Source organism: Erwinia sp. S38 (genome assembly GCF_016624545.1).
Classification (GTDB): Bacteria; Pseudomonadota; Gammaproteobacteria; order Enterobacterales; family Enterobacteriaceae; genus Erwinia; species Erwinia coffeiphila.
Genome location: NZ_JACVTS010000018.1, coordinates 1 through 114436 on the forward strand (window position 1 = coordinate 1; position 114436 = coordinate 114436).

Below are 114436 nucleotides of genomic sequence, written 5' to 3' on the forward strand. Positions count from 1 at the left end.
GACACCTGTATAAATAACCGGTAACTGTCAGATCAGGTCTGAGCTAATACAGGTAAAAGGTTCTGTGTGAGTTCAGCTTCTCGCTGATAGTCTGCATGCCTATTGCCATACAATTTACTTATTATGCATAAGGTTATCTAAAACCAGTACTATTCCATCTTCTGAATTATTCTCACCGATTGACTGTCCCCCGGTAGCAGTGAAACGTGATTGTTTATTAGCATGCAGGCTACCATGCCTTTTGTGATTATTTAACCATTTCACTGTTTGTTGAATGCATTCTTTGCGTGCATTGTTCGCAGAAGAGTTTTCCAACAAGTTTTTAAGCTCATTGATAAGCCCTTCGACCGTTATCTCTTTACCTTCAGAAACGAGATTCACAGCGACTTCCCCAAGAAGTGTTTGCTGCATTGTTTCTTTAAATTCGTTCAATTTTTTCTCCTATCCCCTGACTCAATTCGATGATCACATTACAAACCATCAAAAAAACATAAATTTTTCATAGCCTTAAAAAATTCGTATATTCAGACTTAGAATTTGCCATTCACCTGGTAGGAGGCAGTCAAAACCCACTAAAGAACGCTCCATCAATAACATACTGTAAAGCTTATCGAAAATCACAATTGTTGTATCAAAGATGACATTTTAACGGATGTTTCGCTATCATGGCAAAAGGAAAGTTCCTAACTTTTACAACAGAGTTTTTCAGAACCATTTTAAGCCATTGACATAGTAACGAATATAATTGTAAAACATTGACATTAATTTATTCTGAAGTTTTCATCCTTACTGTAAAAATCAAAAAAATTAAATAGCATGTAGTTACATAAAACAGATCAGCATCAGGGCTGGTGAAAAACGGAGCCTAATCGACAGGGATGTCTTTTTTCCTCACTAACTAATTGAAATGAATTAATATTTAACAACCAGCTTCGGCGAAACCGATTTCCAATCATTTGTTTTCTGTACTCTCTCTGTCAGGGGCATTTAACGATAGCGTGACATGTTGGTATGTGAAAATGAATGAGCCTCACTTTTTTTGCCTTGCTTAATTGTTTCCCTGTACTAACCTTTCAAATGACATCTTGTTTTCCCTCCTATTGCTCTTCTTTTTTTAATATACCCGCATGTCAGTGCGGGTTTTTTTCATAAAAACATCAAGCAACGCTACGAAATCTTGTCTGAGACCACCACTTGCAATCAGACCAAAGTTCATCCATTAGCCTGGTCTATGCTTTCTTCTTCCAGACAAAATTCAACATACTTTCAAGCACATAAAATAATTCATCTGTGATCATTAAAACCGATAATCGAGTGTTTCAGCTCAAGAGCGGCGGTAGGCGCCTGGGGTTTGTTATTGAAAACATCCGCTGATGTTTCACCTGATTTTGGTACGAAGTAACAATTGCATACGGGACAAAAAACTATCACTCAGGATAACTTGCCGGGCAGTTGCGATGAAAAGAGACTACGCTGACTGTAGAGTTCAATGAAATCACTAAGTAGAGGATGTACATGGAAAATCAAGAAAATCGTTGTCCTACGCGGGGTATCAACCATATTGGACTGACAGTGCCTGACCTGGATCAGGCAACAGATTTTTTGAGGAATGCGCTAGATGCAAGATTTGTTTATGACGGGCTTACAACCAATGATGCTCCCAGAAAAGGGTCTGATACCGAGAGACAGTTGGGACTAAGTTCAGGCACGATGATTATCAAACAGAGATTGTTGAGAATTGGAAATGGTCCTAACCTGGAAATATTCGAAATCGTTAGTGAAAAACAATCACGCCCTGTAGGTTTGCAGGATGTAGGCTGGAATCATATTTCATTTTACGTAGACGACATCAATTATGCTGTTCAAAAGGTCAAAGCAGCGGGAGGAGAGTTTCTTTCAGAAATACACGGGAACTCACGCCATGAAGATACCGAAGGAAATGCCAGCGTATACTTCTTTGCTCCCTGGGGTAGTCTGATTGAATTGCAGTCTATACCTAACGGGTATTACTACCCGAAAGAAAATGAAGCAGAAACATGGATCCCTGAATCGCAGTCTTCAGATTGAAAGGCATTCATCCGGATTTTTTACAAAAATCTTTAGTAAAATCCGGCCCTATTATTAAATCCGATGTGCTCAAGGGCACATCTTTATACGTTGAGTACCTCAGGTAGTAATATCTAATATACGCAAGATCTTAACAATTGCTGTAGTACAAAACTATAATCTTATCAACAGCTTGATTCAGATCGGTTATCATCAAATCATCCCAGCTATGCAACACTCTGTTGTAAAAAACCATTAGCATTACATCTGCTTTCATCTATCGATATCCGCCACCTCTTATAAAAAATGATCTCGCCTGAGGTATTGCTCGACGTGTCGAACTGGTCCCCGGATTAATCACCCATAAACCCAGTCCATCGTAAGTATCAGAATTGGCGTGGAAATTGCCGAAAATAACGTGGTCAAAAGCATGCTTGTCGCAGCCGGTCCGGTCAGAGCGTTAAACTGCTGCGACATAAGATACACGTTCACGCCCACCGCCATTGAGGCCAGCAGCACCACAACTTTACTCTCCAGCGGCGGCAGGCCCAGCAGCCAGGCCAGACCCCACACCACCAGCGGATGCACGACCAGCTTGATCGCGCTCAGTACACCGCCAATGGCCAGGCCGTCTTTAATGCGATAGCACGCCAGGCTCATACCCAGCGCCACCAGCGCCAGCGGCACGGCGATCTGGCCGAGCATGGATACAGGCTGGTCAATCATCTGCGGCAACGGCAGTCCGGTCAGGCTGAACAGCGTGCCGCTGAGGATGCCGATAATCAGCGGGTTGCGCAGCACGCTGGCTGCCGTTTTACCAAAGCCCTTTACGCTCAGCGAACCGTGCTTAAACCACTCCACCGAAACCGTTGCCAGCGTCCACAGCAGCAGACCGTTAAATACCAGCACCAGCGCCACCGCAGGAATGGCTTCGTCGCCGAGCATCACGCGTGCAATCGGCAGGCCGAGCAGAACGTTATTGGAGAAGATACCGCCCAGCGCAAACACCGAACCGGACACGCCATCAAGGTGGAACACCCGGCTGGCAATCACCCTGCCGAGAATAAACACCAGCAGGCAGCCGCCGAAGAACGCCAGCAGCAGGCGGGCATCCACCGGCGGGCCGCTGCTGAAATCGCACATCAGGCGGAACAGCATCGACGGCAGCGCCACGCGAAACACCAGCCGGTTCATCGCTTCGGTAATGCTTTCCGGCCAGCGCCGCCAGCGCACCAGCAGCCAGCCGAGGCCGATCAGCACAAACAGAGGGATCGCGATAAGAAACTGGTGCCACAGCGAGCTGCCGAACGCTAACATAAAAATCCTTGATGAAGGTTAGATCAGCCGCGCTGCCCGCAGTTCACTTTTCAGATAGGCGTAGTACACCGGTGCCGCCACCACGCCCGCCAGCCCGAAGGCAGATTCAAACACCAGCATCGCCAGCAGGATTTCCCAGGTTTTGGCGCTGATGCGGGTGCCGAAAATACGCGCGTTGATAAAGTACTCCAGCTTGTGGATCAGGATCAGATAGACCAGCGCAATCAGCGCCGCCTCAAGCGAGATGGAAAGCCCGATCAGCACGATCACCGTATTGGAAATCAGGTTGCCAATAATCGGCAGCAGCCCGGCAATAAAGGTCAGCACCACCACGGTTTTGGCGAACGGCAGGTGCAGGCCGAACAGCGGCAGGATGCCAAACAGGAAGCCGCAGGTCAGCACGGTATTCACCAGCGAGACTTTGATCTGCGCGAACACCACATTATGGAAGGAGTCAGCCAGGGTACGCAGGCGGTCGAGCATCGCCTCTTTCAGCGGCGCGTCGTCGCTGCGGAGCTTGCTGTTGCGCAGAGAGATAATTGCGCCGAGCAGCATGCCGATCAGCATAGTTGCAAAGGTGTGGGCGGCGCTGCGGCCAAAGGTCTGTACCACCACCAGATGCTCGCGCAGCCAGGTGATCACCTTGTGCTGAAGTTCATCGATGTCCGCAGGCAGGTAGCGGGTGACCACCGGCGACAGGGTATGTTGAGCATCCTCAAGGATTTTGGTAGCAGTGGCGTGAAACATCGCCGGGTTCTGGAAGTCGTGCAGCAGAAAGCTAATCAGTTTGGTAATGCCGGTAACCAGTCCGAGGATAATCACCATGCTGAGGAATAAGATACTGATCCAGCGGGCAATCGGTCCTTTCACCAGACGTTCAATGTACGGGGTCATCGCCAGAATGATTTCATAGACGATGAACCCGGCCAGAAAACACGGCAGCAGCCGCAGAGGAAAAATGGCAAACAGCGCGATAAAAATCAGCCCATAGCTAACGGTCTGGCACCACTGCGTTTTTATGGCATGACGAATTTCCATGACGTACCCTGTCTGAAAGAAGAAAAGTAATGCGAATTCAGACAGTATACTATGCCATCACGCTATGGTGCTGAATTAACGACGATGTGCCAGGCTTCTTACCAGTCGGTCACCGGTCATTTGCACAACCTGCACCAGCGCAATCAGCACCACCACGGTGGCAATCATCACCGGCTGGTTAAACCGCTGATAGCCGTAGCGAATCGCCAGATCGCCCAGCCCGCCGCCGCCGATCACCCCGGCCAGTGAAGAGAAACCTATCAGCATCACCACCGTCAGCGTCACGCCGGCCAGCAGCGCGGGCAGCGCCTCCGGCAGCAGTACCTTGCTGACCACGTGCCAGTCGTTGCCGCCCATGGAGAGCATCGCCTCAATGCGCCCTTTCGCCACTTCATCCAGCGCGCTTTCTACAATACGGGCGAAAAACGGCACCGCGCCGATGGTGATCGGTACAATCGCCGCGCTGCTGCCGAGCGTAGTGCCGACAATAAAGCGGGTTGTCGGGATCAGCGCAATCAGCAGCACCAGAAACGGCAGCGAACGGCCAACGTTAACTATCGCCCCTAAGACCGCATTCACACGCGGCAGCGGCAGAATGCTATCGCGACGGCTGATAAACAGCAGCACGCCCAGCGGCAGTCCAATCACCAGGGTAAACAGCCCGGAAAAACCGACCATATACAGCGTTTCCAGGGTTGCCTGTAGCATCAGCTGCCACAGGTCTTCAAGACTCAGGCTACCGCGCACAGTGGACCTCCTTCAATGCCGTGGCGTTGCAGGAAGCGGCGTTCGCTCTCCGCATCGTGCAGTAGTGCGTTTCGCAGTAAAGAATCCTGCTGCCGCAGCAGCGTGCTCAGCGCCCCGCTCTCCCGTAGTCGCCCACGCTCCAGCAGCGCGGCATGATCGCAGATGGATTTCACCACCTCCAGCTGGTGGGTGATCATCACAATCGTCAGGCCAAACTGCTGATTAATTTGCTGCAACAACGCCAGCACCGAGGCGGTGGTTTCCGAGTCCAGCGCGCTGGTGGCTTCATCGCACAGCAGGTAATCGGGCCGGGCCGCCAGCGCGCGGGCGATCCCCACACGCTGCTGCTGCCCGCCGGAAAGCTGTGACGGCCAGGCGGTCGCTTTTTCACTTAACCCCACCAGCTCGAGCAGTTCGTTCACCCGCTGCTGGCGCTGCGGGCGTTTCACCCCGGCGATCTCAAGCGGCACCGCGACGTTATCGGCCACGGTTCGCGAATGCAGCAGGTTGAAGTGCTGAAAAATCATCCCGCTGCGCTGACGCTGCTGCCGGAGTGCGCGCGGCGTCAGCGCGGTGATATCCTGGTCGTCGATCAGCACGCGCCCGGACGTTGGCCTTTCCAGTAAATTAAGACAGCGGATCAGCGTACTTTTTCCCGCACCGCTGCGGCCAAGAATGCCGTAGATTGCCCCATCAGGGATAACCAGTGACACATCATCCAGTGCCGGGGGTTGCCCCCCGGCGTAAATTTTACTGACCTGCTCCAGGCGAATCATTTTATTTACCCGCTACCGGGATCACCGATCCGCGATAGTTCTGCTGAATAAAATCGGCCACCTCTTTTGACTCCAGGTCCTTCGCCAGCTGGCGAATACGCGGGTCATCAGCCAGTTTTGGCGTGGTCGCCAGAATGTTGGCATACGGGTTGTTAGTAGCGCTTTCCAGGCCCAGCGCATCTTTCGATGGCGTCAGCCCCGCTTCCAGCGCGTAGTTGCCGTTGATCACCGCCAGGTCAACGTCATCCAGCGCGCGTGGGATCTGCGGCGATTCCACTTCCAGAATCTTCAGCTTCTTCGGGTTTTCGGCGATATCTTTCGGCGTCGCCTGATCCTTCGACGGATCGTTATAGCCCGCTTTCAGTTTGATCAGCCCCTGTGCCTGCAACAGATACAGCGCACGGCTCAGGTTAGTGGTGTTATTCGGTACGGCGATGGTTGCGCCTTCCTTCACATCCTTCAGGCTTTTCACCTTGCGGGAATAGATGCCCAGCGGTTCGATATGCACCGTGGCGGCCACGGTGAATTTCTGGCCCAGCGCTTTTTCCTGATCGCGCAGATACGGCACGTGCTGGAAATAGTTGGCATCCACATCACCGTGTGCCAGCAGTTCGTTGGCGTTCACGCCGCTGCTCAGCTCGATAATTTTGAGATCCAGCGACGGATCGAGTTTTTTCACAAAGTTGAGGATCTCGGCGTGCGGCACCGGATCGGCAGCCACGCGCAGCGGTTCGGCAGCGTTAACACTGAAAGCCATCGCCACGGATAAGGCAATCCCTGAGAATGATAAAGCGGCAAAACGTTTGTTCATTGTTGTTCCTTAAATCAGGCTGTGTGTTGAGGTTGTTGTTGTAATAATTCGTTGTACCAGCGCTGCGCCACATCGGGATGGGAACGCAGACGCCCTTTCAGGTAGTTCCAGCCCACGTCGCGCAGCAGCGGGTTGAGCGGGTCGCTGGCCGGGCCGAGCGCCAGGCGGGCGAGGGGTTCCGGCAGATTGAACACCGGCACCACCGCATCGAGCTGCGCGCCGAGGAAGAAGGCGATCGACAGGCGATCCTGATCCGCAGGCGGTGCGACCACGCGGTGCACCGTGGCACGCAGATAGCCGTTGCTGGCCAGCTCCAGCAGTTCACCAATGTTCACCACAAAGGCACCGTTCAGCGGCAGGGCATCTACCCACTGGTCAGGAGCCACTTCCACCTGCAAACCGCGCTGCTGATCCTGCAACAGGAAGCTGAGGAAGCCGGAGTCTTTGTGCGCGCCCACGCCCTGGCTCGACGTTTCCGCCGTCTGGCCCGGGTAGCGAATCAGTTTGATATGTTCGTTTGGTTTATCGCCGTACAGGGAATCGAAGGCGTCGGGAGCCAGTTCCAGAGCACGGGCAAAGGCACGCAGCAGGCGCAGCGACATAGTGGTCATCGCTTTTTGCCATGCCAGCAGCACCGGTTTCAGCTCCGGCAGCGCTTCCGGCCACAGGTTCGGCCCCTGCAGGCGTTTCCAGCCTGCGTCGCCGCTATCCAGCGGCAGCGGCTCGCGTTCCGCTCCGACGTCGAACTGCTCGCGCCAGTCCGGCTGGCTGCGCGTCAGTTCGGAACCCGCGCGGTTGTAGCCGCGAAAATGCGGCGAGTGGATCATCGCCACCTGCTGCTTGTCCGCCTCCGACAGCGCAAAGAAGCGGCGGGAAAGCTGCTGCACCTGTGCCGACAGCTCCTCATCAATGCCGTGGTTGATCAGATAAAAGAAGCCGACGTCGCGGGCGGAACGGCCCAGCTTGTCGAGGAAGGCCTGTTGCTGCTCGGCGGTGCCGTCCAGCTGCGACAGGTCAAGGATCGGTAACGATGTAATCTGGCTCATGAAAATTCTCTGCGTCGGGTTATGAAGCGTTTTTTATTTGTTGATTGCTGACCAGCGCAGCAACCTGCAGCTGGCCGGGGGTAATGTCATGGTTAAACAGGCCGGTGGAGAGATAGCTCAGGCCGCTGTCCGCCAGCACCACCACGATACGTTTGCCGTGATTTTCAGGCCGCAGCGCCACCGCACGAGCGGCATGCAGTACGCCACCGGCGGATTCGCCGATCAGAATGCCGTCGCTGACCGCCACTTCGCGGGCGGCGGCAGTTGCCTGCCAGTGCTCCACCGGGAAAGCCTCATCGACGATGCTGCGGTCGAGGGTTGGCGGAACTCGCTCCGGCAGCACCTCGCTGAAGGCGTGCACGCCGGTTAATTCACGCTGCTCAGGGCGATCTGCGGTCGGAATAGAATGCGGACCGGGCTCAACGGCAATCACCTGAATCGCCGGATTGTGCTGCTTCAGATAGCGGCCGATGCCGGACACCGTGCCGCCGGTGCCCACCGCGGCGATAACGATATCCACCTGCCCTTCGGTCTGCTGCCAGATTTCCGGACCGGTGGTGCGATAGTGCGCCGCCGGGTTGGCCGGGTTTTCCAGCTGGGCGGTATGAAAGACGTTGGGCTGGCGATTAATCACGTTTTCCCCCAGCCAGCGTGAGGCGGCAACAAAATCGCCGTCGCTCTGTTCCAGCACCTCGGTAAAGCCCTCGATCTGGCTAAAGGGGATTACTTCCGCCCCCAGCGCACGCAGGATCTGGAAGCGCTCTTCGCTCAGCTTGTCGTGCAGATAGACGCGGAACGGATAGCCTTTCGCTGCGGCTATTGCCGCCAGCCCGATACCGGTGTTACCGCTGGTCGAGTCGGCGATGGTATCGCCCGGCTTAAGCCTGCCGCTGCGTTCGGCCTCTTCGATCATCGACAGCGCGATACGATCTTTCACGCTGTGGTTAGGGTTGAAATACTCCAGCTTGGCGAGGATCTCCGCAGGCAGTTCAAACTGCTGACGAAAGCGCGACAGTCGCAGCAGCGGCGTGTTGCCCACCAGCTCGGTAATGGAATTATTAATGGTCATTATCAGCATCCTCGGTCACTTCAGTGGCTTCAGCACCCAGCAGCGCAAGCGCTTTCGATCGCAGCGCGATCAGGCGAGGATCGTTGCGGCGGCGTGGGTACGGCAGATCGACATGAATAGTTTCAATAATTCGCGCCGGGCGCGGGCTGAAGACCACCACCCGGTTCGCCATCAGCAGAGCTTCCTCAACATCGTGAGTCACCATCAGCGCGGTAAAGCGCTGTTCGCGCCACAGCTCCACCAGCTCGTGCTGCATACGAATGCGGGTCAGCGAATCCAGCTTGCCCAGCGGCTCATCCAGAATCAGCAGTCGCGGATGGTTGACCAGCGCGCGAGCCAGCGCGGCGCGCTGCGCCATACCGCCCGACAGCTGATGCGGCCAGGCGTTGGCAAACTGGCTCAGGCCCACTTTTTCCAGCGTCTGGTCGATGCGTTCACGCCCTTCCGGCGTCAGCTTGCCCTGCGTTTGCAGGCCGATGGCGACGTTGCGCCATACCCGGCGCCATGGATAGAGGGTCGGGTCCTGAAACACCACCACCCGGCTGGGATGCGGCGCGGTCAGCGGCTGCCGATCTTCAAAGATCTCGCCCTGAGTTGGATGATCCAGGCCCGCCACCAGCCGCAGGAGGGTTGATTTCCCGCAGCCGGACGGCCCCAGCAGCGCAACGAATTCCCCCGCATCAACCTTCAGAGACACATTGTCTAAAACCGCCAGGTTCTGCCCGTCGAGATGAAAAGCATGGCTGACCTGATTGATGGTTAATTCAAGCCCGAAGGCCGTATCCAGTTGTTCTGCCAGTGACATCGGTTCACCTCATTTATCCGTAATACGCTGACTATTCCGTTTTTTTTACCGCGCGTGAAATATCAATAGTGGCAAAGGTTTACAGCCCGGTGGATAACGCGAATTCGCAATTGAAAATGAGGGATTGTTATTTTGGCGATGTAAAAAAAATTGCCATAGTGCGGACATAATTCAGTCAACAGGGATAACAAGCATGACGATTTCACGTGGGATTTCACGGCGTAGTTTTATTCAGACTCTGGGTGTGGTGGGTGCAGGACTGGTGGCGGCACCGGCGTTACCGGTGTGGGCGGCGGGTGAAGACACCAGCAAGTTAACCACCGTTAAGCTGGCCTGGGGCCAGACGGCGGTGTGTCAGTCGCCGATTTCAGTCGCACTGAAGCAGGGGTTCTTTAAAAAGTACGGTCTGAACGTTGAGCCGGTGAACTTTAGCGGACCGACGGATGCCCTGCTGCAGGCGATTGCCACCGGTCAGGCGGATGGCGGTATTGGTATGGCGCTGCGCTGGCTGAAACCGCTGGAACAGGGCTTTGATGTCGATCTGACCGTCGGGACGCACGGCGGCTGTATGCGCCTGCTAACCAGCAAAGACAGCGGCATTAAAAGCGTGCGCGATCTGGTAGGGAAAAACGTGGCGGTGACCGATCAGGCCAGCCCGCTGCGTAACTTCTTTGCCATTCAGCTGGCAAAACTCGGCATCGATCCCGACACCCAGGTGAACTGGGTGCAGTACCCGGCCGACCTGTTCGGCGAGGCGCTGCGCAAGGGCGAAGTGCAGGCGCTGGCGGCGGACGATCCTCAGGGCTGGCTGATTAAAAAGCATGACGGCCTGATTGAAGTGGATAACAACCTGAACGGTGAATATCACAACCTCGCCTGCTGCGTGCTGGGGCTGCGCGGTTCGCTGGTACGTGAACAGCCGGAGGTGGCGCGAGCCATTACCCAGGCGATTATCGACGCGCAGCAGTGGACGGCGGATCACCCGGCAGAAACCGCGAAGATCTTCGCGCCGTTCGTGCCGGGCAACGTTTCCCCGGATGATATCGCCGCCATGCTGCGCGAACATACCCACAACCATCACTCCACCGGCGAACAGCTGCGCAAGGAAGTGGTGACCTATCTGAACGAGCTGAAAACCATCAAGGTGATCCGCGAAGATACCGACGCACAGCGCTTCGCAGCTCACTATGTGCCTGACGTGCTGCCTGCTGCTCCGGCGCACCAGCATTCAGCATAAGGAGGAAGTATGTCCAGTGAAACCCTGACGCCACCGCGGACAGCCAGCCGCTCCGCATCGGTCCGGCTTAACCCGGCGCTGATCCTGGCGGTTTTTGCCTGGTGGGGTCTGGTGGCACTGATGATTTACTGGCCGGATAAGCCGGTGGGGTTCGCCCCACCGCGTTTTGTTGCTGAAACGCACCGGGTATTTTTCATCCTTGCTGCCGCACTGACGTTGATCGTGCTGTTCGGTCGCCTGCTGGCTATCCCCAAGCTTCTCGCTCCGTTGCAGCGCGGCGGGCGCTGGCTGGTGGCGCTGGCGATCCTGATCGGTATCTGGGAGGCGGCAACCGCCAAGCTGGCCCTGCTGCCTGCCCCGTTCTTCGCGCCGCCGCGTGCACTGGTTGAAGCCTGGGCCACGGACTGGTTCCGCCTGGGCGACAGCGTGCTGAATTCGCTGCGCCTGCTGGCCCTGGGCTTTATTTTTGGCAGCATCACCGGCTTTATTACCGGGGTGGCCATCGGCTGGTCGCGAGGCCTGGGCTACTGGGTGCATCCGCTGCTGCGCTTCCTCGGCCCGGTGCCGTCGACCGCGCTGCTGCCGCTGTCGCTGTACTTTTTCCCGTCCAGCTTCTCCGCTGCCGTATTCCTGATCGCGCTGGCCACCTGGTTCCCGGTGACGGTACTGACCTGGTCGGGCGTCGCCAGCGTTGACCAGCGCTACTACGATGTGGCGCGCACGCTGGGAGCCAACACACTGTTTCTGGTGCTGCGCGTGGCGGTGCCGGCATCGCTGCCACAGGTGTTTGTCGGGCTGTTTATGGGGCTGGGCGCATCGTTCTCGGTGCTGGTGGCGGCCGAAATGATGGGGGTGAAGTCGGGACTGGGCTGGTATTTACAGTGGGCTCAGGGCTGGGCGGCCTATGCCAATATGTACGGGGCGCTGATTGTGATGGCCCTGCTGTTCTCGTCGCTGATTAGCCTGCTGTTTGCCATTCGCGATCGTTCACTGGCTTGGCAGCGCGGAACGGTGAAGTGGTAGGACATTAACACTGCCGGCGGTGGAGCGGAATTCCGCTCCGCCTGCCAGCAATAACACTATCAGGCGTGAGCAGCGATCTGAACCTGGCGGCGCCATGCGCCCGGTGACTGACCAAACTGACGTTTGAAGCTGCGGTTAAACGACTGCTGCGAATCAAAACCAAAACTGATAGCGACATCCAGAATCGGCTCACCGCCCCTGGCGAGGCGTTCAGCGGATTTTTTCAGGCGACGTTCACGAATATACTCACCCAGCGCATAACCGGTATGCTGCTTAAACATCCGCTGTAAGTGCCACTTCGAATAGCCCGCGCGATCGGCAACGGTATCTAAATCCATCTTCCCTTCAATATGGGTATCGATCCATTTTACAAGATCGTTAATAAAATCATCATGGCTCATCGGTCTTCCCCTGATGTTGTTAAATTTGGTGTTGTTATCAACCTGATGTGCCCCGACCTGATTCTCGCTGAGAGTAAAAGGCAACTATGATGAGTGCACTTAACAACGGTAAGACAACGCCGATTTTAATGCAAGTTTTATTGTTGCATTAAATGCTGTTTAAATCGTAATTCATCCATTATTAGCGACTACAGACGGGCAAAACTTAAATCATAAACGTCATTAACCCGCAGCGATACCGGCCTGCGGGAGGGAATTTTTAAGAGGAAAAATCAGGAGGCGCAGCGCGCTTCGGTGTCGGTCCAGTCTCGCTGCATAATTTCACGCAGCGCATCGGCAACGGTACGCCGGGCCAGCACGTCAAGGGACGCCTGCTCAGCCTCTTTCGCCAGCTCTTTAAAAAAGCGGCAGGCGTTAGCGCTGACCACGCAGCGCGCCGGGACTTCCGGTCGGCTGGCCATCAGCGGCTTATCATTGGTCACCGAGGTGTAGATTTCACACAGGGTAATCTGCTCTGCCGGGCGACCAAGACGAATGGTGCCACAACGGCCCAGCGTGGAAACAATAATACCGTCGCGAGTCAGCGGCACCATCAGTTTACGTACGAAACTCGGGTTGGCGTCGAGGCCATCGGCGAGAATCTTGCTGGTGCAGCGCTTATCCTCGCTATCCGCCTTGGCAATGCAGAGCACCATTTGCAGGGCGGTAGGAAAACGATTATCAAGCATGATGTGATCCTGGCTTTTTGCCGTCCATCTGCGGATGAAACACTGGAATAAAAAGCATTAAAAATCAGTTAACTATAAAATACATCAGGCTAATAATATAACAAACCTGGTTACACTTTTGAAGCCGCTCACTAAGCACTATGGGCTATTGGTTCTATCATAATGATTTGACGGGAAATATTGTCGGGGTGCCGAACAGCACCCCGTTAAATCAGGCCTTATTTTCCTGTAAATAGCGATAAATTACCGAGAGGTCTTTCTCACCGTATCCGGCATCGACCGCCTTCTGCCACAGAGCGGCAATAGTTTCCAGGCCCGGCATCGCGGTATCGCCTGCGGCCTCCAGCGCCAGTCGTGCATCTTTCAGCGCCCAGGTCAGATGCATCTGCGGTGGATACTCGCCCCCGGCAATCATCGCCAGCTTGCCTTTCACATACGGGGCAGCCAGCGGACCGCCGTCCAGCACCTGCCAGAAATCATCCGGCGAGAAGCCCAGCTGTTCGGCCAGGCGGGTACTTTCCGCCAGTCCTTCCACCATGGAAACCAGCCACGCATTGGCGACCAGCTTCATTTTTGAACCGGCACCGGCTTCGCCCAGCCATTTCGCCCCTTTGGAGATCGCGGCAAATACCGGCTCGATGGCCGCTGCACGCTGACGATCGCCGCTGGCGAGGATCAGGATCTGCGCATTCTCCGCAGGTGCCTTGGTGCCGGAAACCGGAGCGTCAATAAATACCGCATCCGGGCGACGCTGATTAAATGTCGCAATTAACTGCTCTGTTGCCGCAATGCCAATGGTGCCCATCTGGCAGACCACCGTGCCCTGTTTCAGCTGCGGTAAGACATCATTAAGCACCGCCTGGGTGGTGTCGCCGTCAGACAGCATGGCAATCACCACATCGGCGGATGCCACCGCCTGCTCCGCACTGTCGGTCAGCTGTAATCCCGCCGCCAGTAAATCCTCACCACGCGCCCGGGTTCTGTTCCAGCCAAAGACGGTAAAATCATTTTTCAGCAGATTTGCAGCAAAGGCATGCCCCATCGCGCCAAGACCCAGCACGGCAACCGTTGGACGTTGATTCATCAGTGTGACTCCCTGTTAAATGAAAACGGCGGCATAAGCATGCCGCCTGACCCGTCCAGGGTAACGCAAAAAAGCAGGGAATGGGGGACTTTTCTGCGGAAAATGGCGACTCAGTGTTCAGGTATTTCATGCTAACCGGAGTGACTCAGTCGTTATCCGTCATTTTCTACTCAACCGAGCAGCTCAGTCCGTAATGCTGCGCAGCGCAGCGGCACTCTCTTCATCGTTAGGAATGTACACCAGCAGGCGATCGCCATTGCGCGGCGCCGACCACCAGTTATTCTGTCTGAGCGTCATCATGCCGGTCCTGGGATGATAAAAACGCTTCACCTGATTATCTATCGCACGGATTTCATAGCGCGGCCACAGGTCGCGAAACTCTTCGGACTCCGCCATCAGCCGATCCAGCAGCGCCTGCCAGCGGGGATCGTCAAGGTGATCCGCCATCTGAGTGCGGAACAGCGCCACCATATGCGGCATCAGAACATCCTGATCGGCAATCGCCGCGCGCCACTGCGGGTGGGTAAACGCCAGCAGAATGCAGTTGCGATCGGCCTGTGGAATGGTTTCCAGTTCGACGTTCATCAGCCGACACCATGCCGGGTTGTAGCCGATGATATCGAAGTGCAGCGACTGAATAATCGCCGGTAGCGGATTCAGGCTGTCCAACAGGATCTGCCCGTGGGCGGAAACGGTGGCGCAGGTTTTCGCCGCTACCGAGGCGGGCGAGGCATGCCCGGCCAGCTGGAACAGATGCTGGGTTTCCGCTTCGTTACACTGTAACGCAGCAGCAATCGCCGACAGGGTTTTGGCCGAGACGTTAATTTCCCGCCCCTGCTCCAGCCAGGTGTACCAGGTGACGCCGACGTCGGCCAGCTGCGCTACCTCTTCCCGGCGCAGGCCAGGGGTTCTGCGCGGGCGATGATGCGGCATGCCGAGGCGAATCGGGTCCAGGTTTTCACGACGGCTGCGCAGGAAGGTGGCCAGCAGCTGACGGTTTTTTTGCGCCGTGCTGACGGGCAGCTGGATCTCACTCACGGGTTTTCTCCTCGTTGACGGGTAGCGCCAGTACTATGATAAGCAGGATCTGGTACCCGTTTAAATTTTCCCTGATGCTATGCCCGGTCACTGATTAACACAAGGGTTATGCAAGATGAAAAGCGGGATTGATTCCACCTCACTGGGGCAAGGCGGGCTGATTGTGCTGCTGGCGGGTCAGCTGTTGCCAATGATTGATTTTTCCATCGTAAACGTGGCGCTGGACGCCATGTCCGCCACTCTGCATGCCAGCCCCATCCAGCTTGAGCTGATCGTTGCCGTTTACGGTATTGCCTTTGCCGTCAGTCTGGCAATGGGCGGCCGTCTGGGCGATAACTTCGGCCGCCGCCGGGTGTTCAGTACCGGTGTATTGCTGTTCGGCATTGCATCACTGATCTGCGGTATTGCTCCCAACGTCTGGGCGCTGCTGCTGGCACGCGCGTTGCAGGGTATTGGCGCAGCGCTGATCGTGCCGCAAATTCTTGCAACGCTGCACGTCACCCTGCACGGCCGCGAGCACTCCCGGGCGCTGGGGCTGTACGGCGGCATTGGCGGAATGGCATTTATTATCGGCCAGGCACTCGGTGGATTCCTGATAAATGCCGATCCTGGCGGCTACGGCTGGCGCAGCGTTTTTCTGATCAACATCCCGCTGTGCCTGGCGATCCTGCTGCTGGCCCCGCGCAGTATTCCCGAGACACAGAACGACCGCCGCGTTGCCATTGACTGGCCCGGCACGCTGTATCTGGTCGGTGCGATTGGCTGTCTGCTGACCGCGCTGGCGCTGGGGCCGCTGCTGCACTGGAGCTGGCCGTGCATTGTGCTGCTGGCGGCGTTTCCCCTGCTGCTGAGCCAGCTGTGGCGCGTTGAGCAGGCACTCGAAAAACGCGGCGGTGCGCCATTGCTGCCCCCGGCACTGATGCGCCTGCACGGCGTGCGTTTTGGCCTGATCATCGCGGTACTGTTTTTCTGCTGCTGGAGCGGGTTTATGTTTGTGGTGGCGCTGACCCTACAGTCCGGCCTTGGGCTGAGCGCCTTCCAATCAGGAAACGCCTTTATCGCGCTCGGCGTCGCCTACTTTATCAGCTCCCTACTTTCCGCACGTGTGGTTGAACGGCTGGGTAAGGTTCCCACATTGATTACCGGCTGTGCGATCCAGATGACCGGGCTGCTCGGTCTGGCGTGGACGTTTAATCACGGCTGGCCGCACGTGGGTATTGCGCAGTTAATTCCGGCAACCGCGCTGATTGGTTTCGGTCAGGCGTTTATCGTCAGCTGTTTCTTCCGCATCGGGCTGGCGGAAGTGCCTAAAAGCCATGCCGGAGCGGGAAGCGCAATGTTGTCAACGGTACAACAGGCGGCTTTCGGCCTTGGCCCGATGGTGCTGGGTGCGGTATACAGCCACGGGCTAATCTCGACAGGGAATTACCAGCACGCCGTACTGTCCTCACTGGGCACCGAGTGGGCAATCATGCTGGTACTGGTTATCAGTGCGGTTATTTTGCGACGCGGCACAACTCAGGGAAATGCTAACGTTCAGGGAACTGCAAAAATTCAGGGAAGCGCACCGTCGTTAAAGCCTGCCGTTTGCGCTGCCAGGGATAAAGCGGAGTGATATCGGGGAGTTTAAGGACAACCGGTGGTTTACAGGCCGGGTAAATGACAAATGACCAGGCGGATTGCACTGGGCGATCCGCCTGGCTTAACGCTAAATATCTTACGGAGAGGTATAAAGCTGACGCTTCGAAACGCTTTCAGGCTTTCAGGCTTTCAGGCTTTCAAGCAGGCATTTTTATCGCCTGCTTACTGGACTACCCACTTCGCCTCAACCTGCTGCGCGGGATGGAAGCGCAGTCGGCTGCCGCTCATCGTCCAGACTTCAATACTCTGCGGCGTGGTACGGATCATCGCCAGTTTCACCAGGTTGCCAAACTGGCACAGCTGATGGTTCAGAGTCAGCTGACGTGCTGGAATGCTCATCTCATTGTTCACTTTGCACAGTCCTCGCGCCATAAGCGTTAATTCACTGCGCGAAATATTAGCAAATTGTGCTGCAAAAGGCTTTGAGCTGGATCAACAATTGAGAACCAGAGCCAACTGGCTCAAGAGTAGAAAAAATCGGCATAACCCCGCTGTTAACGTCAGAAAATTGAACGACCGATGCGGTCGGCCAGCAGTTCCAGCGCGGCGGTGCCCGCCAGCGAATTACCGGAAGCATCCAGCTCCGGCGACCAGACCGCGATACTCATTTCACCCGGAACAATCGCGATAATCCCACCGCCCACGCCGGATTTTCCCGGCATGCCGACCCGCCACGCAAACTCGCCGGCACCGTCGTACATCCCGCTGGTGACCATCAGCGCGTTGATCTGCCGGGCCTGTTTTGGCGTCAGCAGCGGTTCGCCCTGCCCCAGGCCCCGCCCCTGATTGGCAAGATATAAAAAGCAGCGCGCCAGTTCGCCGCAGCTCATGGTCATCGCACAGTAGTGAAAATAGGTCTGTAACACCGTCTGAACGTCATTAGAGAAATTGCCAAACGACTTCATCAGCCAGGCAATTGCCGCGTTTCGTGCAGAATGATCGAACTCAGAACGGGCAACGTGGCGGTCGTAATTGATATCCGGCTGCTGCGTCAGAACCCGTACCAGTTCCAGCATGCGCTGGCGAGGCGCGGTCAGACGAGTCTCCAGCATATCGCACACCACCAGCGCCCCGGCGTTAATAAACGGGTTACGCGGTTTGCCCTGCTCCAGTTCCAGCTGTAACAGCGAATTAAACGGCTGACCGGACGGTTCTTTCCCCACCCGCTGCCAGATTTCACTGTCCTGATAACGCGTGAGGGCCAGAGTCAGAGAAAGCACTTTGGAGATCGACTGAATCGAAAAACGCTCATCCGCATCGCCCGCCTGATAAAGCGTGCCGTCCAGCATACAAACCGCAATTCCCAGCCGATCGGCGGGCACTTCGGCCAGCGCAGGAATATAGCTGGCTACTTTACCCTGACCAATTAGCTGCCTCACCTGTTGCAGGATCTCCTCCAGCAGGACATTATTCAGAACGCTCACGATATCTCTTCCTCGACGGCTGCCTTTACGGCCTGATTTTCTTCGCGATTCTGCGGCCTGCCAGACCAAAGGTCAAACCCGCTCAGGCGGAACTGCGATGACGGACGGTAATAGTAAATGATTAATTGATTCGCTTAAGTTATATATAAATTCTGATTTACAAATTTATTGAATTTTCTGTTTCATCTGTCACATAAATAAAAGACAATATCCCTACTAAATTTATGATCCATAATTTGGATTAACACTTCATCAACACATCGTTAACTTCAATAATGCATCCAAACACTGTTTCTCGTAAGACCGCATGGCTACGCGTAGTTATGCTGGCTATTGCTGCGTTTATTTTTAACACCACCGAATTTGTTCCGGTCGGCCTGCTGTCTGATATTGGCGAAAGTTTCTCAATGCAGACGGCACAGGTTGGCCTGATGCTGACCATCTACGCCTGGGTCGTGGCACTGATGTCGCTGCCGATGATGCTGTTAACGCGCAACGTTGAGCGCCGTTTTCTGCTGATGGTGATTTTCACCCTGTTTGTTGCCAGCCATGCGCTCTCTTCCGTGGCGTGGGATTTCACCACCCTGGTGGCTTCCCGCATTGGGATTGCCTTCTCGCACGCCATTTTCTGGTCGATTACCGCATCGCTGGCCATCCGCGTTGCCCCGTCGGGTAAAAAAACCCAGGCGTTAAGCATGCTGGCCACCGGTACGGCGCTGGCGATGGTGCTGGGCCTGCCGCTCGGCCGCATGATCGGCCAATTGCTGGGCTGGCGTATGACCTTCGCGGTGATTGGCGTGGCGGCGCTGGTGACCATGGCACTGCTGTTTAAGCTGCTGCCTAAACTGCCAAGCGAGCATACCGGTTCGTTAAAAAGCGTGCCAATGCTGTTCCGTCGCCCGGCGCTGGTGTCACTCTATTTGCTGATTGCCGTTACGGTGACCGCGCATTACACCGCCTACAGCTATATTGAGCCGTTTATTCAGAGCGTCGCGGGATTAAGCGGCGGGTTCACCACCTTCCTGCTGTTAATTTTCGGCGCCGCAGGCATTGTTGGCAGTATTCTGTTTAGCATGTTCGGAAATAAATATCCGGCCAGCTTTTTACTCGGTGCGATCCTGTTAATTAGTGTGTGTATGCTGTCACTGTATCTTGCCGCCACGCACGATCTGGCCATCTCCACCCTGTGCATCGTCTGGGGCATGGCGATGATGATCATTGGCCTGGCGGTTCAGGTACGCGTACTGGCTCTGGCGCCGGACGCCACCGACGTGGCGATGTCCCTGCTGTCGGGGATCTACAATATTGGTATCGGCGGCGGCGCACTGCTGGGCAGCCAGGTCAGCGTGCATCTGAATATGGCCAGCGTCGGCTACGTCGGCGGTGCTATCGGCGTGCTGTCGCTGTGCTGGTGCGCGTGGAGCATGAAGCGTTACCCGCAGCTGAGAATCAACGGCTAAATTACTACCCGCGTTAACGATAAAAACGACAAAGCCCCTGACCGGCATGAAAACGGTCAGGGGCTTTTTTATTGAAAGGCGGTCAGCGGTTGTTCAGGCATTCAACGATAAAATCAACCGTCACCTGAACTCGCTTCGCCCGCTGGCTTCTTGGCAGGTAGTAAAGACAGACCGCCGGAAAGGTCGGCCAGTAGTTATTCATCACCGGCTGCAAATGCTCGTAGCCGGACAGATTATCCCGCAGCGGTTCGAACAGCCTGCCGATGCCAACGCCGTCAGATATCGCATCGCGAACGGTATCAATATCATTGCATATCATCGCATTATCCATATCGGGCGATATCGTCACACCGTGACTTTGCAGGGTCAGCTTTGAAAGGCGCTTCGAAGTACCGAAGCGATAGGTGATCAGCCGGTGTGTCGCCAGCTCCTCCGGAGTGGTCGGCGTGCCGTGGCGCGCCAGATACTCATCTGAAGCATACAGTCCCAGTCTGAACGGCGGGAAAATTTCTCTGGCCACCATCCCTTCGCTCACCGCATTGCCAAACCGAATGCCCAGATCGAATCCCTCCTCGACCAGGCTGACGCTGCCGTCATTGACCGAAACCTCCAGCTGGATGTTTGGGTAAGTGCGATAAAAATCGGCCAGCAGCGGGCGGAGAATCAGCTGCCAGGCAAAACGCGGCAGCGTAATGCGCACCGGGCCGGAGGGCGCGCCGCTGATGTTCAGCACCTCTTCCAGCGCCGTATCCAGCTCGGCCATGGCGCCTTCCGTTCGCTTTAGCAGCGCCATACCCGTCTCGGTCAGGCTGATTTTTCGCGTGGTGCGGGCAAACAGCGGCACGCCGGTTTTCTGCTCCAGCAGGCGCAGGGATTTACTGACCGAAGGCACGGTGACGCCGAGCTTGCGCGCCGCTGCGGAAATGCTCTGTTCACGTGCAATAGTGTGAAATACCGCCAGCTGGCCGTAGGTTGTGGTGTCCATTATTAACTTTGAGTTAACAGTTCAGGTGATAAAAGCAGTCTACTCCGCATTCGACGATTGTCCTACATTACCGACTGCCGAGACAGGGCGAAGGCATAATCCGTTAATCACTAAAACAGAGGCACTATGACCAGGGCGCTAATCATCTCAGGGCATCCGAACCTGACAGAATCCATCGCAAACGCAACCATCCTTGACGCAGTCGCTGCCGCGCTGCCTGAAACAGAAATCCGCTATCTGGACTCGCTGTATCCCGATTATCGTTTTGATATCGACGCGGAACAGCAGGCTTTACTGCGTGCGGATGTGATTGTCTGGCAGTTCCCCTTTTCATGGTATTCCGTACCCGGGCTGATGAAGCTGTGGATTGATGAAGTGTTCCTGCATGGCTTCTCGCACGGTTCAACCAGCAAACTTAACGGCAAAAAGCTGCTGCTGTCGTTTACAACCGGTGCGCCGCAGGAAGCCTTTAGCGCAGAAGGATGGTTTGGACACGATCTGGACGACTACCTTCTGCCCTTCAGAACCACCGCCGGGCTGTGCAATCTGGAGCTGCTGGCACCGATTCACACCAGCGGAGTAAGCTACACGGCGCGAATTGAGGAAAGCCAGATTAGTCAGCAAAAAGAGGCGGCGCGGGAACATGCCGCGCGGCTGGTGGCGGCTATTAAGGCGCTGAGCTAAAAGCGACGGCCAGTGCATAAGGCGTTAACCCCGCTGAGAATTCACGGCGAAATCAACATCCCGCGTTAGCAGTAAGAACGAGAAAGCCCCTGAGTCAGGGGCTTTTGCCGGTAATCACGTTAAGAAAAGTGGCTTACGGTAAATAAAACACCGACGGCAGCTCGCTGCTGACCGGGCTGTGATCCGCATTGGACGGCATCAGCTCGCTCATCGACCGCCACCAGCGCTGGCACACCTCCGTGGCAGCCACCGCGTTCCAGCGCTCCTCGGATTCGATCTCCACATACGCAAACAGCAGATTGCGTGAGGCATCAAGGAAAATGCTGTAGTTGTGCGCCCCGTGATCCTTCAGCGTTTGCGCCAGTTCGGGCCAGATTGGGCTGTGCCGCTGCTGGTACGCCTGATGCTTGTCAGGATGCACCTGCATCACAAACGCCTTACGCAACATGAGAGTGCTTCGCTTCCAGCGCCGCCGCCCACGGTTTAACCCCGAAACGCTCACCCAGGGCGATCAGTTCCTCGGTGGTAATGCTCTGCCTCATGCCGCCCATCGACAGCACTTTCACCACCACCTCCGACGATTTCTCGGCGGTATCGATCAGGCCAAAGGTTTCATCCAGCGTCGGTCCGGTGCCGAAAATACCGTGGAACGGCCACATCACCAGCGTGTGTGAGGCCATCTGTTCGGCGGTTTTGGTGCCGATGCCGTCGGTGCCCGGCACCATCCACGGCACAATACCCACGCCGTCCGGGAACACCACCAGGCACTCGGTGCTGCCTTCCCACAGCAGACGGGTAAAGCTGGCGGCGTTAAGTTCGGCCACGTAGCTCAGCGCCATAAAGTTAGTGGCGTGGCAGTGCATAATCACCCGATCCGCACCGTTGGACACTTTCTTACGCACGCTGTGCGACTGGAAGTGCGAGGCCAGTTCAGAGGTCGGCACACCGCCGTTGCTCAGCCCCCAGTGAATGGTATAGGCCTGGCCGTCGGCGCTGACGCGCAGCAGCACCAGATTATCGGCCGGATCGAGCTGCACGTTGCGGAAAAACTTGCCTGAACCGGTCACCAGGAACCAGCAGTTTGCCAGCTCCGGCGCGGGCTGGCTGAGTTCCAGCGTGCGCGGTTCGGCATAAAAATCAGCGGCGAACGGCTGCACTTCTTCGTCCAGCAGGCGCAGCGAGACGTTGCCACCGTTACGCTCGTCCCAGCCCTTCAGCCACATATCGCTGGTTGCTTTAACCATGCCCTGGACAAACCAGGAATTGAGAATCTGTTGCATGTACTTACCCTTAACGTTGGCTGAGAATCTGTTGTTCATAATGACGGACGTCGCCTAACCAGCCGGCCCCCGCCGGGACATCATGGCGCAGGCACCAGGCTTCCCAGACCGCCTGCCACGGCAGGGATTTCTGCTCTTCCAGCAGCGCCAGGCGCGCGGTGTAATCCCCCTCAAGCTCGAGCTTTTTCAACTGGTCGACCGGCTCCAGCAGCGCGCGCAGCAGCGCTTTTTTCGCATTGCGCGTACCAATGACCCAGGCGGCGATGCGATTGATGGAGGCATCGAAGAAGTCCAGCCCGATGTGCACCTTGTCGAACAGCTTCTGGCGAACAATTTCACTGGCGATCGCCTGAGTTTCATCATCCAGCAGCACCACGTGGTCGCTGTCCCAGCGCACCGGGCGGCTGACGTGCAGCAGCAGGCGCGGCACGTAGAGCATGGCGGTAGAAATCTTGTCGGAAATCACTTCGGTCGGATGGAAATGCCCGGCGTCCAGGGTCAGCGCGGTCTGGCGACTGGCGGCGTAGCCGAGGCAGAATTCGTTAGAGCCGACGGTATAGCTCTCGGCACCGATGCCGAACAGTTTGCTTTCCACCGCGTCGATATGGTGGGCGGGGTTCAGTTTTTCGCTGATAATTTCATCCAGCGAGTTCATCAGGCGCTGGCGCGGAGCCAGGCGATCCACCGTCAGATCCTTCATGCCGTCCGGTACCCAGATGTTCATCACCGACGGCGTGCCCAGCTGTTCACCAAACCACGCGGAGATTTTGCGGCTGGCCTTGCAGTGGTCGATCCAGAACTGGCGGATTTCCGCGTTGGCATGGGCCAGGGTAAAACCGTCGGCACTTAACTCGTGCGAGAAGCAAGTCGGGTTAAAATCCAGTCCTATCTTCTGCTGCTTCGCCCACGCCACCCAGCCGGCAAAATGCTCGGGTTTGATTTCGTGGCGATCCACCGCCTGCTCGCTTTCCAGATAGATGGCGTGCAGATTCAGGCGTTTCGGACCGGGGATTAGCGCCATAGCCTGTTCCAGATCGGCGCGCAGTTCTTCCGCGCTGCGGGCGCGGCCCGGATAGTTACCGGTTGCCTGAATGCCGCCGGTCAGCGCGCCCTGCGGGTTTTCAAAACCGCGCACGTCATCGCCCTGCCAGCAGTGCATGGAAACCGGTAGCCGATCGAGCTGCGCCAGCGCGGCTTCCACGTCAATACCGATATCGGCAAAGCGCTGCTTAGCCAGCGCGAAAGCCTGTTCAATAGCCTGGGTCATATACATAGCTCCTTATCTGAATGGGTCAGTGCCTGAAAGCGCGCCTGACTGCGGCGAAACGCCTCACTGCCCTGGAAATCGAAACGAATGAGAGGGAAATTACGGTTAATCAGCTGGCGGAAGGCGCTGACATCAGCCACATCGCCAGCGGCAATCAGCTGACAGCCGATATTGCCGAGCGTGGAGGCTTCAACCGGCCCGGCATACACCGGAATACCGCAGGCGTTGGCGCACAGCTGGTTAAGAAACTGGTTCTGGCAGCCGCCGCCAACGATATGCAGCTGGCTGAATGCCCTGCCGCGCAGGCGCTCCAGCTGCTGCAGGACTTCACGGTAGTACAGCGCCAGGCTGTCGAAAATGCAGCGGGCCAGCTCGGCGGGCGTGGCGGGAACCAGCATCGCCTGTTCAGCACAGGCATCCTGAATTTCGCGCACCATGCTGCCCGGATTGAGGAAGCGGTCGTCATTGGGATTAATCAGCCACTGGCAGACCGGCTGCCGTTCGGCATCGGCAATCAGCTGGCAGAGATCGTCAATCCCCAGCTCGTCACACACGCGCTGCAGCAGCCACAGCCCCATAATGTTTTTCAGCACCCGATAGCGGCCTTCGGCACCGCCTTCGTTGGTGATATTGGCAGCCTGCGCCGCCCTGGAAGTAAACGGCTCGCGGCTCTCAAAGCCCATCAGTGACCAGGTGCCCGAGCTGAGGTACGCCGCCTGCGCATCGGCCAGCGGGGCCGCCAGTACCGCACTGGCGGTATCATGGGTGGCGACGGCAATCACCGGAATTGCCTGCCCGGACGGGCTGTGCCAATGCCCCACCTCGCGCCCCGGCTGGGACGGCTGACCGAACCACGCCGGATTTGCTCCGGTCCAGTTCAGCAGATCGCGGTCCCACTCGCCGCTGCAGATGTTCAGCAGCTGGGTCGTGGTGGCGTTGGTGTATTCCCAGTTCAGCTTGCCGGTCAGACGGAAGTGCAGATAGTCCGGGATAAGCAGCGCATGCGCCACACGTGAAAGTTCAGGCTGGTTGTCGCGGCACAGCGCGCGCAGTTGATAAAGCGTGTTAAACGGCAGAAACTGAATGCCGGTGCGCTGATAGATATTCTCATGGCCCAGTTCACGTGCCGCTTCGGCCATCACCCCGTGAGTGCGATCGTCGCGATAGGCAATCGGCAGCCCGACGCGTTCCCCCTGCTTATCCAGCAGCACATAGTCCACGCCCCAGGTATCAATCCCGATACTGTCCACCCGGATACCCTGGCGATCCAGTTTCTCCAGTGCGACAACGATAAAGGCTTCCAGCGCATCCAGATCCCAGCACTGGTGATTATCGATGCTGACCAGCTGATTCACACAGCGGCCAACCTCTTCGAGGGTAATGCTCTGGCTGTGCAGATCGTGGCGGGCCAGAATAACGCGACCGCTTGATGCGCCAAGGTCAACGGCCACAAGGTGACGAACAGTCATATGATTTACTTCCTGATGATTCGATGTCACCAGTGTAAAACAGCGTGATTTTGCCACCTTCTTGCTACTGCCAGCGCATTTCCCCTGCTGGCAGGATGGCAAAGATGAACGTGAAGCAGTTCACATTTTCACATCCTGAACCCGTTGCAGAGCGGGATGTGATGCCTGCCGCATTTCTCAATGTTTCCGGTCATTTCTTTAAAAATTAACGCCCTGGCGGAGATTTACGGTCAAAAATTCAAGGTGGCAACGCTCACGGCTTCGTACACTCTGTTGCTGGCATGTTACGAGGAAACCATCATGACCGTGTTACACAGCGCCGATTTCTTCCCCTCCGGGCACTGCCCGGTTGCTATCGAACCTCGAGCACCGCAGGGGGCGTTCCCGGAGCACCATCACGATGACTTTCACGAAATTGTGATCGTCGAACAGGGTGCCGGTATCCACGTTTTCAACGGCCAGTCGCAGCCGCTGTGCAGCGGCTGCGTTTGCTTCGTGCGTAATCATGACCGCCATATGTATGAGCAAACGGACAACCTGACGCTGACCAACGTGCTGTATCGCGGGCCGGAGTCGTTTCGTTTTCTCACCGGATTACAGCATCTGCTGCCCGCAGAGCATGACGGGATTTATCCGTCGCACTGGCGCATCGGTAATAAAGTGTTGGCGCAGGCCAGGCAGCTGATTGACGGACTGGTCGCTTCACCTTCCCCGGCGGGCATTGCCGGGCAGGCGGAACAGGAGATGCGCTTTATGCAGCTGCTGGTGCTGCTGCATCAGGGCCGCAGTGCGGCGCAGAGCGACGATCAGGACGGCCGCCTGCGCGCGCTGCTCGACTGGCTGGCCGACCATTACAGCGAAGAGGTTGACTGGGAAAATCTGGCGGACAGCTTTTCACTGTCGCTGCGAACCCTGCATCGCCAGCTGAAGCAGCAGACCGGCAGTACGCCGCAGCGCTACCTCAACCGCCTGCGCCTGCTGGAGGCGCGCCATCTGCTGCGACACAGTGAAATGCGGGTGACGGATATTGCTTTCCACTGCGGTTTTGGTGACAGCAATCACTTTTCTACGCTGTTTAAACGGGAGTTTGGCTGCTCTCCGCGTACACTGCGGCAAAATGACTGAAAAGGACATGCATGGTGACTGCCCCTCTGCGGCTGGCCAAAGCCGACTATATTCCCGCCGAACAGATGCCGGTTGCGGTTGCCGAGCGCACGCCGCAGCCCTCCTTTCCGCCCCACGTTCACGAATTTAATGAGATCGTGCTGGTCTGGCGCGGTAACGGCCTGCACGTGATGAACGATCGCCCCTGGCCGGTAACCTGCGGGGATATCTTTTATCTGCACGCCGACGACTGCCACAGCTACGAATCGGTGCAGGATCTGGTGCTGGACAATATTATCTACTGCCCGGAACGCTTTCAGCTGGCGCTGGACTGGCAGCAGCTGCTGCCTGCCCGCAACGAAGGATGCTGGCGGCTGACCACGCGCGGCATGGCGCTGGCGCGCGGGGTGATTAAGCAGCTGGAGGTGGAGAGCCGCAAAAGCGACCTGCTCTCAAGGCAGCTGACCGAAGCGCTGTTTTTACAGCTGGCGTTGATACTACAACGCCATCGCTACGCCTCCGATCTGCCGTGGCAGCTGCCGGAAGGCGAACAGCTGGACCTGCTGATGGCCGCCATTCAGGGGCATATCGCCAGCCCGTTCGATCTGGCCACGTTCTGCCAACAGCATCGCCTGTCCGAACGGGCGCTGAAGCAGCTTTTCCGCCAGCAAACCGGCATGACCATTGGCCACTATCTGCGCCAGCTGCAGCTGTGTCAGGCGAAATATCTGCTGCGCAGCGGCGATCTGCTGATTGGTGAAGTGGCCTCGCACTGCGGCTTTGACGACAGTAACTACTTCTCGGTGGTGTTCACCCGCGAAACTGGCTTTACCCCCAGCGCCTGGCGCCAGCGCTTTATCAGCGGCGGCGAGGCGCATCGGCTGCATAACGCAAAAGGCTGACCCGAAGGTCAGCCTTATGTGACGTTGTAACGAATTTACGACACCATTCCCATCCCGACGATGTTGGCCGCGAGGATAATCACCACGCAGCCCACGCTCAGCACGCGAACCGGTCTGCGCCCAACGTTGCTCCACTCCTTCAGCAACAGCCCCACCAGACCACCGCACAGCACGTAGAAGCTCATATGCAGCATCCAGCTGACGAAATCGTACTGCGCCGGAATACGGGCATGGCCCCAGGCATAGAAGAAGAACTGCAGATACCACATCGTCCCGCCGAGCAGCGACAATCCGATGTTGGCGATAAGCAGCGGTTTTGCCACCGAGAAGTCGGCTTTAACCGACAGGTTAGATTTAGTTGCCAGGCGAATAAAGCAGTAGCCGAGGTTGATCAGCGCCCCGCCGCCCATAATCACCACGTAGCTCGGCAGCGCCACGTACAGCGGATCGATACCCGCAGCCGCGGCCGCTTCATGCATCGGTTTGGCCGCATCCATCGCGAAGGACATACCGGCAGAGAAAATGCCGCACAGCACCGCCAGCACCAGGCCTTTCTTCAGATTGAAATCCTCCGCCGCTATGCCCATCGCCCGCTCTTTCAGCAGCCCGGCGCGGGAAACAATCGCCACCCCAAGCAGCGCCACCAGCACACCCAGCAGCGTCAGACGACCACCGATGGAACTGAACAGCTCAACGAAGCGCCCCTGTAATAGCGGTGTCATCAGCGTACCGACCACCAGCGTAATGCCGATGGCAATGCCGATACCCATCGACATGCCGAGGTAGCGCATGGTTAAACCGTAGTTAATGTTACCGATGCCCCACATCGCGCCAAACAGAAACACCGGCATTAGCTGGGAGAGAGAGAACGAACTGTAGTAGCCCCAGAAGCTGGGCAGCAGCATGGCGCTGATTGCCCACGGCAGGATAATCCACGACATCACCCCGCCCACTGACCACATGGTTTCCCACGACCAGTTGCGGACCTTCTTTAGCGGAGCATAAAAGCAGGCGGCGCTGGCCGCACCGACCAAATGCCACAGAATACCCGAGAGAATGGCTTCACTCATTTTGTTTTCCTTCGTTGTTGTTTGCCCTGTATGACGAAGGAGTCTACGGATAAGCGCCACCGGGCAACCTTACGCTGGCTGCCCCACCGGCGGCAGATCTGGCAAAATTCAGCGCCTTCAGCCGACCTCGATCACAATTCGCTTATCTGATGCCCGGCCACGGCAATCACTCGGGTTTTACGTTAAGTTGCTCATATTTATCATTAAATATAAAAAATGCCAGATCGGTCAGCTGCTTCTTTTCGTTTTTGCCACCCGGCTCTCATTGCTGGCAGCCAGTTCAAGGTGATTGCGCCACAGCTGTTGCACTTTCTAAGACCTGTAACAGTTATTCCGCTGTTAATTAACACACCGATAAAAAATGCGTCACGGAGAACCTGCCATGAACCCAGTTCAGCAACAAATGTATATCAACGGTCAGTTTGTCGAGAATCGTTCCGACCGCTGGATAGATGTGATCAACCCGGCCACCGAGGTGCTGCTGTCGCGCATTCCCGAAGGTAGCGTTGAGGATGCGCAGCGGGCGATCGATGCCGCAGCGCTGGCTCAGCCGGGCTGGGAGGCGCTGCCGGCCATTGAACGCGGAAACTGGCTGCGTAAAATCGCCGCAGGCGTGCGCCTGCGCGCGGCAGAGCTGACCGCCACTATCGTTGCCGAAGGCGGAAAAACACAGGAACTGGCCGAAACCGAGGTGTTCTTTACCGCCGATTACCTCGACTATATGGCCGAGTGGGCGCGCCGCTACGAAGGTGAGATCGTGCAGAGCGATCGCCCGCAGGAAAATATTCTGGTCTTCAAAAAAGCCATTGGCGTCACCACCGGGATACTGCCGTGGAACTTCCCGTTCTTCCTGATTGCCCGCAAGGCCGCTCCGGCGCTGCTGAGCGGCAATACTATTGTGATCAAGCCCAGCGAACTGACGCCGAATAACGCCATTATCTTCGCCGAAATCGTTAATGAAATCGGCCTGCCCGCCGGGGTGTTTAACCTCGTGACCGGCTACGGCCCGGTAATCGGCCAGGAGCTGGCGGCCAACCCAAAAGTGGGTCTGGTCAGCCTGACCGGCAGCGTGAACGCCGGGATCGCCACGATGAAAGCCGCGGCGCATAACGTCACCAAGGTGTCGTTAGAGCTGGGCGGTAAAGCCCCGGCTATCGTGATGAACGATGCGGATTTAGACCTGGCGGTGAAGGCTATCGTTGCCTCACGCATGATCAACACCGGACAGGTGTGCAACTGCGCTGAGCGGCTCTACGTGCAGGATGGGGTTTACGATGAAGTGGTTAAGCGCCTGACCGCCGCATTTGAGCAGGTTAAATTTGGCGATCCCGCCACGCAAAAAGGGCTGGATATGGGCCCGCTGATCACCGCCGCAGCCCTACAGCGTGTGGAGCAGAAAGTCGCCGATGCGGTGGCGGCAGGCGCAACGGTGGTCACCGGCGGCAAACGCGCAGGCAGCAGCGGCTTCTTCTTTGAACCCACCCTGCTGACCAACGTTAACCAACAGATGAACATTATGCAGGAAGAGACGTTCGGCCCGGTGCTGCCGGTGATGAAATTCAGCACCTTCGAGGAAGCCATCGCGCTGGCTAACGACAGCGAGTACGGTCTGACTTCGTCGATCTTCACGCAAAACCTGAATACCGCCATGCAGGCACTGAAGCAGCTGAAGTTTGGCGAAACCTACATTAACCGGGAGAACTTCGAAGCGATGCAGGGCTTCCACGCAGGCTGGCGTAAATCCGGCATTGGCGGTGCCGACGGCCGCCACGGCCTGGAAGAGTATCTGCAAACCCACGTTGCCTATCTGCAATATCAGTAACTGATTTGACCCGGCGGCATCTTCACACGCGAGATGCCGCCTCTCTGTGCATAACCCCTTCATGCCCATACGTTCAGTGAGCAGCGCAATATTGCCATCTTGATATTAACGGCGCATCACTGTGTTATTTCCACGTCGTTATGTTCCTGCCGCATATCGTTATCAGATCAACTCGCTAAGCCGCCTTCATGCATTTTGATATGTTTTTCTGACAGCGCTTATCACTTCGGGGAATAACATGAATAAAGCACTTCTTAGCGGCCTGATTAGCGGTCTGGTGATTGCCACCACCGTTTCGGCTAACGCCGCGGAAAAACTGCCGGAAACGGTGAATATCGGCTATCAGAAAGCCAACATCTTCGCTCTGCTGAAATATCGCGGCACGCTGGATGAACAGTTTAAAAAACAGGGGATCGCGGTGAAGTGGGTTGAATTCCCTGCCGGTCCGCAGATGCTGGAAGGCCTGAACGTTGGCAGTATCGATCTGGCCGCCACGGGCGATGCGCCGCCTACCTTTGCCCAGGCCGCGAAAGCCGATCTGGTGTACCTCGGACACTCCCCGGCGAACCCGAAAACGGAAGCGATTGTCGTTCCCGAGAATTCCCCGGTGAAATCGGTTGCCGATCTGAAAGGCAAGCGCGTGGCACTGAATAAAGGCTCGGACGTCAACTATCTGCTGGTTCGTGCGCTCGAAGATGCCGGGCTGAGCTATAAAGATATCACCCCGGTTTATCTGCCACCGGCGGATGCCCGCGCCGCCTTCCAGCGCGGTGCGGTGGATGCCTGGGTGATCTGGGACCCGTTCCTCTCTGAGGTGGAAACCAACGCCAAAGCGCGGCTGGTGAGAAACGCCGAAGGACTGGTGCCGCACTACACCTTCTATCTTGCCAGCCGCAAGTTTGCCGATACCTGGCCGCAAACCGCTAAGCAGGTCGTAGATGAGTTAGGCGCGCTCAGCCAGTGGGCGAACGGTCATCCGCAGGAAGCGGCGAAGATCCTCTCAACCTCTACCGGACTGCCGGAACCCATCTGGCAGCGGGCGCTGGCGAGAATGCCGTACGGGGCAGAACGCATGGCCCCGCAGGTATTTGCTGAACAGCAGGCGCTGGCTGATAAATTTACCCAGATCGGCCTGCTGCCGGTGAAAGTGGACGTCAGCAGCGCAACCTGGTCGCTGGATAAGTAATTTTTATTGCCGGTTACCAGCGACTTTGCCGGGCAGCAATGCCCGGTCAAGGCGCTGACGGCCCGTTCAGGCGCTGGCCTTGCTGTCTCCGGCGGGCAATATCGATCTCCACCGCCAGCTTAATTTCGTCCTTCTGCGATTCTATCTCGCTGATGTCCTGCTCCATGCTTTCAAGCTGCGCTTCCAGCGCTTTGATTTTAAACGGATCGCGTTCATATTTCAGCATCACTTCCGGCTCGATCATTTTTATTTTGATATCCTGGATGCGCTTATTATGCGGTTCGGTTTTCTCGTTTATTATTCTGAGTTTTTCGTTATACCAGAGCAGACTTTCATTGACCTGCGCCAGGCCGGTGTTGGCCCCGGACAACACGTTGGCCACCGCCGTTGAAACCGGCCCAGGGGGGTTATTTCTTTTCGCCGACAGCTTCATCAACAGGCCGGAAAGCACAATGACCGGCACGGCGACATACGTTAAATAGACACCAACGTAGGTCACGGTAAGTAACGTCAGAACATAAAGAATCAACGTTGAGCAAAAAACATACTTCGAGAATGCGTGCATGCTGCTGACCAGAGTGGGTTGGCTGTATATCAGGTGCCTGAAATTTTGCTACAGGCCGGGTAGGTCGTCCAGCCGTTTCTCAGGCGTGAAGTGACCGATGAATTTGCCGGGCAGCAGTGCCCGGCAGGACAACGCAGATTACTGTCGGTTTATCATGAATTTGATGTTTTTTGTCATGCCTTTATACGGCTTGTTGGGTTCATATTTCCAGCCCGAAATGGCATTCAGCGCTTCCCGATTAAACACGCCATTAGCCGTATCAGACACCACCACCGGATTAATCACATTGCCGTTAGCGTCGACATCGTACGACAGCATGACATCGCCCGTAAGTCCTTGATGAAACGCAGCCGCTGGGTAAGCGGGCCGTTTTATCGCTATCGGTGATGGCACCTCTCCGCGACTATCATTGTTACCCTGCGTACAGGCGGTTAATAACGCGCAGAACAGCACTAGCGTAAATTTATGCATTAAATAGTCCCTTATCGTAAAACAATCAATAACCTGAGCAAGACAGGAAAACAGCATAACAGAAAAACACGCGATAACATGGCGTAGCTTGCTCACTGCGGAAGTTGATCCCCTTCAAACAATCACAAATTCCTATGCCTGGAATTCTGAATTTTGTTGCACAACCCGGCACCTTCTCTCACGATAGGTAGAACGTTCTACTAAAACGTTCTACTCACAATAATAGTGCACAATGTGCGCAGAATAATGGTCGGTAATCGGGGGAAATCGGGATGAGACTGTTATCAGGGGTTATTAAATCGCTATCAAAGCTGTCGATGATTGGCCGCGCGTTAATGCTGCCCATCTCACTGCTGCCTGCCGCCGGCCTGCTGCTGGCGTTCGGTGATAAGTTCCACCTGCCGCTGATGATGAACGCGGGCGGAGTGATCTTCGACAACCTGCCGCTGCTGTTTGCCATCGGTTCGGCGGTTGGCCTGGCGTCGGAATCGGGTATCGCTGCCCTTTCCGCCGCCGTATCGGTGTTTATTACCAACATTACTATCGGAACCGTGCTGTCCATTACGCCGGAAATGGCTTCACAGGGCGGAAAGTATGCAATGGTGGTTGGTATCCCCACCCTGCAAATGGGCGTATTCGGCGGGCTGATCTGCGGTATTCTCGCCGCCTGGTGCTATAACCGTTTCCATACGCTACAGCTGCCGGAATTCCTCGGTTTCTTCTCCGGGAAACGCTTTGTGGCGATTGCTACTGCGTTTATGTCATTTATTCTCGGCCTGCTGCTGCCCTATGTCTGGCAGCATATCCAGGCAGGTATCGATGCCCTGTCGGTGATCGTCAACGGTGATAATCAGGCGGCGTCGACCTTTATCTTTGGTCTGGTGGAACGCGCGCTGATCCCGCTTGGCCTGCACCATATCTGGTATCCGTCGTTCTGGTACTCGTTCGGCGACTACACCACGCAGGCCGGTCAGGTGATCCACGGCGACCAGACTATCTGGTTCAAAATGCTGGAAGAAGGCACCAAGTCATTCAGCAGCAGCACTTATCAAAATGCCGGTAAGTTTATGCAGGGCGAGTTCCCGCTGATGCTGTTTGCGCTGCCCGCGGCCTGCCTGGCGATGTATCACGAAGCGCACACTAAAAACAAAAAAATCGCCGCCGGTATTCTGTTCTCCGCCGCGCTGACCTGCTTCCTGACCGGCATTACCGAGCCGGTTGAGTTCACCTTTATTTTTGTTGCGCCGATTCTGTACGTCTTCAACGCCATCATGGCCGGTCTGGCCTATATGTGCATGTATCTGCTGCATGCGCATATCGCCAAGTCCTTCTCCGCCGGTCTGATCGACTACATCTCCTTTGGTATCCTGCCGTCGTTTAACGGCTATCAGACCAACTTCCTCAGCGCGGTGATGATTGGCGTGCCGATGGCGCTGATTTACTACTTCACCTTCCGCTTTGTCATCCGCCGCTTTGACGTGAAAACGCCCGGCCGCACGGAAGTCTCGGCGAATGCCAGCGATAAGAGCGATGACGAGCTGGTTAGCGAAATTATCGGCCTGCTGGGCGGAGCGAAAAATATCGATTCCGTCGGTTCCTGTATTACCCGTCTGCGTATCGAAGTGCTGAACGGCGATCGCGTGGATAAAGAAGGGCTGAACGGCGTAGGCGCACGCGGCGTGGTGTTTGTCGGCGACAAGGGCGTGCAGGTTATTTTCGGTGCTCGTGCGCAGTTTATCGCCCAGGCGATGTCGACAACGCTTGGCAAATAGCCCGGTGCTGTTAAGGTAGCTAAGCCTCCCGTATTCGTACGGGAGGCTTTACTGTTTCCGACTGATTATTCTGGTGTTTCAGGGAGCGCATTTGAAAAAGGTCAGCATTATTGATGTCGCTAAACTGGCGGGCGTTTCCGTTTCGACCGTGTCGCTGGTGCTGCGCCAGAAGGGAAAAATATCCGAGGCGACCATCGAACGCGTGCACTCGGCGATTAATGAGCTGGGCTACGTGCATAATGTCGCCGCCGCAAACCTGCGTTCCAATACCTCAAATCTGATTGGGCTGATCCTGCGCGATTTCAGCGACAGCTTTTCCATTAAGGTGATGGCCAGCATCGTCAAGGAGCTGGAACGCCAGGGCTTTATGGTGTTCCTCGGCCAGCCGCAGGATGACCAACAGCATCTGGAGCGCTGCCTGCTCTCTTTCAAACAGCAGGGCGTGGCGGGCGTGATCTATCTCGCCAGTGATGCCACGACCGACCGACTGCCGGAACAACTCTGCCAGTGCCCGCTGCCGCTGGTGGTGGTGTCGCAGGCGCTGCCGGAACAGCCTTGTAATCTGGTCATGCGCGATAACCGCCAGGCGGCCAGTCTTGCCACCCGCCACCTGATTGAGCGCGGGCACCGCAACATTGCCTATATCGGCGGAATGGAAAACGATCGGGTGCGCCACCAGCGTCTGCTGGGCATGCACGGCGCACTGAAGCAGAACGGGCTGGCGCTGCGAGATGAGTTCACCCCCGCCTGCCTGGAAAGCACCCATTCGGTCAGCGTGGCCACCCGTCAGCTGTTAGAGAAAAACAATACGATTACGGCACTGCTTTGCCATTCCCCGACGGCGATAATCGGTGCGATCGGCGGCATTCATCAGGTGGGGCGCACCGTTGGTAAGGACGTGTTCCTGACCCAGCAGGTGGCGCTGATCGGCTTTGAGGATATGCTGCACGTTAATCTTACCTCGCCGTCGTTTACCTATGTCTCCTCAGCCAGTGAGGAAACCGGTCGCCAGGCGGCGGGGCTGATGATGCGCAAACTGAAAGAGCCGGAGCTGCAAACCCAGCGGATCACCCTTTCCGGCCAGCTGGTGATCCAACAATCCGCCTGAAGCACTACCCGTCAGCTTTAGCGCAGATTTTTGTGCACCGATTCCTGCCCACAGGCTAACGGCAGGCCGCAACCATCGCCGTTAACCGTTGACTAACACGCAAAGGTTTATCCTAGCGCCCTTTCTTCTTGCGCCCCGGCTGAGTGAAACGCTTGCGCCCGGCGGCAGCGCCCGCTCCGGCACTTTTCTCACCCGGCTTAGCCCCCGGTTTCGCTCCGGCAGGTTTTTTCTGCGGGGAAGATTTCGGCGGTGACTTTTTAACCGAGGCGTCTTCCGAGCTGGAGTCTTCGATCAGTTTGAACAGGTCGATCAGCTCGTCATCGGTCAGATCGCGCCATTCGCCCGGCGGCACGCCCTTCAGGCTGACGTTCATGATGCGCGTACGTTCCAGCTTGGTCACTTCATAGCCGAAGTGCTCGGCCATACGGCGGATCTGGCGGTTAAGACCCTGAACCAGAATGATGCGGAAAACGAAGGTCGACTCCTTCTTCACCTTACATTTTTTGGTCACCGTGCCCAGCATCGGCACCCCGGCACCCAGCCCGCGAATAAACTCTTCGGTAACCGGCTTGTTAACGGTCACCAGGTACTCTTTCTCGTGGTTGTTACCGGCACGCAGGATCTTGTTGACCAGGTCGCCGTGGTTGGTCAGGAAGATCAGCCCCTGCGAGTCTTTATCCAGTCGGCCGATGGGGAAAATGCGCTTGCTGTGGTTAACGAAATCAACAATGTTGTCTTTCTCGCCGTCTTCGGTGGTACTGACGATACCCACCGGTTTATTCAGCGCAATCAGCACCAGATCTTCGGCATCGCGCGGTTCTATCAGCTGACCGTTAACTTTAACAACATCACCGTCCGACACCCGATCGCCCACCGTGGCGCGCTTGCCGTTGATAAAAACATTTCCCTGTTCGATATAGCGGTCGGCATCGCGGCGAGAGCAGATTCCGCTTTCGCTGATGTATTTATTAAGACGTGTCGTTGAGTTGGTCAGCATGTTACCCCCGTGCAAAAAAGCGGACTATACCTTACCGCCGGGCAAGCCTGGAGTAAAAAATGCAGATTTTGTTGAAAGCGCGGCATTCCGCCGCCGCGGAGCCGTTTTTCTGGCCTGGCGGCGGGGAATACCGTGCTGCAATATTGAATAAAAAGCAGGCTTACTGCCCCTGTTCCTCCGGCCCGGAGCAAGCAGCCAGCAGCTGGCGGGCAACGCTTTCGGCATGTTCGGCCACCTGCGGCAGGCCCATCAGCTCACCGAAGCGACCGCGCGCGGCGGGACCAGCCACGTAAAGGTGCAGATTCGGCGCACCAAAGCGATTAATGGTCTGCGAACGGCCGTTAACCTTAATGCCCAGCGCCAGCTCGTCCGGCTGGATCACACCGTCCAGCGCCAGCTGGTGCAGCAGCGCATCGCTTTGCAGCAGCCCGCCGTGCGCCGGTCCGGTGGTGACAATCAGGCGATCGACCTTCAGAGCGCGGACTTCACCTCTACGGGAACGTAAATCCAGCTGGATCGCGTTCCCTTCCGTCGTAATGGACTGCAAACGCGCGGCCAGCACCTGCAGCTGTCCACTGCTCTGCCACTGTTCCAGCACCGCATTGACCTGCGGAGCGATGCGGTAGCGGTGAACATCCCACCACGGGCGCAAATGTCGCAGGAAGCGACGCTGTTCGGAGAGCGACAGCTGCTGCCAGATGGCCTGACCGTTCTGGCGGATATCATCCAGCACCAGCTGCCACGGCAGCCCTTCTGCGGCGGCAAGCTTCACCTCACGACGAATGCGCCGCAGCCAGCCGAGTGCAGAATCCTGCTGCGGAACAGCGTAATCCAGCACTCTCGGCTCAAAGCTGCCGCTGAGATTAGAACGCGGCAGCAGGCCACGGCGTGAAAAGGCCACAATCGGCCCACGATGACCGTGACGGTGTAACGTTGCCACGGCATCGGCCATGGTGAGCCCGCTGCCAATAATCGCGATGGATTCATCAGGCGCGATATCCGCCAGCGCGTTGTTGCGCCACGGATCGGCAATCAGTCCCGGATGCCCTTCCAGCGCCAGCGCAATGGCGCGCGGCAGTGCGGGCGGCGGATGGCTGATTGCCAGCACCAGCTCATCCACCCGCAGTCGTTCACCGCTGGCGGTAATGACTTCACCGTTTTCCAGCGCCACGGCGCGGTCGCGCAGATGGCACAGAACCACCGGTGACTGCCTTTGCGCTTCGGCAAACAGCCCGGAGATATACGCAGCAAACTGCCCGCGCTGCGGATAAACCCGCCCGTCCTGCCAGCGTGCCGCCGGGTCAGCATCGTAAGCCGCCGAGGCACGGAACCAGCGGTCAAAGTCGCCCTGTTCCGCAGCGGTCAGCTGCATGCGGTCAGCGGGCACGTTAATGCGGTGCGCCGGATCGCGGCTGCCGTAGGCCACGCCCTGCGCCACGCCGTCGCGCGGTTCAATCACCGTGACCTTCAGCCCGGCATGGCCGCCGCGCGCCAGATGGATGGCCAGCGCGGTGCCGCTGAAACCGCCGCCGACGATCGCGATATGGCGATCAGCCATGCGCCAGTTCCCGCTCTTTCTGCCGCTCCAGCTCGCGCACCAGCGGAATAACCTCGCGACCAAAGAACTCCACCTCTTCCTGGAAGTGCAGGAAGCCCAGCAGCATCAGGCTCACTCCCGCGTCTTTCAGCGCGATAATGCGTTCGGCGATCTGCTGCGGCGTGCCGATCAGATTGGTTTTGAAACCGTCATTGTACTGCACCAGATCCTCCAGGGTGGATTTTGCCCAGTTGCCTTCACCTTCCGGCGAGGCGCTGCCGGCATTTTTCACTTCGTGCTGGAAGCCTTTGACCGCATCCGGGTTGGCGTGGTCGAGGATCTCCTGCAGCACCTGCTGTGCTTCCTGCTCGCTGTCGCGGGCGATAACAAAGCCGTTGACGCCGATTTTAACCTGGTGCTGATTATAGTCCGCCTTGCGCTGGATATCCTCCACCTGCTGACGGATGCCGTCCACGGTGTTGCCGTTGGTGAAGTACCAGTCCGACACGCGCGAAGCCATATCGCGAGCGGCACGGGAGCTGCCGCCCTGGAAAATTTCCGGGCGCGGCGACAGCGGCTTCGGCTTCAGCGAATATTCGCGGTAGCGGTAGAAATCGCCGGCAAAGGTAAAGCTCTCCTCCTGCCAGATCCCTTTCAGGCAGCGGATAAACTCTTCCGAACGCAGGTAGCGCTCTTCGTGATCCAGCCACGGCTCACCGATGGCTTTGAACTCGCCACGGAACCAGCCGCTGACGATGTTAACCGCAATGCGCGCGTTGCTCAGATGGCTGATGGTGGCGATCTGCTTGGCGGCCAGCGTCGGGTTCCACGGACCGGGCAGCAGCGCGGCAATCACCTTCAGTTTTTCCGTCGCCCCCAGCAGCCCCTGTGAAAAGCTGACCGACTCATGCTGGTTATCCGCGCCGTATCCGGCAGTAAAGCGGATCTGGGTCAGCGCGTAATCAAACCCGGCGCGTTCGGCAATCTGCGCCAGCTTGCGATTGTAGTCAAAGTCCCAGCTGGTTCGCTGCGGAATATTACTGATTACCAGGCCGCCGGACACGTTCGGTACCCAGTAGGCGAATTGAATAGGTTGTTGGCTCATTGTTGTTCTCCTCAGCTCACGCTGGTCTGTTTTTGTGGCCGGCGGTCGCCGCCAATCGTTTCACCAAATGGTCCGGTATTGACCGTTCCCTGACGTTTTTCACCGTTTGTCGCCAGCGGCAGCAGTGGCATAACCAGCTCGGCAAAACGGTGTGCTTCTTCAAGATGCGGATAGCCGGAGAAGATAAAATTGGTGATCCCCAGTGCCTGATATTCGCGGATACGCGCTGCAACCTGCTGCGGGTTCCCCACCAGTGCGGTGCCCGCCCCGCCGCGTACCAGACCAACGCCCGCCCACAGGTTCGGCGCAATGCGCAGGTCGTCGCGCGATCCGCTGTGCAGCGCGCTCATTCGCGCCTGGCCGGTCGAATCCATGCGGGCAAAGATTTTCTGCGCGCTGGCGATGGTGTCGTCATCCAGATGGGCAATCAGTTTGTCGGCCGCGGCCCAGGCCTCTTCTTCGGTTTCCCGCACGATAACGTGCAGGCGGATGCCGTAGTCGAGTTGACGACCGCGCTGCTCGGCGCGCTGACGCACCACGGCCAGCTTTTCAGCCACCTGCTCAAGCGGTTCGCCCCACGTCAGGTAGGTATCTACCTGATTCGCCGCCACGTCGATCGCTTCATCCGACGAGCCGCCGAAATAGAGCGGCGGGCCGTTTTCCTGCACCGGCGGGAAGAGGATTTCAGCGCCTTCCACGCGGATATGCGCGCCGTCGTAATCCACCTTTTCGCCTTTCAGCAGGCGGGAATAGACATCAAGAAATTCGCGGGTGACCTGATAGCGGTCGGCGTGGCTGAGGAAAATGCCGTCACCCCGGTTCTCGACCGGATCGCCCCCGGTGACCACGTTGATGAGCAGACGTCCTTCCGACAGGCGGTCAAGGGTTGCCGCCATGCGCGCAGCCAGGCTGGGTGGCTGTAATCCAGGACGAACCGCCACCAGATAGCGCAGGCGGCGAGTCATCGGTGCCAGCGCCGAGGCGACCAGCCAGGAATCCTCGCAGCTTTTGCCCGTGGGGATCAGCACGCCGTAATAGCCAAGATTGTCCGCCGCCAGCGCAACCTGCTGTAAATAGGGAAGATCGACTGCCCGCCCGCCTTCAGCGGTCCCCAGGTAACGCCCGTCACCGTGGGTGGGCAGAAACCAGAATACGTTGATGTTGTCCTGTACCGACTCGCTCATTTGCCATTTCCTATATAACTACATCTGAATTTATTCATTAGAAAGTTATGCTTTGGTTATAAAACACTAAGCAGGAAACATGCCAATTCTTTTTTGAGTTTTTATTGTTAAAAATCAGTATATTAAAAATTTTTCCGCTATTAATTTTTGCTACATATGCAGCAGAGGATGATGATCTTCTGCTGCAATTGCAGCAAACAGGCCTTTTACCCCTCTCGTCGCCGCTTCCGCGCCAGGATACTCTGGCCGCAGACGCTATTCCGCAGGAGTGAAGCATGCAAAACCCCGCCCCTATACTGATTGACCCGGCCTCTATTGCCTTTCAGAGCGTGCTGGACAGGCTGGCCCCGACCGATGCCACGGTGCTGATCGTCGGCGAAACCGGCACCGGTAAAGAGGTGGTGGCGCGCTATCTGCATCATCACAGCGCGCGGCGCGGCGAGCCTTTTCTGGCGGTAAACTGCGGGGCGCTGACCGAAACCCTGGCGGAATCAGAGCTGTTTGGTCACGAAAAAGGCGCGTTTACCGGCGCGGCGGAGCGCCACCAGGGCTGGTTTGAGGCGGCGGAAGGGGGAACCCTGCTGCTGGATGAAATCGGTGAACTGAGCCTGCCGCTTCAGGTGAAGCTGCTGAGGGTGCTCCAGGAGCGTGAAGTCACCCGGGTGGGTTCGCGCCGCCCGGTGAAGGTTAACGTGCGGGTGATTGCCGCCACCCACGTCGATCTGGCGCAGGCGATCCGCGAACGCCGCTTCAGGGAGGACCTCTATTATCGTCTGAACGTCGCAGCGGTGACCCTGCCGCCGCTGCGCCAGCGCCGCGAGGATATTCCCCTGCTGGCGGATCATTTCCTCAAGGTATATGCCACCCGACTCGGGCGGCCACAACTGCGGCTGGCGGAGGATACCGTCGCCACGCTGATGGATTATCCGTGGCCGGGCAATATCCGCGAGCTGGAAAATACCCTGCACAATGCCGTGCTGCTCAGCCGCGAGGCGGTGATCGCGCCGCAGCACCTGCGGCTTAACCCGGTGGCGCTGGACCCGCAACCCGCCAGCGAACTGGCGCTGGATCGCTTTCTGCGCCAGCAGCTGAGCGTTGACAGCGGGCAGATTTACCAGCGGGTGCTGGATTCGCTGGTGCGTAATGCATTTGAACTGAGCGACGGTAACCAGCTGCAAACCGCCGCACTGCTGGGCGTCAGCCGCAATACGCTGCGGACGCATCTCGGCCATCTGGGGCTGATCAAGGCGCGGCGCAGTGCCGCACGCGGCCTGCGTTTCGATGCCGCTCCAGCCGCGCCGCAGGAACGCGAACTGCGCATCGGTTATCAGAAATTCGGCAATCTCGGCATTCTTAAAGCGCGGCAAAGCCTTGAAGCGGAGTTTGCCAGCCGGGGGATCAGCGTACTGTGGAGTGAATTTCCCGCCGGGCCACAGCTGCTGCATGCGCTGACCCATCATGAGATTGATTTCGGCACCACCGGCGAAGTTCCCCCGGTGTTCGCCCAGGCCAGCGGCAGCCCGCTGCTTTACGTGGCCTGGGAACCGGCCGCGCCGCAGAGCGTGGCGCTGATGGTGGCTAACGACAGCCCGATCCGCACGATTGCCGATCTGCGCGGTAAGCGCATTGCGGTGAACAAAGGTTCCAACGTGCACTATCTGCTGGTGCAGATGCTGGATGAGGCGGATATGAGCCTGGCCGATGTGCGGGTGGTTTACGCGCCGCCGAAATATCCGCTGACGCCAAGCGATCATCACGCGGTGGATGCCTGGATGATGTGGGACCCGCTGCTCAGCGCGGCGGAATATGACGGACAGCTGCGGGTGGTCGGCGACGGGCGAGGCCGGGTAAACAATCATCAGTTTTACCTCACCCACCGCGATTTCGCCGCGCACTCTGCCGATCTGCTGCATACGCTACTGGCGGCGCTGGAGCAAACCGGGCGCTATATTGACGGTAATCGCAAGGAGGCCAGCGCACTGCTGGCAACGGAACTGGGCCTGGCACCTCAGGCGCTGTCGGACGCGCTGGTGCGGCGCAGCCATCAGACTAAACGCATGGATCTGGCGGTGATCCGCGAACAGCAGACCATCGCCGACCGCTTTTATGCACTGGGATTGTTGCCTCGCGCGGTGAAGGTGCGCGAGGCGTTATGGCACGATTAGTGACAGCGTCACATTTTAAGGGTATTTAGCGTACCCGGCGCTGGCTGTGGAACAGTGCCACCGCGCTGAACAGGGCCAGCAACATCAGATAATAGCTCGGTGCCAGGCTGCTGCCGGTCAGGCTAATCAGCAGGGTACAGATCAGTGGCGCAAAGCCGCCAAACACCGTCACCGCCACGTTATAGCTGATGGCCATGCCGCTGGCGCGGGTGGTCATTGGGAACAGATCGGCCATCATCGACGGTACCGTTGAGAAGTAGACCGATTTCAGCAGCGCCATCCAGCCGACCAGCAGGATCAGCGTGGTCGGACTGGTGTGATTCACCACCAGCAGGAACGCCGGATAAATGGTTACCGCCAGCATAATCAGCGAGCCCCACATCAGCGGCAGGCGCCCGACTTTTTCCGCCCACAGCCCCATCAGCGGCGTCACCACCGTCAGAATAATCCCGGCCACCAGCGTAGCGGTAAACGCCGTCGATCCCGGCAGATGCAGGTTTTTGGTGGCGTAGGTCGGCACGTAGTTGAGCATGTAGTTCACGCCGGTGGAGATCACCATCATCCCCATCGCCAGCAGCAGCAGGTTTTTCTGCTGGCCCATCAGCGTTTTCAGCGGCGCGGCGTGTTTTTCCTGGCTGACGAAGCTGGCCGGTTCGTGCACGTGGCGGCGAATATACAGCCCCACCGGACCAATCAGCAGGCCGAAGGCGAACGGAATACGCCAGCCCCACTCCTGGATCTGCGCTTCGGTCAGCCAGGCCGTCAGCCCCAGACCAAAGGCAGACGCCATCAGCGTACTGGCTCCCTGGGTGGCGAACTGCCAGCTGGCGATAAACGCGCGGCGCTCCGGGAAATGCTCAACCAGAAACGCGGTGGAGCTGCCGAACTCACCGCCTGCGGAGAAGCCCTGAATCAGCCTTGCCAGCAGGATCATAATCGGTGCAATCACCCCGATACTGCTGTAGGTCGGCATCACGGTGATGATGAGCCCGCCGACCATCATCAGCATAATCGACAGCAGCAGCGCCTTCTTGCGCCCGACGCGGTCGGCGTAGGCACCCAGCACAATTGCCCCGAGCGGGCGGATCAGAAACGACACGCCGAAACTGCCGAAGGTCAGCAGCAGCGATACAGAGGGATCTTCGGTTGGGAAAAACGCATGGGCGATATAGCTGGCGAAGAAACCGTAAACCGCGATATCAAACCACTCCAGCGCGTTACCGACGCAGGTGGCAAACAGGGTTTTATACAGATTTGGCTTGACCGCCGCAGGTGTCTGAACGGTGGTACTCATTTTGCACCTCCCTGCGCACGATGGGCCTGATGGCGTGCCAGCAGTGCGCTTCCCTGTTCCCCCAGATCCCAGAACAGCCGGGTCATCATCTGTAATCCCTCGCGCGCGATGGACTTCAACATGTGCTCATCCACCGCGTGCTGGCCGCAGGCCGGATAGGAGTGCGGCACCCACAGCGTAGGCAGGCCGAGGATATCGGCAAAGACATCATTCGGCAGCGAACCGCCCAGGTTCGGCAGCAGCGCCGGTTTTTTGCCGCTGGTTTCCGCCATCAGCGCCAGAGCCCAGCCGACCAGCGGGTCGGTCGGATCAAGCCGGGTGGCCGGGGAACCGCGCAGCACTTCAACTTCAACCTGCGGGAAACCGTGGCGATCCAGATGCTCGCGCAGGTGCTCGCCGATGTGCTGCCAGTCGGTATCCACCACAAAGCGCAGCTGGCACACCGCCGTGGCGCTGCCGGGAATGGCGTTCATCGGCCGCGCCGGGTTACCGGTCAGGAAGCTGAGCACCTCCAGCGTATTCCAGCCGTACAGCCGCTCGGTTGGCGTCAGCCCCGCTTCACCCCAGGCGGGATCGATAGCCGGGCCGTCGCCTTCACCCACGGTAATATCATCGAGAATAGCCTTCACCGCCGCGCTGATGGCCGGGGGTTTTAACGCGGCCACCTGCAGCTGACCGTGCTGATTGACCAGGCAGGCCAGCGCATTCGCCAACTGGGTGCCGGGATTGGTCAGCAGGCCGCCCCAGTTGCCCGAGTGGTAGTCGCGGTCGCGGGCGTGAATGCTCAGGCGGAAGTTCACCGCCCCGCGCGAACCGAGGAACAGCGTCGGGCGTTCCGCGTTCAGGCGTGGGCCGTCGGAGGCGATAAAGATATCGGCGGCTAACTCGGCCTGGCGATCCCGGCACAGCTGCGCCAAGCCGGGGGAGCTGACTTCCTCCCCCATTTCAAACAGGAACTTGCAGTTAAAGCCCAGCAAACCGCGCGCGGCAATCACCTGCTCCAGCGCGGCGATATTCACCGAGTGCTGGCCTTTATTATCGGCGCTGCCTCGACCGTACCAGCGGTCGCCCTCTTCCACCAGCTGCCACGGGTCCAGCCCGCTGCGCCAGTTTTCATCGTCACCGAACACCACGTCGCCGTGGCCGTAGCACAGCACGGTGGGCAGCGCGGGGTCTTCAATACGCGTCGCCAGCAGGAACGGACGCGCCGGTGCCTGCGGGTTCGGCAGCTGCTGGCAGGTAAACCCCAGCCCCTGCATCGCCGGGATCATCTCTTCGTCATAATAGCGCTGGATAATCTCATCGCGATCGTCGCGCTGGCTTTCACTGCGTATCGCCACGCGCTTCGCCAGCACGCGCTTAAACTCCCCGCTGTCAAAATACGCCGTCGCGCGGGCTACTGCCTGTTCAGCTGTCATAGACTTTTTCCGTAGTTATGTGTTGGTTTGCGTTTTAACGATCTCTTTCACGGATCGATGTTGTTATCAGTCCATCTAAGCTAATATTCAGCTTTGCCACAATTATCAAAATAACAAACGAGACTTGCTTTAAAAGCAATGCTCATCTGCACCATCACCGATCGCGCACCGTTAAAGGGCACCGCTATGCACAGCACTGAAATTCGCTATTTTCTGGCCGTTGCCAGCAGCGGCTCGCTAAGCGCCGCCAGCCAGCAGCTGTTCGTCGCCGTTTCCGCTATCAGTCGCCAGATCCAGCGGCTGGAGGCCAGAGTCGGCGCACCGCTGTTTGAGCGCCATGCGCGCGGCATGGTGCTGAACGACGCCGGGCAAATATTTGAGAACCACGTGCGGAAAAGCATGATGGACATGGAACACGCCATTGCGGAGATTAAGGGGCTGAAGGCGGTGCGGCGCATCGCGCTGCGTGTGGCCTGTACCGACGGCATGGCGTTTAGCCTGCTGCCGGTGCTGTTTACTGAGTTTCGTCAGCTGCATCCGGGAGTCAGCTTTCATCTGACGGTGGGCAGCGCGCTGGAAGTGGCGGAAGTGATTCGTCGTGGCGAATGCGACGTCGCCTTTCAGTTCAGCCTACACCCGGAGCGCGGCGTGGATGTGGTGGCCGCCTGGTCTGCACCGGTGCTGCTGGTGATGCAGCAAAATCACCCGCTGGCACATCAGCGGATTCAACTGTCCGACCTGCTGGCCTGGCCGCTGGCGCTGCCGGATGCGGGCACTACGGTACGTCAGCTTTTCGATCTCTCCTGCCGGATGAGCGGCACCTTTGTGGAACCCACTCTGACCTGTAATAACTTCAGCACGCTTTACTCCTTCCTGCTGAGCACGCCGCAGGCCATCACCATCTGCAGCCAGTTTACGGTGATGTACCAGGCCGAAGAACAGGGCCTGGTACTGAAGTCGCTCGGCAGCGAACAGCTCAGTCAGCGCTCGCTACAGGTGCAAACCGCGATTGGCCGCCCGCACTCCGCCGCGCTGGCGCTGTTCCTGGAATTCGCCCAGCATGAGCTGAAGCAGCAGGATGAACGCATAAGAACGCGTTACGACTTTTAGCGATTATTTAATATCTACCGGATAGAAAATATGTTTGCCGAACGGATCAACTTCATAGCCGCTGACCTCTTTGCGCACCGGCTCAAAGATCGTTGAGTGAGCAATCATCACCGCCGGGGCCTGATCGTGCATAATCTGCTGCGCTTCGCGGTACATCTCCACGCGTTTTTCGTGGTTCTGCTCGGCGCGGGCTTTGGTAATCAGCTGGTCAAACGGTTGATAGCACCATTTTGACGAGTTCGAACCGCCGTTAGCCGAGGTGCAGCTAAACAGCGGGCCGAAGAAGTTATCCGGGTCGCCGGTGGCGGTAGTCCAGCCCATCAGTGCCGCCTGATGCTCGCCGTTTTTCACCCGTTTAAGGTATTCGCCCCACTCAAAGGTGACGATAGTGGCTTTGATGCCGATCTTCTGCCAGTCCGCCTGAATCATCTCCGCCATACGTTTAGCATTCGGATTATACGGGCGCTGAACCGGCATCGCCCACAGCTCAACGGCGGTGCCCGGCGCGATACCCGCTTCTTTTAGCAGCGTTTTCGCCTTTTCCGGATCGTATGCGTAATCCTGCATATCTTCGGCGGCGCTCCACACGCCCGGCGGCAGCAGGTTTTTCGCAGCGGTGCCGGTCCCCTGGAAGACTGCCTCAATAATCGCCGGTTTGTTGATCGCCAGCGTCAGCGCCTGGCGCACTTTGACGTTATCCATCGGCGCTTTCTGGGTGTTGAATGCAAGGAACCCGGTATTCAGCCCGGCCTTTTGCTCCAGGGTGATATTCGGGTTTTCACCCAGTCGCTTGAGGTCAGCAGGATTGGGGAACGGCATCACCTGGCACTCGTTCTTCTCCAGCTTGGCGGCGCGCACTGAGGCATCCGGCACGATGCTGAAGACCAGCCGGTCAAGCTTCGCCTTGCCCTGCCAGTATTCCGGGAAGGCGCGGTAGAGAATGCGCGAGTCCTTCTGATACTGCACCAGCTCGAACGGACCGGTGCCGATCGGCACACTGTCCACCTTCTCCGGCGTACCGGCTTTCAGCATCGCGTCGGCATATTCGGCAGAGAGAATCGAGGCAAAGTACCAGGCCAGATCGGCGAGGAACGGCGCTTCGGCATGAGCAAGCGTAAAGCGCACGATGTGGTCGTCCACTTTCTCGATATTTTTCAGCAGCGAACCAAACTCCAGGCTTTCGAAGTTAGCATAGGTGCCGTTAGAGACATTGTGATAGGGGTTGGCTGGATCTTTCTGGCGCATAAACGAGAAGATCACATCATCGGCGTTAAAATCGCGCGTGGGTTTAAACGTTTTGTTGCTCTGAAACTTGACGCCCTTGCGCAGATGGAAGGTGTACACCGTGCCGTCTTCAGAGATATCCCAGCTTTCCGCCAGGCTTGGGATCAGTTCGGTGGTGCCCGGCGTAAAGTCTACCAGCCGGTTGTAAACCGGCACCGCGCTGGCATCCACGCTGGTGCCGGAAGTGTAGAGCTGCGGGTTAAAGTTTTCCGGCGATCCTTCAGAACAGTACACCAGTGTTTTTGCCGATGCCGCAGAGGCCATTGAGAGTGCCAGCGCCGTTAACAGCGTGCCCAGTACCGCTTTCTTCATCTCCATCCTCGCTTTTTATTTGACATTGTCAGGGGGTGGTGCGTAAAACCAGAGAGTATCTGAGTGATAAATATGACATAAATACAGCGATATGCTGAGCAACGATTAAGGAATCCTGATGACTGACTCCCTCGCGCAGAAGCTGACCGACCGTTTTTACCGCTATCTGGCGGTCACCAGCCAGAGCGATGCCGCCGCCACCATCCTGCCCAGTACGCCCGAACAGCACGACATGGCCCGGCTGCTGGCGGAAGAGCTGACCCAGCTGGGTTTGCAGGATGTGGTAATCGATGAATTTGCCACTGTGACCGCCGTCAGGCCGGGCAATACGCCGGGCGCACCGAAAATCGGCTTCATAACCCATATCGATACCGTCGACGTTGGCCTGTCGCCGCATATTCATCCGCAGACGCTGCGTTTTGAGGGTAAAGATCTGTGCCTGAATAAGGAGCAGGACATCTGGCTGCGCACCGCCGAGCACCCGGAAATCAACGCCTATCTCGGCCAGGAGATTATTTTCAGCGACGGCACCTCGGTGCTGGGCGCGGACAACAAAGCCGCCGTTACGGTGGCAATGACGCTGCTGGAACATCTGCCTGCCGATGCCCCGGTTGGCGATATCGTGATGGCTTTTGTGCCGGATGAAGAGATCGGCCTGCGCGGCGCAAAGGCGCTGGATCTGGAATCCCGCTTTAAGGTGGATTTTGCCTATACCATTGACTGCTGCGAGCTGGGCGAAGTGGTATACGAGAACTTTAACGCCGCGGCGGCGGAGATCCGCCTGACCGGCGTGACCGCGCACCCGATGTCCGGCAAGGGTGTGCTGGTCAACCCGCTGCTGATGGCGTGGGATTTTATCGGCCACTTCGATCGCCAGCAGACGCCGGAGCATACCGAGGGCCGCGAAGGCTACACCTGGTTTAACGATATGCATGCCAACGCCAGCGAAGCGGTGCTGAAGGCATCCATTCGCGATTTCGACCTGGCAAGCTTCGCCGGGCGCAAGCAGCAGATCTACGATGTGGCGGAGATTATTCGTAAAAGCTATCCGACCGGGCGCGTTGAGGTGAGCATCAGCGATACCTACAGCAATATCAGCAACGCCATTGGTGAAGATCGCCTGCCCATCGATCTGATTTTTGCGGCGCTGGAGGAGATTGGCGTAGAGCCGAAGGTGATCCCGATGCGCGGCGGCACCGACGGCGCGGCGCTGTCGGCGAAAGGTCTGCTGACGCCGAATTTCTTTACCGGCGCGCATAATTTCCATTCTAAGTTTGAGTTTCTGCCAATTCCCTCTTTTGTGAAGTCCTACGAGCTGGCGGAGAAAATCTGCCTGCTGGCGGCACGTCCTTTCGTTAAGTAACCGGTTAGCGGGCAGGCTCTGCCCGCTTCTGTATCAATGACCCGCCGCCCGGCGCGGCTGTCAGTCACCGATTTTCATGCTGTCATTCCTCGTAAACGTATACGCGCAGGCGGTGACCGTCCGGGTCGCTGCAGGTAAAGGTGTAGCCGAAGTCCATTTCGCTCGGCTGCTGGAGGATTTCCGCGCCGTGCTGCTGCCACAGGTGGCAGCAGGCATCCACTTCTGCGCGGCTTCCGAGGGTGAAGACCAGTTCCGACTGGCTTGGGCCTTTGGTTGCCGGCGGTTGGGTGTCGTCGATTGCCCACAGTCCCAGGCGGCCGGTTTGCAGGACGAACATGTAGTAGATGTCCTCTGTTACCACCGGTTCGGTCTGGAACAGGCGCTGGTAGAAATCGGCGCTTTTTTTCGGGTTTTCGACGTAGAGGATGGTGTAATTGAGTGCGTTCATGGTGATTTCCTTACATTTCGTGGGTTGGTTTGATGTCGGGAAGGATAGCGTTGGGGGGTGACAGTTTCTGTCAGTAGGGATGAGCTGGGTGTGTTGCCTGCGAGTTGGGTGCTGGCACTGGTCGGTTGGGTAAGTTGCCTGCGGGTTGGTTGCTGACGCTGGTGGCTTGGATATGTTGCCTGTGAGTTTAGTGTCCACGCTGGTGGGCGGGTGTCTTCCTGCCGGGCCGGTCCTCGCGCAGCTTCGCTGTGCCTTCTCTTCGTTCGTCAGCCTCACGGACCGCCGCAGACGCGCGTCCTGCGCGGCTGCGTCTTTTGCCCACGTCCGTGTGGGCAAATCCGGGCTTCCTTTCTGCGTTCAGCGCTGCGGATGGCCCTTCAGTAAGCCACCTGCCCGCCTGCTTTGCTGAATAAGTGTCAGTTGGCTGGAAATGAAAAAAATCGCAATTCAGTAATTCAGTAATTCAGTAATTCAGTAATTCAGTAATTCAGTAATTCAGGCATCGACATCTGGTGAAAAGAAAGCACTCTTTATATTGAAGCCTTGCAGATAGGTTTTGCGGGAAAAAACCGGTTAATTACAGAATTGATATGTCCAGGACTTGGGAATATACCAACGATCACGATGTTTAAAATAGCGAGCAGATTGCCCAAAGGGGGACGGCCTCTGCTGCTGCGTAAGGGCATCTGCAGCGCTGAGGTGGAGCCATTGAGCCAGGAGACGGCAACAGGGATGTTGGCGTCAGGCCGGGTTTGAACAGGGATGTTCAATCCTGGCCGGTCCGACCGGCGCAATGGCGTAACCGAGGGCACCGCAACGCGGCGCGAGGACCGCCCTGGAGCAGCAGCAGAGGCTGGGCACCGACCACCAATGTAACCGCAACGATTAGCAGAAAGCCGATTCGAAAAGACAAAGTTACATGACAGGAATTTAAAACAGCGAGCAGATTGCTCATAGGCTGCTCGCCGATCGTCAGTATCACCGCAACAAGCAACTGAGGTTGAATTTCATCGCAAAAAAAACCGCCATCCCGAAGGATAACGGCCAGATAAATGCTCACGCTCCGGCATCTCGCAAAGCGGCATGCCGGAGGTTTTATGGGCTTACTTCACAGAAACATCAATACCCGGGAAATACTTCGCAGCCAGCTTGGTGATCGTACCGTCGGTCTGCACCTTGGTAATCGCCGCATCCAGCTCGCCCTTCAGCTTGGTATCGTCCTTACGCAGACCGAAACCAATACCGGTGCCAAGAATCGTATCGTCCTCAACCGCTTTGCCGATAAAACCGAATCCTTTGCCCTGCGGCTTATCGAGGAAACCAGACTGGCCCGCCGCAGACATCACCAGCGTACCGTCCAGACGACCGGCAACCATATCGTTATAAACCTGGTTCTGATCCTGATAGGAGGTTACGGTCACGCCCTTCGGCTCCCAGTGCTGCTTGGCGTAAGTTTCCTGAATAGAACCCTGCAGAACGCCGATGCTCTTACCCTTCAGTGCTTCAGCGGTCGCATCCTTCAGGCCTGCATCGGTTTTACCCACCAGCATGCTTGGAATACGGTAGATAGGCTTGGTGAAGCCGATGCTCTTTGCACGCGCTTCGGTAATATTCATCGCCGAGTTGATGGCGTCGAACTTCTTCGCCGACAATGCCGGGATCAGCGCATCAAAACTGCTCTCCACCCAGCTGCACTTAAAGTTACCGGCCTGGCAAATCGCGTTGCCCAGATCGATATCAAACCCTTCAAGCTGACCGGACGCGTTGCGGCTTTCAAACGGCGGATACTGAGATTCCAGACCGTAGCGCAGCGTTTCCTGCGCCAGCGCGGAGACGGATGTCAGCAGGCCAATTGCCACAAACAGCGCATTCAATTTCTTCATTCACTTCCCCTTATGATTTTGATTAGCGAGGCTTGACCTGGCAGAGCGCGCGTGCGCCAGCCTGCAAGGTGGCTTCGTCTTTTGCGAAAGAGAGACGGATCAGTTTATTGTCGGTTCCATCGGTATAAAACGCCGACAGTGGGATAGTTGCCACACCGTAATCAACGATGAGACGTTGTACCATTTCACTGTCCGTTTCGTCACTGAAATCCGCATAGCTGGCCAGCATAAAGAACGATCCGGCGGACGGCAGCAGAGTAAACGGCGAATCCTTCAGCAGCGAAGCCATCAAATCGCGTTTTTGCTGATAAAACGCCCCTAACCCGAGATAGTTTTCCGGCTGTTGCAGATAGTCGGCAAACGCTACCTGCATCGGCGTATCGGCAGAGAACATCATAAACTGATGCACTTTCACCACTTCTTCCATCAGCTCTGCCGGAGCCAGCAGATAACCTACTCGCCAGCCGGTAACGTGGAAGGTTTTACCGAAGGAGGAGACAATCACGCTGCGCTGCGCCAGTTCGGGATGCGTCGCCATGCCGTTATGTTTGCGGCCATCAAACAGAATATGCTCATAAACTTCGTCGGACAGCACCACGATATCGGTGTTGCGGGTCAGCGCGGCAAGGCGGTCAAGATCCTCACGGCTCAGCACCTGTGAACTTGGGTTGTGCGGCGTATTGATGATAATCATCCGGGTGCGCGAGGTGATCGCCGCGCTAACTTCATCCCAGTTAATGGCGAAATCCGGGACCTGAAGCTTCAGACCGATCGGGGTGGCTCCCTGCAGGCGAACGATAGGCGCATAGCTGTCGAAAGCCGGTTCGAAGAAGATCACTTCATCGCCCGGATGCACCAGCCCGGCAATCGCCGAGTACAGCCCTTCGCTGGCGCTGGCGGTAATCAGCACTTCGCTGGCAACATCATATTTTTGGCCGTAAAGCGTTTCGACTTTCTCCGCCAGAATTTGCTTCAGCGCCGTGACGCCGGTCATCGGCGCATACTGGTTATGGCCCTGCTGCATTGCCCTGCTGACGCCCGCCACCAGTGCCGGGTCGCAGGGGAAGTTTGGCGCGCCCTGCGAAAGGTTAATCGCCTTATGCTGCGCGGAAAGCTGGCCGATCACCGTGAAAATGGTGGTGCCGACGTCGGGTAATTTTGAGCGCTGCTGCACCGAAGAGGTGATAGTCATGGAAGCTCCAGTCAGAGGATAAACCGTCGGGTGAATTTGCTTATGCTATTCAACGTGGCGCGGCTTGAGGCGACAAGCGAATTGTTGTCATAATAGCTATGACTTTTAAACATAGCTCAGGGTGTACCTATGTCCCAGCGTCCGCTGCCGCTGAACGCCATTCACGCTTTTATTGTCACCGCACGCCACCTCAATCTGACCCGTGCCGCAGGGGAACTGTGCATCACTCAGGGGGCCGTGAGCCGTAAGATCGCTTCACTGGAAGCCTGGCTGGGCTTCAGCCTGTTCGATCGCCACGCACGCGGGCTGCGCCTGACGCCGCAGGGTTCCGCCCTGCTCCCGTCGCTACAGGCAGGCTATCAGCAGATTTTCGACGCTGCGCAGGCCAGCAGGCAACAGGCGGTGATTCGGCTTAAGGCCCCGACCTGCGCCATGCGCTGGCTGCTGCCGAAGTTGGTAGCGCTGGAGAAACTGCGGCCCGAGCTGCACGTTTCGCTGACCACCACGGTCGATCACAGCATTTTGCTGGAACACTATGATGCTGCGATCCTTTACGGCAGCAGCGGGCGTGGCCTGCGTCTGTTCGAGGAGGAGCTGACGCCGGTACTGGCTGGTGGCCTGCTGACTTCACGTTCCGCAGATGCCGCTACGCTGACCGCCATGACTTTTTTGCATCCCACCGCCGACAGCCGCGACTGGCAGCTGTGGCTGAAATCCCAGCAGATGTCCATTGCCATGCAGCGCAATCAGCATTTCGCCACCATGGATCTGGCAATCAGCGCGGCCATTCAGGGCTACGGCGTGACGGTGGCGGATGTAACGCTGATTGCGGAAGATCTGGCCATGCAGCGGCTGGTTGCGCCATTCAGCGGCAGAGTGAAAACCGGCGCGGTTTACAGTCTGATCCGTCGTCCGGCAGAGGAAGCCCCGCCGCTGCTGGATGAACTGGTGGCGTGGCTTTCCTCCCATGATGAAACGGCACTCAGTACAGAAAAATGAGTCAGGCAGTTCAGTGACGTTTCGCTCCCGGCTGGTGAAAATTGATTTGCAGATTATGCTGATAGGAGGCCGATCCTGACGTATGTCACCATCGCCAGCCTGCGGCACGCGCCTTTTGCCGCCGAGCATTTCTTCATAACGTTAAGGACTTCACTTATGTTCTCCTCGCTTAATAACGGTTTTACCCGGCTCAGCGATCACCCCGATCTGGGCAGGCTGGTGCTGCGCGTTTCGCTGGGCGCACTGCTGCTGTTTCATGGCGTATTTAAGCTGCAGCACGGGGTTGGCTGGATTGCCGGGCTGTTGCAGGCTCACAACGTTCCAGGGCTGGTGGCCTACGGAGCCTATATTGGTGAGGTTCTGGCCCCGGCGATGATGATTATCGGGCTGATGACCCGCCCGGCGGCGTTTATTATTGTGATTAACCTGGTGGTCGCCACGCTGCTGGTGAAAACCGGCGCATTCTGGGACCGCACTTCGGTCGGTGCCTGGGCGCTGGAGGGCGAAGCGCTGTATCTGTTTGGGGCGCTGGCAGTGATGCTGCTGGGACCCGGGCGCTTTACGATAGTGCAGGACAGTCGCCTGCAATAAAGGAAAAACCACCTCTGAATTAGAGGTGGTTTTGATTCATGATGACCTGTTGCGCGCGCTTCTCAACGGTGCTCAGGACGAAACAATGCGCGCCACGTCGTTAATATTGCCAGTGAGGATATTTACCAGGTTCGACACGCCAATCCGCTGATTTTCCTGCATCGAGAAATCTGAGTAAAAGGCCGCATGCGGCGTGATGATGACGTTATCGCGCCCGACCAGCGGCGATCTGGCAATGTACTCATCGTTCTCTTCAACCAGCACATCTAGCCCGGCACCAAATATCAAATTGTTGTCGAGGGCCTCAACCAGCGCCTCTTCATCGATCATCTGACCGCGCGAAACATTGATAATAACTGGCCGCTGTTCCATTTTGGCAAACGCCTCGCGGTCCAGAATGTTCACATTGCCAGCGTTAAGCGACATGGTTAAGCAGATGAAATGACTCTCTTTTAGCAGTCGATCTTTATCTACCAGCGTTATGCCCAGGCCCTCCGCCACCGATGCCGGGCAGGACGGGGAGAAGGCAATCACCTTCATGCCGAAACCCTGCGCTTTCCTGGCAACGGCCTGGCCGATTTTCCCCAGCCCCATAATGCCGAAGGTGCTCCCTTCCAGCCTGAACATGCCGCTGACGCAGTTGAAGGCATATTTCTGTTTCTGCTCGATGCTGCGCCCGTACGCCTTGATATTCCTCGCCACGGCCAGGCCCAGCGTCATGGCATGTTCACTGACCTCCTGCGTGCAGTATTCAGCAATCACCGCCACCTGAACGTTATTGCGGCTGGCTGACTGCAGGTCGATAAAATTATAACCGGTCGCATTAATCGAAATGCCTTTCAGCCTGCGGCAGGCGGAAATCATGTCATCGGTAAAGGTCACATAGGAAGTCATAATGCCATCTGCATCGGCGATAACTTCGTTTAATGCCTGATTATCGCCGTTGTATTCATGGATAATCACTTCGGTATTCTGACCCAGCTGCTGCTTAAACAGATTAATTTCAGCAGCAACGTCTCTGTCGAGCGATTCTTTATGATCGCAAATCACTATTTTCATAAAAGGGACTCTTAAGACTGCTGCTATTAATTATTAACCAGACGCTCTGAAATTTGGTTTTTCTTTACGGCATTTCTTGACAGTACCCACAGAGATAAAATAACCGACAGCACTGCCAGACAGGCGAGGCTCAGGAAGATTATTTTATACGCCGTCATGGTATCCGCCCCCTGGTATTTATCCAGCACCGTACCAAAAACGGTATTCATAAACAGATCCGGTGAATAGCTGATAATTGAAGCAAAGCCGATAGCCGTTCCCGATACCTTGACGGGGACATTAATCTCTTTAAATGACGAGAACATAATGCCGTACATCGACATGACCAGCCAGCCCGGAATAATTGAAATGATACTGGTTAGCCGGAGATTATCACCGCCGACCATTACCGTGGCAACAATCGAAATAGCAAGCAGTATCGAACCATACATAATCCATTTCAGCGTCGACTTGAAAACTTTATCCGCCAGGTAGCCGCCAATTGGCGAGGCAATCATCATCGCCATATTAATTCGCAGAATACTGAGCTCGGCGGAATTGTCGGCCGACATTCCCAGCCAGGTCAGATACGGCGTAAAATAAGAGCTACAGGTATAAACCGCATAGATACAGAAGAAGATAATCGACACCATCCACACCGAGGGATTTTTTACCACCAGTGAAAGGTCGGCGAATTTAAATTTATCTTCTTCTTTCGTTTCTGACTTTTCAAATCCTTTCAGGAAGAACATCAGTGCAATGGCCGACACGCCGGTGAAGCCGGCCATCAGCAGCACGGCCATAAACAGTCCGTGACTGCCGCCGCCGGAATAGCCAAACACTTTCAGGCACAGATAATTGATTATTGCCGTTGCCGCACCGTTGGCGCTGTAATAGATGCCATACATTAACCCCTGATCCTGCTCCTCGCTGATTATTCTTACCGCCTTAAGTACGGCGGACCAGAAAACAAAGCCGGAAGCAAAGGCCATCAGGAACCAGACCACCAGCGCCGAGGCAAAGTTAAAGAAGAAAGCAAATATCAGCGTTAACGCGGTGGCTGCGAACAAGGAAGCCACCACGGAAATACGCGGCGACAGTTTGTCGGCCAGAATACCCCCTGGAATATACAGCGCCACACAGCCGAGAGAATATGCCGTCAACAGTAAACCGGAGTCGGCATTGCCAATACCCAGTGAGGTTAATACGTCATCATAAAAAATATATTTAAGATAGGGAAAGACAAATATCGCACCACCGGAAAAACCTAACAGAAGGAGGGTTATATACTTCTTATACTTTGGCATAATTAAGCACCCTGTAATGTTTGCAACACGCTTTTAAATTTGTCGATAAAGACTTTATTTTGTTCTTCCGTTCCGATCGTCACCCGCAGATGGTTCTGGTAGCCCCAGCCGCCGCACGGACGCACTATCACGCCTTGCTGCAGCAGCCGATTGGCAATATCACTCGCTGCAAAATCCGTAGAGAAAAAGACAAAGTTGGTGTCAGACTCGCTGCACGCACAGCCCGACTCGCGCAGTTCCGCAATCATGCTTTCGCGGGAGGCGATAAGCCGGTTGCCATAGCTGATGCAGGTCGCCAGATCTTCCGTCAGCACGCTGACCGCGCCAGCCAGACCGATACGGTTGGCGTTAAACGGCTCGCTAATGGTGTCGTAGGCGGTGATCACCTCGGGCCGGGCAATGCAGTAGCCAATTCGCCCGCCCGCCAGACCAAAATATTTCGACAGCGTGCCGACTTTGATAATTTTTTTACCTTCACTAATCAGGCGGGTTACATCAATCAGATGCTCCTGTTTGGCAAATTCAATATAGGCTTCATCTAATACCACCCATACGTGGCTCGGCAGTGCGTCAATAAAGGCGTAGAATTCATTGCTGTTAACGGTGGTGCCGGTGGGATTGTTTGGATTACAGACCCAAATCAGCTTTGTTTTTTCACTCACCGCTGCGGCCATTGCCCGCAGATCCAGGCGGAATTCGCCGTCCAGTGGGATCTGTTTTACCTCAGCCCCCATCCCTTTCGATATTTCGTTATACAGGCCGTAAGTTTCTTTCGGAACAATCACTTCATCGCCGTGGCTGATAAAGGTTTTAGCCAGCGTATCGAGTACGCCTCCGGCTCCGTGACCTAAACCAATATTTTCCGCAGCCAGATTGTTTCTTTCTGCCAGAATAGATTTCAGGCGGATAAAGTTTTTTTCCGGATAGCTGTTAATTTTCAGCACTTCATCCATCATTCGTTTCGTGGAAAGATGAAAAGGTGCGTAAGGGTTTTCATTGGACCCCAGTTTAATGGCGCTGGATAAACCATACTCTTCCATCACATCCTCCATACTTTTCCCTGCGGCATACGGCACGCAGTTGTACACTTCTTTTCTCACTTCCTTAATCATATTATCCCCTGAAAAATTTCTAATTATGATGCAAACATTCCGGCACGGAACCCTTTGATCCATGCCTGACAGATTGATACGGCATCTTCTGGTTTAAATGCGTGTGAGTTAAGGCAGCTTTCCACCCATAAACCGTCGAGCATTGATGAAAATGAAATACTGGCCAGTCGGATATTACATTCCGTACTGTTGTCCTGCCGCCACAGGTCGCCAAGTAGCTGTGAAAGAAACTCAAGATAGCTGGTGTAGGTTAATGAGTGAGATTTATCAATTTCCGGGCTGTATCTCGTCATTCCCCAAAACACTATCCACGCATTGAGCAAATCGGGGTCAAGAATTGATGAATTAAAACTCTCCCGAATAAATATCTCAATTCTTTTAGCGGGATCGGTAATTTCACCTTCACAGGTTTCTTTTAGGCAAATCAGAATACCACCCGCCATTGATTCATAGGCTGCGGATATTAATTTTTCCAGACTGCCAAAATGATGATTAATCAACCCGACGGAAACCTTCGCCTCATCAGCTATTTTTCTTACCGATAATCCTTTGTACCCTTCCTTTTTCAGGCAGGTTAAAGCGGCGGAAATAAGTTCCGATTGTCGTTGTATTACCGTCATCTGATGTGCCTGTTGATTTATTTAAACCCTGCGATTGATTATTAACTTACACAGCGTTGAACACTCGTTCAATCTCTTTTTTCGTAATAAAAAAGGTATAGAGACGATCGCACCATGGTGGGGAGCGATGTTTAATTTTGGCATTAATAATAAGAAATAAAACGACGTAAATAGAACGAGTTAATGCGGCATCGAACCAATTTGGTGCACAGGCACCAAAATAAAGCGTCAGATATTTTTTTATCAGGCAGGTAAAAAATGAAGGGACAGAAGGTGGGGAGTGAGAGAACTGTCGATCTTTACAGACAAAACCGGGGGCGATGCTCCCCCTGATTTTGTCTGCCTGCGGCCGCGAGGCAGTTGTTTTGCCCCGCTATGGCCGGTAACCATAACGCGATTTTGCCACCAGCATCAGCGTAGTCAGGACTGCGGGGATGGCCAGGAAGGAAAAGACATCGGTAATATTCCAGCCCATCGATAACATCTGCGCACCGGCAAAAGCACTGATGATCGCCCCGACTCGCCCCACTCCGTGCATCCAGCTGGAACCGGTAGCGCGCGCTCGCGTTGGATAGTAGCTGGCGGACAGTGCATTCATTCCGGTATTCGCGCCGTTAAGGCAAAAGCCGCTACAAAAAGCGATACAGCTTAGCACCAGAACGTCTGCCGGCGCATAGCCGATACACACGGTAGCAATCGCACCGGTGAAATAGATTGCCGCCAGTGCCAGATTGGCGTTAAAGCGATCCATTACCCAGCCGGCAAATAGTGAACCAATCGTCCCCCCCGCCTGATACATCGCCGTGACCAGCGCGGCCTGGGTGACCGTCATACCAATGTCTTTGACCAGCGACGGCAGCCAGCTGCCGATCAGATAGACCAGGAACAGCCCCATAAAATAGCTGCCCCACAGCATTACGCTGCCAAACAGATACTGTCGGGACAGCACCAGACGCACGGCGCCTCCGGTTGTGGCGATTTCGCTCAGGGCAAAACGGCAACGATCGGTCGTCATTCCGGGGTGCATCTTTTCGACAATCCGGCGAATTTTCCAGGCTGGAGCATTGCGCGTCATCATAAAACGCACGGATTCAGGCAGCCAGCGGAGTAAGAACGGCACAATCATCAGCGGCAAAACGCCGCCCAGAATGAGTACCGAATGCCAGCCGTAGTGAGGGATCAGCCATGAGGCGGCAAAACCGCCGCTGGCGGCTCCAAAGGTAAAGCCGCAAAACACCACGGTGATCAGGAACGCGCGTTTGCGCTCGGGGGAATATTCCGCCACCAGCGTACCGACATTAGGCATCGCAGCCCCAAGCCCCAAACCGGTGAGAAAGCGGAACAGCATGAGCTGGTCGAGGTTCTGTGAAAATGCGGTTGCCAGCGTCCACAGGCCGAAGAAAAACACGCTGCTGATAATCAGCACCCGTCTGCCAAACCGATCGGCCAGCGGCCCGGCAAACATCGCGCCCAGCGCCAGGCCAATCAGAGCGGCGCTGATAACCGCACCCAACTGATGATTGCTGACACCCCACGCCGTTTTCAACGCCGGAGCGATAAAGCCCATCAGCGCAATATCCATTCCGTCCATGGTGACAACGGCAAAACTCAGTGCAATGATGCACTTCTGGTAACGGCTTAATGCATTACGGTTGATTAATGCATGAATATCGATGGCCGCGGTACTGTTCACTGCGTACTCCCTGGCTTGCCGATCGTCACCCCGCTCCAGCCTGCTAAGCGGGTTTCTGCGGCCTCAGGGCCCTGCTGCGCGATCAAGCGGAAAAATAGCCCGTTATCATAACGGATTGTTATGAAGTTCTCCTGATTAATTGCATGTACTTTTAACCTCAGTGAAGCATAAGCACACATTAAGGATGGTTGATTTAACGCCCTGAAAAGTAATAGTTACCGGGCTATACGGAGCAAATGTTAATTAAATTTTGCAATAAGGTTAACAAAAACCGCAACGCAAGCTTGCCAGTAATACCGCCAGATTACTAATCTGAGCTATGAATAAAAATTATCAATTTAATCAGCGCATTCGACTGCGCCACCTGCATACCTTTGTTGCCGTTGCGCAGCAGGGCACCCTCGGCCGCGCTGCGGAAACCCTGTCGCTAAGCCAGCCCGCGCTGTCAAAAACGCTAAATGAACTGGAAGAGCTGGCCGGAGCCAGACTGTTCGAACGGGGTCGGCTTGGCGCACAGCTGACCATGATGGGCGAACAGTTTCTCACTCACGCGGTTAAAGTGCTTGATGCGCTCAATCATGCCGGACAATCCTTTAATACGCCGTTACCGCAGGAGCCGGAAGTGCTGCGGGTTTGCGTGTTAACCACCGTAGCGCTCGGGATGCTGCCTTCTATTCTCGATCGCTTCCATCAGCAGCGGCCACAAACCATTGTACAGGTGGCAACGCTGCACAATAACGTACTGATAGCCGGGCTGAAAGCCGGGGAATTTGATGTGGGCATCGGCCGCATGGCCGACGCCGAACTGATGACCGGACTGACTTATGAACTGCTGTTCCTGGAATCACTGCGGCTGGTGGTTCGTCCCGATCATCCGCTGATGAGTGACAACGTCACGCTTTCCCGCGCAATGTCCTGGCCAGTGGTGATCTCACCGGAGGGTACTGCCCCGCGCAGGCTGGCGGAAGCCATGCTGAAAGAACAGGGATGCAGCCTGCCGCCCACGCTGGTCGAAACCTCGGCCACGTCACTGGCTCGCCAACTGGCGCTACGCTACAACTATGTCTGGTTTGTTCCTTCCGGCGCGATTAAGGAGGATCTGTTGCACAATTCCCTTGCCGCACTGCCCGTGGCATCACACGGACCGGGAGAGCCGGTCGGTATTCTTACCCGCTCCGGCGTTCCGCTCAGCCTGAGCGCAGAGATATTGCTGGCGACTATTCGAAAATCGCACTCTGGTTAGAACGTCAACGAGCGCGGCGGGCGTTTTGCTCTCGGTTTTCCAGCCGCGCCCGTTCGCTTTTACGCAGCGCAACGTAACACGCACCGCTACCGCCATGGTGAGGCTGAGCGCTGCAAAAGGCCTGCACTTCATCAAACTGCTGTAACCAGCGCATCAGGTAGCTGCGAATAATGTTGGCATGAGACGTATCGTGCCGCGCTTTGCCGTGGATTATCAGCAAATTGCGAATATCATCTCGCAGTGCCTGGCGCATAAACAGGTACAGCATCTGGCGACTGTTTTCTGCCGATTGCTTGATGAGATTAAGATTGAGCTGCGGTGGATATTTGCCCTGTCGAAGTTTATCGAGTACCCCAGGCTGTATACCGTCAGCAATAAACTCCAGCGGCTGCGTGCCCGGCACAACTTCCAGCAATCCGGTGGTCAACGGATTATCCAACTGTTCTTCCCACTGCCGATCTCTTGGGGGTTTAGCGGATGGCGATTTCTGCCACATAATCGTGCTGCAGTCTTTCAGCGGTGTGACATCTTCCATCGCGTGGCGGAAGATATCGCTTTCATCAGGGTTAAAGGTCATTACTCACTCCTTTTTGCTGGCACCTGCGGCGCGACAATTCAGCGCATGACGTTTTAACGCCTAACGGGAAGTTTAGCAAGATAGAAAGCGGGAAGGCGAAAATTGCGCCAGCATCGCTTTTTGATGGGCGAAATAATTCCACGGTTAAGTGTAAATTATGATGGCAAAGAGCAGAACAATACTCTACAGCGCATGATTATAATGGCACAGATCAATGAAAAATCGCTAAATAAGCAGATTTAAGTTTGTTAATGGATTGTTTTTTATCATATATTTCACCAGGATAGCTTTTAATAATGACGTCCTTAGTCTTTATGTGGCTAAAACTGCTCTGATGAGTTTCATTTTGTAAGTCAAAACGGTAAAATTGATATCAGTCAATAATCATAGAGCGTACATTATGATTCCAGAAAAGAGAATTATCAGTCGACGCATACAATCAGGTGGTTGTGCTATTCACTGCCAGGATTGCAGCATCAGTCAACTCTGCATCCCCTTCACGCTAAACGAACACGAACTTGACCAGCTTGATAATATTATTGAGCGCAAGAAGCCAATTCAAAAAGGCCAGACGCTGTTCAAAGCCGGCGACGAACTCAAGTCGTTATATGCCATCCGCTCCGGCACCATTAAAAGCTATACCATCACCGAACAGGGTGACGAACAGATTACCGGTTTCCACCTGGCGGGCGATCTGGTTGGCTTTGACGCGATCAGCGGCAGTCAGCATCCCAGCTTTGCGCAGGCGCTGGAAACCGCGATGGTGTGTGAAATCCCCTTCGAGACCTTAGACGACCTGTCCGGTAAAATGCCGAGCCTGCGCCAGCAGATGATGCGGCTGATGAGCGGCGAGATCAAAGGTGACCAGGAGATGATCCTGTTACTGTCGAAGAAAAATGCCGAAGAACGCCTTGCCGCGTTTATCTACGGTCTTTCTCGTCGTTTCGGCCAGCGCGGCTTTTCTCAGCGCGAGTTCCGTCTGACCATGACGCGGGGCGATATCGGTAACTACCTGGGATTGACGGTAGAAACTATTAGCCGTTTGCTTGGCCGCTTTCAGAAAAATGGAATGCTGGCGGTGAAAGGCAAATATATCACTATTGAAAATCATGAAATCCTCTCCCAGCTTGCCGGCCAAAGCAGGGCAATCGCCTGACGATTTGCCGGGTCAATATTTGTTATTTTATTGATCCGGCAATATCTTTTCCCCTTTTTCCTTTTGTCTGATTGGGCTATCTTTAACTTACACGCTCGGTGTATGGAGAACCCATTATGGCTAACTATCAAAACATCCTTGTGGCTATCGATCCGCAGCAGGACGACCAGCCTGCCCTGCGGCGCGCGGTGTATCTGAATCAGCGCCTTGGCGGTAAGATTACCTGTTTTCTTCCGATCTATGATTTCTCCTACGAGATGACCACTCTGCTGTCGCCTGACGAACGCTTAACGATGCGTAAAGGCGTGATCAGCCAGCGCACTGAGTGGATTCGCCAGCAGGCGCAGGCCTATCTGGCCGCCGGTGTGCAAATCGATATTAAAGTGGTATGGCACAACCGCCCCTTCGAAGCGATTATTCAGGAAGTACTGAACAACCAGCACGATCTGGTGATCAAAATGACCCATCAGCACGATCGCCTGCAGGCGGTGGTGTTTACCCCAACCGACTGGCACCTGCTGCGTAAATGCCCTTGCCCGGTCTGGATGGTGAAAGACCAGGCCTGGCCAGAGGGCGCGAAAGCGCTGGTCGCCGTCAACCTCGCCAGCGAAGAGCCGCATCACGATCCGTTGAACACCAAGCTGGTGCGGGAAACGCTGGACCTGGCCGAACGGGTAAACCATACCGAAGTACACCTGGTCGGTGCCTATCCGGTAACGCCAATCAATATCGCCATTGAACTGCCCGATTTTGACCCAAGCGTCTATAACGATGCAATTCGTGGGCAGCATCTGGTGGCAATGAAGGCGCTACGTCAGTCATTCAGCATTGACGAGAAATTTACCCATGTGGAAAAGGGTTTACCGGAAGAAGTCATCCCGGAACTGGCCGACCATCTTTCTGTGGGGGTCGTGGTCCTGGGCACTATTGGCCGCACCGGTCTTTCCGCTGCCTTCCTTGGCAACACCGCAGAGCAGGTCATCGACCACCTGCGCTGTGACCTGTTAGCCATCAAACCTGACGGTTTTACTTCACCGGTGGAACTGGACGACGACGAAGACGATTAATCTGACTACAGGCGCAGTCGCTGAGATATGCGCGGCTGCGCCTGGCCACTTGAAAATGATATCGTGTTAACCGTTTTATCGATCCCATGAAAGTCCGGTGCTCTCTGCCAGAATATATTTCGTATGTTGAGAATGCTGCAAGACTAAATATCAGCCTTAATGTTAAATATTTGTTTAAATTCACCAAGAATAAGTCGGCGATAATTCACCCTCTGTCGCAATAACGTTAAAAAATAGCTTCGTCATAAGAATTATCCTTTAACATTATAAATAAAAGCCGTTACACTCTGCCGGTCATTTTACTTTGCCAGAGATTGCCCTTTTGGTTTTATATCGTCTGTCACAGCGCCGAATGCCTGCACTTATCGCCATACTGGCGATTCTGCTGCTATTTATCGCGCCGGACATCTCGCAATCGCTGATGCATCGCCAGTCTTCAGGCGGTATGGCTGAAGCAATGCACGATATGTCCGCGATGCACGATGATATGAATATGCAAAGTATGACTGCTGACGATATATCGAGCAGCCACAGCAGCCACAGCAGCCACAGCAGCCACAGCAGCGTAAAAGACTTAAACAACGCAACGCAACACCCCATGAATCCCCTTCAGCCCCATGCCATGAGTATGAATATGGGCATGGGCATGGGCATGGGCATGGGCATGATGGATGAATTTGCCTGCGGCTATTGCCAGCTGTTGGTCCACGTGCCGATGCTGATGTGGCTATTTGTCCCGGTGCTTCTACTCATGCTGCTGGTGAGCCAGTCACCACCGATACGTCCGCTGCCTACATATCACCTTACCGTTTATCCCGGCCCCTGCCAGCCGCGCGCTCCGCCTGTTTTTAATTCCTGAATGTTATTCAACTCGATAATTTGCCTGCGGCAAATATATCGTTTGGCCAAAAATAATAATGTGATTTTCACAGGACCTCGCACGCCTTGATTATTATCAACCTGAATATTCCACTGTGTAATAAAAGCACTGGATGACGGGAATGAAATAGTTATCAGACGTTAGCGTTGATGGTTAAAACAGGAATAATAAATGAATACATTTCCCCTGCGCAGCTCACTGCTGAGTGCGGCTATTTCCATCGCATGCCAAAGCCAGGCGGCCTCCGATCCTCATCATCCCATCATGAACGAGGATGCAGTGATTACCGTAACGGCACCGTTGTCTAATCCGCTGAACGTGGTGACATCCCCCAAAACGCCACGCCAGCCGGTTCCCGCCAGCGACGGTTCCGACTATCTGAAAACCATTCCCGGTTTTGCTCAGGTACGCAACGGCGGCACCAACGGCGATCCGGTATTTCGCGGGATGTTTGGCTCACGCCTGCGTATCCTCACCGACGGCGGAGAAATGCCGGGGGCCTGCCCGGCGCGAATGGATGCACCAACGTCCTATATCTCACCGGAAAGCTTCGATTTACTCAGTATCACCAAGGGGCCGCAAACCGTACTCTGGGGGCCGGGAAACTCCGCCGGAACCATCCGCTTTGAGCGCCAGCCGCCGCAGTTCAAAGAGCCAGGGATCAAAGGCGATGCCAGCCTGCTGGCCGCATCAAACCATCGCTACGATCAGAATGCGGATCTCAGCCTCGGCAGTGAACAGGGCTATCTGCGCCTGCTGGGTAACAAATCGCGTTCGGATGACTACAAAGACGGTAACGGCGATCGCGTTGCTTCTCGTTGGGATAAATGGAATGCCGATATCGCGCTGGGCTGGACGCCTGATGCCGATACGTTGCTGGAGTTGAGCGCCGGACGCGGCAACGGCGAGGCCCGCTACGCCGGTCGCAGTATGGACGGTTCACAGTTTAAGCGTGAAAGCCTCGGCCTGCGCTTCGAGAAATCGAACATCGGTGAAGTGCTGGATAAAGTTGAGGCACAAATTTATTACAACTATGCCGACCATATTATGGATAATATCACCCTGCGCTCACCGACTGCCGGAATGGGCAGCATGGATGGCATGGCGATGGGCGGTATGGATATGAGCAGCGGCATGACGGGCAGGCTCGACCGCCGTACCGTTGGTGGGCGGGCGATGGCCACGCTGATGCTGGGCGATGTTAAACTCGAAAGCGGTCTGGATATGCAGACCAGTACCCACCGTCGGCGCAGCGGCGATGACTGGAGTAAAGATGCCCGCTTCCACGACGTCGGCATGTTCAGTGAGCTGAGCTGGTCGGCGAGCGAACAGGACAAAATCGTGGGTGGTGCACGCCTGGATCGCACGTGGGTGGATAATTTCAGGGCCCGTGGTGAAGGCGAACGTAGCGATACGCTGCCGGCCGGATTTATGCGTTTGGAGCATACGCTCAACGACGTGCCGCTGATGCTGTATGCTGGCGTCGGTTATACCGAGCGCTTCCCGGATTACTGGGAGTTATTTTCGCCCACCACCGGCGCAGATGGCCTTTCAGCGGCGTTTGATACGGTAAAACCGGAGAAAACCACCCAGCTGGACTTCGGCGCCATGTATTCCGGTGAACACCTTGATGGCTGGCTTTCCGCCTACCTTGGCCGGGTGAACGATTTTATTCTGTTTAATTACGATGCGGCCGACAGCAGCATCAGCCGGGCAAGCAACGTTGACGCCACCATTATGGGTGCCGAAGCCGGTTACCGTTACCAGCTGACCGAACACTGGTCAACGGATGCCAGCCTGGCGTGGGCGTGGGGCAAGAATCGCAGTGATAACACGGCTCTGCCGCAGATGCCGCCGCTGGATGCCCGGCTCGGGCTGGGTTGGGAAAATGGACCGTTCAGCACCAGCGCCCTGCTGCGGATGGTCAGCCATCAGGATCGCATCGCGCTGAATCAGGGAAATGTGGTCGGCAAAGATTTTAGCCGTAGTCCCGGTTTCAGCATCTTTTCCGCCAATGCGGCCTGGCAGTTTAATCCGCAGCTTAAGCTGAGCGCTGGCGTTGATAATATTTTCAATCAGGCGTATAGCGAACATCTGAATCTGGCGGGTAACAGCAGCTTTGGTTACTCGTCTAATACCCCGGTTAACGAACCAGGTCGTACCTGGTGGGCAAAAGTTAACGTGAAGTTCTGAACAGCATACAGGAGTTTTTTATGGCGTTTTTACCACCGGGCAAAAAGAGAAGGAATTTTCTGACCGCCCAGGCCTGCGTTTTCATTGTCGTTGCCATTATCATGACCCGAGCGATCATCGGCGGGGCCATTCAGGAATACAACATGCCGTTCTCTACCTGGCCGGTAGAGCTGTATATTTCTGAATTCTTTATGATCACGATTTACAGCAGCGTCTTCACCCTGCTGTTTTCCATCCCGCTCTGGTACTTCTTTATCGGTACCCAGGACCCCGAGCAGAAACAATAGCTCATGCCGTACTGATCACCTGCTTTGACTCATTGCGGGAATCCGCTCCTCTCTCCCGAGGTGCGGATTTAAAACGGACAATAAAAAAGGGGCGACCGGTTAAAGGTCGCCCCTGTTACTTTCCGCTCTTCTCAGGCTTCAGGTCATGTCGCCCAAAGCCTGAGTGGCTTACAGCGCTTTCAGAATGGCATCTACGGTCGCTTTCGCATCACCGAACAGCATCTGGGTGTTCTCTTTAAAGAACAGCGGGTTCTGCACGCCTGCGTAACCGGTATTCATTGAGCGTTTGAATACCACCACGTTTTGCGCTTTCCACACTTCCAGCACCGGCATGCCGGCGATCGGGCTGCGCGGATCTTCCTGCGCGGCCGGGTTCACGGTATCGTTAGCGCCGATAACCAGCACGGTATCGGTAGAAGCGAAGTCATCATTGATTTCGTCCATTTCCAGCACGATATCGTAAGGAACTTTCGCTTCGGCAAGCAGCACGTTCATGTGGCCAGGCAGACGACCGGCAACCGGGTGAATACCGAAACGCACGGAGATGCCGCGCGCACGCAGTTTCTCGGCAATTTCAGCCACCGGATACTGAGCCTGCGCAACCGCCATACCGTAACCCGGGGTGATGATCACCGAGTTAGAGCCTTTCAGCAGTTCTGCGGTGCCCGCTGCGTCGATCTCGCGGTACTCGCCCATCTCTTCGCTTTCACCGGTAGAGCTGCTGTCAGTACCGAAGCCACCGGCGATCACGCTGATAAACGAACGGTTCATCGCCTTACACATAATGTAGGAGAGGATTGCACCGCTTGAACCCACCAGCGCACCGGTCACGATCAGCAGGTCGTTGCTGAGCATAAAGCCCGCTGCCGCTGCCGCCCAGCCCGAGTAGGAGTTCAGCATCGACACCACTACCGGCATATCGGCACCGCCGATAGATGCCACCAGATGCCAGCCGAACGCCAGGGCGATCAGCGTCATCACCAACAGCGCGAAGCCTTGAGCACCCACGCTTTCTGAACGCACAAACAGGATCAGCAGCAGGAAGGAAACCACCAGCGCCAGCAGGTTCAGCTTGTGGCGATGCGGCAGCATCAGCGGACGCGAGGAGATTTTCCCGCGCAGCTTACCAAACGCCACAATCGAACCGGTAAAGGTTACCGCACCGATAAAGATGCCGATAAAGATTTCGGTCAGATGGATGTTCTCCATCACCGGCAGCAGACCAGGCGCGTGGTCCAGATAGCTGTTAAAGCCAACCAGTACCGCCGCCAGGCCAACGAAACTGTGCAGCACCGCCACCAGCTCCGGCATTTCGGTCATCTCAACCTTCTTCGCCAGACGGATACCGATTGCCCCACCAATGACCATCGCCAGCAGCACCCAGGCAATATTGCCGGAATCCGGACCGAAGATAGTCGCTACCAGCGCCAGCGCCATACCGCTGATGCCGAAGATATTCCCCTGTTTCGAGGTTTCATGTTTAGACAGCCCGGCAAGGCTGCAAATAAACAGGATCGCAGCAACAATATATGCTGCAGTCACTAATCCGCCAGACATGGACAAACCCCTCAGTTTTTACGGAACATTTTCAGCATGCGCTGGGTGACGGTGAAGCCACCAAAGATATTGATGCTGGCGATCAGCACCGCGATAAACGACAGGAAGCTGACCCAGCCGCCGTGACCAATTTGCAGTACCGCACCGATAACGATAATCCCGGAAATCGCATTGGTTACCGACATCAACGGAGTATGCAACGCATGGCTGACGTTCCACACCACGTAGTAACCCACCACGCAGGAGAGCGCGAACACGGTAAAGTGCGAGAGGAACTCCGGCGGCGCAACGTTAGCCAGCCAGCCAAACAGGACGATAGCCAGCGCCAGCAGCAGATACTTACGCAGTGGAGAAGCCGGTTTTTTCACCTCTTCTTCAATTTTCACTTCAGCTTTAGCCGCTTTAGGCGCAGCGGAAACCTGAATCGGCGGTGCGGGCCAGGTCACTTCGCCATCGCGAATTACGGTCACGCCTCGCACCACGACATCGTCGAAGTCGATGGTAATCTCGCCGTTCTTCTCTTTGCACAGCAACTTCAGCAGGTTAACCAGGTTAGTACCGTAGAGCTGGGAAGACTGCGTCGGCAGACGGCTTGGCAGATCGGTGTAGCCGATAATCTTCACGCCGTTCGGGGTAACGGTGACTTTATCTGCCACGGTCAGTTCACAGTTGCCGCCGGTTTGCGCCGCCAGATCGACGATCACGCTGCCCGGTTTCATCGAAGCAACCATTTCAGCGGTAATCAGCTTCGGCGCAGGTTTGCCCGGGATCAGGGCGGTGGTGACGATAATGTCCACTTCCGCAGCTTGAGCCGCAAACAGTGCCATCTCTGCCTTAATAAAGGCTTCTGACATCACCTTCGCATAACCGTCGCCGCTGCCCGCTTCTTCCTCGAAGTCCAGCTCGAGGAATTCGGCGCCCATACTTTGCACCTGCTCTTTAACTTCCGGGCGGGTATCGAAGGCGCGAACGATTGCGCCCAGGCTGCGCCCGGCACCGATCGCTGCCAGACCGGCGACACCGGCACCGATCACCATCACTTTGGCAGGCTGTACTTTGCCCGCTGCGGTGATTTGTCCGGTAAAGAAGCGGCCAAACTCGTGAGCGGCTTCCACAATCGCACGGTAACCGGCGATGTTAGCCATCGAGCTGAGGGCATCCAGCGACTGAGCGCGGGAAATACGCGGCACCGCATCCATCGACATCACGGTGACTTTACGCGCTGCCAGTTTTTCCAGCAGCGCCGGGTTCTGTGCAGGCCAGATAAAGCTGACCAGCGTACTGCCTTCACGCGTCAGGGCGATCTCTTCATCGTTCGGCGCATTAACCTTCAGCACGATATCCGACTGCCAGACGTTAACCGCATCAGCGATCGTTGCACCGGCAGCAACATAGGCTGCATCGTCAAAGCTGGCGAGCTGGCCCGCACCGCTTTCTACGGTGACACTGAAGCCAAGTGATAACAGCTGTTCCACCGTTTTCGGTGTTGCTGCCACACGGGCTTCGTTTGCCAACCGTTCTTTGGTAATACCAATAAGCATATTCTTCCCTTTCATCAGAGAGTATGACGGTTTGTTGATACTGCTCCGGCCCATATGACCGAAACCATCTTGTTTCAAACTGTTTATAACCTACTGAAAATGTGTGTTCCGATCCAGCCACCACGAGCACTGCGGCGCACTTTACCTATAAAAATTCAAATCAGACCCGGTTCAACCCTATATTGGACCTGAATTTCGCGCTAAACCAACGATAATCTGCTACGAAAAAATTTAACATTCTCAGTGTATTCTTATCAAATACCATTAATTAACAATACATTAACGAGTAAAGTGGTAGCAATTACCTGCATAAGTGGTATGGACTGAAAAAATGACTCGATTCAGCAAGCTTTCCTGACTATTCCAAAAAGCGGAATACCCACCCACATAAAACCATAAAAAATGGCTGAGACAGAGGCATTATTACATGCAATAATCGTGGACTAATCTGTTGAACATCAAGACTCCAGCACGTTTTCGTACTCATTTTGCGTAAGGCGAAGGATTATTTTTATGAAGCTGAAGAACACCATCCTGGCATCAGCCCTGTTGTCACTCACATCATTAACCGCAGTCCATGCGGCACAGGAACTGACGCCGGAGAAAGCCGCCGCGCTGAAACCGTTTGATCGGATCACCATCAATGGCCGTTTTAATGCCATTAACGAAGCCAGCAGCGCAGTATCTAAACGTGCTGATGCGATGGGTGCCGCCTCCTACTATATTCAGGGCATCAACGACACCAACGGCAACGGTGGCAACTGGAACGTGACTGCCGACCTGTATCACGCAGATGCACCGGAAGCAGTGAAGAATAAAGATCGCGTGATCAACGGCGTGCGCGAACTGACTAAATCGGAAGCCTACTCGCTGGAACCGTATGACACGGTCAGCGCCAGCGGTTTCTTCCGCAGCCAGCCGGACGTCAACGACGCCATCAGTCGTTCTGCGAAAGATAAAGGTGCGGCATCCTTCTTTATTATTCGCCAGATCGATACCAACAACGGCGGCAATCAGATGATCACCGCCTATATCTATAAAGCCGACGCGCCAAAACGTGTGGTGCAGGAGTCGTCGAATCTGATCCCTGCGGATTCCGAAGCCGGTAAAGCCGCGCTGGCCGCCGGTGGTGCCGCAGCGAAAAACGTTGAGATCCCGGGTGTCGCGTCCTCCGATACACCAAGCAAAAATGTCGGTCGTTTCTTTGAAACGCAGACCACGTCCGGTCAGCGTTACACTGTCACTCTTCCGAACGGTAAGAGCGTGCAGGAAGTGAACGCCATCACGGCAGCACAGATGCAGCCGTTTGACAGCGTAACCTTCACCGGCCACTTCAGCACCCCAACCGAAATTTCGGAAGAAGTCGGTAAACGCGCGATTGCCAAAGGTGCGAAGTACTACCACGTGACTCGCCAGTGGTCTAATCAGAGCGGCGGTAACCTGACCGTCACTGCGGACCTGTTCAAGTAATAAGCTAAAACAGTCTGCAACGCGGGCAGCCTTCGGGCTGCCCTTTTTATTGGTGAATAATCCGCTGTGATTTGTGCATAGTAAATCATTGCATCCCTCCTCCTCACTCCGTAAAATCGCCCTCCTTTTACAGGGCTATCGTTCGCACAATCGCACATTAACCCTGAGTAAAATTCACACCAATCGATTTAACTGGCTTTTTATTCTGTTTCTGGAGTCATTTTTGGACAAAAAACTAGGGCTTACCGCTCTGACCGCGCTGGTACTCAGCTCTATGCTCGGTGCAGGCGTTTTCAGCCTGCCGCAAAATATGGCAGCGGTAGCCAGTCCGGCAGCATTGCTGATCGGCTGGGGTATTACCGGCGTGGGCATTTTGCTGCTGGCCACGGCAATGCTGCTGCTGACCCGCATAAAACCAGAACTGGATGGCGGGATCTTTACCTATGCGCAGGCGGGTTTCGGTGAGCTGATTGGCTTCTGCTCCGCCTGGGGTTACTGGCTGTGCGCGGTGATCGCCAACGTGTCGTATCTGGTTATCGTTTTTTCCGCGATGAGTTTCTTTACCGATTCGCTGGGCCACATTGTATTTGGCGATGGCAATACCTGGCAGGCAATGCTGGGTGCCTCCGTGCTGCTGTGGGGTGTCCATGCCCTGGTGCTGCGCGGCGTACAGACCGCTGCCGGGATTAATCTGGCTGCCACACTCGGCAAGCTGCTGCCTTTAGGGCTGTTTGTGGTGCTGGCGATTGCCGCTTTCAACTACGATCGCTTCCGCATCGATTTCAGTGGACTGTCGCTGGGTAAACCGGTGTGGCAGCAGGTTAAAGACACCATGCTGATCACCCTGTGGGTATTTATCGGCGTTGAGGGCGCGGTGGTGGTTTCTTCCCGCGCGCGCAACAAGCGGGATGTCGGCCGCGCGACACTTCTGGCGGTGGTGGCTGCACTGTTCGTGTATCTGCTGGTGACACTACTCTCGCTCGGCGTGGTGCCGCGCGCTGAACTGGCTGACATGCGCAACCCTTCGGTCGCGGGGCTGATGACTTCGCTGATTGGCCCCTGGGGCAACCTGATTATCGTCAGCGGGCTGATAGTCTCCGTCTGCGGTGCCTATCTCAGCTGGACGATTATGGCAGCGGAAGTCCCGATGATTGCCGCCCAGCACGGGGCGTTCCCTCGTCTCCTCAGTCGGCAGAATGCACGGGGCGCACCGGCCGCGTCACTGTGGCTGACCAACGGCTGCGTTCAGCTGTGCCTGATCCTGATCTGGCTGACCGGGGCAGACTACAATACGCTGCTGACTATCGCTTCAGAGATGATTCTGGTGCCTTACTTCCTGGTAGGTGCCTATTTATTCAAGCTGGCGTATCGCAAGGGACAACCCGCCGTGACGGCAGTTGCTATCGGCGCGAGCCTTTACGGTCTGTGGCTGCTCTACGCTTCCGGGCCACTGCATTTGCTGCTGTCGGTGGTGCTTTACGCGCCGGGAATGCTGCTGTTTCTGTTCGCCCGCCGTAAGGGACAGGCCCTGACGGCGCTGAAGCCTGTCGAGAAGATGGCAATGGGAGTACTGGTCCTGGCCGCCCTTCCGGCAGCCTGGATGCTGATGCAGTAGCCGTCAGTGGGACAGCGGTGGGATGGCGATATGCAGTCGGTCGTCCTGCTGCTGGAGTTCCAGCGGACGGGCATATTCCTGACGCACGGTGATCAGCTGAGATTCTGATAGCGGATAAGGCAGAAGAATTTCAAAGCGGGCAATTTGCTGCTGTTGCGCAAGAGTTATCAGGCGAACAATATTGATTTCATCACTGACCTGAGTAGAGATAATCTGCAGCGCGAGGTCTTTGAGGCATTCCGGTGCGGCGCGAGGGGCAGCTGCCGTTTTGCGGGTAATGATGCCAAAAAACGGGATAACGCCGTAAATCGCATCAACAAAACTCCAGCGTTTCTTACAGGAAGCGGAAAGGAAATCGATATAATTTATACAGACAGGGTCATTGTGCCCTACTGCAGCCAGCTTAGTTTCTGACACCCTTCCTCCTTTTCTTTACACGTCAAAACAGCCCTTACGCTTATAATGACATACTCGACCGACATTATACTACATTCATTAGATTAACAGATGTAAGGATTCTCCGAGGCGTTTTTCCGACGATTTAGCACAGGTTAATAGGCGTTGCCCCTGAGAAAGGATAAGCTAGTGTCATCTACGGCCCGATATACCGCATCATGAATAAAATAGTATTTGTTGAAGACGACAAAGATGTAGGCGAGCTGATCGCCGCCTATCTGGGAAGACACGATATTGAGGTCATTGTGGAAAGCCGTGGAGACAGGGCTGAAGCAACGATCGCTGCCACTAACCCGGACCTTGTCATGCTGGATATTATGCTACCCGGCAAGGACGGGATGACGCTTTGCCGCGATATCCGCAGCAGCGGCGACTGGTCTGGCCCGGTTGTGCTGCTGACCTCACTCGACAGCGACATGAACCATATTCTGTCGCTGGAGATGGGCGCGAATGATTATATTCTAAAAACCACGCCGCCGGCGGTTCTGCTGGCGCGTCTTCGGCTGCATCTGCGCCAGGCCGGGAGCAAAACCCAGGGTGAAGAGATCGCTCCTGCAGTTTCCAGCCAGAAAGGCCTGCGCTTCGGCACGCTGAGCATCGATCCGGTTAACCGCCAGGTGACGCTTTCCGGTGAAATTATTGCTCTTTCCACCGCCGACTTCGATCTGCTGTGGGAGCTGGCAACCCATGCCGGCACAATTCTCAACCGCGATGCTCTGCTGAAAACCCTGCGCGGCGTCAGCTACGACGGCATGGATCGCAGCATTGACGTGGCGATTTCGCGCCTGCGTAAAAAACTGCTGGATAGCGCCACTGAGCCGTACCGGATTAAAACCATCCGTAATAAAGGCTACCTGTTCGCTCCGCACGCCTGGGATGCCCAATGAGAAAGCTGTTTATTCAGTTTTAGTGTGCGGTGATATCGCAACATGTTGAATTTAAATAATTTATAATAACTTCAGCATGTTAGCATCGAGCTAACAATGGACATTCAAGGGCAGGTACGGTCTTTTTCGTGCCCCTGATTATGTCCCTATAAGTGAAATGCCCCCAAATCTGTCCCTTTTTGCTGGCTTGATGTAAGTTTCATAACTCATGAGGCCACCCTCTTATTCGGCAGGAAAATATTTATAAACTGTCTTCACTCCCCCCCGATCACATCGACTACCTGTTGCCGGGTTGCGCCGCTCGCCAGCATTCTCTTTCCACGTTCCACCACTTCCGGCGTTATGATTCACCTACGTCTACCAACTCGGCCCTGAGCGCGTTTTTTCGACGATCAACTCATACTCCATTTCCGCCAGCGCGTTTGTGATATGAAAGAAAAGTTGCACTTAGCCGAAATGGCTACCGGAGGGCAACTTGAACCAACACAGACATGGGCTGAGGGATTTAAAATGAGCGTTTTTCCAAATCAGTCAACTAAATACGCTGCAGCCTCATAATAAGCACGAATATTCTACGGCATATAAATCAGATAGTTACACGAGAAGAATCTGCTATTTTATTAAGGTCTGGCGGCGGTTTCAACTCACTCCAGCTCCACCAATTTAGACAGGACAGTGACAGGACAGTGACAGGACAGCACCTTATTTTTCATGCAGTTAGTCACTGAGTCCGGACAGTAACCAGACTGTAAACGGACAAAAAAGGATACGTAAAGGAGCCGCGGTTCCTGAGCGATGAAAAAGCCCGCTTTTGAACTGACCCCGGAATGTTGGACACTGGATCATCGGAGTGTGGAGTGCCCTCGCCCAACTTGATATGGGTTGTCCGGGGGTCTTCCACAGAACTTTATAGTTTTGTGTTTTCATGTATTAGTCGCGACTTAATCTAACACAGCTACGGCATAGAGCTACACCTAATCTGCCAGCCACTGCTAAGCATTACCATGACATTCGTTATATTTCTGCTAATATACGAACGTTTACTCTGGCTTCTAAGTGATGCTGACATGACACAAATAACCATTCATATACTGAATGCTCAGAAAAAACTTACCGCTCACTCTGAATGGCTTCAGACCACCTTGGCCAGTACCTACGTAAAAGCCAAAAATTTGATGCCACTTCCTTCACTGGATGTGGTGGTTAAAGCCGGGAAGTTTGTTATCCTTGAAAAAGGGCATGTTGGTTTTTGCCCTGAAGCTGGAGTTGTCTATATAACTGTAGATCCTGAAAATCCAACATTTTGCAAGAATGATGCGCACTCCATTGAACGAATGTTTGCACATGAACTGCACCATGCTGTTAGATGGGCCGGGCCGGGATACGGCTCAACTTTAGGAGAAGTCATAGTCTCTGAAGGGCTTGCCGGGCATTTTTCTCTTGAACTTTTTGGTGGTGAACCTGAACCCTGGGAAATGCTCAAATCAGAACTTATTAAGCCCTACAGTCCACAATTGTTTCAAAACTGGTATAATACTGATTACGATCATAATGCTTGGTTTTTCGGAACCGGGGAGTTGCCAAGATGGCTAGGATATACCACAGGTTTCAAACTGATTTCCAGATACCTCGCAGCATTCCCGCATTTAAAGGCTTCAATGCTGGCGAATATAAATGCTGAGGAGCTAAAGACATTTATTTGAAGAGCGCACAGCCATTTTCCAGAACTATGACTGTTATCATGAGCAAAAGCAAAATGGCCCACTCATTGCGGACTGTCAGAGTTAATGGCATTCAGTTTGCGGAAACTGCCAGCTTGAATCCACCTCTTCCCTATTTCATACCGTTAAGGTATAGAATATGACACTTAGATACTATCTCAGACATTGTTTATGGGGCTTAGTCGGTTGTGGCTCTTTGGTATAAAACATTTTGACTGATTTAAACGATGGAAATATATTTCCTTCTTATGTTCCTTATATGCCTTATGTTGCAGCATACCTAGCTATTGGTGCTGTAGCATACCCGTTTGCGTATTATGCTTTAGAAGTATCAGCGCAAATGATAATGTCAAAGAGATCTTGGGATAGATTTTTTAGTGACACTGGCCCATCAAGGAACTTATTGTTATTAGCATTTATGTTTTGTATATTATTTATTGCCCCTCTCCTAACACTATATTTTCGCATATTAAAAAAGAATCAAAATAAATTACAAAGCTAAAATTAAATTTAGTTATGACCAAAAAATCCCCTAAAAAACCATTTCAGTTATTTTCATAACGTTCGCAACCTTCCTTATGCCCATTCTTACATGCCAGCCCAAACCAAGTTCTTGCTTGTCCTGTGTTGATACTGCCCCCTTCACCCCGTTCATTCATCACAGCAAGATCGAACTGTGCCTGCGCATCATTTTGAGCAGCAGCCTTTTCATACCAAACCCTCGCCTGATGAAAATCCTGACTAACGCCTTCACCATTTTCGTATATTACGCCAAGATTATATTGAGCATCGACATGACCTTGCTCTGCCGCTTTTTCAAACCATTCCTTCGCCTTTCGATAGCTCTGAGCCACGCCCTGACCGTAGTAATAAATCTGACCTAAATTATATTGAGCATTCAGCTGATTTTGAGACGAGGCTTTCTCAAACAATTCTCTGGCTTGCTGATAGTTTTGATTAACTCCCTCACCTTTGTAATAGAGCATACCAAGATTAAACTGAGCATTGGCGAAATTTTGTTCTGCTGATTTCTCATACCAGCCTTTTGCCTGCTGATAGTCCTGCTCTACACCATTAGCATTGGCATATAGAATTCCAAGAGCGAACTGCGCATCAGGGCTATTTTGAGTTGCAGCCTTTTCATACCAGCTTTTGGCCTTTCGATAATCCTGTTCTACCCCATTACCCTTTGCGTATAGAACAGCGAGATTGACCTGAGCACGCTCATCATTTTGAGCAGCAGCTTTTTCATACCACATCTTTGCCTGTTGGTAGTCTTGGCTTACCCCGAGACCATCATCATACATCTCTCCAAGCAAAAATTGCGCATCAACATCATTTTGCGCAGCGGCTTTTTGATACCATGATTTTGATTGCTGATAATCCTGATTTACCCCGAGACCAAATGCATACATCACACCGAGTTTGGCCTGCGCACGCGGATCATTTTGGGCAGCGGCTTTTTCATACCAAATCTTTGCCTGCTGATAATCAACATCCAGTATTTCTCCATACAAATACATTAGACCCAAAGCATACTGAGCTTCTACATCTCCGTTTTCACCTGCTGATTTCAGTCTTGAAAGCGTAGAATCCCTGTCACTGATAGCAGTGTAAACAATCGCAAGAAGTATAATAAGTCCTGCTATTAGCCAATATTTCATTTTTCCCATGTCACACCCAGTCCATTTAAAGACTATATAGCCTCTACAGAGATCTTTACTCAAGGCTGTCCCAGTCAGGAAGATTGTTAACTACCTTTCGCCACCAATGATAAGCAGCCATGAGAACAGCAAAGCAAATACCTGCGACTATGCTTGAGACAAATGCTACACCCGGTTGCATACCACTGTCTTTCCATGAAGAAAACCACATACAAATCCCCCATGCTGGACCAAACCATACCCCCATCCACAAAGTTATTTGCCAGAACGAAGCAAAAGGTAATGGTGGCACCTTCAGGCCAGCTTTCCATGCGAGACGTAGCAAAGGTGGGGCATAGTTACTACGCCACATCTTCTTACTTTCCATAATGGCGATTGCACGTTCCTTTTTAGCTTCAAAGCTCATACAGTTCCCTCCGGATTCACCTTTACTCAACTATCTATCGATAAAAGCCATTGTAAATGATAATAATTATCGCTTCTATGTTTATGTTCTAATAACACTCAAATAGTCATTACTTTAGATCCTCTGGTGAAACACGATCACATGTCATTTTCTCAAGTAATCTTTGTGCTCTTTTCATTCTCAACTTATGCGCTTTTTTCTCACCAATCTCCCGGTAGTATTCTTCCCGGCGCTCCGTAACAACTTGGCGGAACTTCTTCAAAAGCTGTTCCAGTATTTTGTTGTCTGTAGTAGCCGCTTCAGCTTGGATTTTTTGGTAATGATTTATCGTCAGACAGTGCCCGATAACTTTGTCATGGAGTTCCACTGATTTTGAGAACGACAGCGACTTCCTGCTCAGTCTTGCAAGGTGCTGTCTCAGATTCAGGTTGTACCCTTCAATTCGCTCTGTGTAACGCCTGCTGATGACGTGCAGCTTTCCCTTCAGCCGTGACTCATACAGCGGCTATCCGTCCGTCATCCATACCATCACGTCGAATGCCGACACCAGGCTCAGAAGACGCTCCAGCGTAGTCATGGTGCATTCACCAAAGACGTGTGCCACCACCGTTCTACGTATCCTGTCATACGCGTAAAACAACTAGCGCTGGCGGGATTTGGCCCCGACGTAGCCCCACTGTTCGTCCATTTCCGCGCAGACAATGACGTCACTGTCCGGTTGTATGCGCGAGGTTACCGACTGCGGCCGGAGTTTTTTCAGTGCCTTAAAATCGTGTCGAGGCCAACGCCCATAATGCGTGCACTGGCGCGACATCCGACACCATTCATGGCCATATCAATGATTTTCTGGTGTGTACCGGGCTGAGAGGCGGTGTAAGTGAACTGCAGTTGCCATGTTTTACGACAGTGAGAGCAGAGATAGCGCTGATGTCCGGCAGTGCTTTTGCCGTTACGCACCACGCCTTCAATAGCTGAACAGGAAGGACAGCTGATGCAAGTGGAAGCCACTGGAGCACCTCAAAAACACCATCATACACTAAATCAGTAAGATGGGAGCATTACCAAAAACGTCATAAATTAATAGAGGAATTCTGATTTATTTCTTTCATATGTGATCAATATCTTAAAATTCTAAGCACTTTCTCACTCAAATTATATTAACATATTTAGACTTCCTACTTTTAACATGCACAGTAATGGAAATCTTTTATGGATGATGCAGATTTAGCTCAAGAACTCGAAGCAGCAATTATTACAATTGCTTTGTTGAATCGACCATCCAGAATTAAAGGTTTGAATGGCAAGTGTGTATGGTGCGAAGATCAGCCTGTTGTGGCTAACACGGCGTTCTGTTCAGCCGAGTGCTGCGAGGATCACAGGAAACATACCAGAGAGCTAGAGCAAAGAGGCGGTTCTTCTCCTCCAAGAGATCGAAATTTAGAAGATTAAATGTTTTGGCACAGAATTTAAATTTGTCTGACAGGCCACTCCGCTCCATAATCGAGCGTAATAACTGCCTTAGCTAACATTGCTGAGATTTAAATGAATTATGGGGATCAAGAAGTGGGATCATTTAAAACAGTACAGAAAATCGTTATTCAGACTGTTTTGCTGACAGTTGTGGGCAGTCTGGTCGCGGGTTGCTCAGCGTTACATCCTTCCGGCTGCCATAAAACCACGGCATTAGGTAGTTGCGGTTCAGGCAAATTTGATGATCAGGATGAATGGGGGGCGCAAGCGCGGGCAATCAGGGCAGCAATAAATGCAAAACTTGATGAGCCGCAAAAATGGAAATGGAAACATTGCAGACTGCATATTGAATTTTCTCAAGATGGCACAGCTTCAAACATAAGGACCAGCAATGGCCATAAAGCCTATTGCCAAGCAATAGAATCGGCAGCTCATGAAGCCAAATTCCCTGCATTTACCAATCCGGAGGTGTATAGAGATTTTCAAAAATCCGGCTTCAATATGAGTGGTTAGCATTATGAGCTCTCCCGGTGTTAGCGACTCATTACTGTCAAACTTAAAAATCTACTGCCAGAGGAATCTATCATTTGATGTCCGAGCTACTAAATATAATCTAGTGCCGAAAACATACCAGCTTTTGCATGAATTGACAGTTAGTGTTGAAACCACGAAATGTAGTGTCTTTGAATCATTCACACTGGAATTTCATCAAACTCATACGTAGTCGTATCATTCACCACGTGTGTCAAAAAGCTGTAAATTTAGACCCACGTCGACATCAGTTCAGCTCTGAAAGCGTAAGTCAGGCAAGAATTTTTCTTTAGCAGGGCCGTGTTCAGGTTTTCCAAAGAGGCATGCAATTTTAGGGAGGAGACGGAGGGATCTGGGAAAATGGTCTGTACAACACTGCCCAGACCATAGAACGTTTATCGAGTAGTGGATGTCGTGGTTGTAGTAGTTGTTCCGGTATTAGAACCATCACCACCACCTGTAGAGGCTATCAACACACCTGCCAGAGCAGCAACTGCTCCAACTCCCAGTGCATCTGTAGCTCCCTTTGAGAGGCCAAAAGCCCCTTCACCTGCCGCCCCACCTTCTTCTGGTGCAGCCTGCACACCAGCAGCAAGCGAAGACAATACTAAAAGTAATGCAATTTTCGCCTTCATAAACCTACCTCTATGCTTCTTAACTAAAACAATCCATCCAGGAAAGTGCGATCGAAATTTAGCATATAAACTAATTAATAACAAAAAATGCCAACAAAACCGGTCTCAATTAAAGAGCTAAAAACTCCAGAAAAAATTAAACCCAAGCTAAAACCCATCCCATGATTATGAGATTTAAAAACAACTAAATTCAATTTATTCAAATAAATGAAAAAAACAAATCATCAGACCAAACGATTTAAAGAAGCCAAATAATTCCTAAAAAAACCAGAAAATGAATGCCATTTTTTTGTATTCACACCCAGAAAACATGCGGCTCAAATCGTTGGCCGGTTTTCGTCGTAAACAGACAGGATTTCCAATGTCACGCAACCCATAATGATCACGTCCTGCATAACCTCCCCTTCGATGGTATTGCCATCCTCCGTTATCAGACGACCGCTGTTAACTCTCCCCACTCCAACCTCGCCGAAAAGTTCATAGCAGACCTTGCCACCGTTCTTAGGCGCTATCGCCCGATCAACGAGATATCGCATGCCGTTGTGCTCAATTAGAGAAGTTGCTGACGGATGAGGAATAAAAAGCTCGTTAAGGTCAATCCGCGTCTCGATGTAATCCTGTGCCGGTGAGGGAAAGCCCATAATCAGATCCTCCCGTTGTTCGAGTTAAAGAAATAGAACGTCCGTCGTTCCCCCTCTTCGGTTGAGATGTCTTTAAAGCCGTGCTGGTAATTTTCGATCCAGCGATTCGCCTCTTTCAGCGACCAGTGGTGATTGAGCGCGGCGAGTTCGCGCACAAAGTCCGTTGTGCGAACAATGCGGCGGCCGCCAGGCTCATGAACGATGCTGTTTCTGAATGCAATGGGGATTTCGTAGTAGCGAGGCATGATGCCCTCCCGTAAACAGTACCTGTATATACATACAGTATTATCAATCTTGGGGAGGGGTCAAGGAGATCATTCAGGCTGGATGCTAACTGGCTGAGAAGAAGTGAATTTTTTTATGGTACTGAAATCCCCCGCGAAGTCATGATGTCCCATACGGTAGCCATGCGGGATGCCAGCGTTGCATCATCAGTCAGCTCGTTGTAGAAAAGCATCATGCCGATTGTCCCGGCACCACCGGACGCATATGCGGGGCTCAGGCTGGAAGGCTGCCCGTTCACATAGAAAGGTCCCGTCCCGGCATTACGGGCTGTTACCGCCTGAGAAGTAATCCCACCTGACCGGGTTATGCGCTCTATCAGGGTGCTGCTGTAGCGGTGCGCCTGCAGCGTCCACGCCCCGGTTGACTGCGCGACCAGTGTTGTCCCCATATCCGTCGCTCCCACGCCCAGAGAAACGGTGGCTCCTGTTGCCCGGTGGAAGATACCGTCTTTGATTGATACGGCTGTAGAGCCTGGCTTACCGTTTCCGTACAGCCATCGGTTACCACCGGCAGTGGCTGTGGCCAGATTCCAGCAAAAGATGACTGTCATCTCCGGCGTATCTGCAAACGGCAGGGTCATGACATGATCCGGGTCGTTCAGTAACACAGCGCCTGATGCGTCGAATGTTCCGTTCCAGCTGAAGTCGTTACCGCGTCCGCTGAAATCTTTCGTGCTCAGCATGTTGTACCCGGCGACCATCGTATCGGATATCAGCGCGGCAGAAGGGTTGATAAGCGGGAGGTCCGGATTGTTGATGGTGGCATCAAGCACAATTCTCATACTAACTCCGTTATTTTCAGCAGGCTGACCTGACCGACAGATGCCTGCGCTGTTGTTGTTTTCAGTTTCAGGGTGGCACTGGTCACTCCGGCGGGTACCGTAAACTCATAGCTGAAGTACAGGAAGCCTTCCGTTGATACTTTCCAGTCACGGATACCCGCCAGGTGGGTTGTCCCGGAAATCAGATACAGCTCAAACAGCGCATCGCCTGTTTTTGCGAAAAATCCAAGCTGCAGGCGGTCAGAGGGGATGAGGGTTACTGTCTTTTCAGCTTCATGCCCTGTAACTGACCATGCGTTACCCTTTATCTCACCAGACGCCGCAACGGCTGACGTGCCCGTTTTCGTTACGGTCCAGCCTGCAGGGTTTGTCCCGTCACTGTCGAGGAAAAGACAGTTCTCCAGCAGGTTGTTGCTTATGGCCGGTGACAACTGTTCGTCAGCACGCGGAGCGTACACCGGTGCTGACCACTCTTTCAGGCCGTCAGCCAGCGCGCGCCCCATGGCGCGGGCACCGAACCCGTTCGGGTGCGACACGTCCTGGTTCCAGCCGGGTGTCCAGTCTCCGTTCAGCGGGTTAACCGTGTAGCGGTGCAGGTCTGCCAGGGGCAGCCGGTATTTACGGGCGTACGCCCTGAGCCACGCATTGATTTTATGCTCCGCAATACGTTGCGTGTTGCTTGTACTGTTTCCCTGAGCAGACATTGTGCAGACGACAGGAATAATCCCCTTCTGACGTAAACGGCGAAATATTTTAAGAAACGCAGGGATTGTCACGGCCTCAACATCGATGCCCTGCACCACATCGTTTCGGCCGCACATCACCACGCAGAATGTTGTGGCAGCCTGCTCAGCTTTAGATACGTGCGTGTTAAGCACCTGAGTGACCGTATATCCTCCGGTAGCTGATATCCCTTTCAGTCGCAGGCGGCCAGCGGTCATCATCGACGCCCATGCATGCCAGGACTGATCGCGCACGCACGGTGCATATGATGTCCCGCTGTTATTCGTACCGGAATAAGCGACGCCGTAGGCGGTGATTGAATCACCGATAGCGAAGAAATCCCCTTCCAGCGGCCCCCGGTGGTTGTGCAGTGGCTCTCCTAGGTAGATTTTTTTTCCCGTCTGGCTGTCGGTGGCGAACAGCACATGCCCGGCCCTGTCCACTTCAGCGAGAAGGTAGGCATCACCATCTCCCGCGTTAACTGGCATCTCCTGCGCGGCGACAACGCCTGATGTTACCGTGTCAGCGTTGAGCGCCGGAGTTTTCACGCCGCCAGGGCAGTTGATGCGGCCCTGACTTTCTGAAAAGAGAATGCCTTTACCTTTGTTATCGGTGATTTCGAGAGGGTAAGCGGATTCAGATTCGGTTTTGAGCCCTTCCGTCCTTCTGTTAATGGCATCAGCAGTTCCCTTAACCTGTTCAACATAATACGCATTGGGCTGAGAGGTTTTATAGACAGCCACACCATCAACCTTCTGATACACGTTCCACGCGATGGTGTTCCCGCCCCCATCGGGTACAACAACCCGGAAAAACTGCAGTTCAGTAACAGCAGCCAGCCCCAGAGGCACAGTTGAGAATGTGTAATCTCCGTTATCAACGGAATTTATCACACTGTCCAGTTCAGCAAGTTTTGCCGCAGAATCCGCCTCAATGCCCATCCATGATTTTAAAGGCTCTCCCGCCCTGTCAGGAATTGACTGTTCCTGACTGTTCAAAAGCTTATCCAGCCGACTGGCATTATCTGCCAGGACTTCCGGGCTCGAACTTCCCAGCGGTGGTGTAAATGAAGCCATATTTACTCCATAAAAAAACCCGCACTTGGCGGGTTGCAGGTTAATCGATGTTGTTAAACGGTATCGCCGGGATACGTGGCGTCGTCGTGCTGATACAGCAGCGGTGTGTACTGCACGGCATTAACCGCTGTCGTGCCGTCAGAAGAGGGTTCGATCGAAGACAGCAGTGCGTCATAGCCCACCCGTTCCGACGAGCAGAACACCAGCCGTGGTGGCTCAATCGCGCCGTCATCCATTTCCCATTCATCGAGCCTGAGCGCTGCCGTTTCCGGCAGGGTCAGTGTGTAGTCATCAATACGCGTGGGCGTCAGCAGGGCTGATGCACTGCCGTCCTGGAACCGGATAAGGCAGCGCGGGTTTGTGAAGGTCCAGTCCAGCGGTTCACTGACAGTTAACGTGACCAGACCACCAGCACTCTCCACGCCAACCACCAGGCAACTGATGGTGCTGCTACCCGGTATATCGTCAGCAAGCACAATCCGATCGCCGTAGTCGTAGCAGAGTGCGTCCAGTTCGGTGCTGACCGTGTGGCCCAGCCGCTGATGCAGATACTTCATTAACCGGCGCATGCCGATGCGATATGCGCGGTCCGGGTCGGTAACGCCGTCCAGTTTGTAATCCTCAATTTTCACCGGCACAGGATTGTCACTGGTCCGGCACTGCACGGTTTCCTCGGCCCACGTTGTACCGTTGATATAGGTCACATCAACCCCGTCATAATCATCTGCCGACGGTGCGGAAAACGACGTCTGCAGTTCTTCCGTGGATTCCTGCGGGGTGATAATGCCAGTCCACGGCTTGATCCCTTCGCGACCGGCTGATGCCAGCCCGTCACTGAGCAGGAAGTATCCCATCCCGGCATTCGTGATTTTCTGCACCATATCGAGTACTGAGATGTCGTCACTGTCAGCAGAGAAGTCGAACCGTTCACCGCGTGGCGTCCAGTACTGAGCCTCAAGCGCGTTGATTGCCGCTGAGTCTATTTCCCCCTCCTCCATCCCGGCGCTTGTCAGCACATGGTGAAGGGCACCGGAGATACTGCGATTTTGCATGCCGTTACCGTACAGCCGTGTGCCGGTGATATTCACCCGACGGTCGGACTGAGCAGCGAGGCGATTGCCGGTACGTACGGTCAGCGCCATGGTGGTGATATCACGGTATCTCACCGGACGGGCTGACAGTTTCGCTCTCATCGACTGCCACTGGACAGAATCGCGCGTGGTGCCGCCCCAGACGGGCGTAATGCGCTTAATCCTGACTTCGTAGTTACCCGCAACAGGGAAAGTGATCGACTCGGTGTAGCCAATTTCGTTAACCGTATCGTTCCCGTGTTTTATTTTGAAATCGGTCCATGCCTCACTACCCGACAACCGGTACTGGACCATAATTTCGACGTCATGCCAGTGGATAGCGCCGTCTTTACTGCCGATATCGACCAGACCCTGCGGATAAACAAAGTTCAGCTCAACTTTGGTTGTTGTCTCGCTGGCCGGGCAGCAGAGAAACGGCCCCATCCACTCACTGGCGTCGTTCAGCCCGGTTACAGCAGCGTCAAGCAGAATGCGCGGAGTGAATCCCGGCCAGCTGGCATCAGTAATCACAGAGCCATCATTGTTCGTGACTAGCCGTTGCACGGTAATTGTCAGGCCGTCGATTTCGGTGATGCGGTACTGCCGCCCGCGCAGGGCCAGGGACAGACGCTGCTGGCCAACAGGCAGACCCGAAAACGCCTGCCCTGATGCGCTGCCGTAAGCAAGTGATACGCCCGGCAGTACAGCAGGCGTACCACCCGAAGATGCCACACCAGCAACAACTGCAGGATCATCGCCAAACAGCTCCACCGGCAGCAGGGAGTAACCAATACTGTTACCGCTGTAGGGGCTGTCTGTCTCACCGATGCGAATACGGGTATCAACTGCTGAAACGGACAGACCGCTGCCCGTCAGCTGGTCCTCAATCGCATCCGTCAGCCCTGCCATCGTCGTGTAGTTTGCAGACAGTGAAACGACATAACTCGCGCCTGCCCAGCTCAGTGTGAAAGATACCGGTGATTCACTGAAATCGTATGTTACCGGCGCAGCGCTGCCGGTTAGGGACGCAGCATTACCGCCAACACCGGGCACCGCTGGCGTGCCAGCGTGAAACGCCGACACATACAGATCGTAATCCGTGTTATTCCAGGTCAGTGCAACACGCAGGCCAACTGCGGGAGCCAGCTCAGTGATATCACCGTAGATAACCGATCGCCCTTCTTCACTGGCCACAGTGAAGGTTTCCGGCGCGGTCACTGTGATCACCGTGCCCTCTTTCCACGATTCAGGGATAACAGAATCATCGTCGTCATCTTCATCGCTGGACGTTCCGCCGATCATCGAAATGGCGTTGCCTGAGACGCTGACCGCATCAGTAGAGATGCTGACAGACGATGGCCCGGTTGATGCCAGGTCAAGACCAGCCGTGCCGGATGTGGTCCCACCTATCTCTGTTGAGGCATACCAGTTATCCGCGCGCGGATCGGCGCTGACATCCGCACCTGGTGGATAAATCGTAAAACTGACATCATCACCAAACGACGAAACAGGCGTGTTACCGATTTTTATGTCGCCATTGCTGATCGAAAAGTTACCCACGCCGAGCGAAAGAAACATGCTGGTTCGGTAGATTTGCGGGTTGTCTTTATCGAAACGGCTGACAGGTTGCATCAGGTAGTCCGGGAACACTCTGTAGCGGCCCAGCACTTCACGTATCGGACTCCCCAGCTTTGCCGAGTTCGCCTTCGTTGGTGACAGGTCCAGCGTATCTCCGTTAGCCGTGGAGCTGCCGTCCATCTTCATCTGCGACATCATAATCAGCGAGTAGGCTGCTGACGCTACAGCAACGGCTATCGCTGCCCACGCGGCAATCTCCAGCCCGGTGCCGTACGGAACGGGATAAATCCTCACATCGCTGTCGGCCTGCAACTGGCAGAGTGGCCACTCGCTCAACGGTACTGAAACACCATTCAGCTCAACGGCCACCGGCGAGGTGATGTCACTGCGGTACTCTTTCACGTTTTCGGCAAACCACTGGTGCAGGGTCATCGCCGGATGTTCGTGCGTTTCCAGCGGTTCACCGGGTAACCGGGAGGGGTACACTCGGATTGTCATTTCCAGAACTCCACTTTCACATACGGCCTGGAGAAACGCGCGACAGGCTGAAAGGTGACATTGCTGCCCGGATTGCATTCAGCGACATAAAGCTGGCCAGCCATGCGAATGACCACGCCGACATGCGTCACCGTGCTGCCGGAGTAGCACGCAACCCCGGCTCCCTCTTCTGGTTCACAGCGCTGCAGTGACAGCATCAGCTTTTTCGCCTCGCGGTCGAGTCCGGCTCCGTCTCTCGTCACTCCGGCAAAATCCGGCCATTCAGCTAACCCCAGGTCGCGACGCACTTCATTTACGATGCCAAAACAGTCAAGTTGCGGGAACACTCTCCCGCCCTTCAGCCAGGTGACTGAACGGTATTTATCAGGATCGAACATGGTATTTCCTTAACTGAGGTAGCGCAGGCCGGGGTGTTCGTTCAGCGTGTAGCGCTTGCGGGGCCATGCGCTGTCGAGGATGTTCATATAGCCCGCCGTAATCTGCACCTGCGATGCCGTCCAGTAGCCAGACTTGATAGCCAGCCGGATGGGTGATGATGCAGGTGCGGTGAGGTCAGTCGAAACGTAATGCCGGAACGTCAGCGAAGCGCGGTCCAGAACAGCGAGGGCGTCGCGGATGGTGTTTGAAACCTCACCGTCGATATTCCTGATCGCAAATTTCAGGTCCTGCGTGCCATCGGCGTTACGCGCCGGCAGAGCGATATCGATACCACACGCCGTGAAGGTCAGTGAGTTTCCCGACTCATCCTTCGCTGTCACATCATCCCACCCACGGCAGAGGTGAAAGACCTGACTGCCGACATTAATCTGCAGCGTTTCGATAATGACTTCTGATCCACTGGAAGCATAAAGCCGGTTGAGTATGGTCATGCTTTTGGCCACTCCCGGTTAATAGCGATATCAATGATTGAAGAGCCAGCCAGAAGCTCAGGATAATTACCCCAGCCGGGCTGCGGCAATGGACGCTCCCACAACTCAAGCGTTGCCGAATACCGCCAGTAGATCGGTGCCACCAGCACTGGTCCTTGATAAATGTCAGTGAACCGACATTTGTAGAACTTCACACCCACCGGCGTTTGCAATTTCATCTGGAACCATGCCGCTCCATCTGAAATCGTATCTCTGAACCAAGCTTCAAAAACCTGTGCTTGCGCATCCGTTTCCATGAACCATGAAACAGAAGCCTCTGTCGGTGTGGATGTGTAAGCACGCCGCTGTCGGGAACGTCCTGTTGTCAGTGGGGTTCGCTTTAATGGGCTTACGGGCTGGAACCCGTAACCCTCCTGCTGCGGCATTGGGAGGTACTCATGTGGATAAAAGATTTCAGCCATTAACTTTTCCTCCGGCCGGTGTTATATCCTCCAGTTAATGCCTTGTGCACCTCACCAGCTCCCCGCAGAAGGTCTCGGGCGACCTGCTGGTAACCCTGTTTAGCTCCTTCGCGTTGCGCTTGCTGAACGAGTTGAATGGTTGCATCTGATGGGTTTCCGTTGATGGTTATCGGCGGCACTGTGACATTCGGCTGAATTACCGTCATCTGGTTATTGTTGCTTACGTTCTTGACTCCGGTGCCGAAACCAGATCGCCCCAGCGTTGCATCAAGCGGCTTGCCGCTTCGAAGTGCCTCAAGCTGAGACACCCCGATTCGGTTCGTTGATGCCTGGTCAAAGACGTACTCGCCCTTATGAACAATGCCTGCAGGCTGGTACTTACCGCCGGGTCCAGTGTAGCCGCCGGAAGCAAAGCCAACAGCAGCTGCGCTGGTGATGCTGGAAGTGATAGTTGCCATGAGGCCAATGACCTGAGCTACAGCGGCGAGGTTAGCTGGGAACGGCAATCCGGCCATTGCTTGCCCCATAGCCATAGGGAGTTGTAAAGCGGCCTGAGCGATCGCGAATGCTTTCTGTGTAACAAAAGCCGCTTTATACATGGCCGACTGCTCACTAAACATCATTCCCATGGAATCTGTGATCACTGAAAAGGAGTTCTGGGCTGATTGAGCCTGCGCAACATATAACGCAGCCTCTAAAACTTGCTGATTATTTAGAATTTCCATTAACCTATCAGCCTTCTGCTGCTCGGTTAGAATTGAGTCCTGTGCTATCAACTTATTCTGCACCTTCATCCACTCAGCATAATCAGTCTGCGCCCTTTTGAGCTTTTCGATTACCTCAAGCTGGGGATCAACTTGTAAGCCAATCATGTTAAGCCCCTGACCGGCCATGTCGTGGCTCGTAGCCCCAGAAGTTAAAGTTCCTCCCGTTTTATTTACGGCTGATATCACAGAATTAGGCAATGGCATGCTGGAAATTAGGTCAGATGCTTGCTTGTCAGCTTCCGGTTTCTTTAACTTACCTAACCTCACCATTTCATTAAGTATTTGGAGGCGTTTTTGCAGGATATCATTCTGCTTAACTTCCTTAGGAGCAATCTGCTCCTGCATCTTCCGGTAATCATCCAACGTCTTAACTGTGCCCTGCAATACCTCTTGTTGCTTGTAAGCATGCAAAATTTCATCGGAGCGAGAAAGTATTGATTTCTGATCTGCGGTTAGCTGTGTTTTAGATTTGAGATCGGCAATTTGCTGTTCGAACTTGACTCTTGCTTGTGTTGCACTGTTCAGCTTGTCACTGGTGTCCAGTTGGGACTGCATTGCCGCATTTTGCTGATTAATCTGATCGAGGAGTCGGGTGGCGGCATCTTCCGTATACGCCTTGCTTATTGGCATTTGCGGCGTCTTAGGATCTTTAAACTGATCATTAATGTTCTTTCGTGTTTGCGCCTCCTGCTCAGCTGTAATTACCGTGCCAGCCGCTCTGGCCTTGATAAGATCTTGCGTGTATTTCTGCTGTGCTTTAGCCCTCTTTTCTGCATTGCTGGCATATCGATCCATAAGAGCGTTTATTTCTCTTTGTGCTGCAATTCCTTCGTTTTGAATACGCTGTTCTTCCACTTTCCTTTTATTAAATTCATCCTGGAAATCAATCATTGCAGAAAGGAAGTTAACTTCTCGTTCAGCTCCAGCCGTTACCGCGCTGTTATCCCCACCAAGAAAGCCAAATGCGGATAATTTCCTGGTGTTCTCTACTACATTTCTGGCGCTATCCAGCCGTTGTTGCAAAGTCTTCTCACGCCCGATGTCAAGCATGGCATCCCATGCACCCTTAGCGGTATCTCCCAAAGTCTTCCATGCTGATTCGATAATACCAAGGTTATCAGCCAGTCGGTCAGACATTCCATTAACAGCATTGGCGTAAGTATCGGTCGCGAGCTTAACAGCTTCCTGGGTGCGCCCTTGTTCCTGAAGCGCGCGGATCTGGTTGTAGATATCCAGTGTCAGGAAATTATATTTTTCGTTCAGTTCACCAATGGCAGTTACTGGGTTTTGCGCGATTTTCTCAAAATCACTGACCAGCGTTTCCGCAGCAATATCTGATGAGTCGGTCATCGAAACAATTGCGCTAGTTACCGCCTCTATTGAGCCAGCTGCGATCTTCCCGCTTGCCACAACCTTTGTCAGTACATCAGCCACATCACCAATAGGGTTACCAGTGTCGGATGCTACACGTGATGCCATGTCCGCTAACTTCCCGGCGGTAGTACCGGCAATGTTCCCAGTCATGATCAGCGCCTTATTGTAATCCTGCTGTTCCTGACTACCTTTGTACCAGGCGTATGTGAGGGTACCAACAATAGCAATCAGAGCACCGATTCCTATTGTCATCGGATTCAGGAAGCCGGTCAGTTTTTTTGCGTTTTCCGCATTTTCTGACAGGGCATTAGCGTTATCAGACAGTGAATCATTGGAATCATCAGCTGCATCCCCAGCCCCAAGCAACTGCTCTTTTATGATATCGAACAGACTCCCCCAGCCGCCGAACGAATCGGCTATCTGCGCCCCCTGCTGCATGAAGATAGTGAACAGTGGCATACCACCAGCCAGACTAACGGCAATGTCATTCATCTGAGCAGGGAGCATACGCATAGCATTTTTATACTGGCCGGCAGATATTGCGCCGTAACGCATTTCATTGCTGACCTGGCGAAGTCCCTTTTCGGTTAAATCCAGTTTGCCTGAAAGCTCTGCGTGATATTCAGGGGTGAGTAAGCCCGCGCTTTTGGCAGCTGATAATTCCGCGCGCTGAGTCTTAATTTTTTCAAGCGCTGTGGAAAATGGATCGAGTTGGCCAACCAGCCGCTGTAACGATGCACGCTGCTCTTCCTGCGCTTTGACAGCTTCGCGCTCTGCCTGGGCTTCACCCGTTAACTCACGTCGAGTTTCGGCAATTTTGGCGCTGTAAGCGTCATACTGCTGAATACTTAGCGCACCGTTATAGGTGTATTCGAAGATCTGACGCTGCTGCTGGTCCAGCGCTTTCAGTGCGCTGGTTACTGGATCGAGTTTCGCCTCCAGCCGTGCCAGCGAGGCTATTTGCTCTTCCTGGGCTTTTGCTGCATCGCGTTCTGCCTGGGCAGCACCGGATACTTCCTTACGCATTTCAGCTATTTTTTTACTGTAAGAGTCGTATTGTTCGAGGCTGATTCTGCCACTCTGGGCACCCTCATAAATCTGTCGTTGCTGTTGATCAAGGTTTTTTAACGCATAAACAACCGGATCAATTTTTGCCAGTATTGCATCAAAAGCTTTAGCCTGTACCTCTTGCTGCGCCGCCGCCATTTTTCCCGCTTTTTCAGCCTCTCGCTGGGCCTTTGCAACACCACTTAATTCTTCAGTTGTTTCATTTAATTTTTTGGATAGAAAGTCGAATTCTTCCTTATTAATTATTCCTTTGTCGAAGTATTTTTTTAACTCCGAATACCTTCTACCTACGGTATCTATGGCTGCGCCGACAGGATCAATTGCAGCGCGCAATTTATCCATTGCATTTTTTTCTTCTTCGGTAGCCCTTGTTACCTTTCCAGCGCTGGCGACAGCCTTGAGGCCCCATTCAGTGAGGTTACTAAGTGCGTCACTAAGGCTTCCTGCATTTTTTTCTGCCCCGGAGCTATCAATAATTATTGCGAGACGTGATTTTTGTTCAGTCATTAGTCGTTCTCCGGGTATGAAAAAACCTCGCCGTAGCGAGGTTCTATAAAAATCATCTAAATAATGAAGTTAGCTATTTACTGGGGATTTGGTTTAGGAACCTTTGTAAGGCATAATATGCCTTAGTGTCGTTCTTTCCATCTTTAATCGTGCCAATTACAGCTCCATCCGAAAGAGTCGTTAACCTGACCATCGATGTTTTCGCTGTCATAACTTGCCGCAGCTCTGAGAGAGGTAAGGCGAATCCTCGCGTAGATGTAGGCATATCCACCCCACTATTGCCAGGGTACATTTGCGAAAATTTAGTTAGCGTGTCTACTGGCTGCAATTTTATGATCTTATCGTCAACACGCAATTCAGCCCCTTCCAAATTCATATAATTAACATAAGTCGTTAGGTTTAGAACTGCCATGTCAGGTACTTTTTCTGTCCAAAATCCCCCGATTGACATACAGCAATCGGCACCGTGAGGCTGAATTGTAACAGTTTTAACACCATCAAATTTACTGATATTGGTTTCAGGATTTAACCCAACATTATTGGCGCACCCCGCTAAAGTTAACGCGAACAACACAAAAAAAACTTTTTTTTTCATCTCGCTAGTTCCTTTTAGGGAAAGGCACCACATTCGACATATCGTCGATCGAATCATGTTGTTCATGTATGCTTTTATTGGAATCAATGAATTGAAAATAATCTGTAAAGTTTACACTCCTGACTCCATTAGAGTTCGGGGCAGAAATAATGCCAGTATCCTCCATGCGCTCGATAATTAATGATGCACGATTGTATCCAATTCTGAACAATCTCTGTAGTCCAGCCACTGAAGCTTTCTGTTTATCAATTACAAAACTGACAGCCTGATCAAAAAGTGGCTCGTCATAATTTTCGGTATCCACGCACCCTCTCCCTAATTAACATTTGCACACAGATTAGCATAGGGAGAGATCAAGGCAACGCTCAACTACTTGTTACGCTAACGTTGCTTCTGATCCACTGCCCACGATTCCCGCCAGGCATCATCAAGCGCCAGTATAGCCGCGTCGAACTCTGAGCGGTCAATCAGGATAGTACGCGAGGTCAGATAGCGGTCGATATCATTCAAGGACAGAGGAAGTGGCACTCCAGCCATTCCAGCATATTGTCGGGAGCGAGAAATCATAGCGTAGGCGTTGAGGATCTCCCCGGTCACAGCATCAATTTCAGGCTCGGGTATTGGCGGGAGGTTTAATTGCTCCCGCCGCCACTTTGCTTTAGCGCCCCGTTCCCCACCGAACTCTTTCAGCCACCGCTGCGCTTCGGTGGCTTTTTTACGGTTTCCTGAGTCTGCTGCTCTTTACCCTGAGCAATATTTGCGGCCTCTGCCAGGATACGCCAGTAGATATCAGGACGCTGTTTCAACATTGCCGCCCCAACTTCTGGCGTGTAGTCGATAGCGACCTCTACCCCATCCACCAGCTCGCCTACACCCTCCCAGCCCTTTAGCAAATAGCGGGTACAGTTGTCGATCATCAGGTCATCAACAGAATCAATCTCTCCGACGCTGGCCAGATTGAAATCATTGGTTCCTACCTGATAAGAGGCATCCAGTTTATCGATATGGCGGCGAACCAGAGCATTACGCGAGCGGTACTGATGGTTTTCACTACTGGCCACAAGCAGGCGCAGCTTAAACAGTGCTTCTTCTTCTTCGGTGAATTTTTTCTTACTTCCTTCTGGTTTCTTAAAGGGGAAAAACCAGCGCTCGCCGTCCAGGTCAATTTTAGGGGTGATAATCAGCATAAAAACTCCATAAAAAGCCCGAACCGCGATGCACTGCGGAACGGGTCAGGAAAATTAAGGGGCGGTGACGGTAATTTCAGACGTCGCGGTAAAGGCTCGAGCCTTGCCGGTGATTGTTGCCACACCCGCCGCATTGCGCGTGACCTTCGCAGTTTTCTGTCCGGTAGATACCACGCTTGCAATGGCTGGATTTGACGATGTCCACTCAACTACATCGCTGGCATCAGCAGGCGTTAATGTGGCGGTCAGGTTTACGGAGGAGCCAACAGCGCCAGATGAAGTGGACGGCGCAAGGGTGATTGCAGTTGCTGCCACTTTAGGCTCTCGGGTAATCGTCGGCGGGGTGTTGGCAGCAGTGATATCCAGCTGGACCTGCACAATGTCCGTGCTACCGGCATCAGGCCAGTCGCCGGAAATCTGCACCTCAGGGAAATCGAAGGTATAAGCCCCTTCTGCATTTCCCAGGGTGAAGCTGAATGGCACCGTTTCGCCCGTGAAGGTTTTTTTATAGACCTCCCATGCGGCTTTTGACCACGACAGCGTGATTTGCCCGGATGGCGTGAATGTGGTCGGGATGTTTGCACCTGCGAAGGCCGAACCTGTACCGATACAGCGCTGAGTCTGCATGTTGTTGTCAAACTGGATATTGAAGGTATCGACACAAAAACCGTTACCACCCGCAACACCATTCAGGCTAAGGGCTAAGACTTCTTTAAACGAATAACGCAACGCGCCTGCGTTATCGACCGGCGCATTGAAGAAGCTGGTATCGTCGCCCTTCGTTTCCCAGTCCAGCCCGGCAAACGTGACAGTAGCAGTGATATCACCATCATTTGGGATTTCGATTTGCAGAGTGGAAACCTGACAACCGCGGGCGATCTGCGCAATCCCTACATCTTCAGCGTATGAGGCTACTGAAAACGTAATCCGCGAGTTGCCCATCGTCAGGATGTTATTCAGCCATTCAGCACCAAAGCAGCTCGCCAGAAAAGCATCGTGCTGGTTCCAGCGGAATTTCATGCCGATATCACCGCCAACATCGATAGTGCCGCGGGATACCCCCTGCGCCATACGGTTACCGCTGATTTCGTCGTTATCATTGGTGTTCTGGGTTGGTGCGACGCCAAATGATGCACGTCTTAACAGCTCCCATGCACCAGCCGTGGGCGTAACGCCCGGGGTGATTTCGCGAATAAACGCGGTTACTACTTTTGCGCCTGAACTCACAGGAGCCTCCTGTCATTGTGCGCTACAGAGCGCGGTAGGGAATTTGAAGGTTTAGCTGGGACCAGCCATCAGTTTCACCGGCCGGTACAGCCGAAACAGCGAAATAACTCAGGCGTCCATCGTTCTGAAACTCGAACAGCTCCGTTAATTTGTCCGCCGTCTGGGTCATCAGCAGCGTGCCGGATCCTACCGGGACAAACAGCTGGATGATGACCACGCCGGTTCGTTGAACTGCTGGCCCGGCCCCGATTTCGTTAGCGCCCGCCATGCCGGGGATATTTGTGAACCGCGCCCAAATGCTGCGACCGCTGGGGTCAAACAGTGGCCCATTGGGGTAATCCACATCATTTGAGGCAATAGAGGTCTGAGCCGTCATTCGGGAAATGACAGCGTTTCTGATTTCTGTGAGGGTCATTTGTAGGCCTGAACTACTCCGTTAAACGAGACGGCATAAACGCCCGCTGGCGCTTGCGTTGAGAGGCCGTTCTCCAGGGGGACGGAATACGGCAGATTCGACTGGATATAAATCACCGAATAGGCAGGAGCCTGGTCAATGATGCCTGTTCCGTTGAGTATCGTTTGCGTTCCATGCGGATCTGGTTCTTTTGGGACCGCGTAATCAGGACCGCCAATGCTGACAAAGTGAGATGCGCGGAATGTTCCCGCTCGATACCCTGCCGGCCGTCGAATATCCATGCTGTCATTAACCCGAACATTCTTTTTGAGGCGGCCGGTCTTTGTAAGATTTGCCGGGTCGTTGTAGAGAGATTCGTTCCACTCTCCCACAGCTTTGTTGTACTGGGCAGCTGTTGCGTTTATGGCCCACAGCTCAGGATTACCAACCGGCGACCGCTGGACAATTTCGTTTAGTAGCTGAATAGCGATCGTTCGCTGGCGCAGTTTGACATCCTCGGCCACCAGCCCGGCAAAAGCTGCCGGGTCAATGCTCCAGCCCTTAGCCATATCACGCCCTCCGCAATTGAATGGAATATGCAGCGTCTGCAGAATCAGCAGCGGCTGTTATGACCTCGTAGCGCTGAATCTCTTTGGTTATTGGGTCCGGTGCCGCGATGAAATGCCCGACCGCTGGGATATCAGTTACCTCGTTAACCAGGACGGTTAACTTAAGGTCACCGTGCAGGATGTTAACGCCATCAATTCGGCGTAGTTTGTAGCGGGCCAGAACTCCGCGCCCGGTATACGACACCAGCGTTTCACTTCCGGTTTCTGTCACCGGGTCCCAGGCACCGCGGACCGTGTAACTGCCGCTGAACTCGTTAACCGCATCCTGCAGATCGGTATCGAATGCCGCGGCGATTTCGCTTTGCAACTCGTCACGAATGCCCATATCACGCCCGCACAAAGAATGTCTGTAAAGGGCTGAGCATCCACGGTTTGAGCATCGCCAGAGCCAGTTGCAGATCGGGGTCGAGCAACGCCGTGCTGGTCGTTGAAAGCTCAGCGAATGTTCGTGAAACCTTTACATCATCAGCTTCAACGCTTTTACTGGTCACCACGCCTGAATCTGTTTTTTGCTGATACAGATTGCCGGCGGCGGCAACAGATGCGGCGTACGCCCCCGCCTGTTTCACAGTGTCTGGAATATTTTCAGGTTCGATGTCCTGAAGATTAAGCCCCGTCATCCAGGTATTAGCCTGGAGTACTGCTTTGGACTTTTTGTCGGCGGCAGCCCATGAACTACCCAGAATGCCGTCAACGTCCTGGAGTGTTATATAAACGGTCATAGCCATCCCGGTAAAAGAAACGGGGCATTGCGCCCCGGAGATTAACCACCTGATGGAGCGGTGAACTCTATCGCCTCAGTCGTTTTTACTACACCATCGACTGTAGCTGTCACAGTGAAGGAACCCGCAATATCCGATGTGAGTTTCACGGTTGAGCCACCAGCAGAGCCAGTTTGCGATGTCGCTGCACTGAGCGTGCCGCCGTTAGACTCCCACGCCACAGCTGCGCCAGAAACCCCGGCACCATCTTTGGTGTATTTGAGAGAAATTGTTACCGCGTCGGTGCTGTCAGCAGTTGCGGAGGTTTTATCCGCTGACAGAATTACTCCCCCGCGCCGGATTCCAGTTTGATCAGCACACCAGCAGTTGATTTATTGCTGGTAAAATGTTGCTTCCAGTTCGCGCCAGTACCGATTTTCGTCAAATCAGGGTTTGCGCCTTTTGTCTCATCCCAGCTGTAACCCAGCAATTCAACGTTAACCGTGCCTTCAGCACGATAGCCAATTGCGAGGTTTTCCTGGGTATTGATATCGTAAGAGCGGAAACCTGGAGCCTGTGATTCCGTTACGGATACCGCACCAGCCACAAGACCAAGAATCGCATCAACTGGCATGGTATCAGTTACCAGTACAGGTTTACCCAGCGTGCCCGGCTGGCCGCCATACACCACAACGCCTGCTTCTTCGTAGATCTTGTTGTCGATAGCCTGATCAACAATGTCGAAATATGTGGTGGAGTGCATAACGAAGAGCGAAACGCGGTTAAATTTATCACCGTATTTACGCAGGCCTCGAGTCAGGGTTTTCTTGCCATCAGTGGCAATATCAGCAGATACAGTCATTCCCGCGTTTGCGCCGATTGCGGCAACAAGCCCCTGAAGCGCGTACTTGATATAACCCTCCAGCGTCGCGTCAGCCACATCGACACCGATCACTTCTGAGAATTCACTCACGTCACGACCACGACGTTTAAATGCCTCTTCAGTGGTTTCATACGGACCGTATTTCCACGGGGCTTTAACGCTAACCGATTCACCTGCTCCGATTTTTTTACCCGTTACAGGGTCGGTGGAGTTCACATTGCGTGATTCGATTGAACCACCGACTTTATAGAAGGTGCGTTTACGGAAATCACCTTCAATAAGCTCGTTATCGAGAATGATTGCGCCATTTGATGCGGCGTTGAAGATTTCCAGATTATCCTGGCGACGCTCAAGAAATGCTGTCTGCGCGAGGTCATCATAGATAACCAGGTCGCTGTTTACAGTCGTAGTCATTGATTAATCCTTACTTAGGCAATTTGAGATAGGCCTGCTGGCCATGTTTGCGGATGTAATCCGCTTTATCACTGGAGCTCATTTCTGAACGTTTAAGGCTGCCACCGCCGCCACCTGGCTTATGAGCACCAGCCCCGGAACCTTCAGCGCGCGGGAACAGGTGCGGTGCCGTCTCTTTAAGAGATTCAGCCCATTCAACAGGGCTTAACGGGGTTTTACCGTCTTTACCGAACAGAACATCGCCATTTGCATCAACAGCTACGGCTTCGCCATCATCGTTGAGCTGGAAAGTGCCTTTGGCACGGAGAATGAGATCGTCAGACGCTTCAGGCAGCGCGCCAGCTTTCAGCGCAGCACCGCGAATAGCATCACCAAGAACTCGATCCCGGAATTTATTGGAAAACGATTCCGCTTTATCAGCACGTTCGTTGGCTAATTTGATTTGCTTTTCAACATCAGCCCGCATCCTTTCAGTGCGCTTATCAAGCACTTCATCAATCTTTCCGGCGGCGATCAGCTTTGCTTCTTCATCATCGGAAAAACGCTGCAAAATGGTTTTTACTGCGTCAGGATCGATACCATCAAAACGCTTTAGTGAATCGCTGGACTCCTTGAGTTTTCCCAGCAGTTCGCTATTTTTGGTTTTCAGGCCGGACACCTGGGCATTTACCTGCTCGTCGATCAGCTTTTGAATTTCTGGTGTGATTTCAGGTGCACCGCCACCGGCTCCACCACCATCACCGCCCTCACCACCAGCTGCCGAGTAATATTTAATGAGCATGTTACGAATAAGCATGTTGTCCCCTTGGGATCGTTTCTGTGGGCCTGGCCCAATAAAAAAGGCCGCCCTGAGGCAGCCTGATTGAAGAAGATTTGTGGGTTAAAGTTTGGCGTTCCTGAATGCCTGCGCGTCACGTTCACGCAGTTGCTCCAGCGTCAGCCATTCGCCCTTGTCACTGTAGAATTCATCCGGGGACAAACCACCGTCGCGAATTAGCCTGGCACGCGTAATGCCTACAATTTCTGACTGTCGCGTGAATGATTGCCGCGAAAACCACTTTTGATAATCAGTATCTGACGGCACTTGACCATCCATACTGGCGCGGGAGCTATCCTTCACCTCACCAACGTTGATCCCCAATTCCTCAGAAGATTTGAGAATGAGCGTTTCAGTGCTACGGCAGCAAAAATGAATTTTCCCCGGCCCCTGCAAATAGGGAATTTTGTGGCCTATAGGTTTTCCATCCAGCGTGTATTTGAGACGATCGCGAATACGGCAATCTTTTGACGTTTTGTTATCCAGCGTAGACAGCCACTGCTTGCCCTTTAAGATATCGTCATTCGCCGTCGCAAAACTCTGCCGTGCCGTCGCGGCAAGATGCCCTACCGCCGTTTTGGTAATGCTGGCAGCGTTGGCCCGGCTCATTTGAAGTGCTCCATCCTGATAGCCCCGATTGGCATGTCCGCGCACTTTTCTGGCTATTTGCTCATGAGTATCACCCAACATAAAACCCTGCCGTACCGTGTTGCTGATACGGGTCATGCGATCCAACTCAAGATTACTTGCCCATTCACTCAGCAGACGGCCCTGGAATGGACGAGCCATCGCTGCGGCATACACCACATCGGAAGAAATACCGACTAACGGGTGGATCGCAAGCACATCATCTGGAATGGCAAACTGAAAGAGACTCAATTGAAAACCCGCTTCATGCTGCGCCAGTTCGCTCAGGTCGGCTGACAGCGCACTTTGCATTGATAGCACTGCATCCCTGTTCACAGCCCGGACGCTGGCGAGTAGTGCCTGTAACCGCGTTACTGTAAAACTGTTCACGTCCAGTCCGTCTATAGCAACCAGAAGTCGGGCTGTCAGCTCGGCATCGCTCTCATTGAGCAGATTAACCATTTTGTTAGCAACGCCAGTGCTGTATCGGCTCAACCAGATAGCATGAGCTATAGATTCATCCCGCAAACTGTCATTCGCCGAGGTCATTGTTACCACCAATCAACGTAGGCGATCTGTTACGCATCGCATCCATTACGGTATCCGGGTCAGCGCTGGGGTCAATAATGTCCAGTTTTTGCATCGCCCTGACCATATCCTCGTCACGAATGGCACCAACCTGCCAGGCATTGACGATTGCCGTTAACATTCCGGACTCGGCAATTTTAGCGATGAACTCCTGGCTGATAACAAACTCCGTGGTTTCATTCTTCACGCCAAGATATCGGGCGCACCATGCGAGAACTCGACTATATGCCTCCGTGACGTTAGCAACACAAATACCGAGGATAGACGTTGAAGATGTTTGTTCTCCCGTAGCCTGTGTGGCTGTTTTTACTGCCGAGTTTTGTTCTATCAATCGGGCACCGAGCTGCACCATATAATCACGCTTGCTGTCCATAGCTTCTTTAGCGAGGGTGTTAGGTTCCGCCTGGGCATAAGTGAAACTGGCCTCCTTCGGCAACAGGAAAGGACTGCGGGAGCCGACACGTATCCCTTTTTCCTGGAGCCAGTCGCGCCATGTGGTATCAAGCCCTGAAATCACCGGCTGAACCTGCCCGCAGAAAAATACGCTGTCTTCATAGTCAGCAGAGTTACGAAAATGGCCCAGGTTAATTTCTGTCAGTGCTTCGAGGGGAGATTCATCAATCGTTGGATCATTATTTTGTGCACCGACAAATGTGAACGGAATTTCATCCCAATACTGCTCACCTTTTGGTTTCGGATGGTATTTAGAGCTAATCGCGTATGGGCCTGATTGCGTATCCCCCGTCCTGCGCCAAACTCGGCATATAAAACGCCCATTTTCCAGTAACAATTCCCGGTACTGATTAATTTCCTTAAATCCATAACCATCCGGTTCCTCTATACACTCCCGGAGCACGACCAACATCAACTGGTCACGTCCGTTGATCCGCTCCGTACGCCAGTTAATGATATTCTCAGCCTGGTAACGCAGCACAATGGCCTCACCACTTGCTTCAGCATAATCAACATAAAGGCCATCGCGTGCCACTTCGAGCACATTCTCAAGCACCTGCTGAGCCTGCTGATATATGCTCGTGCCTGCTCCATCTGCATTTTTTTTCACATAGCTCAGCTTTTCCGGTGCTGTAAGGGTCGGGTCTTTGCGAAATGCCAAACCCACCAGCCCAATTTTTGTATTCCCGGTCACCGCGTAGAACACTGCACGTTCAATGTAGGCCTCATTGCGTTTTTTGTTTCGCGATGATTTATCCGATGGATCGAGATACGGAAGGTAAGCATTGCCAGCCGCTTTGACAGCGTCAGGGCCTTTGCAAACATCTCTAATTTTTTTCCACACGGGCAAAGCCGCCCTGACCTCAGGACGGACAAATGTAATATCGTTATTTGCCATATCAGAATGTCGTATCCAGTGAGATAGAGAATGCAGGTTTAACTATTGGGAATTGCTTCACAATGAAGTATCCACCAGCATCATTGGGGTGGTCATTACCGCTCTTTTTATCCGGTTCGCCGTTGTCTCCCCATACCTGTTGCTCCAGCGATTCAGTGTAAACAGGGCAGCGCTTCACATTAACTTTATAGCGACGTTCACCGTTGCCGTTACAGAACATTGCATTCATTGAATTAATGCGGTCCTTAACCGGCGGATTGGAATCATCGACGATCACATTAAATCCTGCAGCGTTGAGCTGAGCGATATCCGTAGTGCTTGCATTGCTGGATTTGCGGGAATCACCGGAGGCATCCGGATAAATATAGATCTCCCTGACCTTACGGTAATCATTACCGTCATACATCCAGAAACGCTCTTTGATAATGCGAATAATATCCGGCGTATCATAGGCATTGATTATTTCTGTCACTGCGCACGGCAGACCGAGACGCAGAACATGAACAATACCGGCCATTTTCCCAACGTTGAAATCCATACCGATGTAAAGAGCTTCACCTGGCTGCTCTTCTTCCTTGCAGTTGTTTAGTCTGCGATCAAACTGGTGGTAAATGGTCCCACTGGTCAGGTTTGTAAACTGGCCACGAAGGTACGCTTTAATCAGTTCCGGGGGGTAGGACCCCATCAGGGACGGAATATAATCCGGCGGCAAATTCTTTTCATTATCGAACGTAGAAGCCTGCACGAGGCCATACAGTTTCGTTAGCTCAGGTTTTTCGCGGACTGCTTTTTTGAACTGTTGGTATACGAACTTAAACCCTTCCGGAGTAGTTGTGACGTCAATACCGTTTCGCAGACCGGGCACGTTATAACGCATACGCGCGATGATCTTACGCCAAGCTAACTCCGCTTTCTTCGCTGGCATCACGTCCAGCTCATCAATCAGGGCATTGCCAATTTTGAAACCAACAATAGTTTGCGGCTTTTCCATCGAACGGCAGATCGTCGTTCCGCGATACTGCCTGCCTGCGTAGAAATGAACCTCTTTGTTACTTTCGTTGATTTTTACGTTAAGCCCCCAGTCATGGGCCACTTCTTCAACGGTGGGATAAAATATGTCGCGGATCTGTGGATACGTCGGTGCAAAATACCCCTGGTTTATTTTGGGGTGCTCCCACATCCCTTTGCAGATCCCGCCGCAGCCAACCCAAGTTTTCCCGCTGTTGTGATGGATGGCACCATCTATAGTCACGTAGCAATTATTATCAAGTACCTGAAGGTCATAGAACGGCTCTTCTTCAATCAGTCGTGTTACACTCAGTATGTTGCAGGTTTCGACCACGGAGTTTAAATATGACGCCTCTTGACCGGAAAATTTGCCAGCTTGCCAGTCCTGAACGGAATGTGACGGAGGTTGCCAGTCTTGCTGGATGTGACCGCAGCCATGTTTACCGCTGCATTCTTCGCTACGGATTGACGCTGAAGCAGCGTAAGAAGCCCGCACCTCGTGAGAGTGCAAAAGACAGGATTCTGTCTCTTTCTGATGGACAGCGCACATCTGCCGAGATTGCTGCACAAATAAGCTGTTCAGAGAAACACGTTCAAAACATCCTACGCATACACAACGCAGATCGCCTGCCGCGCGGTGCCCGTGAAGGAGAGCTGAATCACGGTTATCGTGGTGGCCGCATTGTCGATCTGGATGGTTATGTACTGGTGTCAGCTCCTGATGGTCATCCACAAGCCCGTGCGACAGGGGTAATTGCGGAGCACCGTCTGGTTGCTGAAAAGAGCATTGGTCGCTATCTGCTTCCGACAGAAGTCGTCGACCATATCGACGGGCTTCATCTGCATAACGCCCCAGATAATCTGCGAGTTTTTGATTCGAATGCGGATCACTTGCGTGCAACGATTTCGGGACAAAAGCCAAACTGGTCGCCAGAAGGTTTTTCGAAAATGCAGATACCTTCACAGATTCGTCCAGCTTATCCACGGATCGATAGCTATGGTCAGCGCAGAGAACGCGGTGATGTCCGCTTGCTACAAATTCTCCTCGCTGCGTCACAACTCGGTATAGATTCCCCCTACCTTTTGGGAACGCTCCACCACTTAGAGCGAGCTCAAATCGATTATTCTGAGCCGACCAGGATAAAACACGCATTGGTCGCGTTATTTCCTGAATGGGTAAAGGACCATACTCTGTAATGACTAGTGTACTTCCTCTCAGGCAACCAAACCCGGCGACGTAGGCCTTAAACTTATGTTGCATCGCAAGAAATCGCGCCTGAGGGATATTAAGCGTCGGTGCTATCGCCATCCTCTTCCCTCACTCGCGCATTCACGACATTAATTGAAATGGCCACTGGCAACGGTTCGTCATCTTCAGAATCTGATGCCAGTTCTTTGCGTAATTTTTCAACCTCAAGCTGGCGGCGCTCAATTTCAATCTGCTGCAGCCGCTGCGCAAATTCGCTATCAGCCAGGCCGAGGCGTTTCATCACTGCCTCATACATGCGCTCACGGCTTATGGCCGTTATCTCAACGCCATTTTTGCCAAGTTTCACACCGGAGTAAGCCAGCGCAGCATCGGGTGTCAGCTTGCGCGTATCGGCGAAGAACGGCTGGCCAATGCCATCGCCATTGCAGCGCGGGCAACTGTCATTCGGTTGTTGCCTGTGATCGTAGCCGTAGCCGCCAACATCTAAAGGTTCTTTGCGTTTGCGTTCTTCCGCTTCGAGCTGTTTTTCTTCGAATTCAACCGCATCACGCCACTGATACTGATGACCGAAGCCCCAGCAATAGCGGCAAGCACCACGACGATACTGTGAGAGCTGATTGGCATCGAACGTGGCAAGCTGCCACATCTGCGCCAGAACTTCATCAGCGCTGCCAAGCGTGCGCACAATGGAGGCCTTTTGCTGCTGCGCAATGGCCTGCGCAACTGAAGTTTTCTGAAGCAACTGATAACCGATTTGCTCAGCAGTCTTCTTGCTGTATCCCGCGCGGATAGCCGCCTGTGTTGCGTTGCCATCCTTCAGATATTCGGCGACGAACGAGCGCTGTTGGACAGTCAGGCCATCATCGTCCGCCAGCTCTTCTGCGCACTTTTCTTTTTGCGCAGTGCGCAATTTTTTCTGCGCAGGTTTTTGCGCAGTTTGCGCAGAAGGTTTTTTGATGTATCGACGGGCGGTAGCGTAATTCAGTCCCTGCGCTTCACACCATTCCTTCGGTGATACGCCAGTTTTGGCATTGTCGGACAGGAACCGTTGCTGAAGTTCGCCCCAGTCCGGTTTTGCCATGTATTGCTCCACTTATTAAAGCCCAAAAAAAGCCACCCTCAGGCGGCCTCATGACAAGCATTATCACAGGCACTCAGTGAATGCCTGTTGTAATGTGCGCTCCCGTGTAGGGGGTTATTCTGCCGCTGTAGTGATATTGATTACAGCCAGCGCTTCCACTGAGTCCTGCATTGCTTTAACCGCGCGCGCTACAAAATCGCTTTCGGAGTAAACGCGACTGTACTGCTGGATGAACAGGCGATGTTTAAACGGGTCATTCTGGATGAATGCTACAGCTACCTTCGTTGCTGCAGTGTCGTAACCCAGCGTGGCAAGCAGCTCCAGCTGGTTGGTTTGTTCTGTGGTAATTTCGGTCATATATGCCTCAACACATGAGTTTTGGATAATTTGTGCTAAATGGATTTGGGTAACTGGAAATGCTGGGGGAAAGCGCTATTACTTATTCTTAGAACCGAGGTGGTTCGTTCTTTACTCTGTTAGTACCGCGTCAGAGTTGTACCCCTTCCCTGACGCGGTTTTTTTTATGCCTTAATCCTACGCACTGCTTAAACATCACGTTCCAGCCGCAAAACCTTCACTTGATCATTTTCAGTGCCAGCGCGGGCGGGCTTTGTGATGGCAATAAAAAACCGCCCGGAGGCGGCTGTTATCAGTATTTCTGGTTTATGGTGAACTTTATATTGATATGCATATCCTTAGCAGGTTTGTTCTTCTCGTAGCGCCACTGCGATACCGCTCTTATTACAGCATCATCAAACAAGTGCTGCGGTTCAGATTTAGTGATGCGCATTTCGCTCACCTTACCTTCCGCATCTACGTCAAAGTCAAACTCCACGTTTCCTTCTATTCGATTTTGGAAAGCATACATCGGGTAATCTGGCCTGACCTGCTTCATGAGTAAGGGGTACTCTTTCTGAGGATCGTTGGGCTTAGCGCAGGAGGTCAAGATTAAAGAGAGCAGAAGAATTGATAAAAATTTCATAACAACTTCCATTTGTTGATAATGCTTATCATTCTAGCAAAGTTAGCCTCTTTTTAAATCGTTGCCTTTATTTTTTTGGATTATCAGGCGCACTCGCAAATGCGCCTTGTGATGCTCACTTCTTAACGCTATCAGGCACTACTGCCCCAACCACACCAGCCAGTGCCACACCACCGGCAATGACCGTTTCCTGAATGCCAGGCGGCATCTGCCAGCCAAATACACCTGCGACAACGAGAATGATGCCACGCCAGGTTGATGCCTCTTTCAGGCGATTGATCAGGTAGTTCATAAGACTCCTTATACGAGAATGCTTTTTGCCAGTTTGAAGCGGGCTTTGCGGTCATCAAGACCGTTAGTCCCACCGTTAATTATCCGGGTTACGTTTTCGATACTGTGCAACCAGTTCATGCAGCCTTTCGAAACAAAGAACCATGCAGCACTGCGGGCAGCGTTCTGCTCCAGTTCAAGGAGTTCCGGCTGGCTGACGAGGTCAACTTTTATGGCGTTGCCGGTTGTACGGTAATTATCCAGGAACGTGGTCTGAATCAGTCCACCGCCGCGATATTTCCAGCCATCACCCGGCAGGGTGTTGCCGAATCGCTTCTGGTACACCAGATTTGCAATGGCTTTCTGTTGTTCGACTGGTAAAGCGCTTTCACCCGGCTTCCTGCCCAGCGTCAGCGCCTGTTCTTTTGTAAGGCGCTTTGGTACGAACGTGACAATCAGAGCCTGTACGCTGTAATTGAAGCTCTCGCGTGTAGCGCTGAAGCCGCTGGACTCATGGCCAACCTGAGCGATAAACATCGCCTTAGCTATTGGACTGTTGATGCCAAACTCGGTCATTGCTGCATCAATGTGCGTAAACCAGCGCGCAGCTATCCCGGCGCTGATGCCAGCCGCCCGTTGAAATTGTGATTGGTTCATGGTTAAGCCCTTGGAGAATTTCCGAAGCGGGTATTCAGAATGGCGAAAAGCACTTTTCTGAACTGCTCCACCCCGATAAAGCCAATACCACCGCCAATGGCGATCGACAGGGAGCGAGACAGTTCCAGATACTCAAGACCAGAGGCAACGCTCAAAGTCAGAGCGCCGCAAAGCAGTCCCTCTAACACCATTTTTTTCCATCCGCCGCCCGTGTAAGCAATTCGCATAACAGCCATTACAAACGCCAGCAGAACCGAGCCAACCGGCGTATCTCCGCGCCACCACGCGGCAATGATTTCACTGAACTCAGCCCAGTTGTGGGGGTTGTTAGGCATACGCATATCTCTCACCTCCGGGATTACCGGTTGGGCGCTGTGTGTTGATTGAAGGGATATTAGAAAGGCCCGCAACCGCGGGCCTCGGTAGTTTTGATGACTACATCCAGTAGCGAATGAAAGTCATTAAAGAAAGAAACAAAAACAAAGCTGTGAGAAATCTGCTCATGAATCCATCCTTTTAAAGTTAATTAAACAACATTACTGCGCATTAATTATCTCAGGATGAAAAATGGAAATTCTCAAATAGCGGGTGATCTTTACTGTTTTGCTAAAAATATTTTCGCTAAAAAGTGACTTTTGGTAGGGCATAAACGACAAAACCCCGCCGAGGCGAGGTTTTAAGTTTGTCGTCAATCAAAGTTATGGCGACCATATCAGATTTACACGAAATATAGAGGTTTTAATCTACTTTTGCAATAGTTTGCTGTGAATTTGTCGCCTTTTGCCGCGAACGTGTTTTTGACGCTGCTATCAATGATTCATGATCGAGTTTGCCAAATACTTCTATCATGCCCTCCCAGTGCGCTTGAAGGTCTTAGACCAATTCTTTGTCTCTACCCCCACCAACGCGGCCAGATCGCCATACTGATAGGTGTCGCGCCCTGCAAGCCCTTCTTTCGCATCCTGAGCCGCCAGCCAGATAAGTTGCCGCAATTTAGTCATCGTTTTTTTCGCTATACGTTTGCCAGCAAGCTTTGCGCTGAATTGCTCCCATGCCCAGCGGGTGAATGTCTCCTGATGTTCCCAGCGAATATTTTCGCTATAGCTCCACAGCAGCCAGGCTTTTTGATGTTCTTCGAGTGACAACAACGCCCGACGCCAGGATGCTGTCGCAAACTCTATCGGCTGTACCAGAGGTATATGTGAGCCTTTAGCGTGCGACTGCTTGCCAGGAATTGGCGGGTTATCCAGAGTTATCATTTTCCCGGTGACTTCATCCTCTACTTGCAGCTTTTTTCTTTTGAAGGTGTTCGTGTCGAATTGAGCGTTCTCCAGCCAGGCCATTAATTGCCCTTTCGTTGCTCCACTCAGATCGGCAGTAGCCACGATGATTTGCTCACGTAAATACTGCAGGTGTTGGGTGTTCATGCAGCATGCTCCTGTTGGCGGGTGCGTCGTTTTTCCAGTGCGCGGGCTTTGCGAGTGAATATCGATTTGATGCGTTGCAGGTATGGGATATCAAAAGTGCGGCATGTGTTGTCGTTATTCAGGGCTTCAACCGCTTCCGCTCCGATGCGTACAATCAACCCCTGCTCAAAATCCTTTTGCGCGCCAGCACGGTCACGATTGCAGTAAACGCATTGAGCTGCCGTGTTGTGCAGATTGAATGCCAGATGGCTGGCTGCCCCACGCGTGCGGTAATGGCCACAGTCCATAGTTCCGCCAAGTTTTTGCTCTGGCAGACGTCCACAGCTGATACATGGCTTGTCGGTGTCACGCAGACGCACATAACGATTGAAGGCATCCTGTGCTTCTTTTCGCCATTGAGATTTAGTTTTCAGGGCAATACGCCGTTCACGCAATTGTTGCCGATCTGCTTTTTCCTTCTCTTTTTTTATTTTCACCCGTCTGGCTTCAGCTTTCTTTTTTTCCTTCTGGCGCAATCTCAGTGCATACATAGCTCCGTGTTCAGGATTACACCAAACAACGTTAGAGTAAGCAGGGTGAAACCAGTCGTTACATACCTTGCACTTACGGCGCGATGGCTTTTTCAGAATGGAAGGCATTGCTGTCCACCTCCCTGCTCTAATTTCAGTCCATTTTTATGCGGGTTTTGATATCCAGCCCAATGCGCCTGGCGAATTAAGTTGGCCTGCTCTTTTGTCAGGCAGGGTTCGGGAATAGCTGATTTTTTCCGGTGCTCTGCAACACGAATATGCCCACCAGCTTGGTATATAGCTTCACATATCGGACAATGATCCCGTGTTTCCATGCCACCAGCTTTGCCACGGAAAAATATATTCCCGTGCCATGTGGCGCAGTCGCGGCACATTGGTGAATCGCAGGTAAACATGCCGCGGCAATTTTGCATGAGTCCGTTTACATCTTCGTCAGCATCCCAACCGATTATCCCATCGCATAGAAGGGTCGCCGACTCACCGCAGAACATGCAATTTTCTTTTTTTCTGGCCACAATCACCCCCACATCCGGTTGCGCCAGCGGGAGTCCGGGCGCGGTGGTTTTTCGTCTTCCACCAGCTGCGCGCTGACGGTCCAGGTGATGTAATCAGGGTTTAAGCTTCGTTGGACCCTTACGCCCCGCTTGCGATATTTAGCCATCAGCTCATCAGCTTGCGGAGTTGAGCAATCATGATGGTGAAACCAGGAATATTTCATCGCCATCACCCCGCGAAGCTTAAAAGCTGATTTGCTGCGTTCTCAACTTCCATTGGGCTGTTAAACGAACGGGAAAGAATCCAACGCCAGAGAACATCCAGTGATGCCTGGTACAGTTGCTGGAATTCGGACTCATCCATGCTTGCGAACGAAATACTGCGGGGGTGTTTTTTCAGCGTGCCGTCCGGCAACTGTATGGCGTCATAGTGACCTGCTTCAACGATCACCCAGGCACGGTAGGCGTCAAAGGACTTGCAGATGCTGATGCTGATGCTGCCAGAGCGCTTTTCAGCTATACGAACGAGAAACTGATCTGCCGCATCAAGCAATGCTGACTCATTCCCGCCATAAGCAGCCAAAAACTTTGCATAGCCGTTTACCAGCCTGCGTTCGTTGGAAGAGATCGCCCCGCCGGTAGGTTCCCAATATTCAAAGCCAAGATTGAGTAATGCGAAATAGCGGCGATGAAATGCCGGATTTCGGACGAGCTTATAGTCGGCTTCCAGGACGGCACCGAGCTTACATTTTGATTGCAGAAAATCGCTGGTCTCCTGCGTTGCAGGGATCAGTATGCCTTGGGACTGTTTTATTAAGTGCAATTGCGCCATCGTTTATTCTCCGGTGGCGCAGCAGGTTAACGGTTGTTCAGGCCGTTGATTTCATATTATCAGAAGGTGGGATAACCCGGTAGCCGAGGCGATGCAAAAGACTGGTCATTGTGTTGAGATTAAAAATCCCCTCATCCTCCAGTAGTGGCCGCATAGAGGTCAATCCGCTAGCCGTGTAAACCAGAACGCGGCCAGCAGCCCTGACGCTACCGACAATTTCGCCTGTAGAACGTTTAACAAGGTCGTAATACTCATCACTATCACCACTCTCACTTCGCATCCCTACCTCCCAGAAGCAAACTCTAATACTGTATTTTTATACAGTAATCTTAATGTAAAATCACTTGCCTGCGAAAAAAATCACGATATCGAGAGTTGATTGGTCATTTGAAGTACAACCAACAACCTCCTATTTTCAATGGAGATTATCAATTTTGTGGCTGAGAAGTTTTAGCGAACTCCCCTCAGATGCTGAGGGGATTGAAATTTATTCTGGTATCGTTGGTGTAACCCTGTTGTGGATTTCCCACAAACTGATCCCACAGCTCTCGCAGAAACCAGCCAGGTAATCCAGCCCGGACCACTCCCGGATACCACCGCGTGCAGCCCCAACAAAAACGGCAATATCCCTATCGCGCCATACTCCGAACAGCCGCCAGCCTCCTCCGTCAGCATTTTTAACCGCCACAATGCGGGTCAAAACACCGGCCTGATGCAGTTCGGTAAATGCGGGCTTCTTTCTGGTTATCATTCGCATGACTACAAACCTGTGATTTGTTGATGACAAATGTCGTGTTTGATTTTTATAGCTCCACCATTAAGCAGCCTCTCTGCCCATGCACATTTCTGGCAAATTGGCCCCGACAAGGGCCTCAGCGAACTCATGCCCGGAAGATGATGTTGGAACACTAAAGAAAACACTGTATATTAAAACAGTATCAACCGAGATGTGGCTAGGGATGTAGTGCTGGCTTTTGATATTCAAACGATTGTAAAATCGTAATGATAGCTTTTTGTTTTAATCATCACTCAGGCTCACTTATGTGCGTTTGTGGCGGTAGCGTGTCAGAAAAATCCTTGCAAGAGTCCCTCTCCATCTCTTTTCGTATCCGTTAATTACTGATATGCGTTTATTGCATTACAACTAACGCAGCGAGTATTATCAACAATATAAAACGATGCTAATTTCAGAGATGTAAATCATGAGAAACAGAACCGGTTTAAAGTATGCATTATACATATTATCTTTATGGCTTTTGTTTATATCTTTATTTATAATGTCATATGATAAAAATCTTTTTTCATCAGCATTTAACTATTTCAATGATAAGAATGCGATGATATTACTATCTAAAATAACGCCAAAAAATATAGTCTTCATCTCAAGCTTTATAATGATAGTGGCCGGAGCCTTCATATTCCTTTATTTATTGTTTTCGTTTAGGTCGGGATGGTCTGTCGCCTGTACGGTTTCCGATGTCAAAAATGAAAGCCATGAACACCTGGAGTTTTTAACTACTTATGTTATGCCACTAGTTTTCACTGATGTTAACAGCAAAAGGACAATGCTGAACCTATTAATAATGATTGTAGCTATAGGGATGATTTATGTGAAAACTAATAGGTTTTATTCCAACCCTTCACTTGCATTACTTGGATTTAGAATTTTTAAAGCTAAAATACACGACAGAGGAACTAAGGAATATGTAATAATATGCCATGGAGAAATTGACGAAAACAGCACTGTAAAATATATAAAGCTTGACAACAATACATGTCTAGTAAAAATTACCTAATACCGAGGATTTTATGTTTACAGCAATCGAAAACATAGTAAATTCTGTTAATTTATCTGGCGAAGCTTATTTCGTTTCAGATTCACAAGGCCAAGTTAGCACATACAGAGTTGCACTTGAACCAGGTGCTGAAAGCAAGTTAACAGTTTCATTCAGCCAGTCATTAATCAGGGATGTTATTAATCCTAATATCGGACAAAATGCATTACCACTTGTATCTTCACTATTAAATAGAGACAAGCAGGTTCATGAGTATGATCATTTAGCAATTAATTATCTCCCCGCAGAATTAGCGCTGATGGCTAATGTTCTTAACTTTGGGGTTAATAACACACCACCAGATTTTGACTTCTCTCAACAAAACCTTTCTTCCGTTAAAGGAATTATCTATTATCTTAGCGACGGGCAAGGAAATAACGTTGTTGTTTACCAACACAAATACCCGATTTCGTTACATAAGAAAACAAGGTTATCATATTTCTCAGCTAACGGAAGGACGCTGGATGAAGTTAGCCATGATAGTATTGACATCAATGGTAACGTCGATTTCTTCTACTTCAACAACAAATATTATGTATTAAATATCAGTCTACTTGAAAGGGCTTATGGGCTTGAGCAAGTAATCAATAATCTTGCAGCAAATGCAACACCACACATAATCGCATTAAATATTTTGGATGTAGCAAATCAGCAGAATCCTCTAGATATCTTTAATGATATGCATAAAAACAGAAACTTCATGCGTAGGCTCGCAACTACCGCAAACAGCCCTTTGCTACAAAATGGTACTGTAACCATTGCTAGCATACAAACACTAATACAAAACTTCCCAGTCTTGGGTAGAAATATTATTTTCAACCAAGCTGGATTGATTGAATTATCATCACAGAATCAAAAACTGTATTTCATTCGCCTATTAAATAATGAGGCATCTTTCACTGCACTAAATCAAGAACCATTCCTAGCAGTTGGAAAAGACTCAGCAGCATAATTTTCTTTATCCAAAGTAGTGAATTGTAATTTTCATAAAGCGCACTACATAAATTCATCTCAGTTATATTCTCGTTCAGCGTGTTTTTAATATGATGTTGGGATTTTCGTTAATGGTGCGCCGGGAGATCCCCGGCGTTTTCTACCTGAGTGAACACAATGGAAACTTCAGCAGGCCAGACAACGTCAGGCACATCCACCAGCAGGAGGCATTCCAGCTCCTGCACGCGTTTGCTGGCATATTCGAGTGATGGGTCCATTGCTCGGGGTGATTCAGACATCACCACCTCCCGGAGTTGTCGCAGCTGCGAGCATGGCATTAAAAACTCTTCGTGCCGCATCATCCTGATATTCACCATCGGACTCTTTTAAAACCAATCCTCCCACTCTGGCGATTTCAGCTGTAATTACGATATCAGTCGGCAAAACTGCGGCAGTGGTGGCGGCGTAGAGATTTGTGCCGGCCGGTGGCATGACATCAAAATCTGCAATCAGGCCGATATCATCGGGGTTCTCCCTGATAACACCTACAGGCTCCTGCGCATCCCGGCGCTTTAGCTCTGCCTCTGCTGCTTCGGCACGCTGGCGAAATTTACAGGATTCAGCATCGAGACTGATATTTGCAGCCTCAAGCTGCTGTGCATCACGCAGTGCCGCCTGCAAC

Annotated in this window: 114 protein-coding genes and 4 pseudogenes (1 of these 118 cut by a window edge); 32 read left to right on the forward strand and 86 right to left on the reverse strand. The window is 53.6% G+C overall.

What is annotated here, in order from left to right; genetic code table 11:
* Positions 1-114: 114 nt before the first annotated feature.
* Positions 115-432 (reverse strand): hypothetical protein, encoded by a 318-nt coding sequence (locus tag IBT46_RS18760; protein WP_146114153.1) that lies wholly within the window; start codon positions 430-432, stop codon positions 115-117.
* 1083 nt (positions 433-1515) lie between these two features.
* On the opposite strand from IBT46_RS18760, the gene IBT46_RS18765 reads away from it, so the two are divergent.
* Positions 1516-2067: a VOC family protein gene (locus IBT46_RS18765; protein ID WP_105593748.1), complete on the forward strand. Its 552-nt coding sequence runs from the start codon at positions 1516-1518 to the stop codon at positions 2065-2067.
* A gap of 336 nt (positions 2068-2403) precedes the next feature.
* On the opposite strand, the gene IBT46_RS18770 is transcribed toward IBT46_RS18765, so the two are convergent.
* From IBT46_RS18770 to IBT46_RS18805, 8 genes are all read right to left on the reverse strand, one after another.
* The gene (locus IBT46_RS18770) at positions 2404-3363 is read right to left on the reverse strand and encodes an AEC family transporter (protein WP_200546889.1); all 960 of its coding nucleotides are present in this window, start codon (positions 3361-3363) and stop codon (positions 2404-2406) included.
* Between the two features lie 18 nt (positions 3364-3381).
* Positions 3382-4401 carry an AI-2E family transporter gene (locus tag IBT46_RS18775; protein ID WP_105593746.1) on the reverse strand — a complete coding sequence of 340 codons (1020 nt, stop codon included), beginning with the start codon at positions 4399-4401 and terminating at the stop codon, positions 3382-3384.
* Positions 4402-4476: 75 nt separating this feature from the next.
* Complete coding sequence (locus tag IBT46_RS18780; RefSeq protein ID WP_200546997.1) at positions 4477-5136, reverse strand: methionine ABC transporter permease; 660 nt, start codon at positions 5134-5136, stop codon at positions 4477-4479.
* Positions 5133-5924, reverse strand: a complete 792-nt coding sequence (locus tag IBT46_RS18785; RefSeq protein WP_200546890.1) for a methionine ABC transporter ATP-binding protein — start codon at positions 5922-5924, stop codon at positions 5133-5135. Before IBT46_RS18785 ends, IBT46_RS18780 begins: the two co-directional genes overlap by 4 nt.
* Position 5925: 1 nt before the next feature.
* The gene (locus IBT46_RS18790) at positions 5926-6681 is read right to left on the reverse strand and encodes a MetQ/NlpA family ABC transporter substrate-binding protein (RefSeq protein WP_370569501.1); all 756 of its coding nucleotides are present in this window, start codon (positions 6679-6681) and stop codon (positions 5926-5928) included.
* A gap of 68 nt (positions 6682-6749) precedes the next feature.
* Entirely contained in the window at positions 6750-7781 is a 1032-nt protein-coding gene (locus IBT46_RS18795) for an isopenicillin N synthase family oxygenase (RefSeq protein ID WP_200546891.1), read from the reverse strand.
* A gap of 19 nt (positions 7782-7800) precedes the next feature.
* On the reverse strand, positions 7801-8850 hold the full coding sequence (locus tag IBT46_RS18800; RefSeq protein ID WP_200546892.1) for a PLP-dependent cysteine synthase family protein: 1050 nt from the start codon (positions 8848-8850) through the stop codon (positions 7801-7803).
* The gene (locus tag IBT46_RS18805) at positions 8840-9655 is read right to left on the reverse strand and encodes an ABC transporter ATP-binding protein (protein WP_200546893.1); all 816 of its coding nucleotides are present in this window, start codon (positions 9653-9655) and stop codon (positions 8840-8842) included. The genes IBT46_RS18800 and IBT46_RS18805 overlap by 11 nt, the downstream gene beginning before the upstream one ends.
* Before the next feature lie 193 nt (positions 9656-9848).
* On the opposite strand from IBT46_RS18805, the gene IBT46_RS18810 reads away from it, so the two are divergent.
* Entirely contained in the window at positions 9849-10892 is a 1044-nt protein-coding gene (locus tag IBT46_RS18810; protein WP_200546894.1) for an ABC transporter substrate-binding protein, read from the forward strand.
* 9 nt (positions 10893-10901) lie between these two features.
* Positions 10902-11915 carry an ABC transporter permease gene (locus IBT46_RS18815; RefSeq protein ID WP_200546895.1) on the forward strand — a complete coding sequence of 338 codons (1014 nt, stop codon included), beginning with the start codon at positions 10902-10904 and terminating at the stop codon, positions 11913-11915.
* Positions 11916-11974: 59 nt separating this feature from the next.
* Here IBT46_RS18815 and IBT46_RS18820 read toward each other — a convergent pair whose 3' ends face one another.
* The 4 genes from IBT46_RS18820 to IBT46_RS18835 all read right to left on the reverse strand — a co-directional run bounded on the left by IBT46_RS18820 (position 11975) and on the right by IBT46_RS18835 (position 15166).
* The gene (locus IBT46_RS18820; RefSeq protein WP_105593739.1) at positions 11975-12316 is read right to left on the reverse strand and encodes a helix-turn-helix domain-containing protein; all 342 of its coding nucleotides are present in this window, start codon (positions 12314-12316) and stop codon (positions 11975-11977) included.
* Positions 12317-12588: 272 nt separating this feature from the next.
* On the reverse strand, positions 12589-13044 hold the full coding sequence (locus IBT46_RS18825; protein ID WP_105593738.1) for an Rrf2 family transcriptional regulator: 456 nt from the start codon (positions 13042-13044) through the stop codon (positions 12589-12591).
* 211 nt (positions 13045-13255) lie between these two features.
* Positions 13256-14128 (reverse strand): NAD(P)-dependent oxidoreductase, encoded by an 873-nt coding sequence (locus tag IBT46_RS18830; RefSeq protein ID WP_200546896.1) that lies wholly within the window; start codon positions 14126-14128, stop codon positions 13256-13258.
* 183 nt (positions 14129-14311) lie between these two features.
* Positions 14312-15166 carry a helix-turn-helix transcriptional regulator gene (locus tag IBT46_RS18835; RefSeq protein ID WP_200546897.1) on the reverse strand — a complete coding sequence of 285 codons (855 nt, stop codon included), beginning with the start codon at positions 15164-15166 and terminating at the stop codon, positions 14312-14314.
* Between the two features lie 115 nt (positions 15167-15281).
* Between IBT46_RS18835 and IBT46_RS18840 the strand changes: the two genes are divergently transcribed.
* Complete coding sequence (locus IBT46_RS18840; RefSeq protein ID WP_200546898.1) at positions 15282-16781, forward strand: MFS transporter; 1500 nt, start codon at positions 15282-15284, stop codon at positions 16779-16781.
* Positions 16782-16969: 188 nt separating this feature from the next.
* Here IBT46_RS18840 and IBT46_RS18845 read toward each other — a convergent pair whose 3' ends face one another.
* The gene (locus tag IBT46_RS18845; RefSeq protein WP_172606616.1) at positions 16970-17146 is read right to left on the reverse strand and encodes a hypothetical protein; all 177 of its coding nucleotides are present in this window, start codon (positions 17144-17146) and stop codon (positions 16970-16972) included.
* A 161-nt stretch (positions 17147-17307) separates the two neighbouring features.
* The gene (gene glsB, locus IBT46_RS18850) at positions 17308-18234 is read right to left on the reverse strand and encodes a glutaminase B (RefSeq protein ID WP_200546998.1); all 927 of its coding nucleotides are present in this window, start codon (positions 18232-18234) and stop codon (positions 17308-17310) included.
* Positions 18235-18506: 272 nt separating this feature from the next.
* Here glsB and IBT46_RS18855 point away from each other — a divergent pair, with 272 nt between their 5' ends.
* Positions 18507-19691, forward strand: a complete 1185-nt coding sequence (locus IBT46_RS18855) for a sugar transporter (protein WP_105593733.1) — start codon at positions 18507-18509, stop codon at positions 19689-19691.
* An 82-nt stretch (positions 19692-19773) separates the two neighbouring features.
* Here the strand turns inward: IBT46_RS18855 and IBT46_RS18860 are convergent, their stop codons facing one another.
* The gene (locus tag IBT46_RS18860) at positions 19774-20676 is read right to left on the reverse strand and encodes a LysR family transcriptional regulator (protein WP_200546899.1); all 903 of its coding nucleotides are present in this window, start codon (positions 20674-20676) and stop codon (positions 19774-19776) included.
* Positions 20677-20802: 126 nt separating this feature from the next.
* On the opposite strand from IBT46_RS18860, the gene IBT46_RS18865 reads away from it, so the two are divergent.
* Positions 20803-21360 (forward strand): NAD(P)H-dependent oxidoreductase, encoded by a 558-nt coding sequence (locus IBT46_RS18865; RefSeq protein WP_200546900.1) that lies wholly within the window; start codon positions 20803-20805, stop codon positions 21358-21360.
* A 133-nt stretch (positions 21361-21493) separates the two neighbouring features.
* On the opposite strand, the gene rhaM is transcribed toward IBT46_RS18865, so the two are convergent.
* The 4 genes from rhaM to rhaB are packed head-to-tail and all read right to left on the reverse strand — an operon-like array spanning position 21494 to position 25376.
* Positions 21494-21808, reverse strand: a complete 315-nt coding sequence (gene rhaM / locus IBT46_RS18870) for an L-rhamnose mutarotase (protein WP_200546901.1) — start codon at positions 21806-21808, stop codon at positions 21494-21496.
* Positions 21798-22640 carry a rhamnulose-1-phosphate aldolase gene (gene rhaD, locus IBT46_RS18875; RefSeq protein ID WP_200546902.1) on the reverse strand — a complete coding sequence of 281 codons (843 nt, stop codon included), beginning with the start codon at positions 22638-22640 and terminating at the stop codon, positions 21798-21800. The genes rhaM and rhaD overlap by 11 nt, the downstream gene beginning before the upstream one ends.
* A gap of 10 nt (positions 22641-22650) precedes the next feature.
* Positions 22651-23907 carry an L-rhamnose isomerase gene (locus tag IBT46_RS18880; protein WP_200546903.1) on the reverse strand — a complete coding sequence of 419 codons (1257 nt, stop codon included), beginning with the start codon at positions 23905-23907 and terminating at the stop codon, positions 22651-22653.
* Positions 23904-25376: a rhamnulokinase gene (gene rhaB, locus IBT46_RS18885; protein ID WP_200546904.1), complete on the reverse strand. Its 1473-nt coding sequence runs from the start codon at positions 25374-25376 to the stop codon at positions 23904-23906. The genes IBT46_RS18880 and rhaB overlap by 4 nt, the downstream gene beginning before the upstream one ends.
* Before the next feature lie 300 nt (positions 25377-25676).
* On the opposite strand from rhaB, the gene rhaS reads away from it, so the two are divergent.
* Both rhaS and rhaR read left to right on the forward strand, forming a co-directional pair.
* The gene (gene rhaS, locus IBT46_RS18890) at positions 25677-26501 is read left to right on the forward strand and encodes an HTH-type transcriptional activator RhaS (RefSeq protein ID WP_200546905.1); all 825 of its coding nucleotides are present in this window, start codon (positions 25677-25679) and stop codon (positions 26499-26501) included.
* A gap of 11 nt (positions 26502-26512) precedes the next feature.
* Complete coding sequence (gene rhaR, locus IBT46_RS18895; protein ID WP_200546906.1) at positions 26513-27382, forward strand: HTH-type transcriptional activator RhaR; 870 nt, start codon at positions 26513-26515, stop codon at positions 27380-27382.
* A gap of 35 nt (positions 27383-27417) precedes the next feature.
* On the opposite strand, the gene rhaT is transcribed toward rhaR, so the two are convergent.
* Positions 27418-28452, reverse strand: a complete 1035-nt coding sequence (gene rhaT / locus IBT46_RS18900; protein WP_200546907.1) for an L-rhamnose/proton symporter RhaT — start codon at positions 28450-28452, stop codon at positions 27418-27420.
* A gap of 382 nt (positions 28453-28834) precedes the next feature.
* Here rhaT and aldA point away from each other — a divergent pair, with 382 nt between their 5' ends.
* Together aldA and IBT46_RS18910 are read left to right on the forward strand one after the other, a co-directional pair.
* Complete coding sequence (gene aldA, locus IBT46_RS18905) at positions 28835-30274, forward strand: aldehyde dehydrogenase (protein ID WP_200546908.1); 1440 nt, start codon at positions 28835-28837, stop codon at positions 30272-30274.
* 238 nt (positions 30275-30512) lie between these two features.
* Positions 30513-31460: a sulfonate ABC transporter substrate-binding protein gene (locus tag IBT46_RS18910; RefSeq protein ID WP_200546909.1), complete on the forward strand. Its 948-nt coding sequence runs from the start codon at positions 30513-30515 to the stop codon at positions 31458-31460.
* A 46-nt stretch (positions 31461-31506) separates the two neighbouring features.
* On the opposite strand, the gene IBT46_RS18915 is transcribed toward IBT46_RS18910, so the two are convergent.
* Both IBT46_RS18915 and IBT46_RS18920 read right to left on the reverse strand, forming a co-directional pair.
* Positions 31507-32025 carry a hypothetical protein gene (locus IBT46_RS18915; RefSeq protein WP_200546910.1) on the reverse strand — a complete coding sequence of 173 codons (519 nt, stop codon included), beginning with the start codon at positions 32023-32025 and terminating at the stop codon, positions 31507-31509.
* Between the two features lie 138 nt (positions 32026-32163).
* A complete protein-coding gene (locus IBT46_RS18920; protein ID WP_200546911.1) occupies positions 32164-32496 on the reverse strand; it encodes a TonB family protein in 333 nt (110 codons plus the stop codon).
* Between the two features lie 272 nt (positions 32497-32768).
* Between IBT46_RS18920 and IBT46_RS18925 the strand changes: the two genes are divergently transcribed.
* Both IBT46_RS18925 and malI read left to right on the forward strand, forming a co-directional pair.
* Complete coding sequence (locus IBT46_RS18925) at positions 32769-34268, forward strand: PTS transporter subunit EIIC (protein ID WP_200546912.1); 1500 nt, start codon at positions 32769-32771, stop codon at positions 34266-34268.
* A 91-nt stretch (positions 34269-34359) separates the two neighbouring features.
* Positions 34360-35376: a Mal regulon transcriptional regulator MalI gene (gene malI, locus IBT46_RS18930; protein ID WP_200546913.1), complete on the forward strand. Its 1017-nt coding sequence runs from the start codon at positions 34360-34362 to the stop codon at positions 35374-35376.
* Positions 35377-35488: 112 nt separating this feature from the next.
* Here malI and rluF read toward each other — a convergent pair whose 3' ends face one another.
* From rluF to ssuD, 4 genes are all read right to left on the reverse strand, one after another.
* A complete protein-coding gene (gene rluF / locus IBT46_RS18935; RefSeq protein ID WP_200546914.1) occupies positions 35489-36373 on the reverse strand; it encodes a 23S rRNA pseudouridine(2604) synthase RluF in 885 nt (294 codons plus the stop codon).
* A gap of 160 nt (positions 36374-36533) precedes the next feature.
* Positions 36534-37931, reverse strand: coding sequence for an FAD/NAD(P)-binding protein (locus IBT46_RS18940; protein ID WP_200546915.1), 1398 nt, complete (start codon positions 37929-37931; stop codon positions 36534-36536).
* Positions 37924-39015 (reverse strand): dimethylsulfone monooxygenase SfnG, encoded by a 1092-nt coding sequence (gene sfnG, locus IBT46_RS18945; protein ID WP_200546916.1) that lies wholly within the window; start codon positions 39013-39015, stop codon positions 37924-37926. The genes IBT46_RS18940 and sfnG overlap by 8 nt, the downstream gene beginning before the upstream one ends.
* Positions 39016-39026: 11 nt before the next feature.
* Positions 39027-40199: an FMNH2-dependent alkanesulfonate monooxygenase gene (gene ssuD, locus IBT46_RS18950; protein ID WP_200546917.1), complete on the reverse strand. Its 1173-nt coding sequence runs from the start codon at positions 40197-40199 to the stop codon at positions 39027-39029.
* 275 nt (positions 40200-40474) lie between these two features.
* On the opposite strand from ssuD, the gene IBT46_RS18955 reads away from it, so the two are divergent.
* Positions 40475-42364, forward strand: a complete 1890-nt coding sequence (locus tag IBT46_RS18955; protein ID WP_200546918.1) for a sigma-54-dependent Fis family transcriptional regulator — start codon at positions 40475-40477, stop codon at positions 42362-42364.
* 25 nt (positions 42365-42389) lie between these two features.
* Here the strand turns inward: IBT46_RS18955 and IBT46_RS18960 are convergent, their stop codons facing one another.
* Both IBT46_RS18960 and IBT46_RS18965 read right to left on the reverse strand, forming a co-directional pair.
* Complete coding sequence (locus tag IBT46_RS18960; protein WP_200546919.1) at positions 42390-43658, reverse strand: MFS transporter; 1269 nt, start codon at positions 43656-43658, stop codon at positions 42390-42392.
* Positions 43655-45076, reverse strand: a complete 1422-nt coding sequence (locus tag IBT46_RS18965; protein ID WP_200546920.1) for a M20 family metallopeptidase — start codon at positions 45074-45076, stop codon at positions 43655-43657. Before IBT46_RS18965 ends, IBT46_RS18960 begins: the two co-directional genes overlap by 4 nt.
* Positions 45077-45262: 186 nt before the next feature.
* Here IBT46_RS18965 and IBT46_RS18970 point away from each other — a divergent pair, with 186 nt between their 5' ends.
* Entirely contained in the window at positions 45263-46186 is a 924-nt protein-coding gene (locus IBT46_RS18970; protein ID WP_200546921.1) for a LysR family transcriptional regulator, read from the forward strand.
* 3 nt (positions 46187-46189) lie between these two features.
* Here IBT46_RS18970 and IBT46_RS18975 read toward each other — a convergent pair whose 3' ends face one another.
* Positions 46190-47782, reverse strand: coding sequence for an ABC transporter substrate-binding protein (locus IBT46_RS18975; RefSeq protein WP_200546922.1), 1593 nt, complete (start codon positions 47780-47782; stop codon positions 46190-46192).
* Between the two features lie 118 nt (positions 47783-47900).
* Between IBT46_RS18975 and pepT the strand changes: the two genes are divergently transcribed.
* A complete protein-coding gene (pepT, locus tag IBT46_RS18980) occupies positions 47901-49145 on the forward strand; it encodes a peptidase T (protein ID WP_200546923.1) in 1245 nt (414 codons plus the stop codon).
* A gap of 82 nt (positions 49146-49227) precedes the next feature.
* Here the strand turns inward: pepT and IBT46_RS18985 are convergent, their stop codons facing one another.
* The 3 genes from IBT46_RS18985 to IBT46_RS18995 form a co-directional block, all read right to left on the reverse strand.
* Entirely contained in the window at positions 49228-49593 is a 366-nt protein-coding gene (locus tag IBT46_RS18985) for a VOC family protein (RefSeq protein ID WP_200546924.1), read from the reverse strand.
* A gap of 1103 nt (positions 49594-50696) precedes the next feature.
* Positions 50697-51476 (reverse strand): transporter substrate-binding domain-containing protein, encoded by a 780-nt coding sequence (locus IBT46_RS18990; protein WP_200546925.1) that lies wholly within the window; start codon positions 51474-51476, stop codon positions 50697-50699.
* Positions 51477-51498: 22 nt separating this feature from the next.
* The gene (locus tag IBT46_RS18995) at positions 51499-52668 is read right to left on the reverse strand and encodes a methionine aminotransferase (RefSeq protein WP_105594640.1); all 1170 of its coding nucleotides are present in this window, start codon (positions 52666-52668) and stop codon (positions 51499-51501) included.
* A gap of 129 nt (positions 52669-52797) precedes the next feature.
* Between IBT46_RS18995 and IBT46_RS19000 the strand changes: the two genes are divergently transcribed.
* Positions 52798-53667, forward strand: a complete 870-nt coding sequence (locus IBT46_RS19000) for a LysR family transcriptional regulator (protein WP_200546926.1) — start codon at positions 52798-52800, stop codon at positions 53665-53667.
* A gap of 156 nt (positions 53668-53823) precedes the next feature.
* Positions 53824-54258 carry a DoxX family protein gene (locus IBT46_RS19005; protein ID WP_105594642.1) on the forward strand — a complete coding sequence of 145 codons (435 nt, stop codon included), beginning with the start codon at positions 53824-53826 and terminating at the stop codon, positions 54256-54258.
* A gap of 72 nt (positions 54259-54330) precedes the next feature.
* Here the strand turns inward: IBT46_RS19005 and IBT46_RS19010 are convergent, their stop codons facing one another.
* From IBT46_RS19010 to IBT46_RS19030, 5 genes are all read right to left on the reverse strand, one after another.
* Positions 54331-55317, reverse strand: coding sequence for an NAD(P)-dependent oxidoreductase (locus IBT46_RS19010; RefSeq protein ID WP_200546927.1), 987 nt, complete (start codon positions 55315-55317; stop codon positions 54331-54333).
* 26 nt (positions 55318-55343) lie between these two features.
* Positions 55344-56603, reverse strand: coding sequence for a nitrate/nitrite transporter (locus IBT46_RS19015; protein ID WP_200546928.1), 1260 nt, complete (start codon positions 56601-56603; stop codon positions 55344-55346).
* A 2-nt stretch (positions 56604-56605) separates the two neighbouring features.
* Positions 56606-57715: a histidinol-phosphate transaminase gene (gene hisC, locus IBT46_RS19020; protein WP_200546929.1), complete on the reverse strand. Its 1110-nt coding sequence runs from the start codon at positions 57713-57715 to the stop codon at positions 56606-56608.
* 23 nt (positions 57716-57738) lie between these two features.
* Complete coding sequence (locus IBT46_RS19025) at positions 57739-58335, reverse strand: TetR/AcrR family transcriptional regulator (RefSeq protein WP_200546930.1); 597 nt, start codon at positions 58333-58335, stop codon at positions 57739-57741.
* A 373-nt stretch (positions 58336-58708) separates the two neighbouring features.
* Positions 58709-60028, reverse strand: a complete 1320-nt coding sequence (locus IBT46_RS19030) for an aromatic acid/H+ symport family MFS transporter (protein WP_200546931.1) — start codon at positions 60026-60028, stop codon at positions 58709-58711.
* A 319-nt stretch (positions 60029-60347) separates the two neighbouring features.
* Here IBT46_RS19030 and IBT46_RS19035 point away from each other — a divergent pair, with 319 nt between their 5' ends.
* Positions 60348-61271: a LysR substrate-binding domain-containing protein gene (locus tag IBT46_RS19035; RefSeq protein ID WP_200546932.1), complete on the forward strand. Its 924-nt coding sequence runs from the start codon at positions 60348-60350 to the stop codon at positions 61269-61271.
* 4 nt (positions 61272-61275) lie between these two features.
* On the opposite strand, the gene smrA is transcribed toward IBT46_RS19035, so the two are convergent.
* Positions 61276-61848 (reverse strand): DNA endonuclease SmrA, encoded by a 573-nt coding sequence (smrA, locus tag IBT46_RS19040; RefSeq protein ID WP_105594648.1) that lies wholly within the window; start codon positions 61846-61848, stop codon positions 61276-61278.
* Positions 61849-62248: 400 nt separating this feature from the next.
* Here smrA and IBT46_RS19045 point away from each other — a divergent pair, with 400 nt between their 5' ends.
* The 5 genes from IBT46_RS19045 (at position 62249) to IBT46_RS19065 (ending at position 67431) form a co-directional block, all read left to right on the forward strand.
* Positions 62249-63004, forward strand: coding sequence for an FNR family transcription factor (locus IBT46_RS19045; protein WP_105594649.1), 756 nt, complete (start codon positions 62249-62251; stop codon positions 63002-63004).
* A gap of 116 nt (positions 63005-63120) precedes the next feature.
* A complete protein-coding gene (gene uspE / locus IBT46_RS19050) occupies positions 63121-64071 on the forward strand; it encodes a universal stress protein UspE (protein ID WP_200546933.1) in 951 nt (316 codons plus the stop codon).
* Between the two features lie 352 nt (positions 64072-64423).
* The gene (locus tag IBT46_RS19055) at positions 64424-64930 is read left to right on the forward strand and encodes a DUF2946 family protein (protein WP_200546934.1); all 507 of its coding nucleotides are present in this window, start codon (positions 64424-64426) and stop codon (positions 64928-64930) included.
* 192 nt (positions 64931-65122) lie between these two features.
* Entirely contained in the window at positions 65123-67144 is a 2022-nt protein-coding gene (locus IBT46_RS19060; protein ID WP_370569499.1) for a TonB-dependent copper receptor, read from the forward strand.
* A 20-nt stretch (positions 67145-67164) separates the two neighbouring features.
* Positions 67165-67431 carry a DUF2534 family protein gene (locus IBT46_RS19065; protein ID WP_200546935.1) on the forward strand — a complete coding sequence of 89 codons (267 nt, stop codon included), beginning with the start codon at positions 67165-67167 and terminating at the stop codon, positions 67429-67431.
* A gap of 168 nt (positions 67432-67599) precedes the next feature.
* Here the strand turns inward: IBT46_RS19065 and pntB are convergent, their stop codons facing one another.
* A complete protein-coding gene (gene pntB / locus IBT46_RS19070) occupies positions 67600-68988 on the reverse strand; it encodes a Re/Si-specific NAD(P)(+) transhydrogenase subunit beta (protein WP_200546936.1) in 1389 nt (462 codons plus the stop codon).
* An 11-nt stretch (positions 68989-68999) separates the two neighbouring features.
* Complete coding sequence (gene pntA, locus IBT46_RS19075) at positions 69000-70529, reverse strand: Re/Si-specific NAD(P)(+) transhydrogenase subunit alpha (protein ID WP_200546937.1); 1530 nt, start codon at positions 70527-70529, stop codon at positions 69000-69002.
* A gap of 513 nt (positions 70530-71042) precedes the next feature.
* On the opposite strand from pntA, the gene ydgH reads away from it, so the two are divergent.
* Both ydgH and IBT46_RS19085 read left to right on the forward strand, forming a co-directional pair.
* Positions 71043-71999 carry a DUF1471 family protein YdgH gene (gene ydgH, locus IBT46_RS19080; protein WP_105594655.1) on the forward strand — a complete coding sequence of 319 codons (957 nt, stop codon included), beginning with the start codon at positions 71043-71045 and terminating at the stop codon, positions 71997-71999.
* Positions 72000-72222: 223 nt separating this feature from the next.
* Positions 72223-73614 carry an amino acid permease gene (locus tag IBT46_RS19085; protein WP_200546938.1) on the forward strand — a complete coding sequence of 464 codons (1392 nt, stop codon included), beginning with the start codon at positions 72223-72225 and terminating at the stop codon, positions 73612-73614.
* 3 nt (positions 73615-73617) lie between these two features.
* On the opposite strand, the gene IBT46_RS19090 is transcribed toward IBT46_RS19085, so the two are convergent.
* Positions 73618-74031, reverse strand: coding sequence for a hypothetical protein (locus tag IBT46_RS19090; protein WP_200546939.1), 414 nt, complete (start codon positions 74029-74031; stop codon positions 73618-73620).
* Between the two features lie 197 nt (positions 74032-74228).
* On the opposite strand from IBT46_RS19090, the gene rstA reads away from it, so the two are divergent.
* Positions 74229-74957 carry a two-component system response regulator RstA gene (gene rstA, locus IBT46_RS19095; RefSeq protein ID WP_105594658.1) on the forward strand — a complete coding sequence of 243 codons (729 nt, stop codon included), beginning with the start codon at positions 74229-74231 and terminating at the stop codon, positions 74955-74957.
* A gap of 222 nt (positions 74958-75179) precedes the next feature.
* Here the strand turns inward: rstA and IBT46_RS27340 are convergent.
* A pseudogene (locus IBT46_RS27340) lies at positions 75180-75401 on the reverse strand (helix-turn-helix domain-containing protein); the annotation flags it as partial.
* 623 nt (positions 75402-76024) lie between these two features.
* Between IBT46_RS27340 and IBT46_RS19100 the strand changes: the two are divergent.
* On the forward strand, positions 76025-76660 hold the full coding sequence (locus IBT46_RS19100) for a DUF2268 domain-containing putative Zn-dependent protease (RefSeq protein ID WP_200546940.1): 636 nt from the start codon (positions 76025-76027) through the stop codon (positions 76658-76660).
* 563 nt (positions 76661-77223) lie between these two features.
* Here the strand turns inward: IBT46_RS19100 and IBT46_RS19105 are convergent.
* The 4 genes and pseudogenes from IBT46_RS19105 to IBT46_RS19115 all read right to left on the reverse strand — a co-directional run.
* On the reverse strand, positions 77224-78351 hold the full coding sequence (locus IBT46_RS19105; RefSeq protein WP_200546941.1) for an SEL1-like repeat protein: 1128 nt from the start codon (positions 78349-78351) through the stop codon (positions 77224-77226).
* Positions 78352-78397: 46 nt separating this feature from the next.
* On the reverse strand, positions 78398-78748 hold the full coding sequence (locus tag IBT46_RS19110) for a DUF6404 family protein (RefSeq protein WP_200546942.1): 351 nt from the start codon (positions 78746-78748) through the stop codon (positions 78398-78400).
* A 109-nt stretch (positions 78749-78857) separates the two neighbouring features.
* Positions 78858-79082, reverse strand: a complete 225-nt coding sequence (locus IBT46_RS27345; RefSeq protein ID WP_234480206.1) for a DNA-binding protein — start codon at positions 79080-79082, stop codon at positions 78858-78860.
* A pseudogene (locus IBT46_RS19115) lies at positions 79062-79756 on the reverse strand (IS1 family transposase); the annotation flags it as partial. The gene IBT46_RS27345 and the pseudogene IBT46_RS19115, both read right to left, overlap by 21 nt.
* Positions 79757-79957: 201 nt before the next feature.
* Between IBT46_RS19115 and IBT46_RS19120 the strand changes: the two are divergent.
* Together IBT46_RS19120 and IBT46_RS19125 are read left to right on the forward strand one after the other, a co-directional pair.
* Positions 79958-80197, forward strand: a complete 240-nt coding sequence (locus tag IBT46_RS19120; protein ID WP_200546943.1) for a hypothetical protein — start codon at positions 79958-79960, stop codon at positions 80195-80197.
* Positions 80198-80290: 93 nt separating this feature from the next.
* Positions 80291-80731 (forward strand): cell envelope integrity TolA C-terminal domain-containing protein, encoded by a 441-nt coding sequence (locus IBT46_RS19125; RefSeq protein WP_200546944.1) that lies wholly within the window; start codon positions 80291-80293, stop codon positions 80729-80731.
* Positions 80732-81144: 413 nt separating this feature from the next.
* Here IBT46_RS19125 and yjbE read toward each other — a convergent pair whose 3' ends face one another.
* The 25 genes and pseudogenes from yjbE to IBT46_RS19250 all read right to left on the reverse strand — a co-directional run bounded on the left by yjbE (position 81145) and on the right by IBT46_RS19250 (position 103747).
* Positions 81145-81384 carry an exopolysaccharide production protein YjbE gene (gene yjbE, locus IBT46_RS19130; RefSeq protein ID WP_200546945.1) on the reverse strand — a complete coding sequence of 80 codons (240 nt, stop codon included), beginning with the start codon at positions 81382-81384 and terminating at the stop codon, positions 81145-81147.
* A gap of 317 nt (positions 81385-81701) precedes the next feature.
* Positions 81702-82025, reverse strand: coding sequence for a hypothetical protein (locus IBT46_RS19135; protein ID WP_200546946.1), 324 nt, complete (start codon positions 82023-82025; stop codon positions 81702-81704).
* A 2-nt stretch (positions 82026-82027) separates the two neighbouring features.
* Positions 82028-82270 (reverse strand): DNA polymerase V, encoded by a 243-nt coding sequence (locus tag IBT46_RS19140; protein ID WP_200546947.1) that lies wholly within the window; start codon positions 82268-82270, stop codon positions 82028-82030.
* Between the two features lie 113 nt (positions 82271-82383).
* Positions 82384-83091, reverse strand: coding sequence for a hypothetical protein (locus IBT46_RS19145; RefSeq protein ID WP_200546948.1), 708 nt, complete (start codon positions 83089-83091; stop codon positions 82384-82386).
* Complete coding sequence (locus IBT46_RS19150) at positions 83088-84890, reverse strand: SGNH/GDSL hydrolase family protein (protein ID WP_200546949.1); 1803 nt, start codon at positions 84888-84890, stop codon at positions 83088-83090. Before IBT46_RS19150 ends, IBT46_RS19145 begins: the two co-directional genes overlap by 4 nt.
* A 53-nt stretch (positions 84891-84943) precedes the next feature.
* Positions 84944-88036, reverse strand: coding sequence for a host specificity factor TipJ family phage tail protein (locus IBT46_RS19155; RefSeq protein ID WP_200546950.1), 3093 nt, complete (start codon positions 88034-88036; stop codon positions 84944-84946).
* Complete coding sequence (locus IBT46_RS19160; protein WP_200546951.1) at positions 88033-88413, reverse strand: nitrite transporter; 381 nt, start codon at positions 88411-88413, stop codon at positions 88033-88035. Before IBT46_RS19160 ends, IBT46_RS19155 begins: the two co-directional genes overlap by 4 nt.
* A gap of 9 nt (positions 88414-88422) precedes the next feature.
* A complete protein-coding gene (locus tag IBT46_RS19165) occupies positions 88423-88905 on the reverse strand; it encodes a DUF1833 family protein (protein ID WP_200546952.1) in 483 nt (160 codons plus the stop codon).
* Positions 88902-89366, reverse strand: a complete 465-nt coding sequence (locus tag IBT46_RS19170) for a hypothetical protein (RefSeq protein ID WP_200546953.1) — start codon at positions 89364-89366, stop codon at positions 88902-88904. The genes IBT46_RS19165 and IBT46_RS19170 overlap by 4 nt, the downstream gene beginning before the upstream one ends.
* Positions 89366-93082 (reverse strand): phage tail length tape measure family protein, encoded by a 3717-nt coding sequence (locus IBT46_RS19175; RefSeq protein ID WP_200546954.1) that lies wholly within the window; start codon positions 93080-93082, stop codon positions 89366-89368. Before IBT46_RS19175 ends, IBT46_RS19170 begins: the two co-directional genes overlap by 1 nt.
* 73 nt (positions 93083-93155) lie before the next feature.
* Positions 93156-93677, reverse strand: a complete 522-nt coding sequence (locus IBT46_RS19180) for a hypothetical protein (protein WP_200546955.1) — start codon at positions 93675-93677, stop codon at positions 93156-93158.
* A 112-nt stretch (positions 93678-93789) separates the two neighbouring features.
* Positions 93790-93960: pseudogene (locus tag IBT46_RS27350) on the reverse strand (DNA translocase FtsK); the annotation flags it as partial.
* A gap of 98 nt (positions 93961-94058) precedes the next feature.
* Positions 94059-94205, reverse strand: coding sequence for a hypothetical protein (locus IBT46_RS19190; protein ID WP_234480199.1), 147 nt, complete (start codon positions 94203-94205; stop codon positions 94059-94061).
* Positions 94206-94363: 158 nt separating this feature from the next.
* On the reverse strand, positions 94364-94864 hold the full coding sequence (locus IBT46_RS19195) for a hypothetical protein (protein ID WP_200546957.1): 501 nt from the start codon (positions 94862-94864) through the stop codon (positions 94364-94366).
* A 54-nt stretch (positions 94865-94918) separates the two neighbouring features.
* Entirely contained in the window at positions 94919-96091 is a 1173-nt protein-coding gene (locus IBT46_RS19200) for a phage tail tube protein (RefSeq protein ID WP_200546958.1), read from the reverse strand.
* 22 nt (positions 96092-96113) lie between these two features.
* Positions 96114-96506: a phage tail terminator-like protein gene (locus tag IBT46_RS19205; RefSeq protein WP_200546959.1), complete on the reverse strand. Its 393-nt coding sequence runs from the start codon at positions 96504-96506 to the stop codon at positions 96114-96116.
* Positions 96503-97054 (reverse strand): hypothetical protein, encoded by a 552-nt coding sequence (locus IBT46_RS19210; protein ID WP_200546960.1) that lies wholly within the window; start codon positions 97052-97054, stop codon positions 96503-96505. The genes IBT46_RS19205 and IBT46_RS19210 overlap by 4 nt, the downstream gene beginning before the upstream one ends.
* 1 nt (position 97055) lies before the next feature.
* Positions 97056-97439 (reverse strand): glutamate 5-kinase, encoded by a 384-nt coding sequence (locus IBT46_RS19215; protein ID WP_200546961.1) that lies wholly within the window; start codon positions 97437-97439, stop codon positions 97056-97058.
* A 1-nt stretch (position 97440) separates the two neighbouring features.
* On the reverse strand, positions 97441-97836 hold the full coding sequence (locus IBT46_RS19220) for a protein singed (RefSeq protein WP_200546962.1): 396 nt from the start codon (positions 97834-97836) through the stop codon (positions 97441-97443).
* A 41-nt stretch (positions 97837-97877) separates the two neighbouring features.
* Positions 97878-98207, reverse strand: coding sequence for an Ig-like domain-containing protein (locus tag IBT46_RS27735; RefSeq protein ID WP_200547001.1), 330 nt, complete (start codon positions 98205-98207; stop codon positions 97878-97880).
* A complete protein-coding gene (locus tag IBT46_RS19230) occupies positions 98159-99112 on the reverse strand; it encodes a major capsid protein (RefSeq protein ID WP_200546963.1) in 954 nt (317 codons plus the stop codon). Before IBT46_RS19230 ends, IBT46_RS27735 begins: the two co-directional genes overlap by 49 nt.
* A 10-nt stretch (positions 99113-99122) precedes the next feature.
* Entirely contained in the window at positions 99123-99908 is a 786-nt protein-coding gene (locus IBT46_RS19235; RefSeq protein WP_200546964.1) for a hypothetical protein, read from the reverse strand.
* A gap of 84 nt (positions 99909-99992) precedes the next feature.
* Positions 99993-101105, reverse strand: a complete 1113-nt coding sequence (locus tag IBT46_RS19240) for a phage minor head protein (protein WP_200546965.1) — start codon at positions 101103-101105, stop codon at positions 99993-99995.
* Positions 101089-102495 carry a DUF4055 domain-containing protein gene (locus IBT46_RS19245; protein ID WP_200546966.1) on the reverse strand — a complete coding sequence of 469 codons (1407 nt, stop codon included), beginning with the start codon at positions 102493-102495 and terminating at the stop codon, positions 101089-101091. The genes IBT46_RS19240 and IBT46_RS19245 overlap by 17 nt, the downstream gene beginning before the upstream one ends.
* Before the next feature lies 1 nt (position 102496).
* A complete protein-coding gene (locus IBT46_RS19250; RefSeq protein ID WP_370569502.1) occupies positions 102497-103747 on the reverse strand; it encodes a terminase large subunit domain-containing protein in 1251 nt (416 codons plus the stop codon).
* Between the two features lie 101 nt (positions 103748-103848).
* Here IBT46_RS19250 and IBT46_RS19255 point away from each other — a divergent pair, with 101 nt between their 5' ends.
* On the forward strand, positions 103849-104700 hold the full coding sequence (locus IBT46_RS19255; RefSeq protein WP_200546967.1) for an HNH endonuclease: 852 nt from the start codon (positions 103849-103851) through the stop codon (positions 104698-104700).
* An 89-nt stretch (positions 104701-104789) separates the two neighbouring features.
* Here IBT46_RS19255 and IBT46_RS19260 read toward each other — a convergent pair whose 3' ends face one another.
* From IBT46_RS19260 to IBT46_RS19315, 12 genes and pseudogenes are all read right to left on the reverse strand, one after another.
* A complete protein-coding gene (locus IBT46_RS19260; protein ID WP_200546968.1) occupies positions 104790-105794 on the reverse strand; it encodes a terminase small subunit in 1005 nt (334 codons plus the stop codon).
* A gap of 114 nt (positions 105795-105908) precedes the next feature.
* A complete protein-coding gene (locus tag IBT46_RS19265) occupies positions 105909-106151 on the reverse strand; it encodes a DUF2560 family protein (protein WP_200546969.1) in 243 nt (80 codons plus the stop codon).
* Between the two features lie 292 nt (positions 106152-106443).
* Positions 106444-106776, reverse strand: coding sequence for a TonB family protein (locus tag IBT46_RS19270; protein ID WP_200546970.1), 333 nt, complete (start codon positions 106774-106776; stop codon positions 106444-106446).
* Between the two features lie 115 nt (positions 106777-106891).
* Positions 106892-107068, reverse strand: a complete 177-nt coding sequence (locus IBT46_RS19275) for a hypothetical protein (RefSeq protein WP_200546971.1) — start codon at positions 107066-107068, stop codon at positions 106892-106894.
* 8 nt (positions 107069-107076) lie between these two features.
* Positions 107077-107703: a glycoside hydrolase family 19 protein gene (locus IBT46_RS19280; RefSeq protein ID WP_200546972.1), complete on the reverse strand. Its 627-nt coding sequence runs from the start codon at positions 107701-107703 to the stop codon at positions 107077-107079.
* Positions 107704-107705: 2 nt separating this feature from the next.
* Positions 107706-108044, reverse strand: coding sequence for a phage holin, lambda family (locus tag IBT46_RS19285; protein WP_200546973.1), 339 nt, complete (start codon positions 108042-108044; stop codon positions 107706-107708).
* Positions 108045-108441: 397 nt separating this feature from the next.
* Positions 108442-109130: pseudogene (locus IBT46_RS19290) on the reverse strand (bacteriophage antitermination protein Q).
* The gene (locus IBT46_RS19295) at positions 109127-109756 is read right to left on the reverse strand and encodes a recombination protein NinG (protein ID WP_200547002.1); all 630 of its coding nucleotides are present in this window, start codon (positions 109754-109756) and stop codon (positions 109127-109129) included. Before IBT46_RS19295 ends, IBT46_RS19290 begins: the two are co-directional and overlap by 4 nt.
* Positions 109753-110175 carry a hypothetical protein gene (locus IBT46_RS19300; RefSeq protein WP_370569500.1) on the reverse strand — a complete coding sequence of 141 codons (423 nt, stop codon included), beginning with the start codon at positions 110173-110175 and terminating at the stop codon, positions 109753-109755. The genes IBT46_RS19295 and IBT46_RS19300 overlap by 4 nt, the downstream gene beginning before the upstream one ends.
* Before the next feature lie 2 nt (positions 110176-110177).
* Positions 110178-110384, reverse strand: a complete 207-nt coding sequence (locus IBT46_RS19305) for a hypothetical protein (RefSeq protein ID WP_200546974.1) — start codon at positions 110382-110384, stop codon at positions 110178-110180.
* Positions 110384-110986, reverse strand: a complete 603-nt coding sequence (locus IBT46_RS19310; protein WP_200546975.1) for a DUF1367 family protein — start codon at positions 110984-110986, stop codon at positions 110384-110386. Before IBT46_RS19310 ends, IBT46_RS19305 begins: the two co-directional genes overlap by 1 nt.
* Before the next feature lie 487 nt (positions 110987-111473).
* On the reverse strand, positions 111474-111743 hold the full coding sequence (locus IBT46_RS19315) for a hypothetical protein (RefSeq protein WP_200546976.1): 270 nt from the start codon (positions 111741-111743) through the stop codon (positions 111474-111476).
* A gap of 445 nt (positions 111744-112188) precedes the next feature.
* Here IBT46_RS19315 and kwaA point away from each other — a divergent pair, with 445 nt between their 5' ends.
* Positions 112189-112782 carry an anti-phage protein KwaA gene (kwaA, locus tag IBT46_RS19320; RefSeq protein WP_200546977.1) on the forward strand — a complete coding sequence of 198 codons (594 nt, stop codon included), beginning with the start codon at positions 112189-112191 and terminating at the stop codon, positions 112780-112782.
* 13 nt (positions 112783-112795) lie between these two features.
* Positions 112796-113773, forward strand: coding sequence for a Kiwa anti-phage protein KwaB-like domain-containing protein (locus tag IBT46_RS19325; protein WP_200546978.1), 978 nt, complete (start codon positions 112796-112798; stop codon positions 113771-113773).
* Positions 113774-113882: 109 nt separating this feature from the next.
* On the opposite strand, the gene IBT46_RS19330 is transcribed toward IBT46_RS19325, so the two are convergent.
* Positions 113883-114053, reverse strand: a complete 171-nt coding sequence (locus IBT46_RS19330) for a hypothetical protein (RefSeq protein ID WP_200547005.1) — start codon at positions 114051-114053, stop codon at positions 113883-113885.
* Positions 114046-114436: the 3' portion of a hypothetical protein gene (locus IBT46_RS19335; protein ID WP_200546979.1), read on the reverse strand. Its footprint extends 143 nt past the window's final position; the window shows 391 of its 534 coding nt (coding positions 144-534); its start codon lies off the right edge, out of view; its stop codon occupies positions 114046-114048. Before IBT46_RS19335 ends, IBT46_RS19330 begins: the two co-directional genes overlap by 8 nt.

Coding starts and splice junctions, on each gene's coding strand:
- IBT46_RS19055 (WP_200546934.1), top strand. CDS start 64,424: ATGCCTGCACTTATCGCCATACTGGCGATTCTGCTGCTATTTATCGCG.
- IBT46_RS19165 (WP_200546952.1), bottom strand. CDS start 88,905: ATGACCATACTCAACCGGCTTTATGCTTCCAGTGGATCAGAAGTCATT.
- hisC (WP_200546929.1), bottom strand. CDS start 57,715: ATGATTAAGGAAGTGAGAAAAGAAGTGTACAACTGCGTGCCGTATGCC.
- uspE (WP_200546933.1), top strand. CDS start 63,121: ATGGCTAACTATCAAAACATCCTTGTGGCTATCGATCCGCAGCAGGAC.
- IBT46_RS18805 (WP_200546893.1), bottom strand. CDS start 9,655: ATGTCACTGGCAGAACAACTGGATACGGCCTTCGGGCTTGAATTAACC.
- IBT46_RS19275 (WP_200546971.1), bottom strand. CDS start 107,068: ATGAACTACCTGATCAATCGCCTGAAAGAGGCATCAACCTGGCGTGGC.
- rhaB (WP_200546904.1), bottom strand. CDS start 25,376: ATGACTGTTCGTCACCTTGTGGCCGTTGACCTTGGCGCATCAAGCGGT.
- IBT46_RS19305 (WP_200546974.1), bottom strand. CDS start 110,384: ATGGCGATGAAATATTCCTGGTTTCACCATCATGATTGCTCAACTCCG.
- aldA (WP_200546908.1), top strand. CDS start 28,835: ATGAACCCAGTTCAGCAACAAATGTATATCAACGGTCAGTTTGTCGAG.
- IBT46_RS19325 (WP_200546978.1), top strand. CDS start 112,796: ATGTTTACAGCAATCGAAAACATAGTAAATTCTGTTAATTTATCTGGC.
- IBT46_RS19240 (WP_200546965.1), bottom strand. CDS start 101,105: ATGACCTCGGCGAATGACAGTTTGCGGGATGAATCTATAGCTCATGCT.
- IBT46_RS18920 (WP_200546911.1), bottom strand. CDS start 32,496: ATGCATAAATTTACGCTAGTGCTGTTCTGCGCGTTATTAACCGCCTGT.
- IBT46_RS19060 (WP_370569499.1), top strand. CDS start 65,123: ATGAATACATTTCCCCTGCGCAGCTCACTGCTGAGTGCGGCTATTTCC.
- IBT46_RS18815 (WP_200546895.1), top strand. CDS start 10,902: ATGTCCAGTGAAACCCTGACGCCACCGCGGACAGCCAGCCGCTCCGCA.
- IBT46_RS19210 (WP_200546960.1), bottom strand. CDS start 97,054: ATGGCTAAGGGCTGGAGCATTGACCCGGCAGCTTTTGCCGGGCTGGTG.
- IBT46_RS18990 (WP_200546925.1), bottom strand. CDS start 51,476: ATGAAGAAATTGAATGCGCTGTTTGTGGCAATTGGCCTGCTGACATCC.
- IBT46_RS19160 (WP_200546951.1), bottom strand. CDS start 88,413: ATGTTCGATCCTGATAAATACCGTTCAGTCACCTGGCTGAAGGGCGGG.
- rhaR (WP_200546906.1), top strand. CDS start 26,513: ATGGTGACTGCCCCTCTGCGGCTGGCCAAAGCCGACTATATTCCCGCC.
- rhaD (WP_200546902.1), bottom strand. CDS start 22,640: ATGCAACAGATTCTCAATTCCTGGTTTGTCCAGGGCATGGTTAAAGCA.
- IBT46_RS18765 (WP_105593748.1), top strand. CDS start 1,516: ATGGAAAATCAAGAAAATCGTTGTCCTACGCGGGGTATCAACCATATT.
- IBT46_RS19135 (WP_200546946.1), bottom strand. CDS start 82,025: ATGGGCTTTCCCTCACCGGCACAGGATTACATCGAGACGCGGATTGAC.
- IBT46_RS18845 (WP_172606616.1), bottom strand. CDS start 17,146: ATGAGCATTCCAGCACGTCAGCTGACTCTGAACCATCAGCTGTGCCAG.
- IBT46_RS19125 (WP_200546944.1), top strand. CDS start 80,291: ATGAATTATGGGGATCAAGAAGTGGGATCATTTAAAACAGTACAGAAA.
- IBT46_RS18970 (WP_200546921.1), top strand. CDS start 45,263: ATGCACAGCACTGAAATTCGCTATTTTCTGGCCGTTGCCAGCAGCGGC.
- IBT46_RS19215 (WP_200546961.1), bottom strand. CDS start 97,439: ATGGGCATTCGTGACGAGTTGCAAAGCGAAATCGCCGCGGCATTCGAT.
- IBT46_RS18940 (WP_200546915.1), bottom strand. CDS start 37,931: ATGGCTGATCGCCATATCGCGATCGTCGGCGGCGGTTTCAGCGGCACC.
- IBT46_RS19015 (WP_200546928.1), bottom strand. CDS start 56,603: ATGCCAAAGTATAAGAAGTATATAACCCTCCTTCTGTTAGGTTTTTCC.
- IBT46_RS19180 (WP_200546955.1), bottom strand. CDS start 93,677: ATGAAAAAAAAAGTTTTTTTTGTGTTGTTCGCGTTAACTTTAGCGGGG.
- IBT46_RS18785 (WP_200546890.1), bottom strand. CDS start 5,924: ATGATTCGCCTGGAGCAGGTCAGTAAAATTTACGCCGGGGGGCAACCC.
- IBT46_RS19000 (WP_200546926.1), top strand. CDS start 52,798: ATGTCCCAGCGTCCGCTGCCGCTGAACGCCATTCACGCTTTTATTGTC.
- IBT46_RS19155 (WP_200546950.1), bottom strand. CDS start 88,036: ATGACAATCCGAGTGTACCCCTCCCGGTTACCCGGTGAACCGCTGGAA.
- IBT46_RS19195 (WP_200546957.1), bottom strand. CDS start 94,864: ATGCTGATTATCACCCCTAAAATTGACCTGGACGGCGAGCGCTGGTTT.
- IBT46_RS18865 (WP_200546900.1), top strand. CDS start 20,803: ATGACCAGGGCGCTAATCATCTCAGGGCATCCGAACCTGACAGAATCC.
- IBT46_RS19285 (WP_200546973.1), bottom strand. CDS start 108,044: ATGCGTATGCCTAACAACCCCCACAACTGGGCTGAGTTCAGTGAAATC.
- rhaT (WP_200546907.1), bottom strand. CDS start 28,452: ATGAGTGAAGCCATTCTCTCGGGTATTCTGTGGCATTTGGTCGGTGCG.
- IBT46_RS19100 (WP_200546940.1), top strand. CDS start 76,025: ATGACACAAATAACCATTCATATACTGAATGCTCAGAAAAAACTTACC.
- IBT46_RS19230 (WP_200546963.1), bottom strand. CDS start 99,112: ATGACTACGACTGTAAACAGCGACCTGGTTATCTATGATGACCTCGCG.
- IBT46_RS19255 (WP_200546967.1), top strand. CDS start 103,849: ATGACGCCTCTTGACCGGAAAATTTGCCAGCTTGCCAGTCCTGAACGG.
- IBT46_RS18840 (WP_200546898.1), top strand. CDS start 15,282: ATGAAAAGCGGGATTGATTCCACCTCACTGGGGCAAGGCGGGCTGATT.
- IBT46_RS19105 (WP_200546941.1), bottom strand. CDS start 78,351: ATGGGAAAAATGAAATATTGGCTAATAGCAGGACTTATTATACTTCTT.
- IBT46_RS18915 (WP_200546910.1), bottom strand. CDS start 32,025: ATGCACGCATTCTCGAAGTATGTTTTTTGCTCAACGTTGATTCTTTAT.
- IBT46_RS19280 (WP_200546972.1), bottom strand. CDS start 107,703: ATGAACCAATCACAATTTCAACGGGCGGCTGGCATCAGCGCCGGGATA.
- IBT46_RS18825 (WP_105593738.1), bottom strand. CDS start 13,044: ATGCTTGATAATCGTTTTCCTACCGCCCTGCAAATGGTGCTCTGCATT.
- IBT46_RS18965 (WP_200546920.1), bottom strand. CDS start 45,076: ATGACAGCTGAACAGGCAGTAGCCCGCGCGACGGCGTATTTTGACAGC.
- IBT46_RS19205 (WP_200546959.1), bottom strand. CDS start 96,506: ATGACCCTCACAGAAATCAGAAACGCTGTCATTTCCCGAATGACGGCT.
- IBT46_RS18860 (WP_200546899.1), bottom strand. CDS start 20,676: ATGGACACCACAACCTACGGCCAGCTGGCGGTATTTCACACTATTGCA.
- IBT46_RS19220 (WP_200546962.1), bottom strand. CDS start 97,836: ATGACCGTTTATATAACACTCCAGGACGTTGACGGCATTCTGGGTAGT.
- pepT (WP_200546923.1), top strand. CDS start 47,901: ATGACTGACTCCCTCGCGCAGAAGCTGACCGACCGTTTTTACCGCTAT.
- ydgH (WP_105594655.1), top strand. CDS start 71,043: ATGAAGCTGAAGAACACCATCCTGGCATCAGCCCTGTTGTCACTCACA.
- IBT46_RS19010 (WP_200546927.1), bottom strand. CDS start 55,317: ATGAAAATAGTGATTTGCGATCATAAAGAATCGCTCGACAGAGACGTT.
- IBT46_RS19170 (WP_200546953.1), bottom strand. CDS start 89,366: ATGGCTGAAATCTTTTATCCACATGAGTACCTCCCAATGCCGCAGCAG.
- IBT46_RS19065 (WP_200546935.1), top strand. CDS start 67,165: ATGGCGTTTTTACCACCGGGCAAAAAGAGAAGGAATTTTCTGACCGCC.
- IBT46_RS18820 (WP_105593739.1), bottom strand. CDS start 12,316: ATGAGCCATGATGATTTTATTAACGATCTTGTAAAATGGATCGATACC.
- IBT46_RS18855 (WP_105593733.1), top strand. CDS start 18,507: ATGCATCCAAACACTGTTTCTCGTAAGACCGCATGGCTACGCGTAGTT.
- pntA (WP_200546937.1), bottom strand. CDS start 70,529: ATGCTTATTGGTATTACCAAAGAACGGTTGGCAAACGAAGCCCGTGTG.
- rhaS (WP_200546905.1), top strand. CDS start 25,677: ATGACCGTGTTACACAGCGCCGATTTCTTCCCCTCCGGGCACTGCCCG.
- IBT46_RS18775 (WP_105593746.1), bottom strand. CDS start 4,401: ATGGAAATTCGTCATGCCATAAAAACGCAGTGGTGCCAGACCGTTAGC.
- IBT46_RS18830 (WP_200546896.1), bottom strand. CDS start 14,128: ATGAATCAACGTCCAACGGTTGCCGTGCTGGGTCTTGGCGCGATGGGG.
- IBT46_RS18925 (WP_200546912.1), top strand. CDS start 32,769: ATGAGACTGTTATCAGGGGTTATTAAATCGCTATCAAAGCTGTCGATG.
- rstA (WP_105594658.1), top strand. CDS start 74,229: ATGAATAAAATAGTATTTGTTGAAGACGACAAAGATGTAGGCGAGCTG.
- IBT46_RS19235 (WP_200546964.1), bottom strand. CDS start 99,908: ATGCTTATTCGTAACATGCTCATTAAATATTACTCGGCAGCTGGTGGT.
- IBT46_RS19260 (WP_200546968.1), bottom strand. CDS start 105,794: ATGGCAAAACCGGACTGGGGCGAACTTCAGCAACGGTTCCTGTCCGAC.
- IBT46_RS19035 (WP_200546932.1), top strand. CDS start 60,348: ATGAATAAAAATTATCAATTTAATCAGCGCATTCGACTGCGCCACCTG.
- IBT46_RS19330 (WP_200547005.1), bottom strand. CDS start 114,053: ATGTCTGAATCACCCCGAGCAATGGACCCATCACTCGAATATGCCAGC.
- pntB (WP_200546936.1), bottom strand. CDS start 68,988: ATGTCTGGCGGATTAGTGACTGCAGCATATATTGTTGCTGCGATCCTG.
- IBT46_RS19315 (WP_200546976.1), bottom strand. CDS start 111,743: ATGCGAATGATAACCAGAAAGAAGCCCGCATTTACCGAACTGCATCAG.
- IBT46_RS18880 (WP_200546903.1), bottom strand. CDS start 23,907: ATGACCCAGGCTATTGAACAGGCTTTCGCGCTGGCTAAGCAGCGCTTT.
- IBT46_RS18810 (WP_200546894.1), top strand. CDS start 9,849: ATGACGATTTCACGTGGGATTTCACGGCGTAGTTTTATTCAGACTCTG.
- IBT46_RS18975 (WP_200546922.1), bottom strand. CDS start 47,782: ATGAAGAAAGCGGTACTGGGCACGCTGTTAACGGCGCTGGCACTCTCA.
- yjbE (WP_200546945.1), bottom strand. CDS start 81,384: ATGAAGGCGAAAATTGCATTACTTTTAGTATTGTCTTCGCTTGCTGCT.
- smrA (WP_105594648.1), bottom strand. CDS start 61,848: ATGACCTTTAACCCTGATGAAAGCGATATCTTCCGCCACGCGATGGAA.
- IBT46_RS18795 (WP_200546891.1), bottom strand. CDS start 7,781: ATGAGCCAGATTACATCGTTACCGATCCTTGACCTGTCGCAGCTGGAC.
- IBT46_RS18910 (WP_200546909.1), top strand. CDS start 30,513: ATGAATAAAGCACTTCTTAGCGGCCTGATTAGCGGTCTGGTGATTGCC.
- IBT46_RS18790 (WP_370569501.1), bottom strand. CDS start 6,681: ATGGCTTTCAGTGTTAACGCTGCCGAACCGCTGCGCGTGGCTGCCGAT.
- IBT46_RS18995 (WP_105594640.1), bottom strand. CDS start 52,668: ATGACTATCACCTCTTCGGTGCAGCAGCGCTCAAAATTACCCGACGTC.
- IBT46_RS19150 (WP_200546949.1), bottom strand. CDS start 84,890: ATGGCTTCATTTACACCACCGCTGGGAAGTTCGAGCCCGGAAGTCCTG.
- IBT46_RS18985 (WP_200546924.1), bottom strand. CDS start 49,593: ATGAACGCACTCAATTACACCATCCTCTACGTCGAAAACCCGAAAAAA.
- IBT46_RS19175 (WP_200546954.1), bottom strand. CDS start 93,082: ATGACTGAACAAAAATCACGTCTCGCAATAATTATTGATAGCTCCGGG.
- IBT46_RS18960 (WP_200546919.1), bottom strand. CDS start 43,658: ATGAGTACCACCGTTCAGACACCTGCGGCGGTCAAGCCAAATCTGTAT.
- IBT46_RS18955 (WP_200546918.1), top strand. CDS start 40,475: ATGCAAAACCCCGCCCCTATACTGATTGACCCGGCCTCTATTGCCTTT.
- IBT46_RS18770 (WP_200546889.1), bottom strand. CDS start 3,363: ATGTTAGCGTTCGGCAGCTCGCTGTGGCACCAGTTTCTTATCGCGATC.
- IBT46_RS19245 (WP_200546966.1), bottom strand. CDS start 102,495: ATGGCAAATAACGATATTACATTTGTCCGTCCTGAGGTCAGGGCGGCT.
- IBT46_RS19270 (WP_200546970.1), bottom strand. CDS start 106,776: ATGAAATTTTTATCAATTCTTCTGCTCTCTTTAATCTTGACCTCCTGC.
- IBT46_RS19110 (WP_200546942.1), bottom strand. CDS start 78,748: ATGAGCTTTGAAGCTAAAAAGGAACGTGCAATCGCCATTATGGAAAGT.
- IBT46_RS19145 (WP_200546948.1), bottom strand. CDS start 83,091: ATGAGAATTGTGCTTGATGCCACCATCAACAATCCGGACCTCCCGCTT.
- IBT46_RS19310 (WP_200546975.1), bottom strand. CDS start 110,986: ATGGCGCAATTGCACTTAATAAAACAGTCCCAAGGCATACTGATCCCT.
- IBT46_RS18800 (WP_200546892.1), bottom strand. CDS start 8,850: ATGACCATTAATAATTCCATTACCGAGCTGGTGGGCAACACGCCGCTG.
- sfnG (WP_200546916.1), bottom strand. CDS start 39,015: ATGAGCCAACAACCTATTCAATTCGCCTACTGGGTACCGAACGTGTCC.
- IBT46_RS19025 (WP_200546930.1), bottom strand. CDS start 58,335: ATGACGGTAATACAACGACAATCGGAACTTATTTCCGCCGCTTTAACC.
- IBT46_RS19140 (WP_200546947.1), bottom strand. CDS start 82,270: ATGCCTCGCTACTACGAAATCCCCATTGCATTCAGAAACAGCATCGTT.
- rluF (WP_200546914.1), bottom strand. CDS start 36,373: ATGCTGACCAACTCAACGACACGTCTTAATAAATACATCAGCGAAAGC.
- ssuD (WP_200546917.1), bottom strand. CDS start 40,199: ATGAGCGAGTCGGTACAGGACAACATCAACGTATTCTGGTTTCTGCCC.
- kwaA (WP_200546977.1), top strand. CDS start 112,189: ATGAGAAACAGAACCGGTTTAAAGTATGCATTATACATATTATCTTTA.
- IBT46_RS19265 (WP_200546969.1), bottom strand. CDS start 106,151: ATGACCGAAATTACCACAGAACAAACCAACCAGCTGGAGCTGCTTGCC.
- rhaM (WP_200546901.1), bottom strand. CDS start 21,808: ATGTTGCGTAAGGCGTTTGTGATGCAGGTGCATCCTGACAAGCATCAG.
- IBT46_RS19005 (WP_105594642.1), top strand. CDS start 53,824: ATGTTCTCCTCGCTTAATAACGGTTTTACCCGGCTCAGCGATCACCCC.
- IBT46_RS19120 (WP_200546943.1), top strand. CDS start 79,958: ATGGATGATGCAGATTTAGCTCAAGAACTCGAAGCAGCAATTATTACA.
- IBT46_RS19045 (WP_105594649.1), top strand. CDS start 62,249: ATGATTCCAGAAAAGAGAATTATCAGTCGACGCATACAATCAGGTGGT.